The organism is Mycetohabitans sp. B8 (assembly GCF_021991875.1).
Taxonomy (GTDB): Bacteria; Pseudomonadota; Gammaproteobacteria; order Burkholderiales; family Burkholderiaceae; genus Mycetohabitans.
In genome coordinates, this window is the sequence record NZ_JAHLKR010000018.1 from 1 (window position 1) to 115,343 (window position 115,343).

General features: G+C 58.9%; 93 protein-coding genes, 24 pseudogenes and 1 other annotated feature (1 of these 118 running past the window's edge). Of the genes and pseudogenes, 48 read left to right on the forward strand and 69 right to left on the reverse strand.

Features of this window, described 5'->3' with window-relative positions; translation table 11 throughout:
* From KQH60_RS09365 to KQH60_RS09380, 5 genes and pseudogenes are all read right to left on the reverse strand, one after another.
* A partial coding sequence (locus KQH60_RS09365; RefSeq protein ID WP_368669340.1) for an amino acid adenylation domain-containing protein occupies positions 1-6,337 on the reverse strand: 6,337 nt, incomplete at its 3' end.
* 636 nt (positions 6,338-6,973) lie between these two features.
* Positions 6,974-7,561: pseudogene (locus tag KQH60_RS15055) on the reverse strand (formyltransferase family protein); the annotation flags it as partial.
* A gap of 372 nt (positions 7,562-7,933) precedes the next feature.
* Positions 7,934-8,248 carry a transposase gene (locus tag KQH60_RS09370; protein ID WP_237576212.1) on the reverse strand — a complete coding sequence of 105 codons (315 nt, stop codon included), beginning with the start codon at positions 8,246-8,248 and terminating at the stop codon, positions 7,934-7,936.
* A gap of 28 nt (positions 8,249-8,276) precedes the next feature.
* On the reverse strand, positions 8,277-8,636 hold the full coding sequence (locus KQH60_RS09375; protein WP_237576213.1) for a hypothetical protein: 360 nt from the start codon (positions 8,634-8,636) through the stop codon (positions 8,277-8,279).
* Between the two features lie 568 nt (positions 8,637-9,204).
* Positions 9,205-9,483: pseudogene (locus tag KQH60_RS09380) on the reverse strand (IS5/IS1182 family transposase); the annotation flags it as partial.
* A 256-nt stretch (positions 9,484-9,739) separates the two neighbouring features.
* Here KQH60_RS09380 and KQH60_RS09385 point away from each other — a divergent pair.
* Positions 9,740-10,903, forward strand: coding sequence for a glycosyl hydrolase (locus KQH60_RS09385; RefSeq protein WP_237576214.1), 1,164 nt, complete (start codon positions 9,740-9,742; stop codon positions 10,901-10,903).
* A 399-nt stretch (positions 10,904-11,302) separates the two neighbouring features.
* Here KQH60_RS09385 and KQH60_RS09390 read toward each other — a convergent pair whose 3' ends face one another.
* From KQH60_RS09390 to KQH60_RS09420, 7 genes and pseudogenes are all read right to left on the reverse strand, one after another.
* Positions 11,303-12,127: an arylamine N-acetyltransferase gene (locus KQH60_RS09390; protein WP_237576215.1), complete on the reverse strand. Its 825-nt coding sequence runs from the start codon at positions 12,125-12,127 to the stop codon at positions 11,303-11,305.
* A gap of 84 nt (positions 12,128-12,211) precedes the next feature.
* Complete coding sequence (locus tag KQH60_RS09395) at positions 12,212-12,553, reverse strand: hypothetical protein (protein ID WP_237576216.1); 342 nt, start codon at positions 12,551-12,553, stop codon at positions 12,212-12,214.
* A gap of 137 nt (positions 12,554-12,690) precedes the next feature.
* Positions 12,691-12,921, reverse strand: a complete 231-nt coding sequence (locus tag KQH60_RS09400) for a hypothetical protein (RefSeq protein ID WP_237576217.1) — start codon at positions 12,919-12,921, stop codon at positions 12,691-12,693.
* 104 nt (positions 12,922-13,025) lie between these two features.
* Positions 13,026-13,391 (reverse strand): annotated as a pseudogene (locus tag KQH60_RS09405) (aldolase/citrate lyase family protein); the annotation flags it as partial.
* A 38-nt stretch (positions 13,392-13,429) separates the two neighbouring features.
* Positions 13,430-14,311 carry an alpha/beta fold hydrolase gene (locus tag KQH60_RS09410; RefSeq protein WP_237576218.1) on the reverse strand — a complete coding sequence of 294 codons (882 nt, stop codon included), beginning with the start codon at positions 14,309-14,311 and terminating at the stop codon, positions 13,430-13,432.
* Positions 14,308-14,550 carry an H-NS family nucleoid-associated regulatory protein gene (locus KQH60_RS09415; protein WP_237576219.1) on the reverse strand — a complete coding sequence of 81 codons (243 nt, stop codon included), beginning with the start codon at positions 14,548-14,550 and terminating at the stop codon, positions 14,308-14,310. The genes KQH60_RS09410 and KQH60_RS09415 overlap by 4 nt, the downstream gene beginning before the upstream one ends.
* Before the next feature lie 141 nt (positions 14,551-14,691).
* Positions 14,692-15,648, reverse strand: a complete 957-nt coding sequence (locus tag KQH60_RS09420; RefSeq protein ID WP_237576220.1) for a polysaccharide deacetylase family protein — start codon at positions 15,646-15,648, stop codon at positions 14,692-14,694.
* A 194-nt stretch (positions 15,649-15,842) separates the two neighbouring features.
* Here KQH60_RS09420 and KQH60_RS09425 point away from each other — a divergent pair, with 194 nt between their 5' ends.
* Both KQH60_RS09425 and KQH60_RS09430 read left to right on the forward strand, forming a co-directional pair.
* Positions 15,843-17,093 (forward strand): glycosyltransferase family 4 protein, encoded by a 1,251-nt coding sequence (locus KQH60_RS09425; protein WP_237576221.1) that lies wholly within the window; start codon positions 15,843-15,845, stop codon positions 17,091-17,093.
* 315 nt (positions 17,094-17,408) lie between these two features.
* Complete coding sequence (locus KQH60_RS09430; protein WP_237576222.1) at positions 17,409-17,771, forward strand: hypothetical protein; 363 nt, start codon at positions 17,409-17,411, stop codon at positions 17,769-17,771.
* 254 nt (positions 17,772-18,025) lie between these two features.
* On the opposite strand, the pseudogene KQH60_RS09435 reads toward KQH60_RS09430, so the two are convergent.
* Positions 18,026-18,710 (reverse strand): annotated as a pseudogene (locus tag KQH60_RS09435) (transposase).
* Positions 18,313-18,429: a sequence feature (AL1L pseudoknot), on the reverse strand. It overlaps the preceding pseudogene by 117 nt.
* Positions 18,711-18,823: 113 nt before the next feature.
* Between KQH60_RS09435 and KQH60_RS09440 the strand changes: the two are divergent.
* From KQH60_RS09440 to KQH60_RS09455, 4 genes and pseudogenes are all read left to right on the forward strand, one after another.
* Positions 18,824-19,076: pseudogene (locus KQH60_RS09440) on the forward strand (IS5/IS1182 family transposase); the annotation flags it as partial.
* Positions 19,077-19,349: 273 nt separating this feature from the next.
* Positions 19,350-19,604: a type II toxin-antitoxin system Phd/YefM family antitoxin gene (locus tag KQH60_RS09445; RefSeq protein ID WP_237576223.1), complete on the forward strand. Its 255-nt coding sequence runs from the start codon at positions 19,350-19,352 to the stop codon at positions 19,602-19,604.
* On the forward strand, positions 19,595-20,002 hold the full coding sequence (locus KQH60_RS09450; protein ID WP_237576224.1) for a PIN domain-containing protein: 408 nt from the start codon (positions 19,595-19,597) through the stop codon (positions 20,000-20,002). The genes KQH60_RS09445 and KQH60_RS09450 overlap by 10 nt, the downstream gene beginning before the upstream one ends.
* Positions 20,003-20,378: 376 nt before the next feature.
* A complete protein-coding gene (locus KQH60_RS09455; RefSeq protein WP_237576225.1) occupies positions 20,379-21,065 on the forward strand; it encodes a transposase in 687 nt (228 codons plus the stop codon).
* A gap of 272 nt (positions 21,066-21,337) precedes the next feature.
* Here the strand turns inward: KQH60_RS09455 and KQH60_RS09460 are convergent.
* Positions 21,338-21,600, reverse strand: a pseudogene (locus tag KQH60_RS09460) (transposase); the annotation flags it as partial.
* Between the two features lie 803 nt (positions 21,601-22,403).
* Here KQH60_RS09460 and KQH60_RS09465 point away from each other — a divergent pair.
* The 4 genes and pseudogenes from KQH60_RS09465 (at position 22,404) to KQH60_RS09480 (ending at position 28,034) form a co-directional block, all read left to right on the forward strand.
* Positions 22,404-22,697, forward strand: coding sequence for an H-NS family nucleoid-associated regulatory protein (locus KQH60_RS09465; protein ID WP_237576226.1), 294 nt, complete (start codon positions 22,404-22,406; stop codon positions 22,695-22,697).
* A gap of 1,233 nt (positions 22,698-23,930) precedes the next feature.
* Complete coding sequence (locus tag KQH60_RS09470; RefSeq protein WP_237576227.1) at positions 23,931-24,422, forward strand: AfsA-related hotdog domain-containing protein; 492 nt, start codon at positions 23,931-23,933, stop codon at positions 24,420-24,422.
* Between the two features lie 165 nt (positions 24,423-24,587).
* Positions 24,588-24,942, forward strand: a pseudogene (locus tag KQH60_RS09475) (epoxyqueuosine reductase QueH); the annotation flags it as partial.
* A gap of 1,415 nt (positions 24,943-26,357) precedes the next feature.
* Positions 26,358-28,034, forward strand: coding sequence for an OFA family MFS transporter (locus KQH60_RS09480; protein WP_237576228.1), 1,677 nt, complete (start codon positions 26,358-26,360; stop codon positions 28,032-28,034).
* A gap of 650 nt (positions 28,035-28,684) precedes the next feature.
* Here KQH60_RS09480 and KQH60_RS09485 read toward each other — a convergent pair.
* The 4 genes and pseudogenes from KQH60_RS09485 to KQH60_RS09500 form a co-directional block, all read right to left on the reverse strand.
* A pseudogene (locus tag KQH60_RS09485) lies at positions 28,685-28,896 on the reverse strand (group II intron reverse transcriptase/maturase); the annotation flags it as partial.
* A gap of 715 nt (positions 28,897-29,611) precedes the next feature.
* The gene (locus tag KQH60_RS09490) at positions 29,612-29,899 is read right to left on the reverse strand and encodes an N-succinylarginine dihydrolase (RefSeq protein WP_237576229.1); all 288 of its coding nucleotides are present in this window, start codon (positions 29,897-29,899) and stop codon (positions 29,612-29,614) included.
* Between the two features lie 620 nt (positions 29,900-30,519).
* Positions 30,520-30,727, reverse strand: a pseudogene (locus KQH60_RS09495) (helix-turn-helix domain-containing protein); the annotation flags it as partial.
* Positions 30,666-31,054, reverse strand: a pseudogene (locus tag KQH60_RS09500) (ATP-binding cassette domain-containing protein); the annotation flags it as partial. The pseudogenes KQH60_RS09495 and KQH60_RS09500, both read right to left, overlap by 62 nt.
* Before the next feature lie 193 nt (positions 31,055-31,247).
* On the opposite strand from KQH60_RS09500, the gene KQH60_RS09505 reads away from it, so the two are divergent.
* A complete protein-coding gene (locus KQH60_RS09505) occupies positions 31,248-33,548 on the forward strand; it encodes a patatin-like phospholipase family protein (RefSeq protein WP_237576230.1) in 2,301 nt (766 codons plus the stop codon).
* Between the two features lie 213 nt (positions 33,549-33,761).
* Here the strand turns inward: KQH60_RS09505 and KQH60_RS09510 are convergent, their stop codons facing one another.
* From KQH60_RS09510 to KQH60_RS09525, 5 genes and pseudogenes are all read right to left on the reverse strand, one after another.
* The gene (locus tag KQH60_RS09510) at positions 33,762-34,469 is read right to left on the reverse strand and encodes a response regulator (RefSeq protein WP_237576231.1); all 708 of its coding nucleotides are present in this window, start codon (positions 34,467-34,469) and stop codon (positions 33,762-33,764) included.
* A 130-nt stretch (positions 34,470-34,599) separates the two neighbouring features.
* Complete coding sequence (locus KQH60_RS14845; RefSeq protein ID WP_255779110.1) at positions 34,600-34,731, reverse strand: hypothetical protein; 132 nt, start codon at positions 34,729-34,731, stop codon at positions 34,600-34,602.
* Entirely contained in the window at positions 34,728-34,934 is a 207-nt protein-coding gene (locus tag KQH60_RS09515) for a hypothetical protein (RefSeq protein ID WP_237576232.1), read from the reverse strand. Before KQH60_RS09515 ends, KQH60_RS14845 begins: the two co-directional genes overlap by 4 nt.
* A gap of 143 nt (positions 34,935-35,077) precedes the next feature.
* Positions 35,078-35,920 carry a hypothetical protein gene (locus KQH60_RS09520; RefSeq protein WP_237576233.1) on the reverse strand — a complete coding sequence of 281 codons (843 nt, stop codon included), beginning with the start codon at positions 35,918-35,920 and terminating at the stop codon, positions 35,078-35,080.
* A 1,014-nt stretch (positions 35,921-36,934) separates the two neighbouring features.
* Positions 36,935-37,287 (reverse strand): annotated as a pseudogene (locus KQH60_RS09525) (2-aminoethylphosphonate ABC transport system ATP-binding subunit PhnT); the annotation flags it as partial.
* A gap of 233 nt (positions 37,288-37,520) precedes the next feature.
* On the opposite strand from KQH60_RS09525, the gene KQH60_RS09530 reads away from it, so the two are divergent.
* Positions 37,521-38,459: an NAD-dependent protein deacetylase gene (locus KQH60_RS09530; protein ID WP_237576234.1), complete on the forward strand. Its 939-nt coding sequence runs from the start codon at positions 37,521-37,523 to the stop codon at positions 38,457-38,459.
* A gap of 610 nt (positions 38,460-39,069) precedes the next feature.
* The gene (locus KQH60_RS09535; protein WP_368669332.1) at positions 39,070-40,470 is read left to right on the forward strand and encodes an NTP/NDP exchange transporter; all 1,401 of its coding nucleotides are present in this window, start codon (positions 39,070-39,072) and stop codon (positions 40,468-40,470) included.
* Positions 40,471-40,836: 366 nt separating this feature from the next.
* Here KQH60_RS09535 and KQH60_RS09540 read toward each other — a convergent pair whose 3' ends face one another.
* A complete protein-coding gene (locus KQH60_RS09540; protein WP_237576236.1) occupies positions 40,837-41,346 on the reverse strand; it encodes a GNAT family N-acetyltransferase in 510 nt (169 codons plus the stop codon).
* A 131-nt stretch (positions 41,347-41,477) separates the two neighbouring features.
* Between KQH60_RS09540 and KQH60_RS09545 the strand changes: the two genes are divergently transcribed.
* On the forward strand, positions 41,478-41,651 hold the full coding sequence (locus KQH60_RS09545) for a hypothetical protein (protein WP_237576237.1): 174 nt from the start codon (positions 41,478-41,480) through the stop codon (positions 41,649-41,651).
* A 25-nt stretch (positions 41,652-41,676) separates the two neighbouring features.
* Here the strand turns inward: KQH60_RS09545 and prpR are convergent, their stop codons facing one another.
* Positions 41,677-43,617 carry a propionate catabolism operon regulatory protein PrpR gene (prpR, locus tag KQH60_RS09550; protein ID WP_237576238.1) on the reverse strand — a complete coding sequence of 647 codons (1,941 nt, stop codon included), beginning with the start codon at positions 43,615-43,617 and terminating at the stop codon, positions 41,677-41,679.
* A 246-nt stretch (positions 43,618-43,863) separates the two neighbouring features.
* On the opposite strand from prpR, the gene prpB reads away from it, so the two are divergent.
* Genes prpB through prpF form a run of 4 tightly spaced genes read left to right on the forward strand, consistent with a single transcriptional unit; the run spans position 43,864 to position 49,763 of the window.
* Complete coding sequence (gene prpB, locus KQH60_RS09555; protein WP_237576239.1) at positions 43,864-44,760, forward strand: methylisocitrate lyase; 897 nt, start codon at positions 43,864-43,866, stop codon at positions 44,758-44,760.
* Positions 44,761-44,783: 23 nt separating this feature from the next.
* Positions 44,784-45,953 (forward strand): 2-methylcitrate synthase, encoded by a 1,170-nt coding sequence (gene prpC, locus KQH60_RS09560; RefSeq protein WP_237576240.1) that lies wholly within the window; start codon positions 44,784-44,786, stop codon positions 45,951-45,953.
* 5 nt (positions 45,954-45,958) lie between these two features.
* Entirely contained in the window at positions 45,959-48,556 is a 2,598-nt protein-coding gene (gene acnD / locus KQH60_RS09565) for a Fe/S-dependent 2-methylisocitrate dehydratase AcnD (RefSeq protein ID WP_237576241.1), read from the forward strand.
* A gap of 10 nt (positions 48,557-48,566) precedes the next feature.
* Positions 48,567-49,763, forward strand: coding sequence for a 2-methylaconitate cis-trans isomerase PrpF (gene prpF / locus KQH60_RS09570; RefSeq protein ID WP_237576242.1), 1,197 nt, complete (start codon positions 48,567-48,569; stop codon positions 49,761-49,763).
* Between the two features lie 84 nt (positions 49,764-49,847).
* Here the strand turns inward: prpF and KQH60_RS09575 are convergent, their stop codons facing one another.
* Complete coding sequence (locus KQH60_RS09575) at positions 49,848-50,345, reverse strand: hypothetical protein (RefSeq protein WP_237576243.1); 498 nt, start codon at positions 50,343-50,345, stop codon at positions 49,848-49,850.
* Positions 50,346-50,437: 92 nt separating this feature from the next.
* Entirely contained in the window at positions 50,438-50,608 is a 171-nt protein-coding gene (locus KQH60_RS09580) for a hypothetical protein (RefSeq protein ID WP_237576244.1), read from the reverse strand.
* 240 nt (positions 50,609-50,848) lie between these two features.
* Here KQH60_RS09580 and KQH60_RS09585 point away from each other — a divergent pair, with 240 nt between their 5' ends.
* The 4 genes from KQH60_RS09585 to KQH60_RS09600 all read left to right on the forward strand — a co-directional run bounded on the left by KQH60_RS09585 (position 50,849) and on the right by KQH60_RS09600 (position 53,962).
* The gene (locus KQH60_RS09585; RefSeq protein WP_237576245.1) at positions 50,849-51,289 is read left to right on the forward strand and encodes a CBS domain-containing protein; all 441 of its coding nucleotides are present in this window, start codon (positions 50,849-50,851) and stop codon (positions 51,287-51,289) included.
* A gap of 147 nt (positions 51,290-51,436) precedes the next feature.
* Positions 51,437-52,678, forward strand: coding sequence for a hypothetical protein (locus tag KQH60_RS09590; RefSeq protein ID WP_237576246.1), 1,242 nt, complete (start codon positions 51,437-51,439; stop codon positions 52,676-52,678).
* Positions 52,679-53,334: 656 nt separating this feature from the next.
* On the forward strand, positions 53,335-53,568 hold the full coding sequence (locus tag KQH60_RS09595) for an AbrB/MazE/SpoVT family DNA-binding domain-containing protein (protein WP_237576247.1): 234 nt from the start codon (positions 53,335-53,337) through the stop codon (positions 53,566-53,568).
* Positions 53,555-53,962: a PIN domain-containing protein gene (locus tag KQH60_RS09600; protein ID WP_237576248.1), complete on the forward strand. Its 408-nt coding sequence runs from the start codon at positions 53,555-53,557 to the stop codon at positions 53,960-53,962. The genes KQH60_RS09595 and KQH60_RS09600 overlap by 14 nt, the downstream gene beginning before the upstream one ends.
* A 3-nt stretch (positions 53,963-53,965) precedes the next feature.
* On the opposite strand, the pseudogene KQH60_RS09605 reads toward KQH60_RS09600, so the two are convergent.
* From KQH60_RS09605 to KQH60_RS09625, 5 genes and pseudogenes are all read right to left on the reverse strand, one after another.
* A pseudogene (locus tag KQH60_RS09605) lies at positions 53,966-54,163 on the reverse strand (tyrosine-type recombinase/integrase); the annotation flags it as partial.
* Between the two features lie 51 nt (positions 54,164-54,214).
* On the reverse strand, positions 54,215-54,517 hold the full coding sequence (locus KQH60_RS09610; RefSeq protein WP_237576249.1) for a Txe/YoeB family addiction module toxin: 303 nt from the start codon (positions 54,515-54,517) through the stop codon (positions 54,215-54,217).
* On the reverse strand, positions 54,471-54,767 hold the full coding sequence (locus KQH60_RS09615) for a type II toxin-antitoxin system Phd/YefM family antitoxin (RefSeq protein ID WP_237576250.1): 297 nt from the start codon (positions 54,765-54,767) through the stop codon (positions 54,471-54,473). Before KQH60_RS09615 ends, KQH60_RS09610 begins: the two co-directional genes overlap by 47 nt.
* Positions 54,768-54,958: 191 nt before the next feature.
* Positions 54,959-55,289: pseudogene (locus KQH60_RS09620) on the reverse strand (Tn3 family transposase); the annotation flags it as partial.
* Between the two features lie 79 nt (positions 55,290-55,368).
* Positions 55,369-56,407 (reverse strand): annotated as a pseudogene (locus KQH60_RS09625) (IS481 family transposase).
* Between the two features lie 357 nt (positions 56,408-56,764).
* Between KQH60_RS09625 and KQH60_RS09630 the strand changes: the two are divergent.
* On the forward strand, positions 56,765-58,138 hold the full coding sequence (locus tag KQH60_RS09630) for a hypothetical protein (protein WP_237576251.1): 1,374 nt from the start codon (positions 56,765-56,767) through the stop codon (positions 58,136-58,138).
* 1,315 nt (positions 58,139-59,453) lie between these two features.
* Positions 59,454-60,785: a hypothetical protein gene (locus KQH60_RS09635; RefSeq protein ID WP_368669333.1), complete on the forward strand. Its 1,332-nt coding sequence runs from the start codon at positions 59,454-59,456 to the stop codon at positions 60,783-60,785.
* Positions 60,786-61,154: 369 nt separating this feature from the next.
* On the opposite strand, the gene KQH60_RS09640 is transcribed toward KQH60_RS09635, so the two are convergent.
* On the reverse strand, positions 61,155-61,334 hold the full coding sequence (locus tag KQH60_RS09640; protein ID WP_237576253.1) for a hypothetical protein: 180 nt from the start codon (positions 61,332-61,334) through the stop codon (positions 61,155-61,157).
* Between the two features lie 135 nt (positions 61,335-61,469).
* Here KQH60_RS09640 and KQH60_RS09645 point away from each other — a divergent pair.
* Positions 61,470-61,652: pseudogene (locus tag KQH60_RS09645) on the forward strand (IS110 family transposase); the annotation flags it as partial.
* 103 nt (positions 61,653-61,755) lie between these two features.
* On the opposite strand, the gene bktB reads toward KQH60_RS09645, so the two are convergent.
* The gene (gene bktB, locus KQH60_RS09650) at positions 61,756-62,943 is read right to left on the reverse strand and encodes a beta-ketothiolase BktB (protein ID WP_237576254.1); all 1,188 of its coding nucleotides are present in this window, start codon (positions 62,941-62,943) and stop codon (positions 61,756-61,758) included.
* Positions 62,944-63,110: 167 nt separating this feature from the next.
* Positions 63,111-64,901 carry an acyl-CoA dehydrogenase gene (locus KQH60_RS09655; protein WP_237576255.1) on the reverse strand — a complete coding sequence of 597 codons (1,791 nt, stop codon included), beginning with the start codon at positions 64,899-64,901 and terminating at the stop codon, positions 63,111-63,113.
* A 273-nt stretch (positions 64,902-65,174) separates the two neighbouring features.
* Here KQH60_RS09655 and KQH60_RS09660 point away from each other — a divergent pair, with 273 nt between their 5' ends.
* Positions 65,175-65,315 (forward strand): hypothetical protein, encoded by a 141-nt coding sequence (locus KQH60_RS09660; protein ID WP_237576256.1) that lies wholly within the window; start codon positions 65,175-65,177, stop codon positions 65,313-65,315.
* A 113-nt stretch (positions 65,316-65,428) separates the two neighbouring features.
* Here the strand turns inward: KQH60_RS09660 and KQH60_RS09665 are convergent, their stop codons facing one another.
* Positions 65,429-66,403, reverse strand: coding sequence for an AraC family transcriptional regulator (locus KQH60_RS09665; protein WP_368669341.1), 975 nt, complete (start codon positions 66,401-66,403; stop codon positions 65,429-65,431).
* Between the two features lie 176 nt (positions 66,404-66,579).
* Between KQH60_RS09665 and KQH60_RS09670 the strand changes: the two genes are divergently transcribed.
* Positions 66,580-67,491 carry an NAD(P)-dependent oxidoreductase gene (locus KQH60_RS09670; RefSeq protein ID WP_237576257.1) on the forward strand — a complete coding sequence of 304 codons (912 nt, stop codon included), beginning with the start codon at positions 66,580-66,582 and terminating at the stop codon, positions 67,489-67,491.
* Here KQH60_RS09670 and KQH60_RS09675 read toward each other — a convergent pair.
* From KQH60_RS09675 to KQH60_RS09690, 4 genes and pseudogenes are all read right to left on the reverse strand, one after another.
* Positions 67,481-67,630, reverse strand: a pseudogene (locus KQH60_RS09675) (alanine transaminase); the annotation flags it as partial. The gene KQH60_RS09670 and the pseudogene KQH60_RS09675 overlap by 11 nt on opposite strands.
* Before the next feature lie 77 nt (positions 67,631-67,707).
* Entirely contained in the window at positions 67,708-68,670 is a 963-nt protein-coding gene (locus KQH60_RS09680) for a hypothetical protein (RefSeq protein WP_237576258.1), read from the reverse strand.
* 86 nt (positions 68,671-68,756) lie between these two features.
* Positions 68,757-69,140, reverse strand: a pseudogene (locus KQH60_RS09685) (aldo/keto reductase); the annotation flags it as partial.
* Between the two features lie 160 nt (positions 69,141-69,300).
* Positions 69,301-69,618 carry a thioredoxin family protein gene (locus tag KQH60_RS09690; RefSeq protein WP_237576259.1) on the reverse strand — a complete coding sequence of 106 codons (318 nt, stop codon included), beginning with the start codon at positions 69,616-69,618 and terminating at the stop codon, positions 69,301-69,303.
* Between the two features lie 350 nt (positions 69,619-69,968).
* On the opposite strand from KQH60_RS09690, the gene KQH60_RS09695 reads away from it, so the two are divergent.
* Complete coding sequence (locus KQH60_RS09695; protein WP_237576260.1) at positions 69,969-70,265, forward strand: acylphosphatase; 297 nt, start codon at positions 69,969-69,971, stop codon at positions 70,263-70,265.
* 43 nt (positions 70,266-70,308) lie between these two features.
* Here KQH60_RS09695 and KQH60_RS09700 read toward each other — a convergent pair whose 3' ends face one another.
* Complete coding sequence (locus KQH60_RS09700) at positions 70,309-70,485, reverse strand: GGDEF domain-containing protein (protein ID WP_237576261.1); 177 nt, start codon at positions 70,483-70,485, stop codon at positions 70,309-70,311.
* 469 nt (positions 70,486-70,954) lie between these two features.
* Between KQH60_RS09700 and KQH60_RS09705 the strand changes: the two genes are divergently transcribed.
* A complete protein-coding gene (locus KQH60_RS09705) occupies positions 70,955-71,881 on the forward strand; it encodes an EamA family transporter (protein WP_237576262.1) in 927 nt (308 codons plus the stop codon).
* 209 nt (positions 71,882-72,090) lie between these two features.
* Here KQH60_RS09705 and KQH60_RS09710 read toward each other — a convergent pair whose 3' ends face one another.
* The 6 genes from KQH60_RS09710 to KQH60_RS09735 all read right to left on the reverse strand — a co-directional run bounded on the left by KQH60_RS09710 (position 72,091) and on the right by KQH60_RS09735 (position 77,145).
* Positions 72,091-72,273, reverse strand: coding sequence for a hypothetical protein (locus KQH60_RS09710; RefSeq protein WP_237576263.1), 183 nt, complete (start codon positions 72,271-72,273; stop codon positions 72,091-72,093).
* A gap of 128 nt (positions 72,274-72,401) precedes the next feature.
* Positions 72,402-72,650, reverse strand: coding sequence for a hypothetical protein (locus KQH60_RS09715; protein ID WP_237576264.1), 249 nt, complete (start codon positions 72,648-72,650; stop codon positions 72,402-72,404).
* Between the two features lie 48 nt (positions 72,651-72,698).
* Positions 72,699-73,139 (reverse strand): hypothetical protein, encoded by a 441-nt coding sequence (locus KQH60_RS09720; RefSeq protein ID WP_237576265.1) that lies wholly within the window; start codon positions 73,137-73,139, stop codon positions 72,699-72,701.
* 231 nt (positions 73,140-73,370) lie between these two features.
* On the reverse strand, positions 73,371-74,867 hold the full coding sequence (locus KQH60_RS09725; protein WP_237576266.1) for an acetyl-CoA hydrolase/transferase family protein: 1,497 nt from the start codon (positions 74,865-74,867) through the stop codon (positions 73,371-73,373).
* A 453-nt stretch (positions 74,868-75,320) separates the two neighbouring features.
* Positions 75,321-76,451, reverse strand: coding sequence for a 3-deoxy-7-phosphoheptulonate synthase (locus KQH60_RS09730; RefSeq protein ID WP_255779095.1), 1,131 nt, complete (start codon positions 76,449-76,451; stop codon positions 75,321-75,323).
* A gap of 67 nt (positions 76,452-76,518) precedes the next feature.
* Positions 76,519-77,145, reverse strand: a complete 627-nt coding sequence (locus tag KQH60_RS09735) for a LysE family translocator (RefSeq protein ID WP_237576267.1) — start codon at positions 77,143-77,145, stop codon at positions 76,519-76,521.
* A 150-nt stretch (positions 77,146-77,295) separates the two neighbouring features.
* On the opposite strand from KQH60_RS09735, the gene KQH60_RS09740 reads away from it, so the two are divergent.
* Positions 77,296-77,433 (forward strand): hypothetical protein, encoded by a 138-nt coding sequence (locus KQH60_RS09740; RefSeq protein ID WP_237576268.1) that lies wholly within the window; start codon positions 77,296-77,298, stop codon positions 77,431-77,433.
* A gap of 9 nt (positions 77,434-77,442) precedes the next feature.
* On the opposite strand, the pseudogene KQH60_RS09745 reads toward KQH60_RS09740, so the two are convergent.
* Together KQH60_RS09745 and KQH60_RS09750 are read right to left on the reverse strand one after the other, a co-directional pair.
* A pseudogene (locus KQH60_RS09745) lies at positions 77,443-77,660 on the reverse strand (ammonium transporter); the annotation flags it as partial.
* A 49-nt stretch (positions 77,661-77,709) separates the two neighbouring features.
* Complete coding sequence (locus KQH60_RS09750; protein ID WP_237576269.1) at positions 77,710-78,204, reverse strand: Lrp/AsnC family transcriptional regulator; 495 nt, start codon at positions 78,202-78,204, stop codon at positions 77,710-77,712.
* 166 nt (positions 78,205-78,370) lie between these two features.
* Between KQH60_RS09750 and KQH60_RS09755 the strand changes: the two genes are divergently transcribed.
* Complete coding sequence (locus KQH60_RS09755) at positions 78,371-78,631, forward strand: DUF6356 family protein (protein WP_237576270.1); 261 nt, start codon at positions 78,371-78,373, stop codon at positions 78,629-78,631.
* A gap of 930 nt (positions 78,632-79,561) precedes the next feature.
* Here the strand turns inward: KQH60_RS09755 and KQH60_RS09760 are convergent.
* On the reverse strand, positions 79,562-81,514 hold the full coding sequence (locus KQH60_RS09760; RefSeq protein WP_237576271.1) for an autotransporter outer membrane beta-barrel domain-containing protein: 1,953 nt from the start codon (positions 81,512-81,514) through the stop codon (positions 79,562-79,564).
* A gap of 897 nt (positions 81,515-82,411) precedes the next feature.
* Between KQH60_RS09760 and KQH60_RS15060 the strand changes: the two genes are divergently transcribed.
* The gene (locus tag KQH60_RS15060; RefSeq protein WP_368669335.1) at positions 82,412-82,576 is read left to right on the forward strand and encodes a hypothetical protein; all 165 of its coding nucleotides are present in this window, start codon (positions 82,412-82,414) and stop codon (positions 82,574-82,576) included.
* Positions 82,577-82,804: 228 nt separating this feature from the next.
* Here KQH60_RS15060 and KQH60_RS09770 read toward each other — a convergent pair whose 3' ends face one another.
* Both KQH60_RS09770 and KQH60_RS09775 read right to left on the reverse strand, forming a co-directional pair.
* Positions 82,805-83,092 (reverse strand): copper resistance protein CopC, encoded by a 288-nt coding sequence (locus tag KQH60_RS09770; RefSeq protein WP_237576272.1) that lies wholly within the window; start codon positions 83,090-83,092, stop codon positions 82,805-82,807.
* 153 nt (positions 83,093-83,245) lie between these two features.
* Positions 83,246-83,521: a hypothetical protein gene (locus KQH60_RS09775; RefSeq protein WP_237576273.1), complete on the reverse strand. Its 276-nt coding sequence runs from the start codon at positions 83,519-83,521 to the stop codon at positions 83,246-83,248.
* A gap of 70 nt (positions 83,522-83,591) precedes the next feature.
* Here KQH60_RS09775 and KQH60_RS09780 point away from each other — a divergent pair, with 70 nt between their 5' ends.
* Positions 83,592-83,963 (forward strand): DUF2471 family protein, encoded by a 372-nt coding sequence (locus KQH60_RS09780; RefSeq protein ID WP_237576274.1) that lies wholly within the window; start codon positions 83,592-83,594, stop codon positions 83,961-83,963.
* Here the strand turns inward: KQH60_RS09780 and KQH60_RS09785 are convergent.
* The 7 genes and pseudogenes from KQH60_RS09785 to KQH60_RS09820 form a co-directional block, all read right to left on the reverse strand.
* The gene (locus tag KQH60_RS09785; protein WP_237576275.1) at positions 83,894-84,208 is read right to left on the reverse strand and encodes a hypothetical protein; all 315 of its coding nucleotides are present in this window, start codon (positions 84,206-84,208) and stop codon (positions 83,894-83,896) included. The two genes, KQH60_RS09780 and KQH60_RS09785, sit on opposite strands and share 70 nt — an antisense overlap.
* A gap of 625 nt (positions 84,209-84,833) precedes the next feature.
* Positions 84,834-85,430 carry an AAA family ATPase gene (locus tag KQH60_RS09795; protein ID WP_237576276.1) on the reverse strand — a complete coding sequence of 199 codons (597 nt, stop codon included), beginning with the start codon at positions 85,428-85,430 and terminating at the stop codon, positions 84,834-84,836.
* Positions 85,431-85,945: 515 nt separating this feature from the next.
* Positions 85,946-86,095 (reverse strand): hypothetical protein, encoded by a 150-nt coding sequence (locus KQH60_RS09800; RefSeq protein ID WP_237576277.1) that lies wholly within the window; start codon positions 86,093-86,095, stop codon positions 85,946-85,948.
* A gap of 10 nt (positions 86,096-86,105) precedes the next feature.
* Positions 86,106-86,375 carry a hypothetical protein gene (locus KQH60_RS09805; RefSeq protein ID WP_237576278.1) on the reverse strand — a complete coding sequence of 90 codons (270 nt, stop codon included), beginning with the start codon at positions 86,373-86,375 and terminating at the stop codon, positions 86,106-86,108.
* Between the two features lie 175 nt (positions 86,376-86,550).
* On the reverse strand, positions 86,551-86,946 hold the full coding sequence (locus tag KQH60_RS09810; RefSeq protein ID WP_368669336.1) for a response regulator: 396 nt from the start codon (positions 86,944-86,946) through the stop codon (positions 86,551-86,553).
* A 99-nt stretch (positions 86,947-87,045) separates the two neighbouring features.
* A pseudogene (locus KQH60_RS09815) lies at positions 87,046-87,948 on the reverse strand (DMT family transporter).
* A gap of 190 nt (positions 87,949-88,138) precedes the next feature.
* Entirely contained in the window at positions 88,139-89,677 is a 1,539-nt protein-coding gene (locus KQH60_RS09820; protein ID WP_237576279.1) for a sodium:alanine symporter family protein, read from the reverse strand.
* 650 nt (positions 89,678-90,327) lie between these two features.
* Here KQH60_RS09820 and KQH60_RS09825 point away from each other — a divergent pair.
* The 6 genes and pseudogenes from KQH60_RS09825 to KQH60_RS09850 all read left to right on the forward strand — a co-directional run.
* Positions 90,328-91,305 carry a hypothetical protein gene (locus tag KQH60_RS09825; RefSeq protein WP_237576280.1) on the forward strand — a complete coding sequence of 326 codons (978 nt, stop codon included), beginning with the start codon at positions 90,328-90,330 and terminating at the stop codon, positions 91,303-91,305.
* Between the two features lie 397 nt (positions 91,306-91,702).
* Positions 91,703-92,575 (forward strand): hypothetical protein, encoded by an 873-nt coding sequence (locus tag KQH60_RS09830; RefSeq protein WP_237576281.1) that lies wholly within the window; start codon positions 91,703-91,705, stop codon positions 92,573-92,575.
* 267 nt (positions 92,576-92,842) lie between these two features.
* Positions 92,843-93,190: a hypothetical protein gene (locus KQH60_RS09835; protein WP_237576282.1), complete on the forward strand. Its 348-nt coding sequence runs from the start codon at positions 92,843-92,845 to the stop codon at positions 93,188-93,190.
* Between the two features lie 404 nt (positions 93,191-93,594).
* The gene (gene mprF / locus KQH60_RS09840) at positions 93,595-96,144 is read left to right on the forward strand and encodes a bifunctional lysylphosphatidylglycerol flippase/synthetase MprF (protein WP_237576432.1); all 2,550 of its coding nucleotides are present in this window, start codon (positions 93,595-93,597) and stop codon (positions 96,142-96,144) included.
* Complete coding sequence (locus tag KQH60_RS09845) at positions 96,141-97,421, forward strand: AcvB/VirJ family lysyl-phosphatidylglycerol hydrolase (RefSeq protein ID WP_237576283.1); 1,281 nt, start codon at positions 96,141-96,143, stop codon at positions 97,419-97,421. Before mprF ends, KQH60_RS09845 begins: the two co-directional genes overlap by 4 nt.
* A gap of 136 nt (positions 97,422-97,557) precedes the next feature.
* Positions 97,558-98,175, forward strand: a pseudogene (locus KQH60_RS09850) (MFS transporter); the annotation flags it as partial.
* A gap of 90 nt (positions 98,176-98,265) precedes the next feature.
* Here the strand turns inward: KQH60_RS09850 and KQH60_RS09855 are convergent.
* Entirely contained in the window at positions 98,266-99,399 is a 1,134-nt protein-coding gene (locus KQH60_RS09855; protein ID WP_237576284.1) for a porin, read from the reverse strand.
* A 178-nt stretch (positions 99,400-99,577) separates the two neighbouring features.
* Here KQH60_RS09855 and KQH60_RS09860 point away from each other — a divergent pair.
* Positions 99,578-99,841 (forward strand): annotated as a pseudogene (locus tag KQH60_RS09860) (cytochrome); the annotation flags it as partial.
* Between the two features lie 54 nt (positions 99,842-99,895).
* On the opposite strand, the gene ahpF reads toward KQH60_RS09860, so the two are convergent.
* Together ahpF and ahpC are read right to left on the reverse strand one after the other, a co-directional pair.
* Positions 99,896-101,494 carry an alkyl hydroperoxide reductase subunit F gene (gene ahpF, locus KQH60_RS09865; RefSeq protein ID WP_237576285.1) on the reverse strand — a complete coding sequence of 533 codons (1,599 nt, stop codon included), beginning with the start codon at positions 101,492-101,494 and terminating at the stop codon, positions 99,896-99,898.
* A gap of 115 nt (positions 101,495-101,609) precedes the next feature.
* On the reverse strand, positions 101,610-102,173 hold the full coding sequence (ahpC, locus tag KQH60_RS09870) for an alkyl hydroperoxide reductase subunit C (protein ID WP_104077427.1): 564 nt from the start codon (positions 102,171-102,173) through the stop codon (positions 101,610-101,612).
* An 854-nt stretch (positions 102,174-103,027) separates the two neighbouring features.
* Here ahpC and KQH60_RS09875 point away from each other — a divergent pair.
* Genes KQH60_RS09875 through KQH60_RS09895 form a run of 5 tightly spaced genes read left to right on the forward strand, consistent with a single transcriptional unit; the run spans position 103,028 to position 107,283 of the window.
* Complete coding sequence (locus KQH60_RS09875) at positions 103,028-103,792, forward strand: ABC transporter permease subunit (protein ID WP_237576286.1); 765 nt, start codon at positions 103,028-103,030, stop codon at positions 103,790-103,792.
* Positions 103,789-104,838 carry an ABC transporter ATP-binding protein gene (locus tag KQH60_RS09880; RefSeq protein WP_237576287.1) on the forward strand — a complete coding sequence of 350 codons (1,050 nt, stop codon included), beginning with the start codon at positions 103,789-103,791 and terminating at the stop codon, positions 104,836-104,838. Before KQH60_RS09875 ends, KQH60_RS09880 begins: the two co-directional genes overlap by 4 nt.
* Positions 104,835-105,938, forward strand: coding sequence for an ABC transporter substrate-binding protein (locus tag KQH60_RS09885; RefSeq protein WP_237576288.1), 1,104 nt, complete (start codon positions 104,835-104,837; stop codon positions 105,936-105,938). Before KQH60_RS09880 ends, KQH60_RS09885 begins: the two co-directional genes overlap by 4 nt.
* Positions 105,939-105,941: 3 nt before the next feature.
* Positions 105,942-106,760: an ABC transporter permease gene (locus KQH60_RS09890; RefSeq protein WP_237576289.1), complete on the forward strand. Its 819-nt coding sequence runs from the start codon at positions 105,942-105,944 to the stop codon at positions 106,758-106,760.
* The gene (locus KQH60_RS09895) at positions 106,714-107,283 is read left to right on the forward strand and encodes a TIGR00725 family protein (protein ID WP_237576290.1); all 570 of its coding nucleotides are present in this window, start codon (positions 106,714-106,716) and stop codon (positions 107,281-107,283) included. The genes KQH60_RS09890 and KQH60_RS09895 overlap by 47 nt, the downstream gene beginning before the upstream one ends.
* A 54-nt stretch (positions 107,284-107,337) precedes the next feature.
* On the opposite strand, the gene KQH60_RS09900 is transcribed toward KQH60_RS09895, so the two are convergent.
* Together KQH60_RS09900 and KQH60_RS09905 are read right to left on the reverse strand one after the other, a co-directional pair.
* A complete protein-coding gene (locus KQH60_RS09900) occupies positions 107,338-108,255 on the reverse strand; it encodes a LysR substrate-binding domain-containing protein (RefSeq protein WP_237576291.1) in 918 nt (305 codons plus the stop codon).
* 125 nt (positions 108,256-108,380) lie between these two features.
* A pseudogene (locus KQH60_RS09905) lies at positions 108,381-108,577 on the reverse strand (integrase core domain-containing protein); the annotation flags it as partial.
* 385 nt (positions 108,578-108,962) lie between these two features.
* Here KQH60_RS09905 and KQH60_RS09910 point away from each other — a divergent pair.
* The gene (locus KQH60_RS09910; RefSeq protein WP_237576292.1) at positions 108,963-109,634 is read left to right on the forward strand and encodes a hypothetical protein; all 672 of its coding nucleotides are present in this window, start codon (positions 108,963-108,965) and stop codon (positions 109,632-109,634) included.
* A 281-nt stretch (positions 109,635-109,915) separates the two neighbouring features.
* Here the strand turns inward: KQH60_RS09910 and KQH60_RS09915 are convergent, their stop codons facing one another.
* Complete coding sequence (locus KQH60_RS09915; RefSeq protein WP_237576293.1) at positions 109,916-110,110, reverse strand: YbdD/YjiX family protein; 195 nt, start codon at positions 110,108-110,110, stop codon at positions 109,916-109,918.
* 175 nt (positions 110,111-110,285) lie between these two features.
* Between KQH60_RS09915 and KQH60_RS15065 the strand changes: the two are divergent.
* Positions 110,286-110,493 (forward strand): annotated as a pseudogene (locus KQH60_RS15065) (response regulator transcription factor); the annotation flags it as partial.
* Between the two features lie 152 nt (positions 110,494-110,645).
* Here KQH60_RS15065 and KQH60_RS09925 read toward each other — a convergent pair.
* The 4 genes and pseudogenes from KQH60_RS09925 to lipA form a co-directional block, all read right to left on the reverse strand.
* Positions 110,646-110,822 (reverse strand): hypothetical protein, encoded by a 177-nt coding sequence (locus KQH60_RS09925; RefSeq protein WP_237576295.1) that lies wholly within the window; start codon positions 110,820-110,822, stop codon positions 110,646-110,648.
* Positions 110,823-110,836: 14 nt separating this feature from the next.
* Positions 110,837-112,003 carry an SDR family oxidoreductase gene (locus tag KQH60_RS09930; protein ID WP_237576296.1) on the reverse strand — a complete coding sequence of 389 codons (1,167 nt, stop codon included), beginning with the start codon at positions 112,001-112,003 and terminating at the stop codon, positions 110,837-110,839.
* Positions 112,004-113,171: 1,168 nt separating this feature from the next.
* A pseudogene (locus KQH60_RS09935) lies at positions 113,172-113,837 on the reverse strand (lytic polysaccharide monooxygenase); the annotation flags it as partial.
* 921 nt (positions 113,838-114,758) lie between these two features.
* On the reverse strand, positions 114,759-115,343 hold the 3' portion of the coding sequence (gene lipA / locus KQH60_RS09940) for a lipoyl synthase (protein WP_237576297.1). It continues 399 nt past the right edge of the window; 585 of the gene's 984 nt are visible here — the last part of the coding sequence; its start codon lies off the right edge, out of view; it ends in the stop codon at positions 114,759-114,761.

The window sequence follows — 115,343 nt, forward strand, 5'->3', positions numbered from 1 at the left end:
TCGGCTCCGACACGTCCGCGAGCATGTCAGTAAAGAAACGTTCGTGGGATGCTTGATTGGCGCTCAATCTTACGTGCGCAACGAAGTTGCGGAACGGTTGCGCAGCAGGCAGCATCTTGCCCTGGCCCATGAGAAATGTCTGCACCTCGGTATGCATCATCTCGTCAGTGGAGTGATCGCCAATCAGATGATGCAGTAGCTCGACGAGCAGCCAACGGCCGTCGGTGTCCTGCGCAATGGCAAAGTGCAAGAGTGGTGCCTGAGTTAAATCCAATCGGTAGTGGCGGGGATCAAAGCGCTGCGCCAACTGCTCGGCGATCGGACCGTCGGCAGCATCCAGCATAAGCTCAGTGACCGATAGGGGTGCATGTCGCCAAACCACCTGCGCAGGCGTGGACAAGCCCTCCCAAACAACCGCAGTGCGCAAAATATCGTGACGATTGACGACCTGCTGAACTGCATCCAAATACTGATCGAGCCGTTCGCGCGTGTCAAAAGCCCATTGTGCGACTAGCAGATACGGATCTCCGTCCGTGACTAGCAGATGATGGAACAAGATGCCGTCCTGCGACGGTGATAGCGCATAGATGTCCTGGATATTGGCGACCCCACCCGGCACCTGCTCGACAATGCGATCAATCTCAGCTTGGGTCAGCTCGATCAACGGCAACAGGTCCGGGGTCAACTGACTCGTCTCAAGCGTGATGCGATTCGCTGGCACCACCACTTCCTGATGCTGACCCAGCGACTGAGCCAGCGTGCTGAGCACCGGCATATCGAACAGCGATCGCACAGAGATCCCTAAGCCGCGTCGGCGTAGCCGCTCGATCAATTGCACGGCCAGTAGCGAATGCCCGCCCAAAGCAAAGAAGCTGTCGTGACGGCTGATCTTCTCCACACCCAGCAGCTCCGACCAGATCGCGGCCAGTGTGGTCTCAAGTTCGCCTTGCGGCGCTTCATACGCTTGATGCGCAAACGCCTCGGCGCTAGGCGCCGGCAACGCACGCCGATCCAGCTTGCCGTTCGGTGTGAGCGGAAACGCATCGAGCCGCACGAACGCACTGGGCACCATATACTCGGGCAACGCTGACGCCACATGTGTGCGCAACGTATTGACCAACTGCTCATCGGCCTGCGCCACCACGTACGCCACCAGACGTTTATTCTGGCCTTCGCCGGTGGCTAGCACCACCGCCTCGTGCACCTGCGCGTGCTGGGCCAAGCACGCTTCAATCTCGCCCAACTCAATGCGAAAGCCCCGGATTTTGACTTGATGGTCATTGCGGCCCAGGAACTCCAGTTTGCCATCAGACAAGTAGCGCACCAGGTCCCCTGTCCTGTACATCCGAGCATCGGCTTCGCTCGAGAACGGGTCACGCACGAAGCGCTCGGCCGTGAGCTCCGGGCGGTTCAGGTAGCCACGTGCGACACCCGCTCCGCCGATATACAACTCGCCCACCGCACCCAGCGGCACCGGCTGGCTGTGCGTATCCAGGATATAGAGCCGGGTATTGTCAATGGGCCGACCGATCGTGCGCCAGCTCCTTTCGTGATCCGTCACCTCATGCACGGTCGCCGTCACCGTCGTCTCGGTCGGGCCATAAACGTTCAACAAACGCGGTCGATGACCGTCTCTGGCAAACCAGGCATCACGCGCTGTCGCGCTCAACGCATCGCCCCCAATGAGAATCGCGCGTACACTGTTTGCCACGGGCGCCGCTTCTTGCGCCAACTGTGTCCAGAACTGCACCGGCAAGTCCACCACGCTGACATGATGAGCGTCACAAAGCGACCAAAATTGTTCGGCTCCAGCCAACCAGGTATCCGTGCGCAACACCACTGCCGCTCCGCGTGTCAGAGGCGTCAAGATTTCCTCGACCGACGTATCAAAAGACAGCGACGCAAATTGCAACATCCGATCTTGCGCAGTCATGTCAAGCTCGCGCGCGATCGCTGTCACCAGGTTCACCACTGCCTGGTGTTGAACCATCACCCCTTTGGGACGGCCAGTGGAACCTGACGTGTAGATCACATACGCCAAATTTTGCGCATCCAGCGACAATTCGTCCGCGTTCGGATTGCCCGCGCTTTGATGCGCCCATTGCGCTATGTCAGTCTGCAAATCCAGTACCGGTACCCCCGCTTTCAAGCTTTGCATCACTGCCGCATGCGGTGTACCAATGCTGAGCAATACGGTGGGCATGCTATCCGTCACCATATACGCCAAGCGCTCTGGCGGATAAGTGGGATCCAGTGGCACATACGCGCCGCCAGCCTTAAGCGTGGCGAGGATGCCAACCAACATTTGCGGATCGCGCTGCGCATACAATGCCACTCGTGTATCGGGCTTGACGCCCAATTCGATGAGCTGGTGTGCCAGACGGTTGGCCCGGGCATTCAGTTCCGCGTAGCTCAGTGTTTGGCCCTCATACACCAAGGCCGTCGCATCCGGCGTACGCTCCACCTGCGCTTCGAACAATTGGTGAATGCACTGGTGTGACGGATAGACTTGTTCTGTCGCGTTCCACGTCTGAAGCAGCAACTCGTACTCTTCGCGTGGCAACACTTCCAATTGCTGCACCGGTCGATCAGGCCTCTCTTCGAGCGCGTCAGCCAGACTGTGCAACGCCTGCTGCATATAGCCACATACGCGGTCAGAATTCAGTGGCTCAACGATCTTCGCAGTCAGCCCCAGTGCTTGTCCATCATCTTCGATCGACAACCCGATCGGATAGTTGTCACGTTCCTCCACACTCAGCAACTTGACACCTGGCAAAATGCCGTGCTCGTCCGAGTCCATTGCATTGTGCCGGTAATTGAGCAGCGCACTAAACAGCGGCGTGCCCGCCGGCACCCCACTGCAGCGCTGCGCCAGCGCCAATGACGCATGCTCGTGTTCCAGCAGCGCCGCGAGCCGCGCGTGCGTGTCCCGCACACACGCCTGAACACTGCCGTTTAAATCCACGCGCAGTGGCAGCGTATTGATAAACAGCCCCATCGCACTATCAGCGCCCTCCCCCGCTTGCATCCGGCCGAACAGCACTGTGCCAAATACCACGCGTGGTTGGCCGCTCGCGCGCGCAAGCACCTGCGCCCACGCCAAGTGGCACAGGCTCGCCAGGCTCACACCCAGCCGCTTGGCTTGATCCCGAAGCCGATCATTCAGCGCTTGCGGTAACATCCGGTGCGCTTCGCTCGCCTGCGCGCCGTCACGATGCACCTCCGTGAGCGCAAACGGCAGCGTCGGCTCATCAACCTCGGCAAGCATGTCAGTAAAAAAGCGTTCGTGTAATGCTTGGCTCACACCCAGACGTGCCTGTGCCACCAGTTGACGAAACGGCTGCGCCGCCGGCAACGTGTCGCCTCGCCCTTCGATAAACGCCCGCACCTCGGTATGCATCACCTCCAGCGCCGAGTGATCGCCGATCAGATGGTGCAGCAGCTGGACAAGCAGCCAACGGCCATCGGTGTCCTGCGCAATGGCAAAGTGCAAGAGTGGCGCCTGAGTTAAATCCAATCGGTAGTGGCAGGAATCAAAGCGCTGCGCCAACTGCTCGGCGATCGGACCGTCAGCCGGATCGAACGTCAATTCGGTCACCGGCAGCCGCGCGTGGCGCCAGACCACCTGCGCAGGTTTGGACAAGCCTTCCCAAACAAACGCAGTGCGCAGAATATCGTGACGATTGACGACCTGCTGAACTGCATCCAAATACTGATCGAGCCGTTCGCGCGTGTCAAAAGCCAACTGCATGTTCAGCAAATACGGATCGCCCTCGCTGGCCAGCAGATGATGGAACAGGATGCCATCCTGCAACGGTGAGAGCGCATAGATGTCCTGGATATTGGCGACCCCACCCGGCACCTGCTCGACAATGCGATCGATCTCAGCTTGGGTCAGCTCGATCAACGGCAACAGGTCCGGGGTCAGCTGACTCGTCTCAAGCGTGATGCGATTCGCTGGCACCACCACTTCCTGATGCTGACCCAGCGACTGAGCCAGCGTGCTGAGCACCGGCATATCGAACAGCGATCGCACAGAGATCCCTAAGCCGCGTCGGCGTAGCCGCTCGATCAATTGCACGGCCAGTAGCGAATGCCCGCCCAAAGCAAAGAAGCTGTCGTGACGGCTGATCTTCTCCACACCCAGCAGCTCCGACCAGATCGCAGCCAGTGTGGTTTCAAGTTCGCCTTGCGGTGCCTCATACGCTTGATGCGCAAACGCCTCGGCGCTGGGCGCCGGCAACGCACGCCGATCCAGCTTGCCGTTCGGTGTGAGCGGAAACGCATCGAGTCGCACAAACGCGCTGGGCACCATGTACTCGGGCAACCCCGCCGCCATATGCATGCGCAGCGTATTGGCTAACTGATCATCGGCCTGCGCCACCACGTACGCCACCAGGCGTTTATTCTGGCCTTCGCCGGTGGCCAGCACCACCGCCTCGTGCACCTGCGCATGCTGGGCCAAATACGCTTCAATCTCGCCCAACTCAATGCGAAAGCCCCGGATCTTGACTTGATGGTCGTTGCGGCCCAGGAACTCCAGTTTGCCATCAGGCAAGTAGCGCACCAGGTCCCCTGTCTTGTACATCCGCGCATTAGGCTCGTTTGCGAACGGATCGCGCACGAAGCGCTCGGCCGTGAGCTCCGGGCGGTTCAGGTAGCCACGCGCGACACCCGCTCCGCCGATATACAACTCGCCCACCGCACCCAGCGGCACCGGCTGGCTGTGCGTATCCAGGATATACAGCCGGGTATTGTCAATGGGCCGACCGATCGTGCGCCAGCTACTTTCGTGATCCGTCACCTCATGCACGGTCGCCGTCACCGTCGTCTCGGTCGGACCATAAACGTTCAACAAACGCGGTCGATGACCGTCTCTGGCAAACCAAGCATCACGCGCTGTTGCGCTCAACGCATCTCCCCCAATGAGAATCGCGCGTACACTGTTTGCCACGGGCGCCGCTTCTTGCGCCAACTGTGTCCAGAACTGCACCGGCAAGTCCACCACGCTGACATGATGAGCGTCACAAAGCGACCAGAATTGTTCGGCTCCAGCCAACCAGGCATCCGTGCGCAACACCACTGCCGCCCCGCGTGTCAAAGGCGTCAAGATTTCTTCGACCGACGTATCAAAAGACAGCGGCGCAAATTGCAACATCCGGTCTTGCGCTGTCATACCCAGCTCGCGCGCGATCGCTGTCACCAGGTTCACCACTGCCTGGTGTTGAACCATCACGCCTTTGGGACGGCCAGTGGAACCTGACGTATAGATCACATACGCCAAATTTTGCGCATCCAGCGACAATTCGTCCGCGTTCGGATTGTCCGCGCTTTGATGCGCCCATTGCGCTACGTCAGCCTGCAAATCCAGTACCGGTACCCCCGCTTTCAAGCTTTGCATCACTGCCGCATGCGGTGTACCAATGCTGAGCAATACGGTGGGCATGCTATCCGTCACCATATACGCTAAGCGCTCTGGCGGATAAGTGGGATCCAGTGGCACATACGCGCCGCCAGCCTTAAGCGTGGCAAGGATGCCAACTAGCATTTGCGGATCGCGCCGCGCATACAATGCCACTCGTGTATCGGGCTTGACGCCCAATTCGATGAGCTGATGTGCCAGACGGTTGGCCCGGGCATTCAGTTCCGCGTAGCTCAGTGTTTGGCCCTCATACACCAAGGCCGTCGCATCCGGCGTACGCTCCACCTGCGCTTCGAACAATTGGTGAATGCACAGGTGTGACGGATAGACTTGTTCTGTCGCGTTCCACGTCTGAAGTAGCACCGTGCGCTCGATAGCCGGCAATAAATTTAATCTTTTAGACGGCATCTCGGCGCCATCTAAACTGAATGAGGCAAGGCTTAACTCACGTAAATGTTCGCTCATGCGCTGGACTTGGTCTGCATCCAAGCGCGTGGCATCGTAGAGCCAGCGAAATGCCCCATGGGTATCCGTCTGAAGTGTCAATAATGACCCAACAGCCTCAGTACAGGAGAAGCCATCCGCATGCGTTTTATCGGATAAAACCGACACGGCTACTTGCCAAGGATGCGTTGTCCGTAGCGCTGGCACACTACGCAGCGCAGGATAGCGTGCAATCAAATCACGTACGAATGTGTGATGCTGTTTGAGACGTTCGTATTCTGTCTCAACATTTGCAAGTATTTTTGCAAAAGGCTGCTCCAAATCCACCGTGATGTCCATCGGTACAACGGGCGCCAAGCAAGCCAAGGTTTGCAATGCGTCCTCGTCTTCACTGATACCCCAGCCAATTTTGAATTGGTTTTGCTCCGTCAGGCGAGCCAGATAGATCGCGAATACAGTGAGTAACGCCATCACTGGCTGATCCAACTCGCATCTTTCTCGCAATGGCGGACACCATGCACTTGCGGCCCATTGAGGCTCAGTATCGTGCTTGCATTGCTCAAAAGGCAGTTGCAGAGTCTGTAGGCGCGTTAAGCGCTCTTGCCAAAAATATTCACTGGAAGCCAGCTTCTCATGAATCGCTGTAATAGCAGCAGCTTGCTCTTGATTGAGTTCAGGCAGTCTCGCTCCTGGATAAAGCTTTGACTGTGCTGCTAATATTTGCGCAGATAACGGCTCACCCTCAAGGGTGGCAAATCCACTAATTAATACATCTTCACTGCTCGTCGCGACTCGCCACGCGTTGGGCTCGATACTCATCACCGTACCAGCAGCAACGCCTGAGCATTGATCCAGACGCTTGACCTGGGTCACCTGCACCGTACCTTGCTGAAGCAAAAGTTTGGGACAAGCTAATGGATTAGGATAAAGTTCGCCAAATTCCAGTGCGCGGGCCAGTGCAGATAAATCCTGAGCTGAATTAGACCAGCATAAATAAGCGCCAGCACGAGGACGACGGTATTTAGCATAAAAGCTACGCTCAGTCAGATCCTGGGGGTAAGTTATCAATGAACCTTGTCCAAGCCCCGACAAAAGCTCAAGGAAACCTTCCCGCGCCGCTTGATAACATTTCAAATTCAACGTTAGCGCGGTCTCACCTGCCTCAATTGCAACAGGACGTTGTACTGCGATATGCCCAGCGTCCACTGTAGTGGCAAGGCGGTGCCAAGTAATCGCATAATTCGATTCATGGGCTAGCAATGCCCATGAGGTGGCAAAGTTACCAGCATAACGGGGCAACGGCGCATCGTGATAATTAAATGCGTCTTCACGGATTTTTTCAATCAGCGATGCTGGCAGTATGAATGGATTGTCAACGGAAAATAGCCAATCCACAGCACACTGTCCAATATAAGTATTCAATGCATCAACCGTGTCGACACAATGAATACCTTCATGGATAGCCCATGTTTTCAGCACAGTATCGGTGGCCAGCACCACACGGATAACATGTCCTTCAGCAACGAGTTGTTGGGAACAGTAGACTGCTAATGTGCTACCGCCTACGATTGCGCATGAACGGGATCGCGCTGGTCTACGTTGAGACGATTGCGAATCGGCCGTAGAGTTGGGTGTAGAATGACAAACTGCGTTATTTTTAATAGGAATTCCGAGTTTAACCATTTTATCTTTCATACCAACTCCACATTTAATAAAATATATTGATACGCTTTATATCCAGGTTCACTTATATTGTTTCTGCGGACTCAACTATCACCGTCCGCATAGATACATTGGTTCAGTATTTACTGACCATAAACAAGTGAACTTGAGTCAGTCTGCGTAGCATATTGTTTTATGCATGAAATAGCGAGCGACTCGTTGTGGCGATGCCTTAAGACGGCGTACATGACTGATCGCAGCTTTCTTAAGATGTCCGTTGGTTCGCACCGGAGCCTGCCGGGTGATACGAGCCTTCAGGTTGGCGTTGAGCATTTCATCACGATTCAGCTCGGGGCTGTACGAGGGCTGATAGAACACCACGCTTTCATCGACGTACTCGGCCAGCTAAGTTTTGATCAGCTTAGCGTGGTGAACTTTCAGGTTGTCCAGGCTCATCAATACCTCCTTGCTGCGCATGTCTTTAATCAACCGTTTCAGAAAGTCGATCAGAATCTTGGCGTTCATCGCACCCTCGAGCACATCGGGCCTTGGTTCGTCACGCTCGAGATCCCCGACAAACCTTCGCGCAGGCGTCTTACCGATAGACACATAGGAGCGAGCGCGTACATCGTCAGGACGCAAACCCGTCTCCTCACCCCACTGGATTTGCGCGCGTTCGGCTTTTGACCGGCGCGCCATTTCAACGTAGGTCTCGTTCAACCATGTATGTACTGCTTGCGGCCGCTGCTCATAGAGACCCGCTTGATCGACTTTGCGACGTGAAGCCCCAGCGTTTCAGATACAGGCCAACGCCCTGCAATGTCAGCATCAAACCGGACCACTGCCGGATCAGGCCCCACATAGCGGGCTGGTTCCACAGCGTGAACAATATCTTCGTCTGGTCCGACATCTGCTCGTCTAACAGTACGGGAATTTCCACTTCCTGCTGCTCATTCAAGGCACGAACTCGATTTACCGAACATCCACTTGGTTTATCACACAGCGCCACCATGCCTTCTCGCGCATAGCGTTTGCAAATGTCAAACCCGCCCGTGCGGGATAAGTCCAGTATGAACGGCGATTTCCTCATGAGTTCAACCACGCTCACCGAGCCCGATCATCTACCGGCGCCGTTTTTCACGTACCTCACGAGGCAGCGATCTCATGTCTCGTTTTTCCATCTACTTCACACAGGAGTAGACTTCCCAATTTCGAAATCAATCATTGCGGATCAATAATCGGGCTACCTGGATGAAACTGCTGTGTAAGCCAGATTTCCGTTTGTGCCGAAAGAGCGGATGAAAGGTAAGAAAAGCAGCACCAGCCAATATGCGTTGCTCTCCAAAAATTGAGCTTAAGAAATGATTTGACTTCGGATATGCGAATCCATCCAGCACCGCTTACATATCAAGCTGAATCGCCTCGCCTTAGGCGATCGCTTTGACTGGCTGCCAACAGCGTGTCTCGCCAAGCCAATGCAAATTCAGGCCCTACCCCCTTTCATGATTTGCGTCCTATTACATTCGACAAAAACTGAAAATTATTTGATGGACGAAAACATGTCAAGGAGAATGAAAGCTATTCGGTAATAATTGTTGTCACCTTCGTATGGCTACGTAAATTTCAGTAAATTCTACAGAGTCGACTCTTAAAAAATTCGCTTTTCTGCGAGGGTGTTATACCGCCGACACCATGTGAGCATCGCGATTGAGCAGAGCAGGAAGGATCAGCGTGTAAAAAAGCTGCAGTTTCCTGGAAATCATATGCAGGTTGTGGCCGGCACAGCACCGCATGAATGGGATCGCCCAGTATCCCGTTGAGATGGCATCGCCCAATGCCCCATTAAGCCCGTTCCGATCGAGCTTGCCGTCTGCTTTCATATGGCCGATGATCGGCTCGATTACGCTGTACCGCCGGATCATTGCCCGCAGGCCTCGCGTGATGCCACGTCACAAAGGTTGTGTCGCGATAAGTCACCACTGCCCGCTTCAGCCTTGCTATAGGGCGTCGGCCGAAGCTCAGGCCGTGGGCGCTTATGCCCATTGTGCGGTGGGTTTGACCGTAGTCGTGCCGGTGGTAACCGCTTTACACGCGTTTGCTAGCAGCTGAGCTGCGCGATACGTCTCATGCGATGCATTTTGTGGTTTCGCGCACATCGGTCCGAAGTCCGCGCACAGTAGCATGTCCGATGCACGTACCGAAGGGCATCGAATGCGACGTTATTCATACTCGTTTGCGGGGATCGCGATTGTGACGCTGGCCGGCGCGGCACTACAAACGGCCTTCAGCGATCAGACCGACGGGGACGTCGCATCTCACCTGCCTGTTTCGAAGGCGGGCGACATGGCAGTAGCAGCCATCCCGTCGGCCGTGGCCGGACCCACCGGGAAATCGAGTGGATCAACGGACACGCCGATCCCCACTGCGCTACCAACGATCCCATGCGGCCAGGGCACCAAGGGGATCTTCTACGGCATTGGCGGTCACGTCGGGCAAGGGGGCGTGTACGACAAAATGAGTGACGAACAGCAACTCGGTCATATCAAAGAACTGGGTATGACGATGTACGGACACGATGTTTTCGATTACGCCAGCACGCAAAAGGTCTTTCGAATCGCTAAACTGGCAAAGAAACAATGCATCGGTGTCTTCGCGGCGCTAACGGCCGACCTGAATTCCTACGCCAACGAGGACGCAGCCTACCGCGACGGGTTAAAACTGGGGGCGATGGTCGCTACGACGCTTAAGGGCGTCGTCCAGTATTACCAGGTGGGTAACGAGTATGAGAATGTCAGCATTCGCCGCGGACATGGCAACAATCCGGACGACTATGACAATGCCTCTTTTCAGAAGGCGCGTGGCTCGATTCTCGGAATGATTGACGGGATAAAGAGCGCAAACCCATCCGCCACGATCATGATGTGCCCGCTAGGGTGGCTACACTTCGGTTTCCTGGACATGCTGTACACCGGCACACAACCCGACGGCTCCCGAGGGCACCGAATCCCGAAGTGGGACATCACCGCATGGCATTGGTATTCGGACATGGGAGACATCACCGCCGCGCGGGGCGTCAACGTGCTCAGGCACTTGCACGACACGTACCGCAAGCCAATCTGGATCACCGAACTGGGTGTCCGACCGGGCGCGAGCGAACAAGCATCGGCAGCCTACCTGGTTGGGCCCAACGCGCTCGGCGGTTTAGTCCAGTATGCCAAGAAGTACAATATTCAGAACGTTACGTTGTATGAATTGCTTGACGACGAGGCGTACGGTGGCGATGGAAACTACGGTTTGCTGGCCGACGACGGTGTCGTCCGCAAGCATCGCTATGATGTAATTAAGCGGTTCATTGCGACGCACGCGATGCCGTAGAGCGCGCTTACGCACTAGGACGTGCTCACACTACGGAGGCCTTCGACGATCAGGGCAAAATGGATTAAGGTAGTGGACACCGCATGACCATGTCGGCTTTGCCCAGTTGACAAAGGCCGGTTAATGTATCGTGATTCTGCTGGATAAACGCCAGTGTGAGTCTTCCGCGAGCAGTTCGCACGGTCTTGCCATGTGCAGCCAGCATAAAGCTCAACGGGTTACCGGGCTCCTTACATCTTGATGGTCGAACGCCATGGGCATCAATTCAACCCATGACGGGGCAACGCCATTCTCACGGTAGCCCTGAACTTGGACAGGTTGTTGCAAAGGCTTGTCGCTCCATCAAGGTGACGGCGAGCGCGTAACCAGCGCCGTGCCCGAGCACCGTGCCCGCGCCGATCACGGCTCACGTATTTTCTCGAACAACGCATCGATATCCATGCCGCCAATATTGATGCCGAACGTGCCAGTCAAGCAATCTGCCAATTCGGCGGCACTGGCCAGTCGCCGCCGTTGATCGCTGCCGTCACGCCGGCGCAACGTGAACCGATCGTTACGCAGCGCGGCACGCGCGTCGCCAACGATGCGGCACACGCTCAGTTCGTGAATAAAATGGGAATCGGGATGAGCACAGGTGTACCAATTGGCCATCTCATGGTCGATCCGATACGTGGTCCGCGACTCAAACCGATAGACCTTCTGCCAACGCGAACCCAGCGCGACTTCGAGATCGTAGCCCTGTTGCAATTCAGGCTGCCCGATGAGTCGAGCCGGCTCAAATGGCGTCGGCTGAACAACGCCCGCATCCAGCCGCAATGGCGCCGTCAGCGTGATCGCACCAAAGCCGACATCGGCGATGAACGGCCCTTCGGGTAGCGCGATATGCAACAACATATGGGACTTGGCCGTTACATCGACACCGTCACGCATCCATAAGACGCGCGCGAGCATCGGCGTCACCTCAAAGCCTAGTTCGGTGAGCACCGCGGCAAATAGCGTGTTGTGCTCGAAGCAGTAGCCGCCTCGGCCGCCGGTCACGAGTTTTTGCTGAATCTGGTCCAAGTCCAGCCGTACATGCTCGCCGCGCAACGGATCGAGATTCTCGAACGGAATCGCGCACGGATGGAGCGCGTGCAGCCCATTCAGCACCTGCAGCGTCGGCTGGGCCGCCCCGGCATAGCCAATACGCTCGAAATAGGCGGCAAGATCGACACGTTCAGCCATCGCCGTGCGCCCTCTTGCGACGCGCACACGAGCCTGCGCTCGCGCGGCAATGCCAACAGGTCCCCGCCACGTTGCAACGGATCGTCATGGCGTATCCGCGCACTGCCACGCTGCGCCCTCGATCCACAGGTTGCCCGGATGACGCTTGCCTGGGTAGAACCGGAAGCTCGTGCTGCCATCGTCGTCGGTACGGATCTTCACGATGTTAGAGTCGCCGAAATCCAACATTTGGCCTTGGGGAATCGGCGATGCGCGAAATGACACATCATGCCGGTTCGCTGCATCGGTCATGCACGCGATCACGTCCTGCGTGCTGCGCCCGGTGGAGGCAACCTTCTCGGGTTCGCCGGCGTCAGGGTTATGCTGCAACAGCATGCAGCCGCTCAAAGCGACCGCAAAAAACATCGAAACAAAAGGCTTGGTCATCCACTCTCCCAGTTAAGCCCGTTCCGCCCAACAGTAGCACGACCGGTGCCCACAGCCCATTACACAGCGGACTGTTGCGTCGGCGCGAACGAATCGCTGCGCGCAGCCGGCCACCCGTTTTCGCACAGCAGATATCGTTAACAGCCGGCCAGCCAATCGCACGGCTGCAAGCACTGGAGAAACTCGACCTTCAGTTGCACTTCGTACGACGACACACGGCACAGGATGGGGTGCGCGCGCTGACGCACCGGGCCCGGCTTGGTGACCCCGACGACAATGATCGCCTGGTGCTCGGCACGCGCGTAACGGGCAAGAGCAGCTACAAGCTCACTGTCGCAGACGAAACGCAGGCTCGCGGCTTCGTGCAAAAATCAACATTGACGCACTCGACATCGCGAGACACGTCGGCAAGCACGCGCTCGCGCTGTCGATGACCAGGACACCCGGCGTGTTCAACCGCGTCGGCAATTCACTGGCCGCCGCGCACACCGCGCGGCGGATAGCGGATTGCCGCCACGGCACGGCGCGCCGCCTGCGCATCCTGCACCCTCGGTAACAGCACGGTCTGTGCACCAATATCTAGGATCTGCTTGATCAACACCGTATCGTTCCACGCCACCCTGACGATCGAATGCGACGCGTACGGCGCCACGGCTTGACGTTGCCCCAGTATCGGCGGATACCGTGTTCGGCGCGTGTTCGCCGTCGAGCAGCAGCCAGTCGAAGCCAGCGCCGGCCACAACCTCGGCCGCATAAGCATGCGCCATCCGACCCCCAGGTTGATCTGCACATGGCCCTCGGCCAACGCACGTTTGAATGGATTGACAGGGAGTTCCATCGGAGCGACCGGTCAAGGCAATAAACTTACCATATTAATTATATGCCTTTTCCGGACGACCGTGTCCGGCCATGCGCATCGACAAAGTCCAGTACCGCGCGATTGAATGCGCGGGGGTGCGCCAGGTTCATTCCGTGCGAGGCGCCGGTAATCGTCATTTGACAGGCGCCATCGATGTGCTGGTGCAGCCATTCGATGTTTCGGTGAAAGATCGAAGGGCTTTTCTCCCCGCCGACGAGTAGGACCGGCACCATGATTGCGCCAGCCTCGTGCGCGGCAAAGGCCGGCATCCGCTCCGCGATTTGCGGCTGCAGCGTATGTGCGTTGTCGCGCGCCATTGCCTTGAACCCGTACGGGCTGTGCGCCCAGGACCCTGGACGGCTGACCGAGTCGACAAACAACGCCAAGCCAGCGTCCACCTCGCCCTGCTCGATCAGCGCCACGGCGCGGGCACGCAGCGTGTTGACCTTACCCGCCGCCTGCGCGCCTGGCGCATCGCTGCCTTGAACGGCACCGCCCGGGTCGGCCAACGTCACGCTGAGCAACCGGTCGGGAAAGCAGCGGGCAAGATGAAACGCAAGGTAGGCGCCACGGGAATGCGCGACCACATGCGCCGGCTCGCACACGACCTCGTCGATGAACGCGGCGATCTGCTGCACATGCGCGTTCCAACTAAACGGCAGCGCGCGATTCAACTCGCGCGTCGGAAAATAGTGTCCGAGGCTGAGTGATAGCACGCGATGCGTCGAGGCCAGCGGCGCGAGCTGCGGCTCCCAATACCGGTAGTCGCACAGCGAACCGTGCACCAGCAAGATCGGCTCGCCACTGCCCGCCTGCGCGAAAGCAACGCTTGCTCCGTTAGCCAGCGTGATAGTCTGCGCATACGGCATCGCGCGCGGCACCGGGGACATGCCGGTCATTGCTCCGGCTTGACCATGAAGTGCTCAGTCGACTGTCCGGCATGCACCGCGCGCTTGAGCCAATCGGGCATGTCTCCTTCACCATCCCATGCGTTGCCATACGCATCACGAAACAATATCGGCTTTATTTTCTTTTCCTCTTCAGCAAGTACTTTGGCCAGATGCTCAATGGAAATGCCGTATTCGTCCATCCGGTGGTGAATATACGCAATAATTCGCTGTCTCTTCTGTTCGTCCATAGGGGGAAGTCATTATGTCGCGCAAACTGCACGGCGAGCCGGCGAGAACACGCCGGCGGCACAGAGGAGGTCCTTCCACCACTATTTTAACGCTCTTTGCGAAATCCTGATCAGATCGCTGGCTGACGCCGGCCGCACGGGTCAAAATTGGGGCTTACGGCCGCGCCAGCCGCCGCCGTGCCGCGCATAGCGCAGGAACAATGGAATCCCCGTCAGTTGCGCGATGAACCATGCCAACGACGAATCGTCATGGATATCGATGGCACGCAACCTGAACGGATCAGTCGCGTCATCGTTCCAACCGACGTCGCACGTTCTAGCGGTGCGGTAGCCGGCCGCGCGCAATAGCCGGATCTCCCTTTCCCCATAGTTGCCGTTCGGGTATGCAAAATGCACGCAAGGCCGCCCGGTCAACCGTTCGATGTCCCGCCGGGAGCCGGTGATCTCCTGCTCGCATTCAGCGTCTTCGCAGCGGGTCAGGATCGGATGAAAACGCGTATGGGACTGAAAGTCGACTCGCGCGCGCATCTGCTTAACCTGCCGCACGCTGAGGCCGGTTGGTGCTGTGCCATTGCGGCCCTCGTCCGCGATCGTCGGCTCCCGCAGCTGCCCGCCGCCCAGCAGCATTGGCAAGACTTGCCGCAACTCCGCGCCTTGATAGCCGCGCTCGTGCAATTGCGCGAGGCGCTCGCGGTTTGGCAGCCGCTTTAATCTTTCGATATCTGTACCAGCGGCGGCCGGATGCATCCACCAATGTGCGGCGCGATGCTCGATGACGCCGCTGCACAGAAAAATGGTCGGACGCACCCGATGCTTGTCGAACACGGGCAACAGCGCGGCATTGCCAGCATGCCCGTCATCCAACGTAATGACCGCGCGCGGTCGGCCGCGGCCCGGCTGGCTTAACGCGTCCAACGGCACGATGTCGCAGATGCGCGTCAGATAGGATAAGTGAGCATCCAACGTCGACGGCGACGGATTGTGATACAGCAGGATAGCAACCCGGTCACGCCACAAGAACTTGCGCACCGCCGCAACGACGCCGGTCCATAGGACAAGTCGTGCGAAGCTTTCCCTCAATAGCGTGCGAGCGTTCATCCGCGTAGTCTCTTGCTATTCGATGCGCCGCTGAACGGCCTGCCTACAAAATTTCGACCACTTAATTAAGCCAGGATGCCGCCCGACATACCGTGCGTTGCCAAACAGAGCCCGTGCGTGGACGTCGCTATCGTGACGTTTAAGAGGCAACGCACGTGTTAGATCGCAAGTCGCGGGGTTTGGAGGAGAGTGTTATGGACAAACGCTGCAATGTGCTGATCATCAATGATTTCGCCTCGAAAGGTGGTGCCGAAGAAGTGTACCGAACGTCTGCACGGCTGTTGCGCGCCATGCCGGGTGTGGAAGTTGAATGTTTTGACAGGAGTTGCTTAAGCGCTGCCGCGCGGCACAAGCCGCGCGCATGGAATAGCGAGGCAGCCCGTCTGCTCGCGCAAACGATTGTTCGCTTCCGGCCCGCTCGTATACTCGTACACAACTATCACAATGTGCTATCTCCGTCGATCCTGCATGCGATCGATCGATACCATTCGAGCCTGGGCTATACGACCTATCTGACCTGCCATGACTATCACCTGGTCCACTATAATCCCACGCTGCTGCGGTACAAAAACGGCATCGCCGACGCGTTTCCCATCGAATCACTTGGTATGTTGCGGGCGCTGATCACTCGCGCGAGTCCGAAAGGCGCGGTGCATGATGCATTGAAAAAGCTTTACTGGCATTCGACCAGGCTGCTGTGCCATCCCATCCGAGTGTTTGATTTGCTATTGTGCCCGAGCCGGTACATGGAGCAAGCACTGCACCGCGCCGGCATCACGAACACGTCGCTGCTACCCAACCCAATTGACGCGGACATGCCCGTATACGCGCCCAAGCCGATCCAAGCGAGTCGCATCAACCTCGCATTCGCCGGCCGCATCGCGGCGGAAAAAGGGCTGGGCGAGTTCATCGCGCTGGCACGCGCCACACAATTCGCCTACCTTAATAAGCTGACGATTTTCGGTGACGGGCCGGAGCGTGCCGCGCTCGAGCACTGCAATGCCGATTTGATTTGTGCCGGGCGGCTCGAATTCCGCGGCAGGCGTCCCCATCGCGCGCTCCTGACCGAGTTGCGCGAGACCGCGCATGCGGTGGTATTGCCGTCGATCTGCGCGGAAAATGCGCCGCTGTTGATCGTCGAGGCGGCCATGCTCGGATTGCCGGCGCTCGTGCACGACATCGGCAGCCTATCGACGTTCGGCGACGAAATCGGCAATAAGTTCAAGTATCGCTGCGATACGGCGAGCTACCGCGCGGCGCTCGACGCACTGATACAGCATCTTGGCCAGCCGAATCGCCGCTATGACGTCGCTGAATACCACCCGCAGCGGTACGCGCAGCGACTCGCCACCGTACTGCGCCTGGAGCGGAGCAACGAACAACCGGGAGCCACGTACGCGGGCAGCCTGATCGACGCGGACGGCAGCGTACTCCCCATCGTGTAGGACGTCCCGTTTCACAGCCTGTCCAACGGCTGCACATACTGGCCACCGCTTGCGTTTTGCGGTCGCTGCTTGCATGGCAAATGTTGCAGCGCAACATCAATCCCGAGTCCTGGCGCCTCTTGGCGCAAGGCGCGCCCCTGCGTCCCTCCATCGTCTTTCTCAACACCACATGGGTACGTCCGCTGCAGCGCCACGCAGCATGGCGCTGCATTGCAGCATTGAAACCTTCCCACAAGCCGCCTAAAGTCAATTTAAGCGCACACATGGTGTGTGTCGCCCATAATGTGACAAGTTGGATAGTTAGAGGAGCAGATCATGCGGCTCACGACCCATCTCCTGCGGCACGAGAAACACTTCGAGTTGCGACATGCAACGATGCCGACCTATATCGCAAGCTACCTATTCCCCGCGGTGCTGTTGCTCTATGAAATATGGCGAGTAGGCTCATGGATATCTGGGCACGGCATGAACTTTGCTGACTTCAATTCGATGGGGTACGAGTACACAGTGATGCTCGCCTGGTTCGGACTGCAGGTGATAACCGAGATCGTGTTTCTGATCGGCGCAGCGCTCAGCCGCCATCGCGACTTTGGGCATCGCATCGCCAATGTGCTGTGCGGCGTGTTTTGCTCTGCCGTCATTCTGTTGTTCGATTTCGGCCTGCAGCACTGGATGTGACCGAAGCAGCCGCCCGTCGTCGCGGCTGCGTTAAAAATGCCCGTGTCTTGCGCGCGAGGCATTTAAGCGCTTGAGTAGTGGGAGAACGGTGCTAGAACTTGAGACCTATAGGCCGAACCTTGCAGGTCAGCAACAAAAATAATTTGTCGATTCGAGCACCGTTTGCCAATTTATTCTTATAGGCTCGCATATTCAGTACTTGTTCAGAGTTCTACTATCTCAAACCGCACCGGGAATTGTGGAGGCTGGTTGGTTTAAGTTAATGCGGACACGTTAGCGGCATTTCTGAGTTGCTTGTAGTAGTTTGCCTCAGCTTCAGCAGGCGGGATATAGCCGAGCGGTTCCATTAGCCGATGATGGTTGTACCAGGCAACCCATTCCAGCGTTGCCAGTTCGACGGATTCCCTCGTTTTCCAAGGGGCGCGCCGATGAATCAGTTCCGTCTTGGCTTGATCTCCGGTTGCAAAAGCTCATCGCGTTTCGTGCGGGCGCAGCGTTTGGACGGATCGCGAAGTTGTGCTGCATGGCGTCGGTAGCCCGACGGGGCGATGCGCAAGACCTTGCAGATCGGCTCAACCCCGAAGGTGTCGCGATGCTGATCAATGAAGGCCTTCAGGACTTGAAACGGCGCTCGAGCTGCGCCTGGGCGAAAAATGCGCTCGCCAGTTGGAGAATCTCGTTGGTCCGGCGCAGTTCCTTGACCTCGCGCTCCAAGGCCTTGATGCGTTCACGCTCGGCCGTACTCACGCCATCGCGCTCGCCACAATCGAGCTCCTCGCGCTTAACCCAATCCAACAGCGTCTGCGGCGTGCAGCCGATCATCGGCGCAATCGATTCGACTGCCGCCCACATCGACGAGTGCTCGCTACGCTACTCGCGTACTAGGCGCACTGCCCGCTCTCGCACTTCCGGGGAAAACTTGCTTGGCTTCTTGTTCATCGCTCCATTCTCTCAAGAGTTGGAGCCTCCACAAAACTCGGTGCGGTTCAGGGAAACTCGCATGCACGGTTCTTAGGGGAGCGCGCGCCGGCAACGGCGCGTGCTTACCCGACGGTAAAGTGCGCAAGCCGTACGAATTCGGCGTGAAGGTGTCGATTACGACCACGCACAAGGAAGGTCTGGTAGTCGGCGCTCGTTCGGTGCCGGGCAATCCGTACGCCGGGTACACGTTGGTTGAAGCGTTGGAACAAGCGGCGATCCTGAGCGGCGTGCAACCGCAGATCGCTGTTGTCAATCGCGGCTACAAGGGCGTAGCGATCGAGAGCGTGAAGGTCTCACTTGGGCTTGCGACGCAGTATCACGAAGGCTGCGCACACCCCCTAAGTGCGCATCGGGTCGCACCACCGGTCCGATTGGGCGGCCACGCCCGCCCACGCGTGCGCTGGGCAAAATCCGTACGCGTAAGCAACCCGAGTGACGCGATCACCGGCTCACGGCCAAGCCGTGTACTGCATCAGATATGACGACTTGCGCCTATAACAGGCTGGCATATTGGACAAAGTACAAAGCTGAAATAGGTAAACGACATAAGGCGACTAAATATGTAAAATACGTATTAATACTTATTTGGGAGCCAACATGCAGGCGATCACTGCCACCGAACTTGCTCGACAAACCCGTCAGATCTTGGATACCGTCGCGCGTCAAGGTCAAACCATCATCATCGAGCGCAACCATGTGCCGGTGGCTCGGATCGTGCCTCCTGAACCGACCATGAACGCCGCCCAAGCGCTCGCAGGACTGCCTGTAGCGCTCACGCCGCTGCAGGCCGATGCTTGGCTGGCTGACAGTCGTATTAGCTTTGATGACAATGTGCGGGATCCATGGGCGTAATCCTTGACAGCTGCATTTGGGTTGCATTGGCTGCAAAAACGCTTGATTCGCAAACCGTGATCGAGCTTGCTGGCGACGCATCCGTGTTCATCTCGGTCATTTCATTGGGTGAACTTGGATTGGGTGCGCAGGCCTGCACGGATCCTGTCGAGCGGGCCGTGCGCGCAGCCTATCTACAACAGCTTGAGCGGCGCCCGATTCGTGAAGTGTCGCGACAGACTGCCGCTGCGTTCGGCGTGCTTGCGGCCGCTGTCAAACAGTCTGGCCGATCACCGCGGCCTCGCTACAATGATTTGTGGATCGCAGCGCAGGCGATCGAGCACGGGGACGCGCTAATGACACTTAACCGTGCCGACTTTGCCGACCTGCCGGGTTTGCGACTCGTGACGCCTAAATAGGCGTTGCGCGCTTAGCCACTTAGCAATGGAAACCACACTCTGTGGTTGAACGAGGAAGCGTTGCCACTGTGCTTGCTAGCGCAACGCGAAACCCGGGCATCGGTGCGCCTGCCGGTGTTAAGATGCCGTCAGAAGTCGAAGGCCTGCGGGGCCGGCAACGAACCACTGGTTTGGAAACCGCAAGCTGCCAGGCGAAGAATAGACCGCTGGCAGGTCACGGAAAAGCTGATGAGCGGCCAAACGTGTGCCGTTGTTCGCACCAGCATCAAGCAGAACGGCCGCTACACCGGCGCATTGACTCAAGATTTTTGTTACCGAGCGGAGCCTGTTATCTCATGTCATTTGTTACCCGTCAGAATGCTGGCGGGGACGACTTATGACGCAGCGGCTCGGCATTTTGATCAGCGGCGAAACGATGCTTCGTTTGCCCAAACGCAACGGCCAAAAGCACGTCACGACGACATCCAACCCTACCATAGTGGGCGTCCATGACTGGGCATTCAAACGCGCTCATCGCTATGACACCCTACTGGTCGATCTCGAGCAACAGCGCCCATTGGATCGGTTGCCCGATCGTGATGCGACATCGGTGGCGAACTGGCTAACAGGAAACCGCGCAATCCGAATCGTGTCACGCGATCGCGCTGGTATTGACACCGAAGGCATCACACGTGGTGCGCCGCAAACAATACAAGTGGCCGACCGATGGTATCTATTGAAGCATCTTGGCGATGCTATTGAGCGCGCGCTGAGCCGCTGCCAGCGGCCTATCCGCGAAGTTGCACGCTCGCTCAATCACGAGCACGCTTGTGCTGCATTGCCAGCGATCGAATCGAATGCGTCCGGCGTGGCAACCACATCGCGCGCAAAGGAGCAACAAGCGCGGCTCGCACGCTATAGGACGGTCATGCGCCACCATCAAAGTGCGATGGCAATACGCGCGATTGCGCGCCTTACAGCATTGGACCGGCGTACGGTGCGGCATTGGATCAACGCCGGTGGGTTCCCTGAGCGGGCGCAGCGGCCACCCGCAGCCAGCAAGTTGGATCCCTATCGAGCATAGCTTGCCCAGCGCTGGTGTGAAGGCTGCCAAAACGCGGCGAAGTTGTATTGGGAAATCGTGGGCCAAGGGTTCAACGGCGGTTGCGGCATCGTACGCCAAGCCCTTCAGCCTTGGCGAAAAGCCTGTGCAATCACGCAGCAGCAGCTGCGTACTGCTGTGTTGCGAGCGGCGCCTTGCACTCGCCGCGTAGCCTGCTGGTTAATGTGTCGGGGCACGGCCGCGTTCACCGACGACGATAAGCGGCACGTCCAGCGCTTTGTTCAACGACTCGGCAAGCGCTTTTTCGATAATCCGTCCTGTAACATGGCTTTGTCCAGCGACAAGTCCACTACGAGCCGCTTAAGCCTCGTGTCCTCCTCGAGTTACTTTAACCGGCGTAGCGCCGACGAGCCCAGCCCCCATACTTGTGCCGCCAGTTGTAACACGTCGTATCGCTGATGCCCATCTTGCGGCATACCTTAGCCACCGGCGTGCCCAGCCCTGCTTGCTTCAACGCGAACGCAATCTGCTCTTCAATGTACTGACTCTTCTTCACGACATGACCTTCTGCTTGCCAAGTTTGCATCATCCTGCCGAATTTTTATATTTCTGCATGGTCCAGTTTGTGGCCAGCCCCACAGGTGTTCTACGGTAAAGCGACCGGCAGCCGGAGCGCTGGAATGGATACCCGTGGCGCGCTCGACAAGTTGCTTCAGAGGTGCCCAGTGCCGAATAACAGGTTAGCCCTGCGCCAACGAGCAATACCAGGATTTGTATAAGGGTTTGTAAACGGTTGAAGCGAGCAGCGGCAACCCAAGCTTAGACAGCTTCTTAAAAGTGATTACGGCACTCGCCTTCAATCGCGCAATTTGTCAACACGCACAGGTAATTTTTTCATTTTTGCGCTGCTCCACCGGTGAAAAACGCTAACCACTTACTTGTAATCCAGTGATTGGCTCGGCTGTAGGCACGTTAAGGTATAATAGATGTCTTTGTAGGACCGCCAGTCTTCGTAAAGAGCTAGCTGGCATTGTTTATGCACACCCGTGGGTACGAAGGCAAAAAGCTAAGCGATGTTTGGTCATCGAAAATGACGACTATCACGACTCCAAGTAGTTAGTCTGCAATCAAGCTTACGCGGTGGAGCTATGTGCAGGGTGTGCAACGAGTGAAAAAATATTTGCGGCAAGCGCATGAACGCGGTCAAACATGGCAGCCTCAAGATACAGGTTAATAGGAGATTTTTTAAATAGAGGCCATGCTGCCAAGCGCTTCCTCAATCCGAGGCATAGGCATGCAAGCGAGTTGACCCAACCCGCATCCGTCCGGGGTATCTTTAACTTAACATAGGAAGTAAACATGGCGACATACCAAGAGTTGCGCGCTCAAATTGAACAGCTTGAAGCAGAGGCAGAAGCCTTACGGGCGCAGGAATTGGAAACGGTGATCGCACAAATGCGCGAGAAGATCACCGAATTGGGGATCACGGCCGAAGATTTATTTGGACGTAGGCGTCAAGCTCGCGGCGCTGCACGTGCGAAGCAGCCGGAGCCGAAATACCAAAATCCCAAAACGGGTGAGACCTGGAGCGGTAGAGGTCGGGCGCCGTCATGGATTGGAAAGAATCGCGAGCGCTTTTTAATCCCCAAATAAGGTGGAGCGGCATGTTGGTCAAGGAGGCGAATGTGCCGCTGGGATCCGCGTTCATTTTTGCCGCACCCGCAAGGCTAGTGGCAAAAAAGCTCGTTGTAGCACCAGCTTAACCCGGTGCACCGCTGTTCACGATGACGGCAACGAGCACAAGACTCGGCTGATGCTGTGATAACAAACAGCTTACGGGTTTGACCTGCTAGCGAACGCGGGCAATCATTGACGACCTCGCTGAATGTGCGTGAAATCCGCCTGCATTGGCTGTCCAGGCGCCGTTTCGAGTCGCAACACTGGCTCGGGCTCTTTTGCGCGATACACATCGCGGCGAGTGCAAGGCACCACTCGTGGCACATAGTAGGGTGCCGTCGCGATGACTGCGTTTGAATGACCGGTCACCAATGCCCACGATGCACGGCTGCGGTGTCGCTGCGGGTGGCTCGTCATTGCGGCCCTTGAGCAAACGAAGTATCGTTTCGCCGCTCATGCAGATGCCAAGGCGCTGCGCCAATCCAGCGCCTGCGGCGCCGCAGAGCGCCAAGCCCCAATGCCACAGCACTGTCTGTGCTCGGGCTGTGCGGCGTTGATGGCGTGCGACACAAGACGGAAGGCTTTGGGCAAGTGTTTGTCGAATTGACGGTTCGCGCAAACAGCGCGGGCAGGGGCACAAATTCTTCATGCCGGCGATCCTGACACCGCGCGTGATTCGCATGGGGACGCTCATTGCTTGCGTCGCGAAAGTTGACGCTGCTTAAGGGATCGCCAGATGGCCACGAGGCTACGAACCATTTTCGAGCTGCGTCTTTACCGCTTTGTAGTCAGGCTCGTGCGAGCAACGGCCAAGTGTGTAAAAATATTAAATCAGTATATCGATGCCCGGTATGCCAGTCCCAAGCCTCACAATTTTCAGAGCCGCCTTAAGAATCTGTCACCCCAGCTGCCGACAGACGGCTCAATGTCCGCTTCAGCCAGTCGCTCACTGTAGCAAATCCCGACGCACTGGGCGAATTCCGCCAGCCATGGCAATCTCCCCCAATTGAGGTGTTACAGAGAACGATCACAAGGTTGGACCTCGGAACAAACGAGGCTGCCAATAATGGCATCGCAGGCGCAGCTGTATCCACAGCCTCACAGACACTGATTCCATTCATGTAGTAAAAAACCCATAAATGAATAACAGCGTCCCATGCTCCCCCCCTGGGTGAGGGTTACGAAATCGATAGTGCTGGCCGTCGCCGGTTGCAGCGTCGTCTGGTCCATAAGTCGGAACTCCAACATGTTTTCGTGGAACGGATAGATCCGGCTCCCTCCACCGGAGAGGGGCAGGATCGGTTCGTTGCGCCATTGATCATCGAACCAGACCACCCGTTTTTCTTCGAGCATGAAATCGACCATGTGCCAGGCCTGATGCTTGTCGAAGCAACACGGCAAGTTGGCACTGCAATATCTCACCTGTTCTACGGGGTTCCTTTTGGTGTGGCCTTCGTGCTCGACGGATTTAACGTGAGCTATGCGCGTTTTGCCGAACTGTCCGCACCGCTTGCCGTGCATTTCACGGTGGTTGAGAAATACTATCGCAAGCGGTCACTGTCGAGCTTACAGGCACACACCGAATGGCACCAGGCCGGGCTACGCGTGGGCACGATGGATGTGCGCTGGCGATTCATGCCACCTGCCATATTGGCACGCCTGCGGCGCACCGGCACAACGAGCATCAGCATCACTGTGTAATGGCGGCGACTACCGAACGAATTGTCGTGCAGGTAACGACCGCCCAAAAGCGCGCGATTGTGCAGACCGCCAAGCGGATCGAATTGAATGCGAGTAAAACTTATGCGGCAAGCTGCACGGGGCTTTACGCCGTCTGAGAACAAAGAGGAAATTATCGCGTTACGCGAGCGCGGCATTCGTTGCACGATGTGTTTCGATATGCGTTTTGAACGTACCACACTCCATGCCCATCAGCATGGTTTTCGTGTAATCACCAGTTCCCCGGGGTATTTCGCGCTAGAAAAATATGGAGCAGATTCACGACTTCGGACGCCGTGCTGCATCACATTACCCAGATTTGATGTACCGCCATCGGATAGCGACCAACCGCAAGCCCATACAGATTGGCATCATGCGCTACGGCACGAGCGATCCCGACCAAAACGGTAATGTAATTCGCCGGCCACAACCTCAGCCGCGAGCCAATGCCGAGCGCGCCAAGGCGCGGCCGCAGGCTGCCGAAAAGCGCTATGTCCAATGAATTTCAGCAATTATCTTAATGACAGAACAACGCTCAGAAGCGTCGTGCCTAAAGGTCGTCATCGTAGGCATAGACAGCAACCGCCGTTTGATCGGCGAACCAAACAGCGGGCAATCGAGATTTGCCTTGAGCCGCGCATTGGTAGCGGGGCTCACACCCAGACACGGCATCAATGCGAACCTTCTACGCAAATGGATAAAGTTGCACTAGCAACGGATAGCTGATGCTTCAATATAGTCGCCGACGGCAGAGTCGGCATTCGTGCCAGTCGCTATGGTTAACGGCGAACAGGCGCTCGTCGAGCACAAATCCGTCATGTCGTCTTTGATGGCGGCGACGGGAAAATTCGCCCCCTGGGGGCCGCATAAATGGCTTGAATAACGGGAACCGTATAACGCGAGGGCGCCACGTACGGTTCTGCGAGAGCCTCGGGGTAAGATTTCCCGGGGCTAGTCGCCCGCGGATGAGCGGCACTGGTTTTGCCGTTCGGTTGTTCAGTTACAGACCGACGCGCAGCGCGGCACACGCCGCGGCGCTCTAGCCTAGCATCAAGCCCGGCGCGGCATTGAAGACTGACAGCAATAAGCTGTACAACGATATCGCCGACACCAATCAACTGGTGCAGTTGGGCTGCTAAGCGCACACGCGTCGCGACAGAATCGCGGCAAAAGAAAGCCTGCCGAAAACGCAACGTGGTCGCGATCATCTTGTCAGCGGATCCATTCGACTGATCGAGCAGCTGTTTGGGATCGAATCGCGCTGCGAAGACATGTCGTCGGAGAATCGTTTGCTCGCGAGGCAACGCCAGAGTCGGGCAGAACGAAGCACTGTTACATAGCATAGTGACGACATAGCTTCCAAAAGCGCCATTTATGCGTGCGGTCGCTGTCCGGTTAGCTTGAGTCTGTTACCCTCGCGAAAGTAGACGATTGCTTCGCCCAGCCCACGCTGACGAGCAATGCTGTTCGCAACCCGACGTCAGGAATTTCCGAAATGCAGCGGCACGCCTCGTCGTCGTGCCGCCATGACTCTTGGCAAGCGTGGCAACGGCAATTGCCAAGCTTTAAGATGATTAAAGTGAACTCATCCTGCCATATGACGTTATTGACCGGACTCGAGATATTTGACATGATCGCAGAATTCTGCGTGTCGCTGTATGAACAAAAGTGGATCGAGGCTAAGCGCAGTGTCAGAACTGTCTTGACGTAGGAGGTTGCTTTTTAATGGGAACCGATACCGCCGGTAATATCGTGTATAACTCGGTCGTCGGCAGTATCGTGACAGGGTTGCGAAAAAATAGAGCAGCCTGGTTTTGTAGTCGATAAATTGTCCGCTTGTTAGCATAACCGACCGGCTTTTTTCATGTTCTAAGACATACGGTGCGTCCCTAGCCGGTCATGTTCGACGGAGACAACATGACATCCAGTCTAAGTGCAGGCACCGCCGAGCAAGTCGCGGCTGTGCCCTTCCTCTCTAAGGAGCGCATTGTAGCGAGGCCAGGCTTCAACCGCTGGCTGGTCCCCCCGGCCGCCTTGGCAATTCACTTGTGCATAGGCATGGCTTATGGCTTTTCGGTCTTTTGGCTACCCTTGTCGCAGGCCATCGGCATGACCCATCCTATGGCTTGCGGTCCCGAGATCGGCTTCTTGCAAGAGTTGTTCGTAACTCATTGCGACTGGAAGATTTCCACGCTGGGATGGATGTATACATTGTTTTTTGTGCTGCTTGGCAGCTCTGCCGCTATTTGGGGAGGCTGGCTGGAACGAGCCGGCCCGCGCAAAGCTGGCGTGGTCAGTGCACTATGCTGGTGCGGCGGTATGCTACTTTCCGCACTCGGCATCCACCTCCATCAGTTCTGGCTGATGCTGCTGGGCTCTGGCGTGATTGGCGGTATTGGTCTGGGGCTCGGGTATATCTCGCCAGTCAGTACACTGATCAAATGGTTTCCAGATCGGCGGGGCATGGCTACCGGCATGGCCATCATGGGATTTGGCGGCGGCGCGATGATTGGCTCGCCGCTAGCCACGGAGTTCATGGCGGCCTTTGCTGCGTACGAAGGAGGGGGCGTGACACAGACTTTTGTCGCTATGGCCGCAATGTACTTTGTGTTTATGATGAGTGGCGCACTGGCCTATCGCATACCGCCGCCCGGGTGGACGCCTGCTGGCTGGCAGTCCCCTAAGGAGCGGGCAGACGGCGCCATGGTGACTCAGCACCATGTCCATGTGAAGAAAGTGTGGGGTATCCCGCAGTTCTGGCTCGTTTGGATGATGCTCTGCATGAATGTCTCGGCTGGAATCGGCGTTATCGGCATGGCCAGTCCGATGCTGCAAGAAGTATTCGGTGGCCACCTGATTGGCCAAGCCGTGCCATTCTCTAAGCTCGACAAAGCACAATTGACGTCAATAGCCTCTGTGGCGGCTGGTTTTACCGCGCTGCTGAGTTTATTCAACATCGGTGGCCGGTTTGTCTGGGCCAGCCTTTCCGATAAATTCGGACGCAAGCAGACTTACACCATTTTCTTCGTGCTAGGCATGCTTCTATACGCCAGCATTCCGTCGAGCATCACCGCCGGGTACTTGATACTCTTTGTTGCCGCTGTCTGCATCATCGTCAGTCTATATGGTGGAGGGTTTTCCACGGCGCCTGCTTACTTGGCCGATCTATTCGGCACTCAATTTGTCGGTGCCATCCATGGCCGGCTGCTCACCGCCTGGGCAACCGCCGGCGTTCTTGGGCCAGTTGTCGTGAACTACATGCGTGACTACCAGCTTGGCCTGGGCCTGCCGCGTGAGCAAGTTTACAACCAATCGATGTATATCTTAGTCGGCATGCTGTTAGTGGGCCTAGTTTGCAACCTTCTGATACGGCCAGTGGACCCGAAATACTTCATGAGCGAGCAGGAGCTTGCAGAGGAAAGACGTGTTGCGCACCCTGCGTCGCCCGTGTGCGATTTATCTGCTGGAGCCCCCGCTATGCAAGCGTCCGGCAGTCGTGCACTGGTCGTGCTCGCTTGGGTCACGGTTGGGTTGCCACTCGGATGGGGCATCTATCGCACAATGCTCAGTGTTGTGGCGCTCTTCCACGGCTAGTGCCCGTCAAGTTCAACCCGTCATGAAGCGCCACCGCTGCAATCGATATATGTGATGGCATAAGTTGAACAGGCTGCACGCTGAGCATGCGGCAAAAGACACAAAGCTTTGCATATTAGACATTGTTCTATATCAAACTAGTATGCATCGGGTAGGGGACACAGTTACCCTGTCGTCCTCTCACACCACTGTACGTGCGGTTCCCCGCATACGGCGGTTCATGAACAACGCTGGTGTCGTTGCGGACCGAGTGCCAACACCAGCTTCACCGTGTGCGCGATACCAGCGATCCATTGGCGCAGCAAGGATACGTCGACGTTATGCCGCTGAGCGATAGTCTTTAGGCCGGCCTCGCCAGCCCTCTGACGGATAGAAAAAGACTTGAGGCAACGAGCCTAGCTCATTAACAAAAAACTGGGTCAATGCGCGCGCAAAAGTAACGATTACCAGACAGCCGCCGGTGATCGAATCGAACACGCCGCGCGTGGCAACACCGTCACGAGCAAAACAATAGCAGGGGCGTCGTTCAGCGAGACTCGCGCGATGAATCGGTCCTACGCCCTCATCGATGCAGCATGGCAATCCGCGCGCTTGCACGCGTCACGGCATTGGACCGCCGGGCGGTGTGGCACTGGATTTATGCTGGTGGAATCCAGAATCGGTTGCAGCACTTGCAGCAACGCCTGTTGGATCAACCGATCCGTCACTGTCGGGATGCCTAGCTCGCGCTTACCTCCGTCCGGCTTAGGAGAGCGTCATCCGTCGCGCCGGCCCCGGCCGATACGTCCGTCGCAAAAGTTGCTCCCGTATCACCGCGCTCACCAGATGATACAACCTGGCCCATGTCCAGCCTGTCCACACCTAGCCCGCGATTCACGCTCCACGCTGCCTTCCACACTCGGTCGCCCTCATGCGGTTGCACTTCACCTCATTTGTGATGACCAGCTGAGAGCGGGACTGACGCCCATAGGATTGTGTTCATGCTGGGCGCGCCTAAAAAAACGCACGGCTCGCAGCCGTGCGTCCATTCGCGACCCGGAATCGTCTGGCGCGCTCCGTAGCCCGCGTCTCTCAGGTTCCAACTTTACCCTCTCTATCGAGAGAGTTATCTGCCGCTAACAATTTAATGTATCAGTGGCTTGACGCACTGTAAAGAACTAATTTCGGGGTCCCGAACTCACGGCCATCTTGCGAAAAGCGATAGTCAACGCCTCTGGCGTTCAACCTAAAAGCGATACGTCAGCGACCCGTTGCTACACCAGCCCGATCGGTGCGGTCTCATCGCCATGGATACCCCACGACATCAATACGGCGGGAACCAATCCGTCGTCGAGGGAGCCGCCCACAGCGGGCGCCAGCGTCAGCCCACCCTGATCGATCCAGTGTCAGCGAATATACATGGCCAGCCTTCCTTCGCGCTCGACAGGCACTTCGCCCTGCAGCGTCAGCGGATCGGACAGCCACACCGGCTCAGCGCTGGAAGTCATGGACAGACCCGGGATTGAGTCACTGCGTACGTTCATTGAGCGCGGTGCAGGATTGCACCAGCAGTTGCAAATCGCCGAGATCGTCGGCGTTCAGACGGTCGCAATAGTGCATCTCGACTCCGCGTTCAGTTGCGCATACAACTTGTCGTCTATCCACAGCGATGGCTTCACTTCATCGATTTCCCGTTCGTTCAACGCCACACGCAGCCGTGGGCATGCCGGTTTCCCGCCATTTTTCATGCTGTCGCGCAGATCGAAGACGAGCGTATCGACGATCAGGCCGTCACGCGCAGTCAACACGAGCAGGTAAGGCGCTAGCGCGAAAACGAGGGCGCTCACTTGATCGAAGGTATCGCGGGTCACTTGGATGCTGATCATGGCAACGCTTCGATTGCAGTTGAATAAAAATATCTTAGATGGTGGCTAATAAAACACCTTTCGCCTACACGAGCCGTTTTATCGGTTTGCGTGGACGATCCGGCGCGCCACTTCGTCGGCAGCCCGCCGGATTCGTGGTTAGCGCGTCACGCCCGTGGCGTCGGCGTCAGAATCACGGGTATTGACATTGCACACCAACGAGGATCCGGAATGTCTGACAGATTTTCAGTCCGCCATTGCGGAGCAGAGCCGCCAATCGTGGCCGACTCCGCCGACGCGAAACCGCGAACGGATCAACGCAAGGCGACTGACATTGCTAAGCGTGCGCTCAGCAATGGCCGATTGTCCGGGCTCGGCGCGAAGCCTGCCTACCGATCCGATGCAGCCCGCCGCCCCGAGGCAACTAGCCGCGCCCACGCCGCGCCCCGGGCGACGGCGCCGCGCGTGCCTGTCAACGGTACGCGAACGCCAGGCGAGCCAAGCTTCAGTTTCGACATCCAAGACAATCTTTTCTGGCAGGCCAGCGAGAAGGACTCGAAGTGACGGCATAGGGTCCGCCCACTATGTCACGCCGTTTTCAGTCGATACCCGGGCCGTTACATTGACGAATGCAACCGCTCCTCACGCAGCGTCACGCCAAACTTCTCGCGATACGCGTTGGCAAAATGAGCGGCCGAAGAGAATCCGCACGCCAGTGTTGATCTGCCGGACTGATTTGCTGGTGCGCTGCAACGGAAGCTTTGCCTTTGCCAGCCGCTGCTCAAGGTCATACTTCGACGGCATCGCTGCTAGCGCTTTGCGGTCTAACCAGCACGTCCTGCGGCGCGCGCGGCTGTTCGGTGCGGCCGTGGTCAAAAACATAACGTGGCTCGATACATTGCGCACAAAGCCCATCTCGTGTGTCAAGATGATCATCGTACGCCCCTTCTTGGCCCACTTCTGCATGGCCTTCAGCACCTCGCCGACCCGTTCAGGATCGAGCGCCGACGTGGGCTCGTCGAACAGCATCACGTCTGGATGCATGGCCAGTGCGCCCGCGGTCGCCACGCGTTGCTGCTGACCGCCTGACAGATGCACCGGATACTGTCCCTGCACGCGCGGCGGCAGGCCAACTTTGTCCAGGTGCGCCTGGGCGCGCTCCTGCGCTTGCTTGCGCGCCATGAGTTTCGTCTCGTTACTGTACGCAGGCAACGCTCGACGCAGCGCCGAGGACAGCATGTCTGCGCGGGCGGGCGAAATCGCGCATTGTCCTGCACGCGCGACCCCCATGCAGCGATAATAGCTAGTTTTTAAGAACGCCAGTAACAAGATGACCCCACCACTGCGGACCCGCCTCCGCGCATTGGTCATGCGCGTCATGCTCGGGCAGAAGGACGTGTCACGGCGTGGCCGCACTGACCGCCAAGCACTCGCCGTGGCGCTCGCGGCAACGCTGGCGTTGCACGCGTCGGCATCGTACGCCGGAGCACCCGCGTGCGCGACGCCCGACCGTGCGCACGGCCGCGCGGCGATCGGCCTGGTGCTCTCTGGCGGTGGCGCGCGTGGCTATGCGCATCTGGGCGTGCTCAAAGTGCTGGAAGAAAACCGCATCCCCGTGGATTGCATCGCCGGCACCAGCATGGGCGCCGTGGTAGGCGGCTTGTACGCGAGCGGCATGAGTGCGACAGACATGCAGGGCCGGCTGGCAGGCGTGAACCTGACAGACATCGCATTCGACGTGCACCAACGCGCCGAACTGCCGCAGTCGCAACGTGAAGACGAGCAATCGTATGCCAGCAGCCTGACGCTGGGCGTCAGCAGCGACGGGCTGAAGTTACCACGCGGCCTGGTGCAGGGCAACCGGCTACAAGCGCTGTTGTCGGATTGGACCTCGACGTTGCCCGGTAACCTGTCGTTCGATAAGCTGCCGATCCCGTATCGGGCGATCGCGACCGAGTTGCGCAGTGGTCAGATGGTTGTGCTGGATCATGGCTCGCTGCCGCAGGCGATCCGCGCCAGCATGGCGATGCCTGGGCTGTTCGCGCCGACCGACGTCGACGGACGCACGCTGGTCGATGGGGGCTTGGTCAGCAACCTGCCGGTGGACACGGTACGGGCGATGGGCGCAGACGTCGTGATCGCCGTGGACATCGGCTCGCCGCTGCGCCCGCTCGACGCACTGGCAACGCCCGCGGACGTGATGCAACAGATGATCGGCATCCTAATCCGGCAAAACGTCGCGCAACAACGGTCACAACTGGCCGCCGGCGACGTGCTGATCCAACCCGATCTCGGTTCCCTGACCTTCACCGATTTCGCGAACGCGACCCAGGCGATCGAGGCCGGCGAGGCGGCGGCCCGCGCGGCCCTACCACAACTGCGGCATCTGGCGCTGGCGCCCGCTGACTACGCCGCTTACCGCCGCGCACACGCCGCCCCGCCACCACGCCCGATACGCCTGACGCAGATTGACATCGAGTCGGTCGGCGCAGTGCCGGCCGCACGGATCCGCAACTATCTGCATGTGCGCCCGGGCGACCTTTACGATCCACATCAGCTAAACAAGGACCTGTTGACCTTGTCCAATTCCGGTGACTTCGAGGACGTCACGCAGCAGCTAGTTGAACACGGCGACGAACACCGGCTCGTGATCACGGCGCGGCAGAAGTCATGGGGGCCAAACTTCCTGCTGTTTGGCCTGGGCTTGTCGAGCAGTTCGACCGATGAAGGCGGATTTCGGCTGCATCTGGGCTATCGCCGACCGTGGCTGAGCCCGGCGGGACTCGAAGGACGCGTGGACACCACGCTCGGCAGCGACCTGATCAGCGTGCATGGCGAACTGCGCCAGCCGCTGTCCAGTGCATTCGGCTACTACGTGGCGCCCTATGTCGAGTACGTGAGCCGCTACGCGAACCTCTATAGTGACAACGTCCGCATTACCCGCTTTCATTTGCAAACCAAACGCGCCGGCATTGATTTCGGGCTTCCGCTCGCGCGGCTCGGCGACTTGCGCATCGGGCTCGCGTATGCGCACGGCTTCGCATCGCCGCTGTACAACCTGCCGCTGGACGAAAGTGGCACACAGTTGGCGTTCCCGGACGCCTATGGTCGGCAGTTGAGCATGCGCGCACGGTTGGTCATCGACCAACTCGACGACTCGCAGTTTCCCCGCAGCGGCTACTATACAGAGATCAGGGCTGAGCGTTCGCTCGCCAGCAGCAAGGACCACATCACCGAACTGTACGGCAAAGCAATGGCCGCGGTCTCGTTTGGACGACACAGCATCAACGTCGGCATCGAGGGCGGCAAGGACATCGGCGGTACCAACGCGATCAATCCGCTCGGGTTCACGCTGGGCGGCTTCCGACACTTGTCCGCGTATGCAGCCGATCAATTGTCCGGCACATCGATGGCCTATACCCAACTCACGTACATGAACCAGTTGGCTTTGTTCAACGCCGGTCCGTTCCGCGGTTTGTTCGCAGGCGTCACGGCGGAAATGGGTAATGTCTGGAACGGCTTCAACGACGCGCTGGACAGCGGGCCGATGAAGCGCAGCGTATCGCTGTTCACCGGGCTGACCAGCTCATTCGGGCCGATCTATTTCGGTGTCGCGCTTGCGCCGGGAGGACGCCGCAATGTGTATTTCCAGTTCGGGCACGTCTATTGACCCGCAGGCGGTGGCAGTTAGCTATTAGCTAATAGCTGTTGGCGCTTGGCACCGACGGTCCGACCCTGTAGGCGCTCATGTCACCGGCCAGCCCAGTTCAAAGCGCGCGCCATCGAGCGACTGCGGGTCGCCACAACAATACGGCCACGTTATGTTGTGTGCATTACGTGCATTGTGTGTGTGTTGCATGCGCAATCATCGAATGTTGACGACTTACTCCCACGCCACCTTGCTGAATTGATATCCCCTGCCACGCACGGTCTTGATCCGCTGCGGGTTGGCCGCGTCGTCATGCAGCTTGCGCCGCAGCTTGGAAATACAGCCGTCGACCGTGCGATCCACGCCGTCAAAGCCGATGCCGCGCAGCTGACGCATCAAGTCGTCGCGGCTCACGACCTCGCCGGCACAGCGCACCAGCGCCCATAGCAAGTCGAACTCGGCTGAGGTGAGATCGGGCACACTGCCATCAGGCAGGCGAATGCTGCGCGTAGCGCGGCTGATCTCGAATTTGCCTAAGATGAGGCGCTCGGGCTCAACACTCGTCTCGCCGCCGCGCTGCAGCCCGCGGCGCAACAACGCCTTGATCCGCGCAAGCAGCACGCGTGGCTCCACCGGCTTGTGCACATAGTCATCGGCACCGAGCTCCAGTCCCAGTACCTCGTCAAGGTCCTCATCCCGGGCCGTCACCATGATGATTAGTCCATCGAACTGCTTGCGCGCCTCGCGGCATATCTGGAAGCCGTCCTTGCCGGGCAAGTTCACATCGAGGATGACCAAGTCGGGCCGACGCGCGAGAATCGCGTCCAATGCGTCGTTGCCGTGCAGCACAATATGCACGTCATACTCGTGTTTGCGCAGGTAGCTGGCCACCAGCGCAGCCAGGCGACTGTCGTCTTCGATCAGCAGAATGCGTGAAACCATGATGGAGCCGCTCAATGGCATAGATATTTCGCGCGCATTCTACGATACAACTCGACATTTCTCTGCGCATTTCGAAAGGAATGCCGCTCGTCTAGCCACCGACGATGCGTCGCTCGCACGCTCAGTGGTCTTATGCGAGCGCCTCCAACCTGGCCTCGCCAGCATCCTTAGCGGCGCTTTGCGTGGCAAACGTCTCGTCTGACACGAGCGAGCGCCGCACTTCGCGCGCTATGAAGTCCACCAACGCGGACCGCATGCTCAATGGCGCGTCGAATTCAGCGCACGCTGCGCCTGCAACGCCCGCAAGCGTGTCAGCGCAAGCACGGCCCGCGACCGTGCTATCGTACAACTCACGAGATCGGCCTTGAACACCGTCAGTGGCCGCCCATTGCTGCGCGCATCGCTTGAACCGATCCAGTTGGGCCAGCCCGATGCGCCGCGCAAGACGCCATCGTCGCCCAGCATGCTAGCTGTCCATCGATCCGCCCGTCGTTTTTGTGTCCGCTACGGCCGCCGCCAACGAGCCAAGGAAGCGGCACACACGGAACAACGGTGCCCCCATTATAGGTGCCGAACGCTCTGCTCTTAAGCCGCGGCGCAGTGAATGTCTATATCGCTCCGGACAATAATTGATTGAAACGATCCGCGTAATCCGTGTCGTCCGAACCTTGCTGTACCGCCGTAGGCACCACTTCGGCAGCCAGTCGCTCGAGTGCTTCGACCACGCGAAAGGTGGTCTGCGCCACCTCATACAAGTGTGCGCTCGTGGGCTCCAGAATGCTGCGCATTCTCGGGACGATCTCGTAGACGGCCAGTGCGTGCAACGCCCGCTCCAGCTGCTCGAGGCGGTCTTGCCGATCGCCGTCACGGGCCGCCGCCCGGACAAATGCATCGAGCTCGCCCGGCTGGGCGCCGCGCTCGCCCAAAGCGGCCAGATCCAGGCGCAAGTCGAACATCCGGAGCATCCATTGCACAAACATGCGATGCTGGCGCTCGCGAAGCGCTTCGCACGGAAACAGGACGGACGCCACTGACCAAGCGAACAGATCGTCGTCGTTCGCACCCTCGGCATCGGCGATACGCAGCGCGACCCACAGTTTATCGCGATGAGCAAGCTGATCGAACGCATCGGGCGTTACAGGCACCGCCCGCTGAGCTTGCACCCGGCGTTCAAGCTCCGCACGCACGGATGCTTGCTTCTTGTCCTGTTTCATTCGTGCGTCGACATTGAACAGCGTCGTCCACGGCTGCGGCGATCCTCGATGAGGGCAAGGCATGGTATGACAGTCGGCAAAATCGGCATGGATCTCCCGCATCCACGTCCTGAGCCGGGCACTCAACGGCGCCGCCGGCCGTTCCTCCAAAATGGCCACTGCGTCGCCGTGCGTGGAGCCGAAAGCATCAAGCGGATTGAAATTCGTATCGTTAAAGAAATGGGGCAATACATTCAATATGTCGGCACTTTGCTCGCTAGCCGATCGCGTGGTCGGGCTAATAGTCAAACTGGTCCGGGAGCGGCGGGGCGTGTGTCCCAGAAAGCCTATTGACGGCATGCCGCGGCTGACGGTACTTGCGTCGGGGTGGGAATGCTCACTCGTGGTGTCGGAGTGGAGCCCATGGAAAGCAGACAGCGACGGCGCCCTGCTCCGCAGCAACCTACGTTTGTATTCGTCGGATGGACGCTTTACTGGCATCGGAGGACTTGTTCTCGAATGAACAGCGTCTGTCCAGCCATGCAACGTCTCGGTGTCCTCCCCCCCCTGCAAGTGTGTGGTGTCCGTGTGCGACAGCTTGTGCGGATTGCCGTCGCCAGGCGCAGCCGGCATAGCGCGCGCAGGCGTGGCACCCTCATCTAGCTCCGTTTCATCTGGTCTGTCACGCTCGTCAATCCCGCCGTGTTCTGCGCGTTCATACCGCAGGGAAGCGGCGACGCGCGGTGCGGTAAATGGCGCCTCGCCTGTACGATGCTCGGCCGACGCGCCCACGTCGCTGCCTGTCGTGTCGCCGCACCCCGCGGTTACGGCCAAAATCATGCCGGCGCCCAGCTTCGAAAGCAATCGACTTGTCTGTCGTGTCATTGTGTCCTCGCCATAAAAATGCAGCTCTGCATCGGGCTGCGAGCCTGGCACAATCGGAGGAGCGCAGACCGTATAGCGTCGGATAAGCGATCTAAAAAGACCGATGCTCCAGTGCGACGAGTGCGCGCGGTAGCACTATAGCGCATAAGCGCGCTATGATCGCCAGGTAGTGTTCCAGACCAGGTATAGGCAGGCAGGCTAGCTTGGCCCGGTCTTCCCAGCGCCGCAATTGCAGTGCATCGGCGGCGAACGGGTTCAGTTGTGCAAGGCACTACGGCTGGACCAGGGCAACATCGGCAGCCCCGTAACAAACAGGGACACACGCGCCGATGCATCGTTGCTCGGGCTATAGGCACGCGACACGCTCGCGCATCGGGTGCCCAGTTACGCAATGCGTCCGTCGCGCATTAGCAGCGTGCGGTCGGACAGCACCAACGCGTCATCGTGACAGGCGTCACGCACAGGATGGCCAGGTTTGGCAATCGCTCATGCAGCGCCTTGAGTGCTGAGCGCACTGACGCGCGCAGATCAGCATCAAGCGCGGACAGCGGTTCGTCCAGCAGCATCACATGGCCTGGGCCTGCGTCGAGCAACTGGACGAGCTTGAGCGCATCGGCCACGCGCCGCGCGATCTTCACGTTCAACACGCCACGCCCGCAGCCGAACGTGACATTTTCAAACGCTGTTAAGTATGCAAGAAGTGGGTAGCTCTGGAGCAACATTTCCATGCTACGCTGGTGTTGCGCAACCGACAGTGCGCCGCGCTACGAAAGCGCGTCGAGGCTATGCTGGTGCCGCTGCGTCGCTAGCATGAGATCAGTCCTGCGTAATGGTCGAGGGTTTATGGGCGGTTGCGTCGTCGCACGCGACGCCGCAACCGTGCGCAAACCCCGTAGGATGGGTCAGAGGGCCTATCGGGCCGCCGCCGATGCCGCGCACGGTTGCCGTCATACTCCACTGCTTTGTTAGCAAGATGAAAACGTTCACATCCGAAGGTCCGGCCGAATGCCGCAACGGTGTCGATCCGGTTCGGCCGGAGCACACGCCGGCCGAGTTGGGCGATGCGCAAACGGGCCTGTGCGCGCTGGCCGACTTCGTGCTGGCGCATCCTCGCCTATTCGTGCTGACGGGTGCCGGCATCAGCACTGCCTCGGGCATCCCCGACTATCGCGATGCGAACGGCGAGCGCAAGGGCCGTGCGCCCATTCTGCTGCAAGAGTTCCTTCGCTCCCCGACGGCACGTCGCCGCTACTGGGCTCGCAGCGCACTCGGCTGGAAAGTGCTGGCCCAGGCCGAGCCAAGCGCCGCGCACCATGCGCTGGCGCGACTCGAGGCGCTGGGTCGCGTCGAGCGGCTGGTCACGCAGAACGTTGACGGCCTACATCATCGCGCCGGGCAAACCGACACAATCGAGCTTCACGGCAACATTAGCCGCGCCGTCTGCGTGAGTTGCGGCCGCGTGCATGCGCGTGCGGCCATCCAGCAGCGACTCGAAGCGGACAATCCAGTGCTGCAAACGCTAACGGCCAACGCGGCGCCCGATGGCGATGCCCATCTCGAGTCGATCGACTTCGATACGATCCGGGTGCCGGTGTGTGACCATTGCCAGGGCATGCTGAAGCCGGACGTGGTGTTCTTCGGCGAGGGCGTGCCAAGCGAGCGTGTCGCCGCGGCGCAGGCTGCGCTCGCGCACGCCGATGCAATGCTTGTCGCCGGCTCGTCACTAATGGTCTACTCAGGCTATCGCTTCTGCGTGCAAGCGGCGCGGGCCGGCAAGCCGATTGCCGCGATCAACCTCGGGCACACGCGCGCCGATCCGCTGCTCGCGCTGAAGGTCACAATGCCATGCGACCAGGCGCTGCCATCAGTGCTAGCCGCCCTGCGGCTCGCCAACCCGCGCAAGCCGTCGTAATCTGCCGGCTCTTTCACCCATTCGCGACATCTTGCACATTTGATGACCCTATATGCGAGCGCCAGATTCACGGTACCGCTCGCCGCTGGCGTTGATCGCGCGCGACATACCGCGCCGTTGATTCCCCTGTCGCCGCGTCTCCGACCCACGGCTCGGCTGCGCCGCCCCCGTTCGCTGCCATCGGGCCACACTGGTGACGGGGCGCGACGTGTGTACAAACTGGCGATGTGATCGTATTGCACCGTCGAAGATGCCGTACGAACTTCAGTAAAGCAGGAACTCGCGTTCCCGTTATCCGATAGGAGAATGACGTCGCTGATCGGCTAGTACACCACTGACAGCGCTCGCTGCATAGAGATAGCGCGCACTTGCGCAGCATCTAGGCAAACATTGTGTAATGCATGGCTGCTGTAGCGCTCACGCTCTTTTACCAACGTAGAAAAGGCTGTTTGAACCGTTCCATTCCATAATACGCCAAATCGTTTACCAGAACGGCCGCCACATAATTCTTATAACGTACGGAACCCATAATTAAAAATAGTGCGCTGCTGTTAGAAGAAAATCGACATTGTCGCAGTGTAATATTTGCATAAAGAGGATAAGGACAGCGGTGCGACACGATTACTTCAAATTGCTGCATAGGATAAGCACCGGTCGTGAGCAGTTGCGCACGCGACTTAAAGTACGTCCCGAAGAGGCCCGACCGTTACTTTGGAGCGCGTTAGGTCTCTTCTTTCTATCGTTTTCTTATTACCTAATCCGGCCTATCCGTGACACGATGGCTGCCATGAACGGCGTGCAAAATTTGACTTGGCTATTCAGCGCCACATTGTTGTGCATGCTGCTCATTTCATATTTATTTTCCATTTTATTAAGTCGATTTTCATTGCAACGCGCAGTCTCGATTAGCTATCGGATATGCATTGCAGTTCTTTTTATCTTTGCAAACTGGATACAATTCAACCTACAAGACTTTTGGATAGGAAAGTTGTTTTTTGTCTGGGTTTCTGCCTATAGTGTATTTGCGATGACCATGTATTGGATGGTCATTATCGACAAATTCAGTGAAGAGCAAGGCGCGCGTCTTTTTGGTATGGTGTCGGCCGGCGCGAATTTGGGCGCGCTAGCGGGATCCGGTTTGAGTACTGCACTGTCAGGTCTGCTTAGTCCAGGCTGGACATTGTTAATTGCAGCATTTTTGCTCGAATTAGTGGTTCGCAGTACGCCACGCCTTATATCAACGCCGACGGAATCGCATCAGCAGTGCAGCAAGATAGCCTGTCATATCAAGGAGAAGCGTGTTGACAATATCGCGAGTGGGAACCAACGTGGCGGCAATCCTATTCTGAACAGCGTGGCAACCCTGCTTCATGCCGCTCCGGCCCTACGATCTCCCTACGTGGCGGGCCTATGTATCTATGTCGTCCTCTCGTCGGTAACATCAACAGCGTTGTATTTTCATCAAACTCAATTAGTACACGACCTAGATTTTAGCCCTGAAGCCCGTATTAAACTTTTTGCATCGATCGACCTTGCTTCCAACGCTTTGACACTCATCATACAATTATTTTTTGCTGGTCGCATCATTCGTTATCTTGGGAGTCCCATAATTCTCGCGATCATCCCAGCAACAAGTGTCATAGGTTTCGGCGTTCTTGCATGGAAACCGACAATCACCATACTAATGGTCTTTAGAGTGATTTTTCGCGTTATTAATTTCTCGCTTACCCAACCCGTTCAGGAAACCCTTTTTATGGTTATGGATAAAAAAACGAGATATAAAAATAAGGGTTTTATTGATACGGTAGCTCATCGCTTAGGCGACCAATTGGGCGCTTGGGCCTATGCCGGCATGGGAGGGCTAGGTCTATCCATAAGCGTGATTTCTTTTGCGATGGTGCCATTGTCGGTGTTCTGGCTGTTCAATGGAATGCGGTTAGGACGCCAACATAGGAGACTGGCAGCGGCACAGTCCAATCCCGATTCTTCATCGTGGCGCACCCGAGACTGAAGTGAGTTTGGCTCACGCAGACTCTGTATGGCGTCGGGCCAGGCGACATCGGTAAGTCGCCGCATTGTCAGGCAAAATGCTTGGCGCGGGACAATACAGGGCAACCGTTTAGCGTGCTGGCCGCTGTCCGCCACCGCACGCGCTTGTGTCACCCGGCGATGATCTGGCAGAACCCCCGTCCAAAGCTCACGATCATATTGTCTTTGCTGAAAATGCAACTGCGGTTATTTTATTGTGGCTTCGTGCGCCGCGTCCGCTAACGCTGCAGCATGAGCTGTCCCGGTTTCCATCGCCATGACACGTGCACGCGTCGTGCGGCACCGCCGTAGAATGAACAAATCACAGGTGCATCGATCCGCGCAACGGTCAGTCGCCCAGCGGCTTGACCATCGCGACGCGCAGAGCCATCGGGAATCCCAGCGCCTGTTCATGCGCGAGCACCGCACGCATCTGCTTGCCTTGCAGTGCGGCCGGCAACTCGGCGAAACCCTCGCTGCGGTAGAACGGTGCATTCCAGCGCACGTCTCGCAATGTCGTCAGCAGCGCTTGCCGGTAGCCCCCGATGCGCCCGGCCGTGCACGCATGCCGCAGCAATGCGCGGCCATGGCCCCGACGGCCGTAGGCAGGGTCGACGTCCATCTGCCGGATATGAAACCCATCATCGAGCTCACCGCCAAGTAAGTATCCGATCACAGTCCGGTCGTTGTGCTCCACCACCCATAGCCTCCGTTGCCGCACCCCGTCGGCAAGCTCATCTTGCGTCAATCCATGCGCGGCAAACACCGAGTACGCGACATGTCCGTGCAGACGCTCGCCGGCGCGGCACTCGATTGATAACAGCACGGGAAAATCCGCTGGGACAGCAAGACGAATCATCGGCAAGCGCCTACATAAACCATCACAGCAGCATCCTATACCGCCCGTCGGTCTGCGCCAAATCCCGCGAGCCGCAGCCGGCGACGGACCGCCACGCGTGTTCAGGCGCGCAAACAGCGCCGCAATGCTCGATGGCTGACACCGCGTCGCCTCTAATGCCTGCGCTCGGAAAGGACAAGGACGGGATCGGCCTGCCGCGCGAGCATATTGCGGCCGAACACGTCAGTGCCCGCAGGGAACACGGCATGTACAGATGGAACTCGCCGCGGCGCACGCATGTCAAGCCCGACACCGGCACCTGCTGAGCCCGCGTGCCGCGCAGACGGCACATTATCGCGCGGCATGGAGCTTACGCCACAGTGTCGTCTTGCTGATGCCCAAAGCGTTGCATGCTGCATCGCGATCGCCGTTATGGGCCACCAATGCGGCACGGATCGCGTCCGCCTCGACGTGGCGGCTCCGTTCGCGCAGCGTCGAGGTCGGCACGACCGTACCAGCTAGCGTGTCAAACAACTCGGGCGCAATCGTGCGCAGCACGGTCACGGTCAGTGCGACATCGTCGCCGGCTTCGGCTTCGGCTTCGGCTTCGGCTTCGGCTTCGGTATCGGCCAACTCGACCGCGATCCGCTCGATGACGTTCTGCAACTCGCGCACGTTGCCGGGCCACCGGTACGCGCACAGCGGCGCGTCCACCGGCGCCAGCATCCGGGCCGCCACGCCAGCATCCGGCACGCGCGAAGCCAGGCGCGGCTCACGCCGCGCCGCCTGCAGCAGCAGTTCAGCGGCGAGCGGCATGATGTCGCCGGCACGCTCACGTAACGACGGCAGCGCGATGCTCAGGATATTGAGCCGGTAATACAGATCGGCGCGGAAGGTGCCCGCCTCGATGCCGTCGGTCAACGCACGGTGCGTGGCGGCGATCACGCGAATATCAACGCGCACCGGCTCAGTCGAGCCGAGCCGCACCACTTCACGCTCCTGGAGCACCCGCAGCAAACGGCTTTGCAGCGGCAGCGGCATCTCGCCGATCTCGTCCAGGAACAAGGTGCCACGATGCGCGGCTTCAATCAGGCCCACCTTGCCCCCCTTGCGCGCGCCGGTGAAGGCGCCTTCCTCGTAGCCGAACAGTTCGCTTTCGAGCAGCGCTTCCGGGAAGGCACCGCAATTGATAGCCACGAACGCAAAATCGCGCCGCGTGCTCAAGCGATGGATGCTCTGTGCGACCATCTCCTTGCCGGTGCCACTTTCGCCGAGCACGAGCACGGTCGCGTCCGATCGCGCATAGCGACGCACCAGCGCGCGCACGCGCTCGATCGGCGCGCATTCGCCGATCAGGTCATCCAGATGATAGCGGGCGGTAAATTGCTGCGCACGCGGCCGTGACCGCAACGTGCGATCCAGCCGCTCGACCGCGCGCGACTCCTGAAACGTCAGCACGGTGCCGCCCTGCTCGCCCCCGGAGCCGGCAAGCGGGCCGCGATGCACGACATAGCTCACGCCGCGGATCACGCTGAGCGTATCGCCGTTGGCGTCGGTGTCGGGCAGTGAGTCGGCCAGGTACGGCGCCAGATCCAGCAGCGGGCGTCCCGCCGCCTGCGTGGCGCCGATACCGAGCGCGTCGGACAACCGTTGGTTCATCGCCTCGACGCGTCCTTCGGCGTCGAGCGCCACCACCCCGTCGCGCAGGTGTTGCAGCAGATTGTCCAGTCGGGCGCGGCGCAGCGCTTCGGCCCGCGTGGCCTGTGCGACTTCTAGCGCGGTATCGAACGCGGCGCGCACGCAGGCGCGGGAGTATAAAAATACCGCGTGCATGCCGGCACGGGTGGCAAGATCCGCGACCAGGCCGGGTCCGACCACCGCGCCAACGCCACGCTCACGCAAGTCCTGCACGCAGGCCTGCGCATCCTGCACCGATCGATACGAGCCGAGGACCACATCGACGCCGTAGGCGTGCGTGAACTGCCGGAGCTCGTCAGGAATATCGCCGTGCGTGACCAGCGCAACCAATGCCGCGTCGCGCCGTGCCTGCGCGAGCGCCTGCATCACGTCGAAACCGGTGGGATTGATCAGCACGACCGGCACGTTCACGCGCCCTTTCAGATACGCGCCGTTCGATCCGCCAGCCACCACCACGTCCGGACGCATCGCGCCGGCCACATTGATCTCATGCACCGCGTCTTCGAAACCACGCGAGACTACACGCAGTTGTGCACGCCCGTCATACTCGCGGGCAATGTCCAGGAACAAGCCTCGCAATCGACTCATTCCCATGGCCCACATCCGCGGGCGGGCAGCTGCGTCCGGTTGTACGACGGTCAAAACTGAATACCTCGATTGACAATAGCCGCATTATGCGCGCCGCATTTCAAAAACGAAATATTAGTTTTCGAAATTGAAATGCGCGCACCGATGCCCGAGTCACTGAGGCCCGGAAAATCAAGGCTTTGACGCTTCCATTATTTATTGGCCTGGAGCTTGCTTAAACGCCGCTGTTTTATTGGATTATTGGAGCGACAAATGAACACACCTCAATCCCAACCCGCCAGCGCGGGTGCCCAGTTCCGCGCCGCCGTTGCCCAAGCCCAACCGCTACAAGTGGTCGGCGCGATCACGGCCTATGCAGCGAAGATGGCCGAGGCCGTCGGCTTCAAGGCCGTCTACCTGTCCGGCGGCGGCGTCGCGGCGAATTCACTCGGCTTGCCAGACCTGGGTATCAGCACGATGGAAGACGTGCTGATCGATGCACGCCGCATCACCGATGCCACCTCGCTGCCGCTGCTGGTTGACATCGATACCGGCTGGGGCGGCGCGTTTAACATTGCGCGCACCATCCGCTCGTTCATCAAGGCGGGGGTGGCGGCCGTGCACATCGAGGACCAGGTCGGCCAGAAACGCTGCGGTCACCGGCCAGGCAAGGAATGTGTGCCGATCAACGAAATGGTCGACCGCGTGAAGGCGGCAGTTGACGCGCGTACCGACGAGCAGTTCGTGATCATGGCGCGCACCGATGCCGCCGCTGCCCAGGGCCTGGACGCCGCGATCGAGCGAGCGCTCGCCTATGTCGAAGCCGGGGCCGACATGATCTTTCCCGAGGCAATGCGCACGCTGGATGACTACCGTCGCTTCAAGGCCGCGGTCAAGGTACCGATCCTGGCCAACCTGACCGAGTTCGGCTCGACCCCGCTGTTCACCATTGACGAACTGCGCGAAGCCAACGTGGATATCGCGCTGTACTGCTGCGGCGCCTATCGAGCGATGAATGCAGCGGCGTTGAACTTCTATCAAACCGTGCTGCGCGACGGCACGCAGAAGGCCGCTGTCCCAACCATGCAGACGCGCGCCGATCTGTATCACTACCTGGGCTATCATGCATACGAGCAGAAGCTCGATGCGCTGTTCGCCGCCAGCAGGTAACGCTTACGTCCGGAGACGAAACCATGAGCGAAGCAGACAACAACGCGCCGGCAACGGGTGCCTTCAAGCCCAAGAAATCGGTCGCGCTGTCCGGCGTGACCGCCGGCAATACCGCACTGTGCACGGTCGGGCGCACCGGCAATGACTTGCATTATCGGGGCTACGATATCCTGGAGTTGGCCGGCGCATGCGAGTTCGAGGAAGTCGCCTACCTACTGGTGCACGGCAAACTGCCGACCGTGTCCGAGCTGGCCGCCTACAAGGTCAAGCTCAACGCACTGCGCGGGCTGCCAGTCACCGTCAAGGCAGTGCTCGAATCCATCCCGGCGTCGGCTCATCCGATGGACGTCATGCGCTCGGGTGTATCCGTGCTCGGTACCGTGCTGCCCGAAAAGGACGATCACGCTCTGCCCGGCGCGCGAGACATCGCGGACCGGCTGATGGCCTCGCTTGGCTCGATCCTGCTGTACTGGTACCACTATTCGCACAACGGCAAGCGCATCGACGTCGAAACGGATGACGACTCGATCGGCGGTCATTTCCTGCACCTGTTGCACGGCAAGGCGCCGACGCGCTCATGGGTCAACGCGATGCACGTGTCGCTGAACCTATACGCCGAGCATGAGTTCAACGCATCGACATTTACCAGCCGCGTGATCGCCGGCACGGGCTCAGACATTTACTCGGCGATCACCGGGGCGATCGGCGCGCTGCGTGGCCCGAAACACGGCGGCGCAAACGAAGTCGCATTCGAGATCCAAGCGCGCTATTCCACCCCCGACGAAGCCGAAGCGGACATCCGCCGCCGCGTCGAGAACAAGGAAGTGGTGATCGGCTTCGGCCACCCCGTCTACACGATCTCCGATCCGCGCAACAAGGTGATCAAGGAAGTCGCCAGGAAACTATCGAAGGACGCGTCCAACACCAAGCTGTTCGACATTGCCGAGCGCCTGGAGACCGTGATGTGGGACATCAAGAAAATGTTTCCGAACCTGGATTGGTTTAGCGCGGTGTCGTATCACATGATGGGCGTACCCACTGCAATGTTCACGCCGCTGTTCGTGATCGCGCGCACGTCCGGCTGGGCCGCGCACATCATCGAGCAGCGCGTGGACAATAAGATCATCCGTCCGAGCGCCAACTATACCGGCCCGGAAAACCTGCCGTTCGTGCCGCTCGAGAAACGGACCTGATGTCGATGAATACCGCTTACAGAAAACCACTGCCCGGCACCGACCTGGACTTTTTCGACGCGCGCGCCGCCGTCAACGCGCTAGCGCCGGGCGCCTACGACGGCCTGCCGTATACGTCGCGGGTATTGGCCGAAAACCTGGTGCGCCGGTGCGATCCGGCCATGCTTGACGCGTCTCTATCGCAGCTTATCGAGCGCAAGCGCGAAGTGGATTTTCCCTGGTACCCGGCGCGTGTCGTCTGCCATGACATCCTGGGCCAGACCGCGTTCGTCGATCTCGCTGGGCTGCGCGACGCAATCGCTGCGCGTGGTGGCGATCCGTCACGGGTCAATCCGGCCGTGCCGACCCAGTTGGTGGTCGACCATTCACTGGCGGTCGAATGCGGTGGCAATGACAAGGACGCGTTCGAGAAAAACCGTGCGATCGAAGATCGTCGCAACGAAGACCGCTTCGACTTCATCAACTGGATTAAGAAGGCGTTTCGCAACGTCGACGTCATCCCGCCCGGCAACGGAATCCTGCACCAGATCAACCTGGAGCGCATGAGTCCGGTCGTGCAGGTCAACGATGGCGTCGCCTTCCCCGACACGCTCGTTGGCACCGATTCGCACACGCCGATGGTCGATGCGTTGGGCGTGATCGCCGTTGGGGTAGGCGGGCTGGAGGCGGAAAGCGTGATGCTGGGACGCGCATCGTGGATGCGTTTGCCGGATATCGTCGGCGTGAAGCTGAGCGGCAAGCCCCGAGCCGGCATCACCGCTACCGATATTGTGTTAGCTCTCACCGAGTTCCTGCGTCAGGAAAAGGTCGTGTCGGCCTACCTCGAGTTCTATGGCGAGGGCGCGGCCAGCCTGACACTCGGTGACCGTGCAACGATCTCGAACATGGCGCCCGAGTTCGGCGCTACCGCGGCCATGTTCTACATCGACGAGCAAACGATCAAGTATCTGCGGCTGACCGGTCGCAGCGACGAACTGATCGCGCTGGTCGAGCAATATGCGAAGCGCGCCGGCCTCTGGGCCGACACGCTGGCACACGTGCACTACGAACGTGTGCTCGAGTTCGACCTATCAACCGTGGTACGCAACATCGCTGGTCCGTCCAATCCGCACAAGCGCGTGCCCACGTCGGAGTTAGCCGCACGCGGCATCAGCGGCAAGGTCGAGCACCCGCGCGGCCGCATGCCTGACGGCGCGGTGATCATCGCGGCCATCACCAGTTGCACCAACACCAACAACCCGCGCAACATGATTGCCGCGGGTCTGCTGGCACGCAACGCGAACCGGCGAGGGCTAACCCGCAAGCCGTGGGTAAAGAGCTCACTGGCTCCCGGCTCGAAGGCTGTCACGCTGTACCTGCAGGACGCACAACTGCTGCCGGAACTGGAGCAATTGGGCTTTGGTGTCGTCGCGTACGCCTGCACATCGTGCAATGGCATGTCTGGCGCACTGGACCCGGCCATTCAAAACGAGATTGTCGAGCGCAACTTGTATGCGACCGCAGTATTGTCCGGCAACCGGAACTTCGACGGACGGATCCACCCGTATGCGAAGCAGGCGTTTCTCGCCTCGCCGCCACTGGTGGTGGCGTACGCGATCGCTGGTACGATCCGTTTTGATATCGAGCGCGACGTACTCGGCCTCGACCGCAATGGTCAACCAGTCATGCTGCACGACATCTGGCCCGACGACGACGAGATTGACGCGCTAGTTGCGGCCAGCGTCAAGCCGGCACACTTTCGCCAGGTGTACGAACCGATGTTCGCACTCAGCGTTGACGCTGGCCAGCAGGCCAGCCCGCTGTACGACTGGCGCGAGCGCAGCACCTACATTCGCCGTCCGCCATACTGGGAAGGTGCACTCGCCGGGGAGCGCACGTTGCGCGGCATGCGCCCGCTCGCAGTGCTCGGCGACAATATCACCACCGATCACCTGTCGCCCTCCAACGCGATCCTGGCTGATAGCGCTGCCGGCGAGTATCTCGCTAGGATGGGCCTACCAGAAGAAGACTTCAACTCGTACGCAACCCATCGCGGTGACCACTTGACCGCCCAGCGCGCGACATTCGCAAACCCGACGCTGAAAAACGAGATGGTCTTGGAAAACGGCGCGGTTAAGACGGGTTCGCTCGCCCGCGTCGAGCCGGAGGGCAAGGTCATGCGCATGTGGGAGGCCATCGAAACTTACATGGCGCGTAAGCAACCGCTGATCGTCATTGCCGGCGCGGACTACGGGCAAGGCTCGTCGCGCGATTGGGCCGCCAAAGGCGTGCGGCTGGCCGGCGTCGAGGCCATCGTCGCACAAGGCTTCGAGCGTATCCACCGCACCAATCTGGTCGGTATGGGCGTGCTGCCGCTGGAGTTCAAGTCCGGCGTCAACCGCATCACGCTAGGCATCGACGGCACCGAAACCTTCGACGTAATCGGCGAGCGTAAGCCGGGCGCCGAGCTCACGCTGATAATCCATCGCCGTGACGGCGAACGCATCGACGTCCCGGTCACCTGCCGGCTCGACACGGCCGAGGAGGTCTCGATCTACGAAGCAGGTGGCGTGCTGCAGCGTTTTGCGCAGGACTTTCTCGAATCAGCGAAAGCGGCCGCGTGACGGAACTCTGATGGTTCACTCATCCCAAATCAAGATCCCTGCCACCTACATGCGCGGCGGGACCAGCAAGGGCGTGTTCTTCCGGCTGCAGGACCTACCCGATGCCGCGCAACAGCCCGGTGCGGTGCGTGACGCGCTGCTGCTGCGCGTGATCGGCAGTCCTGACCCGTACGGCAAACAGATCGACGGCATGGGCGGGTCCACGTCGAGCACCAGCAAGACCGTGATTCTGTCCCGCAGTGAGCGCCCCGACCATGATGTGGACTATTTGTTCGGGCAGGTAGCGATCGACCGCCCGTTCGTTGACTGGAGCGGCAACTGCGGCAACCTGTCGGCAGCCGTCGGACCGTTTGCGATCAGCAACGGCCTGGTCGATGCGTCGCACATCCCGCGCGACGGTATCGCCACTGTACGGATCTGGCAGGCGAATATTGGCAAGACCATCATCGCGCATGTGCCGATCGTAGACGGCGCGGTGCAGGAGACCGGTGACTTTGAACTGGATGGCGTAACCTTCCCGGCCGCGGAAGTGCCGCTCGAGTTCATCGACCCCTCTTCCGACGACGAAGGCGGCGGCTCGATGTTTCCGACCGGCAACCTCGTGGACGAACTGGACGTTCCGGGTATCGGCATGTTGCAAGCAACGATGATCCATGCCGGCATCCCGACGATCTTTGTCGAGGCCGAGGCGCTCGGCTACAACGGCACGGAGTTACAGGACGCGATCAACGGTGACGCCGGCGCGTTGGCCAGGCTCGAAACCGTCCGTGCCCATGGCGCATTGCGCATGGGGCTTATCTCGTCCATTGACGAGATCGCGACGCGGCAGCACACACCAAAGCTGGCGTTCGTGGCCCGGCCGGCCGACTACGTCGCGTCCAATGGCAAGCCGATCGCGGCGTCCGACATCGATCTGCTGGTGCGCGCGATGTCGATGGGCAAGCTGCATCACGCGATGATGGGCACGGCTGCCGTCGCGATCGGCGCGGCGGCAGCCGTGCCCGGCACGCTGGTCCACCGCGCGGCAGGCGGTGGCGAGCGCCACGTGGTGCGCTTCGGGCACCCGTCCGGCACGCTGCGCGTCGGCGCCGAGGCGCGCCGCGTCAACGGCGAATGGATTGTGACTAAGGCGTTGATGAGCCGCAGCGCACGCGTGCTCATGCAAGGCTCAGTACGCGTGCCGGCCGATACGCTACTGCTGCGCTAATGCGGCGTGGGCCTATCCGGCTCGTGCGCCGGCGCCGCGCTGAATGCTAGCCCGGACGTCAGCCTGCCAGCGGCTCGCGATGCGTCAACGTTGCGCGTCGCAGAAAATCGCCGTCACGAGTGGGCCGACATGATGGACGATCGCCGGACTGCTAGCGTGTTCGGCGCGGGCCTTGACCCGCTGAGTGGTTCCCATTACCACGACGCCATAGGCTGAATCGCCGATGGGTTTGCCCTGACCTTGTCGGAACAAGGGATCGTCCTTCTGGTAGCCGACGACCGCAATCACCGAAAATCCGAAGGCGCGCAAGTCCGCGCCGCGTACCGGGAAAAACGCATTGACCGAGTTGTCTTCGACGCGTGATGCCTTCGGGCCGATCAAGCCCTCGTCCACCAGCGGCGCAATGAAATCATGGGCACGCAAGTGGCAAGCCAGCGCCTCATCGAGCGAGCGGCTGACCATGCGCGTGCCGTCGGCCACGTCCGCGCAAGCCTGTCCGCAGAGCGTGGCGAGCGCCACGCCGGCGAATAGAGTGCGGTAGCCGAGTAAGCGCATGATTCCGATCAGTAAAGTAGTGCGCATGCCGCGCGTCCGTCAAGGGGTACAGTTTACTCGAACCGGTACCTTACCGCATCACGCCCGCCAGTGTCGCGACATAACGCATCGAAGCAGGTTCACAGCGGCGCGTCGTAGACGTACGTGGTCGTGTCCGGCACCCATGCACCGGCACGAGCCACTACGCGCTGCTGCACGCGTTCACCGACTGCCACACCTTGCAGCGGGCCACCCTCGAGCCGGACGCGCGAGGCTATTCTCGCCACACGATCCAGCAAGCGAAGAACCATACAATTGATCCCGCTGCGCCCAACGCTGGCCTCACCGCTGATCCGGCCGGCCGTTCCGCATGGCGTGCGCCCTATCATCGAGGCCCGTGCACGAGCCGCCGGCCTGCCCTTCCCCAACGTGGCCGCCAATACCGTGTCCTATACTTGTAGGTAATATATAGTTTGTTGTCGCTCCACGGTCCACGCGAACGGCGCATTCGATCCCGCCGCGTGCCCGCGCCGGCGCAAGGAGAGCATCCGATGACTACCGTTGCACAGATCTTGAAGAGCAAGCCGGACACTACCGTGCATACGATCGACGCGTCCGCACTGGTCTACGATGCAATGAAGCGTATGGCTGAGAAGCAAATCGGCGCGCTGGTCGTGACCGAGAACGGCAAGATTGTCGGCATCGTCACCGAGCGCGACTACGCACGCAAGATCGTGTTGATGGACCGCTCGTCAAAAGCCACGCCAGTGCGTGACATCATGACACGCGACGTCCGTTACGTGCGGCTGGAGGACAATGCGCAAAGTTGCATGGCGCTGGTTACCGAGCGACGTCTGCGGCATTTGCCTGTCATCGACGAAGGACGGCTCGTCGGCATGATCTCGATCGGAGACTTGGTTAAGAGCATCATCTCCGACCAGGCGTTCACGATCCAACAATTAGAGTTCTACATCCGCGGCGAGCACGCGTAGAAGCGTGCGTGGACCAGCGTGCGAAATAGTCCATCGCGCGAGCGCGCATCGATGCGCCGGCGCGTTCAGCAATGTGCGTACCCGCACATAAAACACTGAGTCGCCCCTCTAAGATCGGCTAATTCACGGACTGTCACCACCAGGACCATGAGCGCCAGATTAAAATCGCCCCATGGCGTGGCGCCGGGCTTCATCAGACGGGGATCGGCGCGCAACAGCAAACAAGTGTGCATCACGCGCAAGATCGAGCCCCGGCTGGGGCCGGCGGGGAGCCGCGCCGCCGTTACCCGCTCGCGCGCCGACTCAACGGCAAACGACGAGGGTTCCTACCACGCGCGACAACAGAGAACCGAACCGGCGTACGCCACGGCACGCTCGTTCGACGCCACGCCACCATCGTTCGTTACGCCACCGTGGACCGGCTTGCAACGTGCTCCGCTCGCGCGACGCCACACAGTCGCACTCGCCGCCTTGCTGGCGCTGGGCGCCGGCGCTTTGGGAGTAACACTTAGCCAGCTCTACCAGAACAGGACGCCGTCGGAGCCGCAGCGGTATGCCGATATCGTGAGCCGTAAGGCGCTGACGCAATCCAACGTGAGCGCCAGCACCGTCCCATTGTTCGATGCTGCCACGCTTGCAAGCAATACCGCTCGCTTAAGCGCACAAGCACCGCAGCAAGCCGTCACGCCAGCGTCGAGCATCCCGCCGTCGGCGCAAGCACGCGTGCAAACATCCGATACTGCGACATTCGCGAGCATACCGCCAGCACGCAGCGCGAGCCCCGCGAGCATGGACTCGGGCGCCGTGCAGCGCAGCCTGCCGCGGGCATTTCATGCGAGGGTGCGCAGCGCTACCGCCTCAAAGACGCAAGACACCGACGCGCACACCGTACCGGTCGGGACACATCCCGCCCAGCATGCGATGGCCGCCGCTGTGCCGGCCGAGCCAATGCAGCCAGTTGCCGACACGCCAAGTGTGTCCCGCGCCGAGGCACGCGCGGCAACCGACGCTTTAACACAGGACGCGATCACGCCACTGCCGCCGCAAGCGGCTCGCGTCGACCCGACCCAGCCACCGGTTGTCTATGGTGTACAGACGGTCCCCTCGACCGCCGCGGCCGTGCCCCGCCCGCCGACCGCCGCCGTGCCGCATGCTGCCGAGGCAACCGGTCCGCATGCCCCGCCATCCGCCGCCGAAGCAACCGCGGCATTGACGGCCCAGGCCGTCGCGCTACCGTCCCCGCAATCGATCCGGCCGGCCACCGCGGCTACGCGCCCGGCGCCCGTGCGGCCACCTGCCGATACCAACGCTGCGGCTTCAATCGACGACGAACCGGCGGCGCCGATCGACGATCAATACGAGCACTTAGATTTGGAGCCCCAGCGTTAAGTGTTCTACCCAGTTGGCGGACTGCGCTTCGTGGCCGCCGCCGCTCCCCTGAGTTCGTCATCCCGCGACTGTAGCTCGGGCCAGCGCCCTGCCAAGGAATCAAGCGTGGGATGGGTCGGGATGGAGCGCAGCGACTGACACGGTCCCACGCGACTTGACGCGGCACCGACTGAGCTACAGTTGTGGGACATGGACGGCGAACCAGGGGGACGGTAGTTGTCGGCGGCAGACAGCTCACGCGCGAAGCAGAACGCCGCGCGGCGAGCGCCTTTTCGCCCAGCAAGCGGCAGCGCCACGGAGCGACATTCTTCGATGTTGAAACACAGCGTGGCAGCAAAGGACGCGTCAACTCCAAGGGCTAAGGTCGTGGGGGAGCAGTGGATGGCCGCAGCAAGAAAAAGAGCACTACGTTGCGCGGCCAAATGCAGCCGGCACAGCACGCACCCGTAAACGCTGTCCAAGTCCAATAGCGCCGCGCTAACGATTACCCGGTGTGCGGCGGATTAATTAACAAGATGGCACGCGAGTGCAGCTCGCGCAGCGCCAGCCAACGCTTGTACATCACTCGCATTGCTTTGTAATGCGCTTTTTTCTTACGCAGGTTGCATCGCGTCATGATTGATATACAATAAATTTGTATATCATAGAGGTGCGTCATGCAAGTTGCTAAATGGGGAAACAGTCTCGCCGTCCGGTTACCCGCTTCCGTTGTAGAAGCGTTGAAAATACAGGAAGGTGATGACATTGAGATTGTTGTGGATGATCCAAGCACCTTTGCGGTCCGCAAGAAACCGGGCACGGATGCGCTGCTGGAAAGGCTACGAGCTTTCCGGGGTAAGTTGCCAGCCGATTTCAAGTTCCGTCGAGACGACGCCAATGAGCGCAGCTAAGTCTTCTGTGTTTTTGGACAGTAACGTGGTGCTTTATTTGCTTGCAGCCGATGTGAAAGCTGACCATGCCGAAGCACTGCTCAAGCGTCAAGCTGTTATCAGTGTGCAGGTACTCAATGAAGTGACAAACGTATGTCGTCGCAAGCTGCAGATGAGTTGGGACGACATCGGGCAGTTCTTGGCATTAGTTCGTCGTTTTTGCAAAGTTATGCCGCTGACGATTGAGATGCATGATGGTGCACGGCAGATTGCACAACGACATCAATTTTCTTTCTACGATGCGTGTATCATTGCGGCGGCCACCGCAGCCGGGTGCAAGACATTGTACAGTGAAGATATGAACCACGGCCAAATTTTGGAAAATGGTCTAACGATCGCTAATCCTTTTATATAAGGGTTAGGGCTTAACGGCACCCCAGTTTGTTTTTAGCAAGAACGCACGAGCGAACACTTCAATGACTTTGCCTTGCCGCGCCAAATAAAGGCTCGTGGTAATCAACGACACGTGGCCTAAATTGTCACGCACCAGGCGCAAATCGAGATGTCTGTCGGCCATATGCGAGCCCGCGCTGTGGCGTAGCCAAATTCGGGCCGCAGCACCGGCAGTGTCGTATCTATCCGACGCTGACACGGTGCCGCAATCAAATCAGTAATGAAACCGGCACTGCATTACATAAATGATGCCGTCTTGAACAATATAGACAAGACGGTCGGCCTTAGTGATACGACGCGACCAAAAGCCAGTTAAGTCGCCCTTCAAAGGCTCAGGCTTGCCTGTACCCTTGAAGGGATGGCGAGAAATTTCCTCGATGAGACCATTAATCTCTTCCACGATGGCTCGGTCGTGCTCTTGCCAGTACAGGTAATCCTCCCACCCGTTCGAACTCCACGCAACTTTGCAGTTATTGACTGCTGCGGCTTTGTTTTTCGTCTTTTTCTGCTGTGTCATTTTTTAGCAAGCCCTTTACAAAGGTCTTGCTGGCCCTAAATTCAGCAATAGATTGGCGCAGGCGATCAGCATTCGTCGGATTCCCCAAAAGATGCAGAGTTTCCTGCATACTATTGTAATCATCTAGCGAAATCATAACCACATGCTCACCGCGCTGTCGCGTGATGACAGTCGGCTCATGGTCCCTACATACTGTATCCAGCGCCTGTTTAAAGCCGGCTCTAGCCTCGCTAAAAGTCAGGATATTCATATCTATCTTCTCACTTGCCTAGTGCTGGGCTGCCAGATGCAGGCGATATGCTTTTACACTTGTTGATCGCCGCACATCAAACAGAGCGTGGCACCATCATCGCCATGCACAGAAATAACTGATGCTAAAAAGAATGATATTATTGTACGTAATATTGTACAATGTTGCAACAGTTTTGTTGGATGTTTCAGCAGATCGCGAATGCGCGGTGCGAACCGGAAGCCGAGCGCGTGACATAGCGCGAAGATGTGATCGGTGAAAGCGTGGGTGTCGGTGTAGTATTCGTCGATACGTCGCTCAGATCCGCGATAAAGCAGCACGTACATCACGTCGCGCATGGTGAGGACGATCGACTTCACATGGTACGGCGCGTAGCGACCGGACATGTGCGTATAGAGCGTGATGCCAGAGTGCATACCGTAGAGCAGGTTGATCTGTTCCACGTGTTCGGCGATACCTCCCGGCCGGATAGAACTGACCATCTGACGACGAGGTGTTGCCGGCACCCCAGTGGGCAGCAAAGGAGAGAACGTGCTGATGGTTCATCTGTATTAGCTGGAACTTGAACTGACAGGTAGCCGGGCCGATAGAGAAGAAGGGGTCAATGTGGAATGAGTTTCTCCTTGGCAAGTTCCAGTGAATCGAGGAAGGTGCGCATCGGCGCTTTACCATAACACCAACGCCCCTGATGTTCACGTTCATTGTTGTACTGGTCGAGCCATGCATCGAGGTCGGTCTGTAAGGCGTCAATCGATTCGTAGATTTTCTTGCGGAATACGACGCGATAGAACTCGTTGAGCATAGTCTTGTGCAACCGTTCGACAATGCCGTTGGTCTGCGGCGACTTGGCCTTGGTACGGGTATGGTCGATGTCTTCTACGGCCAAATATAGCTCATATTCGTGATGCTCGGGGTTGCCACAGTATTCGGTGCCGCGATCCGTGAGCACGCGCAGCAGCGGGATGCCGAAACTGTCGAAGAATGGGACAACGCGATCATTGAGCAAGTCAGCCGCCGGCAGCGGTGTCTTGCGATCGTAGAGCTTGGCCAATGCCACCTTCGAGTAGGTGTCGACAAAGGTCTGTTGATAAACACGACCTACGCCTTTGAGGCTACCGACATAGAACGTATCCTGTGCGCCGCAGTAGCCCGGACATTCAGACTCGAACTCGCCGTGGGCCTCTTTTTCCCGTTTGGCTCGCTCCAGCGCGACCAGCTGAGCTTCGGTCAACACCAGTCCTTCCTGAGCAGATTTGGCTTCCAGCGCCTTTAGACGCTTCGTTCATAGTCTGCAGATCATGACGCAGCCAGATGCTGCGAACGCCCTGAGGCGAGACTTTTAGTGCATGGCGCTTGAGCATTTCATTGGCGATCCGAATCTGACCATAAGCGGGCAGTTCCAGGGCCAGTTCAACCACGGCCGTCTCGATCTGCGGATCCACGCGGTTTTTGAGCAGCGGGCGGCGGTGGGAGATTTCCTGCAGCGCCGCTTCGCCGCCTTTATCGTACAGTTCCTTGAATCGGTAGAAGCTCTCGCGTGAGTAACCCATCACGCGACAAGCTTGGCTGACGTTGCCCAGTTGCCGGGCCAATTCGAGCATGCCGACTTTGGCACGGATGACTTTCTGTTCCTGAGTCATGGCGGACTCCTTGCTGTTCGTGGTGCGCGTTACCGCTCCGGGCTACGCCCTGCGCGGTAACGCGCACCAGCATGAAAAACCAACCACTGTCAGATTTAGTCTAGTTCACTGCAATGGAGCGCAGCAACTGATCCGCTTGGCTAAAACGACCTGACATGCTACGCACATTTAGTTATTGCTAGGCCGATGTCTCCTGTCGTTACCCGCTTGCATCACTCACCTGTTATACCGCAGCTTATCCGCCGGCTTATGTCATCCGCCCAAAACCTCGCGCTTGTGACGTATCGCTGCGCGCCTGTGCCCACTTTTCGCTAGCCTGCTGCGCAACCTCGCTACGCGTGGCGTCTTCTTTACTTCTTGCTAAGCTTGCCGATGGACTTCGATCTGAATGCCGCTTTAAACGACTATCAGGCCTATATCTGCGCATTAGAGGCTCGCCCGGCACCCACCACGTCGGCACCACCACCGCAGCCACCCAGCGCCGCGCTGACACCCCCATCGGCCAAGCGGCCCACCACCTATCAGGACCTGCCGACCGAAGTCATTGCGCGCATTGGTGACTACGTGCCCGTCCAAGACGTGATGCCATTTGCCACCGTTGACCGGCGCACCTATTATGCAATGCAGACCCGGCGCCTCGTTCATAACTATTGGCAACGAGCAAAGCAAGCGGTGACCTTTGAGTCGATCAACCGCCTGCTCGATGAGATGGACGGCACGCTCGCCGATCCAGCGCAGCACGTTGAACCCATGGACGCGCTATGCCAGCGGCTGCGAGCATTACACAGCGCAGATCGCGGCGATGTGTTTCAGCGTTTATTCGCAGCTGCGCAGCGTATCCCGCAAGACGGCGTGCAGATACAAAAAGCACTGTTGCTCATGCACCGGGATTTCACCTACGAGCTCGAATGGATGGAGCTGTTTGACTTTGCTTACGCGCTGGCCGAACAGCGCGAGCCCGGGCAGGACAATGTGTGGCCGGAACTGGCGCTTGGACTGTCGAATTTTTCCCTCGACACACCTGAGACCCCTGAGTTTGCTCAGTGGTATTACAAGATTCTGGCACGGCTGCCGTCGTTGAGCGTAGCCGAGCAAGCGCAGATCATTCCCACATTGACCCGTTTACTAAGTAAATTTAATCAAGCAGACCCGCGCATCCCTGAGCTTTATACCCTCTTACACGACTACGCGTTACGCCTGCCCCCCTCTCATCAAGGCGCATCGGTCGGCGCGTTGGCAAGTTACGTGCGGCGCTTTCCAGAAGCGGAGCAACCCACGCGGTATGCGCAAATGCGCGATTGGGCGCTGTCGCTGCCCGATGACCAGTGGGGGGTCGCGCTGCAGCGTTTGCCTGAAGGACTGGGTTGGTTCTCACCTAAGCAACAAGCGCAGGAGCTGGCGTTGCTGGAACGCTATTTGGGGCGCGTGCCCGCGGCGCAGCGCACGCAAGCAGCAGCCGGGTTAATTAGAAGTATCTATTTCATCAATGACACGCTAGCCAAGCGGGGATGGCAGCAGGGATTGAGTTTACTGAACGGGGCAGGTGAAGCCGCTTTATGGGAGGTACTGAGCGAGCTTCGGGCCAATGGGGTGCTGTGGCACCTAAACAATCGCAAATGGAAAGTGGCGATGGGCGAGATCACGCGTTTTATGAAAGCCAACCATTTTTCCAAACCCGCCCAGGCGCGAATCCACGACAGTGAATCCTGGCTCAGGAGTCCGCCGGATTAACCGCCACAGTAGCTCAAGTACATCAATCGTTGGACAATTCCAGTGTATCGAGGCGTCGGATATCGACATCCCGGAGGACGGAAATTCACTAAAGTCGTCGGTAAAGGCACCGAAACGCCCAATCTTGAGCCAGTTTGCCTCATCGGCAGGCTATCACAGCACGCCCATCATTTGCATGCTGTGCATCGCAATCGTGATGATCAGCGCCGACGGTTTGCGCAAGGCCAGCCACGTGGCTGCTCTACGCGCGACGCATCGGACAACGGCCCGCGCCAGTGGCCAAAACATTCGCGCATTAGGATGATTTTTTCGCAGCGCCAAACTAGCCCAGCGTTGGGCAAAGTTGGATCAGCCCCGCCAAATCATAACTTCCAGCGCGTTTCGCTAACCCGTCGAAGTACTGATTTCTTTTGGATGGATTCTTTTAGGCCGTTGATCACCATCACCCGCTCGCCAATCAGGCGCTCGATCCACTCGTTCTACGATTCCAGCTAATTGAGCCGACGCGCGTCCGGTGAATAAAAATGGCATTTCCAGTGTCGCGTACATTTAGCACTCGACGGCATCGTGACGGCTCTCGGCAGCTTCACGTCACGCGCTGCCTTCCCCCAGTTGTGCAGGGTCTGTTTCGGTACTCTCAGCGTTGTTGCCACTGTTGCCATGCTTTTTTGACCGGCTTTTACCAGTCAAACTGCTTCCAGCTTGAATTCGAGCGTGACTCGACATCTAGACCCTTCTTGCTTGATTTTTATTCTAGGCAAGGGATTCGTTTCTCACAGGCAAATTCAGAGATCGATATTAAACCGACTTTTTATTATTGTGTTTCACATTCCTAATGATATCGTGACGCGATCTATTGTGAAGGGCCTACTACGTTCACCTGTGTGCCCGCGTGTATCCACTCCCATGCGGCCTCTACGCAAAGATTGTGTAATAAATTCTCTATCTTTACCGACGCTCCGTGCGAAATGGGCCAGCTTCATGCGCTCCAAGCTACGTGTGTACGGTGCGGCCGGGAATGGTGGAATGTAACTGAACCCGCACCATCACTTATTCGATCCGCACGTTATTTCGGCTGCTTGCTGCTTACTATTGCCAGCTTCGCACAAGCTTCTTCAAAATGTGAGTTGCCAACAGACGATGTAACAACTTCCGCATATTGGCATTACACTATCCGCCAAGAACATGACGGTCAAAGTCCACCGCTGTGCTCAGCTTCCCACTTTTAGCTAATCTGGTGTGTGGCCTCACTTCGTATTGCGCCGTTTTTTATCGACTGCCGAGCTTACAGATGGACTTTGACCTGAATGTCGCTTTGAACGACTCCCGAGCCTACATGTGTGCATTGGAGTCGTGCCCGCAGCCTGCTGCGTCGGCACTCCCGTCGATACTGAAACCAGCAAGCGGTAGGCTGGCGAGCCCGTTGGCCAGCTGGCCCGCGACGTATCATGACCTGCCGCGCGAACTCATTGAACGGATCGGTGACTACGTGCCCGTTCAAGACGTGAGAAATTTTTCAGCAGTCGATCGTCGTACGTATCATGCGATGCAAAGTCGGCGGTTAGTCTACCGCTACTGGCAACGAGCCAACCAAGCCGTCAGTCTCGCGTCAGTCAACCAGCTGCTCAATGAGATGGATGGCACGCTCGCCGATCCGGCGCAGCACGTCGAGCCGCTTGACGCGCTGCGCCAGCGCCTGCAAGCATTGCCGGAGGCCGAGCAAGGCGAGGCGTTCAAGCGATTGTTCGCAGCCGCGCAGCGCATTCCGAAGGATGGCGTGCAGATACAAAAAGCGCTGTTGCTGCATACATTGCGCGATTTCCATTGGAGCCAGCGGGATGAATTATTCGACTTCGCTTACGCGATGGCGCAGCGGCGTGCGCCCGAGCAAGACAATATCTGGACGGAACTCGCTGACAGTTTGGAATTCTTGTTGTTTGGCTCTGCTGAGTTTGCCAAGCGTTATCAGGCGCTCGTGGCTCGGCTTGCGTCCTTGAGAATGTCCGAGCAAGCGGAGCTGATCCCGGTATTGTGTAGGCGAATGATTCACTTTGGTGGAAGCGACGACCGTCTCCCTGGGCTGTATGCGGTATTACGCGAACAAGCGTTGCAACTGCCCCCCTCTCATCAAGGCGAATCGGTTGGCATGTTAGCCAGTGCCATATGGGCTTTGCCGCACGCGGAGCGGCTCGCACAGTACACGCAGCTGCGTGATGTGGCGCTGTCGCTGCCTGACGAACAGTTGAGCATTGCGCTACGCGATCTTCTGGAGGGGTTGACGGATTTACCTCGTGAGCACCACGCATACGAACTTCAGTTACTGGAGCCGGCATTGCTGCGCATACTGCCAGCGCAGCGCGCGCAGGCCGCACTCGGCCTACTAACGTATACCTACAAACTAGACGATGCACTGGTAAAGTGGGTTTGGCAGCAGGGGTTGAGCCTACTGAATGGCGCGGGCGAAGCTGCCTTATGGGACGTGCTCAGCAAACTTCGGGCTAAGTGGTTGCTATCTAATTTAAACGATCGTCAATGGAATATGGTGACGGGTGAAATCACCCGATTTATGGAAACCAACCAGTTCTCCGAGTCGGCTCGAGCGCGGATCCAGGACAGCGCGCTTTGGCTTAGAAGTCTGCCACATTAACCCGTGGCTGAACACGCGATAGTGTCGTCCGCGTTCGACTCGGCCCCCAACCGTGTCCTTGTCCTCGAGCCTAACCTCGATGGCGACGACGAATTGATCTTTTGAGGCGTAGTCAAGATAATTCTTGCATGCCGGTTGCCGATGACCAGGACACGCCCCCGGCTTAAGTGAAGAGCGTTGCCGGTGGCACCACTTGCTTATCGGTGTGTAGTGCACGACGTTCAAAGAAACGCTCAACCGCATATTCGATTGCTAGCGCATCGCGCTGAATCTCGACAATTTGGCGGCCTCGGCGACCGCGTAGCGTGCCACGGCCATTCTCCCACTGCGTCACAACGCAACTCGTAGTCTGCTTGCGGTTGTGGAAGATCAATGTGCCAAGCGCCTCCCCGGCGCGAGCGCCAGTCTTGCCTTAGCCGCGTGCTGGCGCTCGCACAGCTCACGCGCCGCGAAATACTGGCGCGCGTAGTACACTTCCATGCTGGAGTCGCCGCACTCGACGCAGTCGCACCCGCGCTCAAGCAACGCTGGCGTCAAGCGATGGCGCATAGTATCCGCTACCACTTGGTAGACGTCGCAATTGTAGGAGAGACCCGATTTGAGCGCTACGTGCGTCGCATCAATTAGCTCCTACATTGGAGCGCTAGGCGGCACCTGCAACGCAATCGATATTCCAGCCTCATGCGTAGCCAACGCACGATCTTCGGCAGGCGCGGCGTGGTACGCCGCGCTCTGTACATGGCAGCGCTTGTCACCGTTCAATTCAATCCAGTCATCAAGACGTCTTACGACCGCCTCGTGAGCGCAGGAAAACCGAAGAAGGCCGCGTTGGTCGCCTGCAAACGGCTGACCGTCCTCAATGCAATAGTCGAGGCAGACAAGCCGTGGAATGCGTCACTTCTGCATCGGGCTAAAAATACTTGGCCATCAAGACAGTTGCTTATCGTGTCATGCAAATGCCAAGACGCGCTCACTGCAAGTTTTCAAAGACGGCTGCGATACCCTGGCCACCGCCGATGCACATCGTCACCAGCGCATAACGGCCGCCGATGCGCTGCAACTCGTGGATCGCCTTGACGGCAATCAGCGCGCCGGTCGCGCCGATCGGATGGCCGAGCGAGATACCTGAGCCGTTCGGATTGACCTTTGCGGGATCCAGTTCAAGCTCGCGGGTGACCGCGCACGCCTGGGCGGCAAACGCCTCGTTCACCTCGATCACGTCGAGCGCACCGACCGCAATACCGGCCTTTTGCAACGCGAGCCGCGATGCGGGCACCGGGCCGATTCCCATGTAGCGCGGATCGACACCGGCATACGCATAGGTCACCAGCCGCGCGAGCGGCTTCAAACCGCGGCGCTGCGCATGCGCACGCTCGGTGAGCACCAGCGCGGCGGCGGCATCGTTGATGCCCGACGCATTGCCCGCGGTCACTGTGCCGTTCTCCTTTAAGAATACCGGGCGTAGCTTGGCCAGTTGCTCCAACGTCACGTCGTGGCGCACGTGCTGGTCGGTATTGAACACAACTTCGCCTTTGCCGGCCTTGCGCATAACCGGCACGATCTGGCCGGCAAAGTAGCCGTTCTTAATCGCGTGTGCGGCGCGCCGGTGGCTTTCGACCGCGAGCTGGTCCTGATCAGCGCGGCTAACGCCGTGCTCGGCGGCGACATGCTCGGCCGTCACCCCCATATGATACGAATGGAAAGGATCGGTCAGCGCACCGGTCATCATGTCAACCAGCTTGAAATCGCCCATGCGCTGGCCCCAGCGCGAAACCTGCGTCGAATGCGGCGCCCGGCTCATGTTTTCCGCGCCGCCGGCTACCGCGACGTCCGTCTCACCGAGCAGGATCGACTGAGCAGCCGACACTACGGCTTGCAGCCCGGAGCCGCACAACCGGTTGACGGTCAACGCGGGGGCATGCTGCGACACGCCGCCATCCAACGCCGCCACGCGCGCCATATACATATCCTTGGGCTCGGTGTTGACCACATGGCCGAACACCACATGCCCGACCTCGTCGCCCGCGACGCCGGCGCGGGCCAGCGATTCGCGCACGACCGTCGCGCCAAGCACGGTCGGCGGCACGTCCTTCAACGCGCCGCCGAATGTGCCGATCGCCGTGCGTACGCCCGAAACGATCACGACTTCTCTTTGCATGACAGCCTCCTGTCAGAGGGTCCAATATACACCGCGCCGCTGTGCGGCGTCACATGCTCGGGTAGCGGGGGCCGCGCGATCCGTATTGCTCGATCAGTTGCGCGCTGCGCGACGACGCGTAGGGCACATACCGTTCATGTCATCCATGACACCTATTATCGTACCGCTCATGCCGCGTGCCGTACTGGCGCCAATGCGCCTTCGCCATTCGCGGCGCTGACGATTGCCACACGCAGCGCGTCCGCCTGCGGCAGCACGTGATGGGCAAAGCAATGCGCGGTCGCGATTTTTGCGTCACAGAACACCGGATCCTGTGCCCGTGTGGCATGCGCCGCAAGCATCGCGCGCGCGAGCTGCCATCCACACAGCACGATGCCGAATAGTTTCAGGTACGGCACACTGCCAGCATAGACTGCATTCGGATCCGTCTTCGCGTGACCGATCACGAACTCGATCGATTCGGCCAGCGCAGCGCGCGCCGCCGCCAGGCGCTCGCGCATCGCCGCGAATACTGGCTCCTCGTGATGGGCTAGCTCGCACTCAGTGAGCGCAATCTGCTCGCACAGCCCGCGAGCGACCGCGCCGCCGTCGTGCACGGTCTTGCGACCCACCAGATCGTTTGCTTGGATGGCGGTCGTGCCTTCGTAAATCGGCAGAATGCGTGCGTCACGGTAATGCTGTGCGGCGCCGGTTTCCTCGATGAAACCCATGCCACCGTGGACCTGCACGCCCATGCTGGCAACCTCGACCGACAACTCGGTGCTCCAGCCTTTGACAATCGGCACCAGGAACTCATAGCGCCGCGCATATTGCTCCCGCACCGAAGCGTCCGGATGCCGATGCGCGATATCGCAGGCGGACGCAGCAAAGTAGTTCAGCGAGCGTGCGCCCTCGATCAATGCGCGCATCGTCATCAGCATCCGCTTGACATCCGGATGCTGGTCAATCGTTACTGCCTGCTTGGCCGAGCCATCGACCGGTCGGCTCTGCACGCGCTCGGCCGCATACGCAGCGGCCTGTTGGTAGGCGCGCTCAGCAATCGCCACGCCCTGCATGCCGACCGAGAACCGTGCCGAGTTCATCATGATAAACATGTACTCCAAACCGCGGTTTTCCTCACCGATCAGCTCGCCAATCGCCCCCCCGTGGTCACCAAACTGCAGCACCGCGGTCGGACTCGCGTTAATACCGAGCTTGTGTTCGATCGACACGCAATCCACGTCGTTGCGCACGCCCGGCACACCATCACCGCCGAACAGGAACTTCGGCACGATGAACAGCGAAATGCCCTTGATGCCCGGCGGCGCGTCGGGTGTGCGGGCCAACACGAGATGGACGATGTTGTCCGCCATGTCATGCTCGCCGTAGGTGATGAAGATCTTCGTGCCAAACAGCTTGTAGGTGCCGTCTGCCTGGCGTTGCGCGCGCGTGCGCACCAGCGACAGGTCCGAGCCGGCCTGCGGCTCGGTTAAGTTCATCGTGCCGGTCCATTCGCCGGCGACCAGCTTGGGCAGGTAGCGCGCCTTCTGCACGTCGCTGCCGGCAGTCAGCAACGCCTCAATCGCGCCATCGGTCAACAACGGGCAGAGCGCCCATGCCAGGTTCGCCGCATTGATCATCTCATTGCATGCAGTCGCAATGAGCTTGGGCAAGCCCTGTCCGCCAAATTCACGCGGATGCACGATGGCCTGCCAGCCGCCTTGCGCGTATTGGCTATAGGCCTGCTTGAATCCTGGAGTCGTGGTGACCGCCCCGTCGGCCCATGTGGACGGCTGCCTATCCCCGGTACGGTTCAGCGGCGCGAGTACCTGCTCGGCGAATTTTGCGGCTTCCTCAAGCACGGCTTGCGCGGTTTCGAGCGTCGCATCCTCATAGCCGGGCAGGCGGCTAACCGCATCGATGTCCGCCAACGCGGTCATCGTAAACAACATATCCTTGACTGGTGCACGATAGCTCATCGCTTGGCTCCTCTTCAAACATCGCAGCGTCGTCCACCCAAAGCGCACGGCCTGCCGCTGCTTTGCCACCGTACGCGCCGAACGCACACGGCGTTCGATCACACAACATCGTAACGACGAATGGCTACGGAGCCATTATCCAAAGCTGCCTTTTCATTGACAAAACGTGCCGCGCGCCGGTGATGTACCGCCTGCGACGAGCGGCCGAAGGCGCTAGCCTGCGTCGCCGCAGAAGTACGCCAACTGGCATGGGGCTGGCCGCGGCGAGTGCCAATGCTAGGCTCGGCACTCGCCGTGCTCGGTGGCAACACCGGCCACAGCGGCGTGCTGCTACGGCCGGCGATCCGTCAGCATTGGCAATGCCTGGCTGCCTATCGCGATTCCCGAGTTTGCAATCTCGGCTATCGGCACTGACGCGGTATGGCTCGGCGCGATCGAGTGACGGAGCACGCAGGTCCATGCGCCGGCATTCGAGCGGCTCGGCGACGATACGTGGACGAGGCAGATACGCGACGGGGAGTCCAGCCCTATCCCATCTGCCGGTACATAGTGGGCGTGCCGCCGGTCCAGTGACGAAACGCGCGGTGGAAAGCGCTCGGATTGTCAAACCCGACGTCGTAGGCAATTGCCGCGATCGCATCGTGCGAGCGAGTCAGCCGCTGAATCGAGATGTCGCGCCGTACCTCGTCTTTGATGCCCTGGAATGTCGTGCCTTCCGCCGCCAACCTGCGACATAGTGTGCGCACCGACCAATGCATCACGTCGGCAACCGCATCGACCGTCGGCACCGTCGGCAGGCTCTGCGCGATAAATTGGCGCACCCGGTGGCGCACCCAATCCTGGCTAAACGACACGAAAATCCAATCCTCTGGTGCCCGCGCGAGAAACCGCTGCAAATCGGCCTTACGACGCCGTATCGGCATGTCCAGATAGGTCGCCTCGAAACGCATTTCGGTACACCGAGCGGCAAAGCGCACTGGACCAGGAAACAGATACAAGTAGTCACGCGCGCGCGGTGGGCGTGGGCAGTCAAACTCCACGTCGATTAACGGAATGCGCATTGCCACCAGCCACGACGCGACACCATGGACCAATTTAAGCATCAACTCGCGGCCGAGTGGGCGAATAGTGCCGGAGTTCGGATTGTCCACCACGAGCGTCACGCGTCCAATACCGTCCTCGCGATGGGACTGTAGGCGGAAGTCGTCCAGGATCAAGTGAAAGAACTGACCGAAGCGATGCAGCGCGACTTCCAGGCGCGGCGCATCTAGCAAACTCAGGCACAGGTACTTGAGCGTGCCATTGCGCAGCGGTCGGCTGAAGATGCCGGGCATCTCGTCATCCAACTCAGTAGCAAGCAACCGGTATAGCGTGGAGAATTGCTCTTCGGTAACCCGCGCGTGCGGCTTTGCGAGCAGCGCACGCGGAATTCCCGAGCGTTCGGCAAGCCGAGCGACGGCGTGCGGATCCGCGCCGGCAAGAAAGCCATTCACCAAAGAGATCGGCACGGTGGCAACGAGCGGATTCGCGGCATCAGACATGTGACGAACAGGCATAAGCACGGCGGCAACGGCACGCTGAACCGGTATTGTGTCACAAGCATCATGGCGGCCCGCCGCCTCACCTGGCACCTGCGATAATACCGTTTTCCCCCGATATTGTTTCCAGGAGAAACGAAGTGACCGATCAGTCATCTCCTTCGTCGAGCGGGACGCCACAGCGCGTCGCGTTTCTCGGGCTCGGCGTGATGGGCTACCCAATGGCCGGCCATCTCGCCAAGGCCGGGCTGGATGTGACGGTGTACAACCGCACAGCGTCCAAGGCGCAGCAGTGGATTGCCGAATACGGCGGCCGGTCAGCGACCACGCCCTGCGAAGCCGCGCAGAGCGCTGACATTGTGCTCGCGTGCGTGGGCAACGATGATGACTTACGCAGCGTGACGCTAGGCGAGCAAGGCGCGTTCGCTGGCATGTCGCGTGACGCGGTGTTCGTCGACCATACAACTGCCTCGGCCAATGTCGCCAGGGAGCTATTCTCGATCGCCCGCGAACAAGGCCTGCATTTCCTCGACGCGCCGGTATCGGGCGGGCAAGCCGGCGCTCAGAACGGCAGGCTGACAATCATGTGCGGCGGCGACGCCGCAGTGTTCGAGCACGTCGCACCCACGCTACGGCACTATGGCGTCGCAGTCACACTGCTCGGCGAATCCGGCGCAGGCCAGTTGACCAAGATGGTCAACCAAATCGCGATTGCCGGCGTCGTACAGGGGCTGTCAGAGGCCATTCATTTCGGGCAACGCGCCGGGCTGGACATGCCGCGCGTACTCGAGGTCATCGGCAAAGGCGCGGCCGCGAGTTGGCAAATGGACAACCGCGGCAACACGATGATCGAAGGCCGCTTCGATTTCGGCTTTGCGGTCGACTGGATGCGCAAGGACCTAGCGATCTGCCTGGATGAAGCCAAGCGCAATGGTGCATCGCTGCCCGTTACCGCATTGGTCGACCAGTTCTACGGCGACGTTCAGGCGCTCGGCGGTCGACGCTACGATACGTCGAGCCTGATCGTGCGGCTGCGCAAGCTCAGCGCGTAACGGCGTCAGCCTTGAACATCGCCTTGATCCCGCGCACCGCCTGCCGTATCCGCGATTTGTTCTCGAACAAGGCAAAACGCATAGGGTCGTCGCCGTGGTCGCCGAAGCCGATCCACGGCGACACCGATACCTTGGTTCTGCAGCATCTGCTTGGCAACCTTGGAATGCCTTTCGATAACGAATACCCATGTGTATTGGGCCGCAACGCTACCTCGTTCAGCTTCGCGACGATGTGCGCGGGCGTTGCGCCATTCGAAACGCGTCAACGGCCGCACCCTCCCGCGCCCGTTTGAATACTGCATCGACGTCGAGCAAGAATCCTGGCGTTGCAATCGGCGGCAACTGAAGCGTCACCGGGCCGAGCACCTGCTGCAGTATCGTGCCCCATGCGCCGAGTTTTCCTTGTCGCTTCCGGGCCTCAATCATTTGATTGACCTGCCACTTTTCACTCATACTGAGCCGCCCGCAAGCCGACTTCAGTCTAGCTTGTCCTTCCTTCTGCGCATCTGCGTCTGAAATTTTGAGTTTGGACAGCGACGGAATACATCTGTTATCGAACACATCGAGAAACGACTCGAACACGGTGCAAGCATCGTGACGAACATGACCATCCTGGTTGCCGAACGCATGCGCTGGGCCTGCGTTGGAATCCGGCAGGTCTATCCTGTGTTGCAGCCGGTCGAGCATTTGCTGCAGCCGCCCCCAAGCAGGCTCTCCACGCTGGGCCAGGACATGCTGCATTGCCGCCGTCCGGGTCATGAACTGCCGCAGTTCAGGCGTCACAGCGCGATTGATATCCTGTCGCCTCACATAACGCTCAATGTCATCGCATAAATCGTCCAGTGTAATCAGCCCTTTGGGAGGCGACGATGCGGAATCGGCACGACCCCCATTGGCCGGGGCAACGGACTGCTGCACGGGACACATAAACATCAACGTAAGCAATAGGGCATCCTGGTTTCCTCTCATCTCCTTCGCATACGCCGACGGGCTGCCGCGGCGGCGTCCCGGTGTGATCCGAGATATGTTGGATAACGTATCGAGTGCTAGGTGTGCGCTGCGCGCACGCGGTGCGGCTTGGTCAACAGCCTGCGGCTCTTTGCGCCCTGCCGACGCACCCGATGACTTTTTCCCGGTGCGCAATGGCCAGCAACAGATAGACGAAAACACGTTCAGCATCAGGCGCTCCCTCACAGCAATTCTTTAGTACACAGCGTACCGCACCTTCATGTCAGGGGAGCTGACAATCACGAGCGCCCGGCTTGCAGAAGCGAAGCATAGTCCTCGGCGGCAAGCGGCAGCAGTTCGCGCTTGATTCCGCGGAACAGCGGACTGCCGCGCGGCTGTACCGACACAAAACGCCTCGGGTTGGGCAACTGGGCACGCCCCCGCGCTTTTGCGACGCGATACGCGAGGCAGTTCGACACGCCGATGTAACGCACACGACCGGATCGGACAATGACGTCCAGTGCCTCCAGCGTCTCGTCCAGCGGCGTATTCTTGTCGTCTCAATGCAGTTGATACAGATCGACATAATCGGTACCGAGGCGGCGCAGCAATGCATCGATGGCGTCGAGCAAATGTTTGCGCGACGCCCCTTGATCCCATAGCGCCGGTCCTACCTTGCCCACGGTCTTGGTCGCGACGATGCATGGATGGCGACGCCCCGCGAGCGTGGCGCACAATGGCACGGCGCGCGGCGGTCCCCCAGTAGCCAACACGCAGCCATCCAGTACACCGTGATTCAATAGGTGTGGCCAGCAACAACAAGCCGACGTGCAAAGAACCAGCGCGTCATAAACCGCGCTATCAAAGCGTGGCCAATGCGTCGTCCAGTTCTTCAGCGCGGGTCAGGCGCACGACACGCGCCCGCTCCTGCCCATCGCGCAAAAAAATCAACGTCGGCCACAGTTTCACACGAAACGAGCGTCCCAGCGGCCGCCCCGGCCCATCCTCGACTTTCAGGTGACGCATCGCCGGATGGCGTCCAAGCGCCTCGGCGATCATCGGCTGCGCGCGTTGGCAGTAGCCGCACCAATTCGTGCCAAATTCGATAACCGTCACGCCGGCGAGCGAGTCCAACTGCCCTCGGTCCGGCGCATCGGGTGTGTAGGGAAATGGCTCCACCAGTCATCACTCCCGCCATACGTTGCATTCGTCACAGCATAGCCGCATGCGGCAAAACCTGCAGCAGGAGAGCAGCAGACTGAGGGAGTAAGCCGGCACGCGGGCAGCGACTGGGCAGCAAGCCGGCACGAGGACAACCGGCTGCGCAACGAGTCAGCACGAAGGCAACCGGCCAGGCGGCGGGCCGGCAGAAGGTCAACCACCTGTGCAGCAAGCCACACGCGCCGGCAAGGGCACAGTGCTTGCTTGGCCGCATTCAGGTTGCGGAGCCCGTGCGCAATGCGCGTAGCGCGATTACAATCCGCGGCTTGAACGGTTCAGTGACGTCTGCGCCACAGGAGGAATGCTCGATGAGTGGAGTCGATCTCGATACCAGGGTTGAAACATACACTGTCAAGATTCGCGGGGCAGTGCAAGGAGTCGGGTTCCGGCATGCCGCGGTGCGCCGCGCGCATGCGCTGCAGGTACGGGGCTGGATCGCCAATCACGACGACGGATCGGTCGAGGCGGTCGTGCAAGGACCGGCCAATCAGGTGGACCTAATGCTGGAATTCCTGCGGCGCGGGCCGCCACGGGCCAAGGTGTCCGAGTTCATCGCGAACGAGGGCTACTCGGAGCGCCGGTACGATCGCTTCGAGCAGCATTGAGCGCGGTGCCAGATTAAGCGCTTGCGCAGTGGCCGAACACCCCCTAGCGGTCCCGGCCCTGCCGCTTCACGGGGTACAACGCGACATCGGCCTCATTGAGCAACACTTCGTAGCCGTGCAAGTCGGGACGGGCTACGGCAATCGTTACGCCTAAGATCCCGTCGCTCGTTGCCCCGGCGTGCGCGTACTGGGCGACGCTAGTGCCAGCCCGCCGCGCCATGGGAGTACGCCGAGTTGCAGCCTGTGCGGCCCGACATGACGCCAGCCGCCGACGGCCACGCAGGTCAACACACACCGGCACTCGGCGTTGCTGGCCGCCTAAGCGGCATCATGCGGCGTTGACAACAACAAGCACCCCAACGCACTAGCGCAAGAACGCCCAGGAGACGGACGCGCAGCAACCGTGCGGGACAACCGGGAGGCTTTGCTGTCTTCCGGCACAGTGGCCATCCGACCTTGCCCTGCTGCCGGGCATCGATGCCACCGACCGCTCCATCAGGCGGACGGTGGCCTGCACATCACCACGCACGTCTTCGCGCGGTTGTGCGCGGCTAACGATGGGCCGATCCGGCGCTTTACGGGCCCAGCTGTACGGCCAAGCTTTACGGGCCAACTTCCTATCGATTATCGCCACATCCGTTCAAAGACGATTGAAACACTATGGATGCGCAGCGCGATCGGACGGACAATTGAATGTTTCCGACACGTTGCCGATCATGAGCCGGACCGCCCGTCTGACGCCTTTGCTGTTGCTGTGCCTGCTGATCACCTATGTCGTCTGGGGCACCACATACTTCGCGATCTCAGTCGCGTTGCGGGCGATGCCGCCATTCATGCTGATGGCGTCGCGCTTCGCCGTTGCGGGCCTGTGCCTCGGCCTATTCGTGCTCGTGCGGGGCCGCACGCGGGCGAGCTGGCGGCAGGTGCGCAACGGCTCAATGCTCGGCGCGCTGATGTTGCTAGGTGGCATGGGCGGCATTGCGGTGGCCGAGCAGACCATTTCATCGGGCGCGACCACCGTAATGATCGCCGCCATGCCGATCGTCGCGATCGCGTGGCAACGACTGTTCGGCATTCGCCCGCGCGGCCACGAATTGGCTGCGATCGCTCTCGGCGCGGTGGGCGTGCTGGTGCTGACGTCGGGCGTCGAGTTCCGCGCCAGCGGCATGGGTGCAGGCGCACTGCTGTTGGCGATCAGTTGCTGGTCGCTGGGCACTCAGTTGTCGCGCTCGTTAGACTTGCCGCCGCCGGCGCTGGCCGTGACGATCGAAATGCTCGCCGGCAGTGTCATGCTGGCGCTGGCGTCGGCGCTCAGTGGCGAGTCGCTTGCGGCCGTGCCGGACGGCGCGCCGCTCGCGGCATGGCTATACCTGGTAACGATGGGCTCGCTGCTGGCGTTCTCCGCTTATATGTACTTGGCCAGTCGCGCTGCGCCGGTGCTGGCGACAAGCTACGTCTACGTCAATCCGCCGATTGCGTTGCTGGTCGGCGCGGCGGTGGGCGGCGAGCAGATTGTCCCGCAGACGCTGGGGGCCATCGCGCTGATTCTATGCGCGCTGGCCGTGCTCGGCTGGGGAACGTGGCGCCAACCGGTCGGCACTGCAAAAGACACGTGAGTTTTGGCGTGAGACTGTGCCATTTTTTCAAATTGAAAGGTAAAACGAAATAGAACAACGGGTGAAATCCGTCTTCGTCGCCGTGCCGGCCATGCTCGCATTTGATCGGCGCGTTCGATGAAATGGGTCGAGCCGTCGGACGAGGCCCGTTGAGGATGCGACAAGGCCCAACTCGATTTTCGAGCAGATCGGCTCAGTCGCTACCCGGCTCAGTCGAAGTTCAACGCCAGCGCGCGCGAGGCCATCGCCATGTGGGCGACTTCGATGATCGCGCGGACACGTTCGACATTGTCACGAATGATCTCGACAAGCCGCGCACCGATCGGGGCAAGCCGGTCACGCAGCGCTTCCTCGCTCAAGTCGGCCGGCAAGTTGAAAATAATGAATTGCATCTTGGTCTCCGTTGAAATGCGACGTGAAAGCCATGATGCAGCGCAATGCGCGTGCCAGGGGTAGCGACTCTGTGCGGTTTCGTAAGCGGATGTGACGGGCGGAACGCAGCGGCGCGTCGCTCCGATCGTCAATAGGCCACCGCCGGGCGCTTGCACGCGATTAGCATCGACAGCGTGCCGTCCGAGCGATTGCGCCGCAGCGTGTCGTAGCCGGCGTCGCCGCATTGGGCCTGCGCAAGGGCATCGCAGGACGCTCCCCCGTCGGCAAACGCGCATTGGATCAATTGAGTCGGCCGGCCATCGCCGGTGAACAGTGGCTGCGTCGATCCACAGCCGGACAACAGCAGTAACACCCCGATCCATCGTGCTGCCTTCATCTCACCTCGCTCAGTGTCGTGCGTCTTATCCCGGCCACCCGCGTCGGTTCAGTGAAGGCTGAAATCGACACGGGTCGTGGCCCCCTTATCGCTGATCCCATCGGCGTCCAGCTTCGGCGCGACAGTATAAATCCGCGCGGCGTCTACCTTGCCCTCGAACCATTGCCGCACCGCCGTCGCCCGATCCTGCGCCAACGCGCGCAACATCTGCTCGTCGACCGGCACATGCTCGGCCAGTAACTCGCGCATCTGCTCGGCAGGCAACGATTTGGCTAAACCGATGAAGTTGCGCTCCTTTTTGAAGTCCGCTGCCTTGTAGACCTGCGCGAGGTACTTTTCGTACTCGTCGCGGCTCACTTCGATGCGGGACGGAACGACGCTCTGTCCGTTGCCGGCAACGTCACGCATCTTGGCGCGGCGCACCTGTTGATCGACATAGGCCAGCCGCACCGCCAGCTCGTCGGCGGTAGGATCAACCCGTCCGATCATGTCCAGTTTTACTTCCGGCTTGTCGTTGAGCGCGTTGGCGATCGCCTCGAGCTTCTTTTCCTGATCCAGCGTGGCTTGGCCGATCCGGCCGCAAACTCGACATAGCCTAACTCCTGCGCGTGCGGCAGCGCCCTGTTAGATGCAGTACGTTAGCACAACGCTAGGCGAGGCTGGGGCAACGGGGTGCTGCAACGATGCGGCGGCACCCGGAACAGGGGTTGCGACAGCGGCTTATGGCAGCATGGTACCGGTTTGCGCCAGCCGCAGGTGGAACGAGAACGCCTGCGCCAAGTCGTGCGGCGTGTGCCCCTGGCCCTTGAGCGCATCGCGATAGTAGTCGCGCAGCAGATCACGGTACTGCGGATGCGCACACCGCTCGATGATCAACCCGGCCCGCTCGCGCGGCGCCAGGCCACGCAGGTCAGCCAAGCCCTGCTCGGTGACCACGATGTCCACGTCATGCTCGTTGTGATCGCAATGCGACACCATCGGCACGATGCTCGAAATCCGGCCGTCCTTGGCCACCGACTTGGTCGCGAATATCGCGCAGCATGCATTACGCGCGAAATCGCCCGAGCCGCCAATACCGTTCATCATGTGGGTACCGCCAATATGCGTGGAGTTCACGTTACCGTACAAGTCCACTTCAAGCGCGGTATTGACCGCAATCACGCCAAGCCGGCGCACAATCTCCGGATGATTGCTGATTTCTTGCGGACGCAACACCAGGCGATCGCGATAACGCGCGAGTTCACGCAACACCTGGCGCTGCCGTGCCGCCGACAGCGTGATCGAGGAGCCGGACGCGAACACCAGCTTGCCGGCATCCATCAAATCGAACGTGGAGTCCTGCAACACTTCCGAGTACATTGTCATCGCCTCGAATGGCGAAGCACACAATCCGCCCAGCACTGCGTTGGCGATCGTGCCGATACCCGCCTGAAGCGGCGGCAGTCGCGCCGGCAGGCGTGCGCGAGAGACTTCATGCTGCAGGAACTCGATCAGGTGTTGCGCGATGCGCGTGGTGTCGCTGTCCGCCGGCAACACGGCCGAGGAACTGTCCTCGTCGTTCGTGATGACAATGCCCGCGATCTTGTCCAAGGGGAGGTCGATCGTGGTCGTGCCGATCCGGTCACGCGGGTCGGTGATCGGCATCGGGGCGCGATCGGGCCGGCGAGCCGGAATACAGATGTCGTGCAAGCCTTCCAGCTCCAACGGCTGGGCCAGGTTCAACTCAATAATCACCCGCTTGGCCAGGATGGCAAAGCTAGCGGAATTGCCCACGGACGTGCTGGGTACAATGCCCCCGGACTCGGTAATGCCAGCGGCCTCGATGATGGCCACGTCCAACTGGCCGAGCAGATTGGCCCGCAGCATCTCGACCGTCTCGGACAGATGCTGGTCAACAAACAATGTGCGTCCTGAATTGATCTCGCGCCGCAACGTCGGGTCGGCCTGGAACGGCAGGCGGCGCGCCAGCATGCCGGCCTCGCTCAGCGCCTTGTCGTTGTCGTGACCGAGCGAGGCGCCCGTCATCAACGTAATGCGAGGCAGCGTCGGCTCAGTGCGAGCGCGCTCGGCCAGCGCAAGCAACACCGCCTTTGGATCACCGGCTCGCGTGAAGCCGCTGGTGCCCACGCGCATTCCATCGTGAACCAGGGCCGCCGCGTCGCGTGCGGACACGATGCGGTTGCGCAGGCTCGCGCATCGAATGCGTTCTTCATACATAGCGTTTCTGCTCCAACAATCTGACGAGGCCCTGGTTGACGGGGACCTGCTGCGGCCACGCTCGATCTATGTGGCGATTGGTCTGTGCGACCGCCCGCGGCAACATGCGACATGCGATAGGACCGACGCATTCCTTCGTCGCATTACGTGCCGCGGTCTGCGCAACGGCACGCTGACGCGCGTTCTACCCGCGTATACGCGGCTGCATACGAACATCTATGTTTGTATCCGTCACGCTATTTCTTCGATGCACGCACACCGACCTGGCTGCAACGGCTGCGCGCATGGATACCAGAACGGGCCACGCCCGACACAAGCTTGCTTGACGCGTACGGCGCCGAGCAGTGAGATCCGCCGGCGAATCGGCCCACGGACTTCATCCTGGCCCGCTCCGCCATCACGGCTTAGCTGTCCAGCCGTCACCGGCAACGAATGCATCGACGACTTCGGTACTTATCGCCCCGTCGCGGCGGCGCGGCGGGCCCGCACCGCGCCGGCCAGCATTTCCAGCACCGGCTCGGTCTGCGCCCAGCCCAGGCACGCGTCGGTGATCGACACGCCCCAGCGCAGCGGCGCGCCGGGCTTCAAGTCCTGGCGCCCTTGCTCGAGGTGGCTCTCGATCATCACACCTCTGAGGCGACGCTCGCCGTGCGATAGCTGCGCAGCCAAATCCCGCGCGACATCGGCCTGGCGCAGATGTGACTTGCCGGAATTCGCATGTGAGCAATCGACCATCACATGCTCACGCAGCCCCGCCGCCCTGAGCACCGCGCAGCTTTTCTCGATGGCAGCGGCATCGTAGTTCGGTCCGTTCTTGCCACCGCGCAGAATCACATGCGCGTCACGGTTGCCGCGTGTCTCGAAGATAGCCGCCATGCCCATCTTCGTCATGCCCATGAACGCGTGGCTGGCGCGGGCGGCCACGATCGCGTCCGCGGCGACCTGCACGCCGCCGTCGGTACCGTTCTTAAATCCGATCGGGCAGCTTAAGCCTGACGCCAGTTGACGGTGACTCTGGCTCTCGGTAGTGCGCGCCCCGATTGCGCCCCACGCCACCAGGTCTGCGATGTACTGCGGGCTGAGCAGATCCAAGAATTCAGTGGCGGTCGGAAGCCCAAGGTTGTTGATTTGCAGCAATAATTCGCGCGCGCGGCGCAGCCCCTCATTGATCCGAAAGCTGCCGTCCAGGCGCGGATCGTTGATATAGCCCTTCCAACCAACCGTGGTACGCGGCTTTTCGAAGTACACCCGCATCACGATCAACAAATCCTCGTGCAGCCGGTCAGCGGCGCCTTTGAGCCGGCGCGCATAGTCGAGCGCTTGGTCGTGGTCGTGGATCGAGCAGGGGCCGACCACCGCAACCAACCGGTCGTCTCGGCCATTGAGCACATCGGCAATGCGCGCGCGGCTGTGCTCGACCAGTTGCTGCACCGACGTCGGCGCCGGTAGCTCGTCCAGCAATAACGCCGGCGAGATCAACGGCCGCACGGCGCCGATGCGCACGTCGTCGATGCGGGTCGTGTCCTGCGTGGCATCGGCCACGTCCACCTCCTGATCGTGCGACGGATTGTCGATGCGAGTCAAAATCGTCTCCAGGGAACTAGCGGCAAGACGACATTATCGCATTGGTGCGCGGCCTGATGCCCTATCGTTACTGCATCGCGACCTTCAGCCCCAGCGCGATGAAGATCACGCCGATGATCTTCTGTTGCCAGCGACGCAGCCAATGCAGCTTCGCGACAAGGCGCGCCAATGGCCGCATCGCGACGACGAGCAACGTCGTATACACCACGCTCATCGCGACAAAAATCAGTCCCAGCACGATAAACTGGACAAACGTCGCGCCGCGCGCTGGCTGCACGAACTGCGGCAGGAAGGCAAGAAAGAACAGCGCAGTCTTCGGATTCAGCACTTCGGCCGGCACGGCCTGAAGAAACGCCTTCAACGGCGAGATCTCGACCGCCGCAGTTGCCGGCGCGTGGCCGTCGGCGTTTTTTTTGCACAGCGCGCGTGCGCCCAGGTACAGCAGATAGGCGGCGCCGACCAGCTTGACGATGTTGAACGCCAGCGCCGACGTCATCAGCAATGCCGACAGACCCACGGCGGCAAATACCGTGTGAATGAAATCGCCGGCCGCCAAGCCCAGACCGGTCAGCACGCCGGTCTTGCGCCCGCCTTGAACCGTGCGCGTGAGCACCAACAGCACGGCCGGCCCCGGTATCAGGAATAGGCCGAGCACGACCACGACGAACGTGCCTAATGTCGAAAGTTCAAACATCGCACTCTCCCTGGATCAGTCGATTGACTCGAGTTGAGCACGGATCTGCTGGGCGATCGCCTCGAGCTTGCCCGGCTCGGCCGCCACATGCGCATGAGAATGGGTTATTTGGGTCATATGACATTGCGGCTTTCCCTCCTGGTCGTAGGCATGCAGAACGCAAGCGTAGCCGAGTTCCACCTGTTCCGTCATCTGAGCCGCCGCGTGGCGCGCCCGTTTGGCACCCATGTGACGTCCAGCGCCTACGTAACGCCCGCGTTGGGCACCGAGCAACAGTACGACCACTAGCGCGATCTAGCTGCCAAATGCACGCATCACCACGGAGCCGGTGAAGTCGTGAAACGGCACGCTGGTGACGTGCTGCAACCACCACTGGACCTCGAAGCGACCGTTCCACGCAATGCCTTTGAACAAGGGGTACACGAAACGAAACCGAGGAGCGAGAACGTCGCGGCAAACCACGGGTTGAACTTGGACCGTTCGGCGCTACCGCCCGAGATGATTGCCGGATGGGCACCGCAAACGCCAGCTAGCACCATGACAGTGCACGCCCAGCACGGCTGCTCACAATCGCCGAGACGTGGCGCGTGTGCCGCGGTCAGTGACATGGTCAAGCGGGAAAGCGGTCGTATGCTTGACCACCTCCATCGCGAAGCTCGCACTCACATCAAGCAACTCGGCGACCTTGATTAGCCGCTTATACACGTTGTCATAGCCGGCGATATCGGGCACCATCACTTTCAGCAAGTAATCGACATCGCCGGTCATCCGGTAGATTTCCACGACTTCCGGAATCGCCGTCACTCCCTTCAGGAAACGGCTCGTCCATCCGTCGTTATGCTGGCTCGCACGGATTGTCACGAATGCGGTCAATCCGAGATTGAGTTTAATCGGATCACACAACACGACTTGTCGCTGGATCACGCCGTCTTCCCGCAATTTCTGTATCCGCCGCCAGCACGGCGTCGGCGATAGATTCACCACGTTGGCAATGTCATTTAATCCGAGCGATGCGTCGTGCTGCAGCAACGACAGTATCTTAGCGTCTATCTTGTCCATGAATACGTTAATATTAGAAAATTTTTCTAGTCTCGCCGACCACCGTGCACAAAATTGCAATCCTTTTTCACACTCCCGATTATAGGATTGCCCTTGTTACGCCCACGGCCGCCGGCTTGACGCGCGTCGGCCCGTTGAATCCAACCCATCGACTCGAGCGCTGCCCATGAAAATCCTGTTCGGCGCGTTTACGCGGCATCCGGCCTCTGTCGGCGAAAGCTATCTGCAACACATGAGAGCGTCGTTCTCGTTTGGCGGCCCGATGCTGCTGGCCGCGTTCGCTGCACTCGTACATGGATTGTTTCCGTTCCTATTCGTCAAGACGGGCAGCACAACCGTGTCCCGACTCTACGAGCGCATGGTGCTCCACCGGTCGGGCAGTGCCCTCCGGCACCAGCCGACATCCAGCCAGCCACCGCGCGCCTGAACCACGCCTGAGCCGCACCCGCGCCGCCACACGGCACGGCCGGACAGGCCGCGACGTTGAACCGGTGCGGCCAACTGGCACGTCGGATTCGCGCGACCATGACAACCTCGCAGTGCTTAATCAAGCGCCTATGGGCAAGTCACCGTCATCGCGCGTCTCGCATCGGATCGCGCGGTCGTGTCGAACCGCAAGTAAGCATCCGCCTGGAATGGCTCATCGCCGGATGGATGGCGCAGCCACGCCCGTTGCGCATTGCGTCCATGTGGCAAGTTCAAGTGTCCAGCCGGTCACGAACGCCCACGCACGGGTCAGTGACTACAACGGGGACGAACTGGCGTCGGGCCGCACCGATCGTCAAGGACTGCTTAATATTGATCAACCTATGAAGCCGCGCAGGCACTGTAGCGACGACAGCTTTTCCTCACTGTTCGTCTCGACGTGCATCGACGACCCGAAAACCGACTCGGAAATGACCCTCGTGCCATCGAACTGCAAGCGCGGGCATCATTCTAACGATGATGCTGTCCAACAACCATGCCCGCGCGGATTCGAAAACGCAATCCAGCTCGCGCGCGACAAGTGGCTCGTGCGCGAGACGCAGACGTCAACAGTCTTGCTTGTCGCCGCGGCACGGAGGAGCGTGCATATCGGCGCACCTACCGACGGTACGATCTTTGCATTGGACCCAATATCCCGGCAGCGCACCGCGTCGAGCGCGCGCGCGACGCGTCGGAGGCGGTGTTCTAACGGCTGAACAGCAAGCCACGCTGTTCCGTAACACGCATCGACTGGCCGCCGCGGCCGGGCCGTCATCTACTGGAGCGGGTGGAAACGCACGACAACGGAGTCGATGCCGTGTGCGTCAACGTGCGTGGCGCATTCTTGCGCGCCAACGCCACGCGCCGTCTACAGCAGCCCGCCCAGTAAAGATCAGAAGCCCATCGTGAAGAACACCGACCCCATGTCCTGCGCGATCGCCGCACCACTTGCGAAGCGACGGCGGTATCCGATATCCAAGCTTGACGCTTTCACTGGCGTCGCAAACCGGCCACCGATACTAAACTCGCTCCATTGGCGTGTTGACTGCGCGCCGACCACGAACGGATCGAACGCTGGCACGCTGGCCGACACCGGATCGTTGCTCCTACTCAATCGTTGGACATGCTTGACACCCGCCGAAATGACCGTTTGATCTGTGAAGCGCAAGTGGCCACTCAGTCCCACTGTGCCATATACGTTCTCGTCGGTACGGGCATTGAAACGAACCGGGAACTGGCCAGACGTCTCAGTATAGTCACCGAGCCTTGTGCGCAAGTAGTCAATGCCCAGGTAAGGCATGATGCTGGCGTTCCGTACGGCGAACACGTAGCCACCCTGCGTCGACACGGCGCGCTGTGCAACCGTCGTGTCGCCGTTGGACCGGTCCACGCCGGAGGCAGTCAGGTAAGACCGGTTTATGGACAAATCGCCTTGCTGGTAACCCAACGCCACACGGGCAAACACACCCGGACGAGTACGGGTTCCGTACTCGGCGAATAACCCGAACAAGCCAGCCCGGTTACGCATTGTGTCGTTGCCTACGTCAAAGCGATAGCTCGGCGCCTGGTAGCCCAGGCCGGCAGCCCAGTCGTCATTGATTCGGTATGCCGCAGTGACTTCGCCCTGCCAGTTCGCACCGTTCACTTTGCCCGCATTGTGGCTGTAGAGCGCGCCAGCCGAGATGCACACGCCGTATTGGTCGAAGCTGCTGCAACGCATGCCATCCTGGACGAACGTTTGCACCGCGGATTGCAACACGGAACTGTACAAGGTTGCGTTGTTCAGCGAGTCGTTCAAGTCGAACAGGCCCACGATCCCGATCTTGCCTCCATCGTCACGCGCAATGAATGGCTGTGCGCGTCCGTTGATGAAGCCTTCACCCACTACAACGGTACCATCTTCCGACTTGCGCTCGGCGCTATAAAGCGCGTTGCCCTCCAGCAGAGGGTAAGAGGAGATCATTTCGCGCAGACGATCGTCGGGCGAAGGCTTGTCGTTGATCAATGCTGCGGCCTCGCGTGACTCCGGCTCGATGGCCGTTGCCTCTTGCTGCACCAGTTCCTCTTCTACTCGATTCGACGCCTCCTCTTGCTGGCGCGCCTCTTCCTTATGGACCTGCGACGACGTTTCCTCCTGATCGCTCACTTCCTGCTCTTGGGCTACCGGCTGCGCTTCCTTCTCTTGGGCTAACCGCTGCGCTTCTTTCTCTTGAGCTATCCGCTGCGCTTCCTGCTCTTGGGCTATCCGCTGCGCTTCCTGCTCTTGGGCTATCCGCTGTGCTTCCTGCTCTTGGGCTATCCGCTGTGCTTCCTTCTCTTGAGCTATCCGCTGTGCTTCCTGCTCTTGGGCTATCCGCTGCGCTTCCTGCTCTTGGGCTATCCGCTGTGCTTCCTTCTCTTGAGCTATCCGCTGTGCTTCCTTCTCTTGGGCTATCCGCTGTGCTTCCTGCTCTTGAGCTATCCGCTGCGCTTCCTGCTCTTGGGCTATCCGCTGTGCTTCCTGCTCTTGGGCTATCCGCTGTGCTTCCTGCTCTTGGGCTATCCGCTGTGCTTCCTGCTCTTGGGCTATCCGCTGTGCTTCCTGCTCTTGGGCTATCCGCTGTGCTTCCTGCTCTTGGGCTATCCGCTGTGCTTCCTGCTCTTGGGCTATCCGCTGTGCTTCCTGCTCTTGGGCTATCCGCTGTGCTTCCTGCTCTTGGGCAAACTGCTTCAGCTCTTCAGCTATCCGCTGTGCTTCCTGCTCTTGGGCTATCCGCTGCGCTTCCTGCTCTCTTGCCCACTTCCTCTGCGCCCTTTTACTTGGCTTTGCCGGCGGCTCAGATTTGGAAGAACCCGATACGTGCAAATCGTTTTTCCTTTCTTCTGTAGCATTTACGTCCGCGCTATCTACTGCAAAACAGACGATCGCGCACGACATAATTGCACGCAGCACACGGCTAGATGAAAATAAACGGGTACGTTCTGCGCATTGACCACGAGTGATTCTTAAATTCATATCTTCAAAACAACGCCAATTATTATTAAAATAACCGTTAACAGTTCTAAAACCACATAACACGACTTCTCTTTTTAAGCTGGCACAAAGCAGCAAGCTGATTCTTTCACGATGCCGACCTATAAGCAGTCGAGGATGACCCACTGCACTCTAACGACCTACTGACGATTTGCTTACAGCGACTGCGTCATAAGATAAGGAAATGGCGGATAAGGACCTGAAATGACCTTCTCAGTATCCAAAACGTTGAGCACTATCTGGTTGATGCCGCCTACAAACCAAATAATAGATTCGGCTTTGATATTAATTACGAATTCCGAAAATTAAACACCAAAAGACACGACGGCGATTGTGCTTATCGACGCTTCGACCTGGTCTTCGCCGCTATACTCGGATGTACGCTACTGATCAGCGGCTGCGACAATCATGCCAACGACCAAGCCATGCGCACATTGAAAGCAATCTTCAATTCGATCAAACTGAACTCGCTACTGCCCAAGAACCTCATGCCCGGGATCATGACCGAGCAACAGATATCCGTGATCAGATGGGGGAGCCGGAAACCGAACGAGCCTTCGTGAGGGGACCGGAGCGCCTCGAATACCCGCGCAGTCTACGAGGCCTGAACACATGCATGATCGATATCGGCCCGGACGACAAGTTGGTTGCGGTCACAGAAGTACTGACGCCGACAATTTCGTACGTCTCCATGTCGGCACGACACAGGATAAAGCGCGTCATATTTGCTTGAAGCTCGGTGGCGCCGCCTTCTATCCACTGAAGCAGGAAATGGTCTGGAGCTGGACATGGCACGAGGGTAGCGTGACGCAGGAAGGCTATTTCAACGTGCACTTCGGCACTGACCACACGGTGACGACGACATCACGCTCGGACGTGATGCGCGGACACTAGTGGGCGTAGTTCTCCACAGATTTTGTGAACGTCCCTGTGAATATCCTCGGGACAAGCGGCGCAAGTGCTTGAGCCCGCGGTACTTATTCCCCACCACACAATAGCGTGCAACGAGCAGCCGACCTTGAACAGCTAGCTGCGAGCCGGCACCGCTGTCGCGCCACGTCGGTCGGCTCGACGATCACCAACCCAAGTGGCGCATGCGACTTCGCGATGAATGGATACGTGCTACCTGACAGCGAATGAATAGTGGCCAAGCGTGCGGTACCTGGCCAAAGTGACAGCCATCCAGTCCACGGTATAAACACCAGGCGCCATTGCATCGAGCGCGATCAAGATGCGCTTGTAAGCCGCCGGGTCGACGACCGACTGCGCGGCCGACGCCGATTTTCCGTGCGCATCACTGAACGTGATTGAACTGAACGCAAGTTGTGCAGCGGCAAAAAACAACACGACGAGCCACAGGCACGCGAGCCAAGGCCGGCAAGCGAAGATCGTTTCACGACGCACTCTCATTGGATTGAACGACACCGCTCGGCACCCAACGGATGTCGCAGACACCGACGCTCAAACCTACACCGGCTTATTCACAGATTTTGTTTGCAACGATGTGGACAACCATTGGATACGCATGCTAAGTGCTTGTCGCGCCAACAGGAAGCGGGGCTGCTATGGCTTGACGCAGCGGCGTGCGGTACCGACGCAATCACCGCTGCAACCGGGACAATAGTGGCGTGCGGCCAGGCCGGCGCCACGCCACCCTTCACTGCTGCATGGCACAGACGTGCTGATCGACTTGCTCCCTTCCCGAGCATAGAACACCGGCTCGCCGCCCAGGCCGCGCGCGATCATCGAATCGATTTCCTCATCGCCGAACGCCGCCTTTAGCGCATCCACAAATGCCGCCACCTGCGGCATCGAGCGGCGCATGGGTTTGTCGGGCATTGTGGTATCTCTGGGAAAACGTGACTTGCGCCAATACCTGTATAAACATACAGTATACAGACGCAAGGAGATGAAGATGGACGATGCATTTTTCTTGGAACGGGCGTTCGATCGGGCCGCCACCGATCTGCGGCGAATCGTGCATGCGATCGCCGGCCGATATCGGGTACGCGGCGAGCCGCTGACATGGCGGCGCCTTCACGACATCGAGGCAGAGGCGCTGTCCGACCTCGGGCTGCGCTGCCGCCACGATGCCCCGCTGCTTGACCTGTTCTCACCATCGCCGGAGCACAACCTCCCGCACTCGGACGAGGCGGTGTGCGTGTCAGGCGTGCAACGCGTGCCGCTGATCACGTGGTTCGTGTTTGACGTTTATGGTCTGGCCGCGACGCCGGCGCTCCGGCCACCGCAAGTCCAATACGAAACGGCCGCGACGCCGTAACGCATGCAGGCGCGTCGGCAGTCGATGTCGAAGCCGAAGCCGAAGCCGAAGCCGAAGCCGAAGCCGAAGCCGAAGCCGAAGCCGAAGCCGAAGCCGAAGCCGATGCCGATGCCGAAGCCGAAGCCGAAGCCGAAGCCGATGCCGATGCCGATGCCGATGCCGATGCCGATGCAGGTGCCGATGCAGGTGCAGGAGCCCTCGGACAGCACGCCGGTGTTCCAGTGCCGATGCAGCGAGCCGATCAAAGGGACACCACTCAACAACACACCTACACCCGCAGCCAGAACACGCTTGCCTGACATTGCCCTATGAAAGTGCGCGCGACGCTCATGCCATTGCTCTACCTACGTGTATCGCGATAGCCGCGCCGGCTTGCGCGGAGGCGATCAGACCACGGTCCGGCCCATGGCGCCGAGCTCGAAAGCCTCGATTATCCGGAGGCGCGGCTTAAACGTTATTCCGGGCTGGCGCGTGCCAACCGCGACGCGATGCCGCGCTCGACGCTGATCGAATTTGAGCATCTCGGCCACGCGCCACATAGGCAGGATTCACCGGCCTTCCATCAGGCATTGCTCGATTGGCTAGGCCGTGCGAACCGGTAGCTTGCCGCGGTGTCGGGTTATCCCCAGAATATGTTGGGAAGGCTGTGGATAAGCTGGGCATACGCAGCGCAAGCCGTTGACAGAACGGCAATTGCCGCCGACGATCGCACCACGTGCAAACGCTAACGGTCGCGCCAACGCGACGTACCGGTTTGCGCCCAGGGCTGTATGCATGATTTATGCGGCGCCTTCGCATAAGTATCCGCTCGGCGCGGCGTTGAGCCCGGAGCGCCGCTTCCCTCTTGATCGAGTCGGCCGCCGCGATCCACTACGACCGACAGCCCTCGTGATTGCCGCGATCGTCGCCACACGCGATCCGCTCGATGACAAACCGGGCCCGCTCGCTTACCGGCCCGCAAGGCAGTTCGATCAACCGGTAGCCCAGCGCGTCGTATGTCGACGCCATCACGTCGTACGTACGCCGCGCTTCGTCGAAATTCTGCCTTCTTTCGGCATCCTGCACAAATATCTCGCGCCAAGGAGGCGCAATGAATACTTGGCGGTTGTAGTGAAACGATTGTGCAGCGCGTAACACGTGTGGCGGCACCGACAAGCCGCACAGACGAAGGTAACCGACAACGTCGGGCACGCCTCGATCGAACAGTACCGGCCCGCCGCGCTCACGGGCTAAATGATACGAGCGCATCTCCCAGCACAGCATCAACTGCGCAAACAGCGCGGGATCATGCCACGGCAGCGCTGGGCCGCCGATCCGTACCTGGTCCTGAATCACCCCCCTGCCTGCTTCGACCGAACGCGCATAGCCAGCCGCCTGTAATGCGTCGAGCAGCGTGCTCTTGCCCGACCCCGGTCCTCCGGTGATCACATGGAAGCGGTCGACACAGATAAACGCATTATCTGCCATTGGCGTTGCCCCTATTCAATCCTTCACAGATTTAAATATCTACATAACCAGGTATTCACAAATCCACTCTTTTTAAATCCAGCTATTCTCAAATTCAACTATTTGCAAATTCAACTATTTGTAAATTTGATTATTTACAGGCTCCACTGGCCCAGCCATGTGTAGAATCCTTCGTCCACAAACTCATCTGCCTGCGGATTAAGTCGCTTTCAGCCACCCGCAGATCGGATCGCTCGCAAACCCAGCTGGCCGAGGATTCCGCTACCGCAGACTCGGCTCTTTGCAGATCAGCCATTGACAAACCCGTTCAGACGCGGCATCCGGCTATGGCTCGCAGCACGCCGTCTTGCGCGAACAGTGCCCGCTTGATGCGCTGCGATTCCAGCGCAAAGTTTTGTGCTGCTGCCGTCGCGCTCCCATCGTTTAAGTCGATCATCCGCTACCAGTGCGCGCGCCTGCATACATAGCCGGTGCAGTTGCAGATCGCCGTCATACCACTGAGTGACACGGAGCAGTCAGTCATCCGGGACCTGCGGCAACGACGATGGCGCATATAAGGTCATGTCAGCGGCACCGCGCAACGCCAGCTGAATAGTCCGAGCGAGCGTAATCGCCTCGTCATGCGCGGCACCCGAACCGGGCAGAGCGGCGACCAGCGGCTTCAATCAGCCGTCCCTACGTCCCGCCGGCCTGGAGCAGGTTGTGGCCGTCCAAGTGTGATTTGTCGCGATACAGCGACGCGGCCACGTGCAAGAACAATACAGTGCGCGCCGTAGACATCCAGTCAATCTCGACCAGCGACGGGCCAAGGATCGATGTGCCGTGGAGCCTCGTTGCCAAGAATGGATCGATGGCCAGCGCACCGCGCAGCCGGCTGTACCCAAGGCCCGCGTACTGCACAACGATATTGAGCCAATCGGCTGCACCACCCTGAATGACGAACATGAAACAGCGTTCGGGTCCAGCATCCGCGAACGCCCTGCAATCCACACCGAACCACAGCCGTGTAGCGCTCAATGGCCGAGAATTTAATGACCACTTGCACGCATCGGCTACTAATGGCCAGACACACGTAGCGGCCGGTGGCCATCGCCAACGCCGCGCCCCGCCGCGGAAGACATCAGATGCTCGGCAGCCTGCGCGTCGCGGCGCGCTCCTCGGCGCGCACGTCAAGCAACCGGCGCATCGTCGAAAATAATTCAGAATAATCCAACGGCTTGCGCAGAAACGCGTCGTAGCGGACGAACGCAGGCGGACTGGATTCGCCCGACACAAGAATGAATAGCGTGTCGGTAAGCGCGGGATTATTACGTATCGCCTGACACAATGCGCTGCCCGACATTCTGGGCATGCGCCAGTCGGCCACGACAATATCGATTTGTGTCGCATCGAGCAGTGCCAGCGCATGACCGCCGTCGGTGGCGCTCTGCACCCCGTAGCCCTGCTGCGCGCAGCAAATGGTCCAAGCAGCGAGAGTTTCCGGGTCGTCGTCGACAAGGAGTACAGTCGTCGTCACGTTTAGCTCCAACCATCCGAGTGCCGCCGCTCCCGGATGCGGCAACTCGCATGCAACCAAGCAATAAGAAAACATCCGCGTGCACGATCGGCAGCCGGTTCAGCGGGCGGACACTCGGGTACAAGCAAGCAGCACGCCCGCCAACGCGATGGCGAATCCGATCCATTGCACCGGCAGCAACATTTCACCAAATGCCAGCTAACTTTCAAACACGGCCAACGGTGGCACCAGGAACAGCAGCGCTGTCGCCCGTGATGCATTATCGCGTCGCACCATTCAGACCCGCAGGGTCGTCGCGAGACCCGACAGCATCACGATACCCCACATGCCAGCGACGCCCATAGTTGCGGCGCGGCGACAAAGCGGTGCTCGTCAAGCACCAGCGCGAAACCGGCGGCGACTAGCGCGGCGCCGGCGTTCTGTAATGCGGCGGCGCTGGTCAAATGCGCGTTCGACAACGAAGTTTTCTGATACAGCGTCCCCGCCGTGATCGACAATACCGCGCAAATCGCCGCGGTCACCACGATCCACTGCGCCGTGCCGGTCGCGCCAGCGACCGCATGAGGCAACACAGCGGCGTCGTGTACAGCGAGTTGAGGCAACAAGACGAGCGTCACTCCCGCCAAGCCCAACCCCAGGCCCGCCCATCTCGCGACGCGAGTCGCTCTCCAAACAACCGCGATGCCGCGCCTGCCGTCAATAGCGGCTGCAGCGTCCCCAACAGGGCCATCACCGCGACGTCAAGTCCCTTCGCCACCGCCCCATAGCCCACGCCGAGATAGAAGCCTGCAGCAGCGCGCCGGCCAACAAATGTTGGCCCGACTCACAGCGATCGGGCCAGCCCACCCGCGCCACCCAAGCCGCCACGGTAAACAGCAGTGCAGTGCCGGCAAAACGCCCCGGTCAATACAGATTCGGGTCAGCGTACGGGGTGATCGCGCGCGCGATGATAAAACCCGTCGACCACCATGCGAAAAACGCGGCAGCAATGACGAAAGCCATGGAAGACGTACTGTTTGTTCGCCCAAACCGGCAGTATTGCGCTGCGTGAAGCTCAGGTCTTGCCAAATCTGCATGCGCAACACCTGTGGCTGCCATGCCGTCAATCATGCGTGTCGCACAGCCGCCGCGAGCGCCACGGCTGCGGCTTCCCAGCCATGCGATGCCACAGCGCCGATAACATTATCGCCCGTTACTTGGTGTCGGTTGCCCAAGCCGGCACTGAGCGCGAGCGCACGCCTTTCGCCGAAACCGATTGCGCGCCAACGCTCTGTCGGGCGGTGGAAGGGCGATATGCATCGCCACTCCATGCGCCCTCCGGCAATATCGCATCCAAGCCCGTGATCGTATGCCGGTTGAACACGGGTTGCGCGATGCCAGCGTTACGCTGAGCACAATAATCGAGCCATGCGGCGCGTGCATACTTGCCGAGCGCCAAAACCGCCAACAAGTTGATCGTGGCCATCAGCCCCATGCTCAAGTCGGCCATCGACCAGATCAGCGGCAACTTCGCAACGCTGCCAAACATCACCATGCTGAGCACCGCGCATCGGAACCCGATCAGCACATCCTTGCGCCGTGTGATGAACATGACGTTGCCCTCGGCACACGCGTAGTTGCCCATGATTGACGAGAACGCGAGCATGAAGATCGCACACGTCAGGAACGTCGCGCCCCAATCGCCGACATGGCTGGACATCGCGCGCTGCGTGAGCACTGCGCCCTCGACCGGCGCGCCAGGCTGGTACTCGCCAGACAACAAGATGATCAACGCCGTCGCGCTACAGATCAGGATCGTGTCGACAAACACGCCGAGCATCTGGATCAAGCCCTGCGTGACAGGATGGCGCGTGGTCGCGGTCGCTGCCGCGTTCGGCGCGCTACCCATGCCCGCCTCGTTCGAGAACAGTCCGCGTTTGATGCCGACCGCGACGATCTGGCTGATGGCGTAACCCGCGACGCCGCCGGCCGCCTGCTCGAGGCCGAACGCACTGCGCACGATCAACGCGATTACCGCCGGGAACGAACTCAAGTGGGCCAACAGTACGTAGCCGGCCAGTGCAAGGTAGCCAAAGGCCATCACCGGCACGAGGAACTGCGCGATGCGTGCAATGCGGCGAATCCCGCCAAAGATCACCGGCGCAATCAACACGATCAGCATGGCTCCCGTGACCACCCGGTCCGTGCCGAACGACGCATGCAGCGCGTCCGCGACTGAATTGGCCTGCACCGCATTGAACACGAGGCCAAACGCAAGAATCAACGATGCGGCAAACACCATCCCGAGCCGCCTGGAACGCAATCCAACCCAGATATAGTAGGCCGGGCCGCCACGAAAGGTGTTGTCGTGATGGGATACCTTGAATATCTGAGCGAGCGTGGCCTCAACGAATGCGAGCGCCATGCCGAGCAGCGCGGTCAGCCACATCCAGAAGATCGCACCGGGACCGCCCGCGCTCAACGCAACGGCGACACCCACGATGTTGCCAGTGCCGACCCGGCTTGCAAGCCCCGTGGCGAAGGCTTGGAACGAGGAAATGCCATCGCCCTTGCGCTTGCCTTTGCCATCGTCGCGAAACAGCGTCTGCACGCTCAGCGGCAGCGCGCGAAGCTGGATGCCGGCAAAGCGCCATGTGAACCATGCTCCCGCACCTAGCAACAGTGCGATCAGCATGTAGTTCCACAACACTCCGTTCAGGTGGCCAATGGCCGATGCCAGAAAAACTTCCACGCTCATTCCTGTTACAACCCTTACGAATTGATTTCAGCGTCCGAATTTTACACATAACGAGCCGCCGTAGGGGTGGTTCCAGAAGAATTAATTACGGGTATTTGCTGTACCGCTGCACGGATCGGTATTAATTACCTGTATCCATAACCATGAAAGGTTTGTTCGAGGGAAGCCGGCGGCTAACGCGCACATCGCAGCCATGGCGGCTCCTCGACGTTCCCGGCTTGTGCCAGCCAGGGCTACAAACAGCGCGAGCGGGTACGTTAAGAACGCCGGAATGGGTTCATCGATGGTCGCGGATATCCTCGTTATCAACGTCGCTTGTCGCGTCGCCCCAAACCGTTGGCTGCCATCATGTGTCCCGCGTGAAGAAAAAACACCTCCTATTTTGCGTCTGGGTAAACCGCAACGGATGGAGATTGAATGCATTGCTGATCAGCGGAACACATTGAACAGTCAACAAATTCTCCGTCGGATGCCCATTCGATTTGCCGGCCACATCTAGAAAACGCTGACACGCAAAGTGTACATCCCGGCCATCCAACAGCACGTGGCCATTCGTTTCTCGAAACGTTTATTCGGATCTGACATTCAAACAGATACTGATGGCGGCGTAATGTGGGCCCCCACCTCTTATCCTCTCCACCGTCATGAGCATAACGATCAACCCATTCCGCCAAGCACGGCAATCCGATCCGACGCATCAGGGCAATGTGATGACGTCCGGCCACAGCGTCGCGGGACGCGAGCGGTCTTGGCACAGCCAATTCGACGGATTGTTTTTGCGCAAGAAAAAGACGATATCGACGCAACCGCCGACGGAAAAGCCAGCCTCCACCGACTCAAAAACGTCACAGACAGTCCGGAATGTGGCCAAGCAGCTGAAAAAGGCCTTCCGTCCATCCGGCTCGTCGCAAAGCAAGCTTATTAAGAAGTTTCCTCAAGTTCCGTCACGCCCTGCCCCCGCTGACAATCGCACCGGCGTTGGAACAAAAGCTTCTGCACAAACCAACACGACAAAGGGTGTTCCTCCAGACATCAAGCCGCCCGAACGGAAAAGCTCGCGCGCGCATCTGGACGCCCATGGGGCTGACCTGGCCGCCCGAAGCAATAGCACTTCGTCAAACGAGGCGTTCGCGAGGGTAAAAATAGGCCAAGTCAACGTCAAAAAAGTCGAAGTCAACACAATGAAGGCAGAGTTGTTAGGCACGAAGACTTTGATCTCCGAAGGGGAGAAAACGACGAAGGAAGCTACGCGGAAAAATCGGGTAAGCAAAAATAACGTTGCTCCAAACGTTAAAGATATAACAGAAACGGAGGCCGAGTTCTTTAAGGAATGCCCTGCAACTCCTGCCGTCTCAGCTTTCCGTCCTACCGAAGGCAATATTTCGTCAAAGCAAACCACTCCGGCAGCGCCGCCCCGTCCACCGAAATCAAGCAAAAGGCCCTCGGTGATAGTCCAACTCGCCGCCCAAAAAATGAAGACTGCGTCTTTACGCGAACAGGCCCTGATCTTCGAAGGGTTGAAAACAGCGAACAAGTCGGGGCGCTGGCTACCTGTCGAGCCAGAAAATCACGTTCCACCAACAGGTCTGAACAAATCGGATAAAGGTTTCATAGCGGAGTGACCCAGGGGAAACCTGCCGCATATGAGTCCTCCCCGAAGCGGCAGAAATCGGAGTTCTGCGCACAGCGGCAAGCACCAGGCGGGTGCGGGCCCGCACGGATCCACAGTGACGTGTTGATGATATCGCCTCTCGACACGCCGCGCTTCGCCTCGCCCGCCAATACCTCGGATATGACCGAAACGGGCAGTCTAGCGGCCGTTACGCTACTCCTACTTTCTCTTGCATCGACGACCATCAGTGCGGAACGAATACGTTATTCGTTCCGTCCCATTTTCCGCACAATCGGTAATCCGGCTTTCACTGCATCACAAAGTCCCGAACCGTTTGTTCGGACCCGACAGTCAAACAGAAACTGATGGCGGCGTATGTGGGCCGCCCCCTATCCTTATCCACCATCATGAGCATAAAGATCAACCTATTTCGCCAAGCATGCCAACCCGATCCGACGCCCCGAGACAATGTGACGACACCCGGCAACCCCGCCGTGGGACACGAACGGTTTTGTCAAGGCAAATTCGACATATTGCCTTCCCGCAAGAAAAAAACGATATCGACACAACCACCAACGGAAAAGCGGGCCCACACCGACTGGAAAACGTCGCGGACATTCCGGAATGCGGCCAAACTACTGAAAAAGGTCTTCCGCCCATGCGGCTCGGCGGAGAGCGAGCTTAGTCAGTCTGAAAACAAACTGACTATACCGGCGAACGAACCTACTGCACCGAGAAGCGAACCTTTTAAACCGTTTACTCAAGTTCCGCCACGCCCTGTCCACGCTGACAATCGGGGCGAAGCTGGAACAAAAAACTCGGCTCAAACTGGCACGGTCGCGGTAAATGGCAAAACCATCACCCCGCCCAAACGAAAGGAATCACTTGTTCATTGGCAAGCCCACTCGTCGCGCGATGCGGCGCAACTTCGTGACTCCAGTCCGTCTAATACGGAACTACAGCAAGCCAACACGGTCATACCGCCCCATCCACCGAAGTCAATAAAAAGACCGTCCATCCCGGTTTTCCGCCCTACCGAAAGCAGCATTTCATCGAAGCGAACCACTCCGGCGGCACCGCCCCGTCCGCCGAAATCGGATAAAAGACCCTCGCAAAGGGTCCTACTCGCCACCGAAAAAATGAAGACAGTGTCTTTACGCGAAGAGTCCCTGATCATCGAAGGGCTGAAAGCGGCGAAAGAGACGGGGCATTGGTTACCTGTCGAGCCTGAAAATTATGCTCCACCAACAGGCCTAAGTAAATCGGAGTTCTGCGCATAACGGCAAACAACGGGCGGCATGCCGACCCGCATGGCTCCACAGCGACGTGTTGATGACCGCCTCTCGACATGCCGCGCTTCGCTTCACTCGCCAATACATCGGATATGGCCGAAACGGGCAGTCTAGCGGCCGTTACGCTACGCCTACTTTCTCTAGCATCGACGGTGATTAGGATGGAACGAATATGTAATTCTTTTCTTCCCATGTTATCGGCACAATTATTAATTCAGCTTTCATTGCAACACAAGAACCGGTAAGGAAACAGATATGAAACCTCAAATCTTGCAAAACTTCTCTAATACTATCCATAAACTGCCATCACCAGCCAACACGTCGACACAACCAAATGAAAATACAGGCCGGCATGCAGCCGAGCCCAGTGCAATAAATACTGGTTTATTTTGCGGACTTTTCTCACGCAAGCATCTCTCCAAGGAAGAACGTGATAATATCCAATGGGAAAAAACGAAAAAAAACTTTCTCAAACAGAACATAAAACAACATCACGCCACGATGAAGCGGAAAGAAGAAATAGAAAAAAAATTAAACGCCCATTATGACAAAGAGTATAAAAAGTGGCTGAGAAATCAACCAAAAAAATACAACTTTAAATAACTAGGCAGTGCAGGGCTATAACGGACCAACAGCACTCACGTGCTCAAAAGAAAATACGTGCTTTTCCAGCAACCGGAGGCCCGCCTTTCATAGCCACTGCACCCGCCCATTTTTTAGACAACCGACAACCTTCACACCGTTGCCCCACTCGGTCGATAGTCGGCTCTGGCACCCGGCAATCCCTTCATGAGGTACCCGCCGGTCAAAAGGCGTCGTGAGGTGGAAGCCGGGCACACCAAGTAAGTTAGCATTGTCAACGCAAGTGCCGATATAGACGTTTTGTTGACGTCTTTCCGCAGTTTAGCCGTCGTGTTCGCACGGCTAAACTGTGGATTCCTTGAAGTCGCGCACCACTCATGCGTCCCCAAATAAAACTGACTCTCTTCACTGCACGCGTCGGGGCCATGCTGCGACACGCGCAATGCCTGATCACCCCAGCGCTTGCATTGGGCGGCTGCGCGCTGCTGCTCATATTGTTTCAACATTTGTCTCACGCGGTCCATTACCGCTCGGTGATCCATCAACTGCGCCAGCTGAGCACAGCGCAATGGACCGACGCGCTCGCCGCCACGATCATGAGCTACATCGGACTCGTCGGGCGGGACAGGGCCGGACTGCACCACATCGGCGCACGGGTGCCACGCGCATTGTTACTGCTCGGTGCGACGATCGGCTCAGCCATCGGCAATGCAACCGGCTTCGGCGCGTTGACCGGCGGCGCTGTACGTTGCCGGATCTACGGCGCAGCGGGCGTAACGCCGGCACAGGTCGGGCGCCTGACCGTCTTCACCAGCATCGGCCTGGCCGCGACGCTGGTGCTAATGAGCGCCGCCGGCATGCTAATCGCAGCCAGCCAACTCGAATTGGTGCTACACCTGCCGACATCGACGCTACGCTGCGCGGGTGTGCTCGCGATCGTGGCGATCGCGGCACTAGTGGTGGCATGCCGCCGCCAACCACGCACGTTTGGCGGCGGCACGCGGCGCTGGCTCGCGCTGACGATTCCATCGCGGCGCAATCTGATCGCCCAACTAGGCTGGGCGATCGTTGACGTTGCCGGCGCCGCGCTGGCGCTGTGGGTCCTGTTGCCGGATGCGTCGATTGGCTTTGCCACGTTCATGACGGTCTATGCGGCGGCGTTGCTGCTCGGGATGGTCGGCCACACCCCTGGTGGCGTCGGCGTATTCGAAGGCGTGGTGCTGATCGCCTTCGGTCGAGACCTGCCAATGCCGCAACTGGTGGCCGCATTGCTCGCCTACCGGGCCATCTACTTCGGGCTGCCGCTGCTCGTTTGCGGTGGCGCGCTGGTCATGTTCGAGGGACGCGCGCTCAAGCGCATGATGATGACGCCTTCCGCGCTGCACGCGGCACGCAGCCTCGCGCAACTCGCGCCGCTATTGCTGAGCACCATCACGTTTGCAGTCGGCTGCATGCTGATCGTCTCCGGTGCAACACCGGCGTTCATGCACCGGATTGCGGTGCTAAGCACGCTCGTGCCACTGTGGGTCCTTGAAAGCTCACAGTTGCTCGCCAGCGTACTCGGCGTGCTGCTGTTGTTCGTCGCTCGCGGACTGCTGCGCCGGCTCGATGCCGCATGGTGGCTAGCCTTGCTGCTGGCCAGCATCAACCTCGGGCTGTCGCTAGCCAAGGGGCTGGCGTTCATCGAAGCCGGCGTGCTCGGGATCCTGGTGCTGCTGTTAATCGCGACGCGACACCACTTCAACCGCCGCTCGTCACTATTCGCGGAGCGCTTCACGCCCAGTTGGCTAGTGTCAGTCGGCATCGTAATCGTGATTGCGACATGGATCATGCTGTACGCGTTCCGCGACGTGCCGTACACACGCGAGCTATGGTGGCAATTCGCGTTCGACGGCCGGGCCCCGCGCGCGTTGCGCGCTACGCTGGCGGCCGCGCTGTGCGCGGCGGCGCTGGCCTTCTGGCAGTTGCTGCGGCCAGCGGCCGGCCGCTTCGTGAAGCCGGCCGAACAGGACCTTGCCGACGCGGCGCGCATCGTGCGCGCGCAGGAACGCAGCGACGCGGGGCTCGCCATGATGGGCGACAAGAGCTTCTTGTTCTCCGCATCGCGCCACGCCTTTCTGATGTATGCCAAGCGTGGGCGCACGTGGGTGGCGCTGCATGACCCAGTCGGCCCGCGCGACGAATGGCCTGAGCTGATCCGCCGTTTCGTCGCACTAGCGCACACGCACGGCGGCCGCGCCGCGTTTTACCAGGTGCGCGCCGACGCACTGCCGTTCTACCTCGATACCGGCTTGCACCTGCTGAAGCTGGGCGAGGAGGCCAACATCGCGCTGGCCGACTTCGATCTGAAGGGATCGCACCGTGCCCATCTTCGCTACGCGTTCAAGCGCGGCGAACGCGACGGGCTGGCCGTCGAAGTGGTTGAACCGGCGCGCCTGCCGGAATGCCTGCCGACGCTCAAGTCAATCTCCGATGCATGGCTGCAAAGCCGCGTGGCGCGAGAAAAGAGCTTTTCGGTGGCAGCATTCAACCCGTCGTATCTGGCCGCGCAATCGGTCATGTTGCTGCGTCAACATGGCCGTGCGGTCGCGTTCGTCACGTTCATGACGACGGACGTGCACACCGAGGCGACCGTTGGTGTGATGCGCCACCTGCCGGATGCGTCCGGGTACGCGATGGACTATCTGTTCACGAAACTGGCGCTGCATTTGAAGGATGCCGGGCTGCGCACGTTGAGCCTGGGCATCGCACCGCTGTCTGGCGTGCAGCCGACGCCATTTCCGTCGCGCTGGCAGCGTGTCGCACGACTCGCATGGCACCTTGGCGGACGCTTGTACAATTTCCGCGGCCTGCGTGGGTTCAAGAGCAAGTTTCAGCCGCGCTGGGAGCCACGTTACCTGGCAGTGTCCGGCTCACTCGGCCTATTCGTGACACTGGCCGACATCTCGCTGCTGGCAGGAGGCTGGCGCTCGTGAAAATCCATTTTTTGATCACCGTCGCGACTCGCGCGATCGCCGCGTGCGCGCTCGCGCTGCCCGGCGCCCATGCCGCCACCACCAGCACACTGCCCGGCGGCCGCTATGGCGAGGTCACGCTGACCCGTCCCGACGGTCCCTTGCGCGACTTCGTCGTGCCGTTCTCCGACGCAAACGGCTGGAATGCATCGGATCATGACGCGGCACAGGCGTTGGCGCGCGATGGCGCGCTGGTCGTCGGCGTCGATACCCGTCGCTATGCGGCGAATCTGGCTGCCAAGCCGCCAAGCTGCCAGCATCTGGTGGGCGACGCCGAAGCCTTGAGCCACCAGTTGGAACGGCAGTTGGATTCGCCCCGCTATTTCGCGCCAATCGTCGCGGGAACCGGACAAGGCGCGACGCTAGCCACGCAGATCCTGGCCCAGGCGCCGGCGAACACGGTGGCTGGCGCACTGTCACTGGATCCGGCGCCCACGCTGGACGCGCGGTTCCAGCCGTGCCCGCCTGACCCGACGGTAAGCCGCGGCACTGGGCTGCCAGGCTTTTTTGTCACTGGCACAGCCGCGGGTAAGCGCCGGGCGGAAAAGCTGCGCGCATGGGCGGCGCCGTACCTGCATGCGCCATCCACCAGCGACGAAGACGTTTCCGATCTGCCACTGGCTGAATTGCGGGCGCCTAAGCCTTCCGGCATGCTGGCGATCGTGATGTCCGGCGACGGCGGATGGCGCGACCTGGACAAGACTATCGCGGAAAATCTGCAAAAAGACGGCGTATCGATGATCGGCTGGGACAGTCTTCGCTATTTTTGGAGCCGCAAGACACCGGAGCAGGCCGCGCGCGATCTCGCACGCGTGCTGCGCGTCTACGGCGCCCATTGGCAAGCGCGGGACATCGCGTTGATCGGCTATTCGTTTGGCGCCGACGTCATGCCGTTCCTGTATAACCGCTTGCCGGAGCCGTTGCGCGAGCGCGTGTCGTACGTGTCGTTGCTCGGCTTCGCGCCGGCCGCCGACTTCCAGATCCGCGTAACGGGCTGGCTCGGGATGCCGGCTAGCGCAGACGCACTGCCCGCCAAGCCCGAGGTCGTGAAGCTGCCCGCATCGATCGTTCAATGCGTGTACGGTGAGCACGAAACCGACACGCTGTGCCCGGCGCTGGCTGGCACCGGCGTCGACGTGGTGCAAATGCCCGGCGATCACCATTTTGGACGCGACTACCGTACATTGACGCAACGGATTCTGGCCGGCTGGAAAAAGCAAATCGCGCTTCGCCACTAGTTTGTCGGTTGCATCGTCCGCGGCGCTCAGTGACGCCTTCGGTGGCGCTCGGTGACGCTGTCGGCGGCACTCGGTTGTGCCGCCCGCGGCGGCCGTTTGCGCCGTCGGCGGCACCCGGCGCGCCACGCCGGTTGCAATGTGCGCAATCGGCGCCGCGCTGTTGTTGGCGTATGTGGCCTATGCGCAGCGCATCGAGCGACCGTTGCTCGATCTGCGGTTTTTCCGCGTGCCCGCCTATCGTGCCAGCGCGCTTGGCGGCTCACTGTTTCGCATCGGCCTCGGTGCCATGCCCTTCCTGCCGCCGCTGATGCTACAGGCGGGTCTCGCGATGAGCGCATTCCAGTCCGGCTCGATCACCTGCGCATCGGCAGTCGGCGGTATGTTCATGCGCTCGCTCGCCACCACGGCGCTGCGTCGCGTCGGCTTCCGGCGCGTGCTGCTCTACAACGCCGCGCTGTCCGGCATCGCGATCGCGGCATGCGGGACGTTCTTTCCCGGCATGCCCACGTGGCTGCTCTGGGCGATCGTGCTACTCGGCGGCTTTTTCCCCGCGCTGCAGTTCACCAGTTTGAACTCGCTCCTGTACGCTGATATCCCCAATCGCGACATCGGCCGCGCAACGAGCCTTGATAGCGTCGTGCAACAGATGTCGCTGGGCCTTGGCGTGACGATCGGTGCAATCGTGTTGCAGTTCTCCCACGTGCTGCAAGACCATCCGACGATCGTATGGTCAGATTTCTGGCTCGAATACTTGCACGTCGAACCCCGCGTCATCGGCGCCAAGGTCGGATTCATCGCGACATGGTAGGACGCCAATGCCCGGCGGCGACGCACGCCTGGTCGATCAAAACCGGTGACGAACCCCCACGATGGCGAGCAGTTGCGAGTTGGCTCCGGCCTCCACGTTGTACGAGCCGATCACGGCTTGTGCGGGCCCTAGGCCGTTTTGACCGCAGGCATGTTGATAGCCGAGCATCGCATACCCATCCGTACGCTTGCTCAGCAGATAATCGACGCCAACGTTGATCTGCTGGTACGCGGCCGACGAGGCGCCGCTGGACTGGGTGTAGTTGTATCCCACCAATGCCTGCAGCGATGTCAATCCCTGCCAAAGTGCAAATACCGAGCCGTTACCATACTTCTGCGCGTTAGAGAACCCAGACGAGGCGTGCGGATTGTATTGTGAAAAACTGAAAGCGGCACCCACTGTGACAAAGCCGAACACGTATTGCCCGCCTGCCCTGAAGATGTCGATCGAACGCGCGCGCACGTATGCCGAGTTGACCGACGTGTTGAACAGCGAATCGGGCGACGACACGCCCCGCGCCGAGCGCGCCGCATTGCCATGATCGATATGCAGGAACCCCGTACCCAAGCTCAGCGGCCCGCCCGCATACACCAGCGCACCGGAGTACGCCTGACCAGACCCGGGTGTCCCGGCGATTGCGCCAAACGCATACATCGCCTCAACGGTCACCCCGCGCCCATTCGGACTCGCCCACTTCACCGAGTGGTTAAACGTGGCACTGCCTCCACAGCTGTCGACATCACCTGGCGTCACGAATACCCCACTGTACGAGCCAGCAGTCAGCGGTTGCAGCAGATCCGACACCGGATCATTTTGCCGGCCGAACGTCAATGTGCCCCAACGCTCGTGCGACAGACCCACAAACGCGTTGGCCCCAAATAGCTGACCACTATTGATCAACTGTCCGTGGCTGACGTCGAAGTTGCTCTGGACTGCGAAGTGAGCCGTGAGGCCGCCACTGAGCGCTTCGGTACCCTGCAATCCCCATTCGTTCGATGACAGCGTTCCCGGTGACATCTTCCATTGCGAGTGCTGCCCCGCGCTGTGACGAATGTACGCGAGCCCCGTGTCCACGGTGCCATGCAGCGTCATGGAACGCTGCGCGTGGGCCGTCGTGGCTAATACCGTACAGATAGTGGTACTCGTGGTCAATATCGCTTTACTCAGCATCTAGTCAATTAGCCTTACCGAATTTACTCTCCATGCACCAGTAGACGGGCGCTCCGACCCGGCCGACGGCGCGCGGCGCAGCGCCAAATTTGATCAGCCCAAGTTCCTCGGTTACTAACCGAGCAGCGCTCACATGCCGATCTTTTTCATCGAGGGCAGGCCCGAGCGTTTTGCGCCGACGGTCAGCAAGCTCGATCCCTCGCGCAAACATTCGTTCGAGGTTGAACTGAAGGACTCTGGACTGGTGATACCGGTACGCGCCGCCAATATCGACGTGCAAAGCGATTGTGAGGAGGGCCTGTACGGCTCCTACGAGGTGCGCGTGCTCGCCGGCGAACACGGCCATCGCGATGTCATGCTCACGCGCGCCGAACGCGATACCCATACCAAGATGATGACCTGCTGCTCGCGCGCCACCAGCCAACGTCTCGTACTGGAGCTATGCACTCAAGCAGGCCGCCCGGCCACCGTGAATCGGCCGGGCCGCGAGGACAGATTACGCGCTCGCCTCGATCGGCTGCTGCAGTGCCGCATCGGTCGGCGCAGAAGTGCGAATCAGATGCTCGAACGCACCTAGCGCCGCCTTCGCGCCTTCGCCCGCGGCGATCACGATTTGCTTGTACGGAACCGTCGTTACATCGCCCGCCGCGAATACGCCCGGCACCGACGTCTGCCCCTTAGCATCGATTTCAATCTCACCGCGCGGCGACAATGCGACGTCGCTGCCCTTGAGCCATTCGGTGTTCGGCACCAGGCCGATCTGCACAAACACGCCCTCGAGCGCCAGATGGTGATGCTCGCCCGACGAACGGTCCACGTAAGTCAGGCCATCAACCTTACTGCCATCGCCGGTGACCTCGGTCGTCTGCGCGTGCGTGTGCACCGCCACATTGTCCAGACTGCGCAGCTTGCGCTGCAGCACCTCATCGGCACGCAGCTGGCCATCGAACTCCAGCAACGTCACATGCTGGACAATGCCCGCCAGATCGATCGCAGCCTCGACACCGGAATTGCCGCCGCCGATCACCGCCACGCGCTTGCCCTTGAACAGCGGACCATCGCAATGCGGACAGTACGCGACACCGCGGTTGCGATATTCGCGCTCGCCAGGCACGTCGATCTCGCGCCAGCGCGCACCTGTGGCAAGCACCACGCTACGCGCACGCAGCCGTGCGCCACTGGCCAACTGCACCGCGATCACGTCGCCGGGCTGCAACGCTTCGGCGCATTGCAAATTGATCACGTCAACGTCGTAGCACTTCACGTGCTGCTCGAGCGCCACCGCAAATTTCGGTCCATCCGTTTCCTGAACCGAAACGAAATTCTCGATTGCCAGTGTGTCTAATACTTGTCCACCAAAACGCTCGGCCACCACACCGGTGCGGATGCCCTTGCGCGCAGCATAGATCGCCGCGGCGGCGCCGGCCGGCCCGCCACCGACAATCAGCATGTCGAACACTTCCTTCGCGTTGAGCTTGTCGGCCACGTGCGCGGCGCCGCTGCTGTCCAGCTTTGCCAACAATGCCTCGACACTCATGCGGCCCTGGCCGAACACTTCGCCGTTCAAATACAGGGTCGGCACCGCCATGACCTGCCGCGACTGCACTTCGTCCTGAAACAGCGCGCCATCGATCGCCACATGACGAATCCGGGGATTGATCACCGACATCGCGTTCAATGCCTGGACGACCTCAGGGCAGTTCTGGCAAGACAGCGAGACATAAGTCTCGAACGTGTAGTCGCCGTCCAGGCTCCGGATTCGCTCGATCACATCCGGCTCGAGCTTGACCGGGTGGCCACCGACTTGCAGCAACGCCAACACTAGCGACGTGAATTCGTGACCCATCGGAATGCCGGCGAAGCGCACCGCGATATCCGTGCCAGCGCGTCGAATCGCGAATGACGGCACGCGCTCCACGTCATTACCCGTGTGCTCGGTCACCACGATGCGCGTGGATAGCGATACGATGTCCTGCAGCAGTGTGCGCAGTTCACCCGATTTGTCGCTGTCATCCACGAACGCGTCGATCTCGATCGCTTCGGTAACGTTGTCCAGGTAGCTTTTTAATTGGGTCTTGAGATTGGCGTCGAGCATCGCGAGGATTCCAACGGAGGGAGCAAAGAAGGTGCGCGCCGGGCAGGCGGCACGTCACGGCGCAATGCCGCGACGCCGCGTCATGTGCCGTCCGGTGCAAGACGGCACATAAACGTCAGATCTTGCCGACCAGGTCCAACGACGGCTTCAGCGTCTCGGCGCCCGGGGTCCACTTGGCCGGGCACACTTCGCCGGGGTGCGACGCGACATACTGCGCAGCCTGCACCTTACGCAGCAGCTCCTTCGCGTCACGGCCGATGCCGTTGTCATGAATCTCATACAGCTTAATCTGGCCTTCCGGGTCGATCACGAACGTGCCGCGCAGCGCCAGGCCTTCTTCCTCGATCAGCACCTCGAAGTTGCGGGCCAACGTGGCCGTCGGATCGCCCACCAACGGATACTTGATCTTGGCGATCGTTTCCGACGTGTCGTGCCAGGCCTTGTGCGTGAAATGCGTATCCGTCGACACGCCATAGATCTCGGCACCGAGCTTTTGGAATTCAGCGTAGTGGTCTGCCAAATCACCCAACTCGGTCGGGCATACGAACGTAAAGTCAGCCGGATAGAACACGACGACCGACCACTTGCCCTTCAGGTTCTCTTCCGTGATTGTCACGAAATTGCCATTGTGGTAGGCGGTTGCCTTGAACGGTTTGACTTGCGTGTTGATAAGAGACATTGCGCTTTTCCTTCTTGGGTTAAAAGACGACTACCCCGAAGCTTACGACAAATGGTGCGCCGCGGTGAAGTTGTTTAGTTATATCGGACCGATTGGCCACCTCTATCGCCAAGGCTGTTTCGCATTATAAAACGGCCGTGCGGGGCACTTTCGCGGCGTGAACGATAGCGACTCGCTCTACCTGCGTTCAACCACCTTGATAGGCAACCCGCCCTCGATGGTCGCACGCCAGTGCCCCACGTGTCACCGTCGAACACGAACCGTCCGCACTCCGGCGCCAAGTCATTCAGTCCGTACAATGGAAAACGGTCCCGTTTTAATCTGGCCGAGCCACCACCGGACAAGTCATAAGTCATACTTCGCGACGCTGCCTACCATTAAATCGGCGACGTGACTAAACGGATGTTCCACTTAAAATTTCATAACATTATCCAAACAATCTGGGCCACTTACCCGCATCACACGACTCACGCAGCAACTAACAAGAATGAGCCGGTCAACGACCTCGCACAAGGCTTGATGTTCGACGGCAAGGTGATTACATGATGAGTCTTTGGCACCATTTCGCTGTTCAGCTCAACAATATTTTTTACATTAAAATCAAAAACTTAGTTTTGCATATGGCGGATTTCACCCTAATTGAGTCCAATTGACACAGCCTATCGCTCCGCCAAAGTCTGAGGCAAACTGTCGGTCGCAAATGGCTAACGAGGTCGCTGTGACGCCTCAATTTAAACCAATGCGGAATATGCTGTTCCCTATATGGAACGGAAGCAGCGGCTCGCCTTTATCAGCATTATCAGGATTGCATAGTAGAAAAGCGTATTGGGTGACTGCTTGAAGTGGAGAGAATAGTGGTTCGAGGCATTGCTGCTGTCTACACAATTTATCTATTACTGCCCATCCTGTTGTTGAGCATTGGTAGTGTGGGTGAGCTATGGATGAACTCGCTGCTTCCTAGCGGGATAACGGCTCAATGGTACATTGATATTTGGTTGGATTCGTCTTTTCGAAATGCATTTACGACCAGCCTCGTGGTGGCACTGAGCGCGTGCGCAATCAATACGATTTTAGCGCTGCCGCTTGCTTACTCCTTATACCATAAAGCTGGACAGAGTGGGAGCGCCGCAGCTAAAATGGTGAGTATGATGCCTATAGTCGTACCGACCATCACATTGGGCTTTGGCTATATTATTGTATTTAATACAGATTTTTTTCCTTGGCTTGGAACCTTGCCATTGCTGATCGTAGTACACGCTGTCCATACGTTGCCTTATCTTACTCATACTTTGTTATCCGATCTTCGGCATTCCGATTTAGCGACGCTAGAACGCGCAGCCGCGACGTTGGGAGCTACGGAACTACAGCAGTTTTTTGGGATTGCCATACCTAATTTAAGAAAAAGCCTGTTAAGCGGGCTTGTGATGGTTGCTGCCATTTCGGTAGGTGAATTCGGTTTATCCAATTTACTTGCCAGCTTCCAGAATCGCACTTATCCGGTTGTCTTGTGGCAAGCTTTTTATGGTGCAACCGGGTTTGCTTGTGCGGCCACCGTTATTCTTCTTGTGTTAGCCAGTACAGCGGCATTTGTTTCCTCTACCGCTATCAAAAAATCATGAGCTTGGTTCTGGATCGAGTGAGTTACCAATACCCGGGAACCGGACATGGCTTAACTGATATTTCGTTTGAGGTCAAGACCGGTGAAATGGTGGCCGTGATTGGGGCAAGCGGTTCTGGTAAGTCAACGCTTTTGAAGCTAGTTTCGGGTCTAATTAGCGGAGCATCAGGGTCGATCATCCTGGACGGTGAAAATTTAGCAAAAAAACCTGTGCATAAGCGCAATATTGGAATGGTATTCCAAAGTTATGCGCTCTTCCCCCATCTTAATGTGATCGAGAATGTAGCATACGGACTCGCTTTAAAAAAGATCCCGCTAAAAAAACGACTAGCTAAGGCAGCCGAATTATTAGAAACAGTGGGTTTAGGAAACTTTGCCACCCGGTCAGTTCTCAATCTATCGGGCGGGCAACAGCAGCGAGTTGCGCTGGCTCGAGCTTTGGCAATCGATCCCAAAGCATTATTGCTTGATGAGCCATTGGCTGCACTCGATGCAGGTATTCGAGGATATTTGCGCGATCAGATCCGGTCAATTCAAAAGAAGTTTAACGCAACAACTCTATTGGTCACACATGATCAAGAAGAGGCATTGACGCTATCCGATTATGTCGCCGTGCTCAAAGACGGTAAGCTTCTACAATTTGGATCGCCCAAAAATATTTACTGTTATCCAAATAGTCGAGCGGTAGCCGAGTTTGTGGGATTATCGACGTTACTCCCCGCAAAAATTTCAGCACATAATCAGGTAGATTTAGGATTTGCTCAAATCGCTGCCAATACTAATGGGCGACGTTTGGGAGAGAAGGTACTTGTTCTGATCCGTCCCGAGCAAGTGGTCAAGGATCCTCCAGAAGGAACACTAAACTATTTGGCAGGTTGTGCAGTTAATCAGCGCTACTTGGGCTCAGTGGTTCGGTACGACTTTCAAGTAAACGGCGCTCCCAAATCGATCCTAGGCGAAGCAACCGAGGTGCCGGTAAGCGGCATTTCCATTCCACCGCAGTGTATTCAACTGCTTGACGACGGCCCTTCACAGGAGGTCTTATGAAACGCAGACGCTTTGTTCAATCGGCAGCACTAGTGCCATTTGCAGGGTTTGGGACGACTGTTTCCACTGCAGCTTCTACTTCTGATACCGCTTGGGGAAAAGTGCAGCTTTATCCTGGTGAACTTGCGCTTTACGAGGCTGCCAGAAAAGAAGGCGAGGTTGTTTCGTGGGATACGGGGCCAACATGGGCCAATTGGAAGGCGCTATTCGATGCGTTCAACGAGCGCTATCCAGGAATCAAGCTGCACTATAATGATTTGGGTTCTGCTGCGACTGTGACTGCACTGAATAAGAGCCGGCGCCGGCCTCAAGCAGACACAGCTTATTATTTTGCAGCATCCGCGGTGGACGCTGTGAACCAGGGCGTGGTGGCGCCTTTTAAGCCGATCCACTTCGATACGCTGCCCGAGGTGTTTCGAGATCCAGAGGGCAAGTGGTTCACTATCCATACGCTGAACGTGGCATTCATTGTGAACAAAAAACTGGTGCGTAACACGCCCACTTCCTGGGCTGATTTGCTCAAGCCAGAATACAAAAATAGCATCGTCTACCTCGATCCGCGCTCCGCGGGTGTGGGGCAGGTTGTCGCCTTTGCTACCGCCTACGCCAATGGAGGTTCCGTAGACGACGTTAAGCCCGGCATCGATTATTTGGGAAAACTGCATGCCGCGGGCAATGTCCTTCGAACTGAAGGAACAACGCCTTATTCGAAGTTCATGAAGGGCGAGATACCAATCTGGATTAGTTACGAGAACGATGGGCTTAAGGCTAAATACACAGAAAAAGGCATGATCGATGTTGTTGATGTCGTGATTCCTAAAGAAGCTAGTGTTGCGGCACCTTATGGCATTAGCCTCGTGAAGAATGGGCCGCACCCGAATGCGGGAAAATTGTGGCTTAACTTTATCATGAGCGAAATCGGACAGCGACTGTTTGCCAAGGGTTTTGTCCGGCCCTCGGTAAAGAGTATTTCACTGCCTCCCGATATTCAGCAAAAGATGCCAGACGCGCCACAAATACGGCCTCTTGATGTGATCAAGGCATCTGCTCGCAAGAGCGAAGTCGATCGTTTATGGGCAAAGGCCGTTTTGAAAATTTAATTCATGAAGCGATTTGGCCTACTGCCAGCCTGGGCGTTTCTCGCCTTGTTTTTTGTTCTGCCGCTCCTTGCTCTAGTCCCCGAGACCGTTAGGAGCGGTGGCAACGTATTCGGTCAAGTGATTGCCGATCATTTATTCCTAAGCGCATTGAGGAATACGGTGATGCTCGGCCTGTTCTCTGGCGGCATCTCGGCTATCGTAGGTACTGCAATTGCCATCGAACTGACAAGGCAGCCGGAATCCCGCCGCCAGTGGCTAATGATGTTGCTAGGGATTCCACTTGCTTTTTCGGGTCTGGTGATTGCCTATGGTTTTATTTTAGCTTACGGTAGGGCAGGCTTCGTGACGCAGCTTATAGCCATGTTGGGTGTCGACGCTGCTCAGTTCGGAGGATGGCTGTACTCAGTTGGCGGGCTTGCTTTAGCTTACGCGTATTATTTGATTCCGCGAGTGGCATTATCACTGTATCCGGTTTTCGCCAACTTGGATGAACGACCGTGGCTCGCAGCGCGTACACTGGGCGCCTCGCGTACACGCGCGTTTTTCGATACGATCCTACCTGAGGTTGCGCCATCAATCATTGCGAACGCTTGCCTCGTTGCGGCTTTGGCCATGGGTACTTACGGTACGGCGCTTGCTCTGGTGGGAACACAAATAAATATTCTTCCATTGCTGTTGTTTGCCAAAATCAGCGATAATTGCGCTGACTTGGCTGAAGCAACAGCCATTTCGCTAATATTGTTGGGCCTTTGCGTTTTTGTCTTGGGAATGGGTGATGTTTTTACAAACCGGCGCGGATATGCCACTGCCCCCAAAAATTAACAAGCAGCTTCGCCAGTTGATTGAAATACAAGCGGGGCCACATCGTAACCCTCAGCCTGTGGGAATCATTGGGCCAAGCACTTGTAACGAGGCATGCCGCTCGGCAGCGTACAAAGTGGCAAGTGTTTTGGCGAGCGCTGGCGTGCCTATTATTTGTGGAGGACGGGGCGGTGTAATGGAAGCTGCATGCCATGGCGCGTATGACATGGGAGGAGTGACCATCGGTATTCTGCCAGAAGAAGACCGTCGTAGCGCTAACAAATATGTGACATTGACGCTTCCTACAGGAATCGGTGAAATACGCAATGCGCTGATCGTGCGCGGTAGCGAGTGCGTGGTTGCCATTGGAGGCGGAATGGGAACGCTTTCTGAAATGGCATTGGGCGTGAAGTGGAATAAAGCCGTTTTTACATTATACGAAGAGTTTAGACTACCCGGCGCCCAGGCAGCTGAGAATACCGATCAGCTTATCGAATGGGTGATCGAATATCTAGTCCGTAAGTCTGACGCTAGCCTTGAATAATAGTACCTATTTTTGCGCTTTTCGTTGTCCGGGGGTGACGCCGCCGCCATTGGCTTATGCCACGGGAACGTTGTAACATGGCTGTTCTGCTTTGCCGAGCGTAAGCATCCAAGAGTGAAACGCTGCAAATATTGGTCGGTTTATCCGGTTTGGATTGAAGCACAGGTAATGTCCTAGGTTAAATTCCAGCACGGGGCCCAATTGCAGCAAGATGCCTTGCGCCAGTTCTTCTTCTACAAGAATCCGCGGCACGAGGCCTACCCCTAGACCGTTCACGACTGCCTGGATTATGGCGGAATATTGCGTAAAGCGCGGACCTGAAAGCGTACTTGTTTCGTCTATGTTCCAATGCGTTGCCCACTGCCGCCAGGCAAAAGGCGCTTCTTCGTGGTGTAGTAGCGTCTGCTTTAATAAGTCGCTCTGTTTAAGGGAGTGGCCTAGTTGTTGCTCCAGCTTGGCAGCGTAGATACAGATGAACTCTTTGCCTGCAATGTAATTAGAGACGACGGATGGCCAATTACCTGCGCCAAAACGGATAGCCGCATCAATGTCAGCTGGCTGCGCGTCGTCCAGCCTGAGATGCTGGCTAAAACTGAAGGTGACGCCAGGATGAAGCTTGCTGAAGCTGGGTAACCGCGGGATAAGCCACTTTGTTAAAAAGGTGGGTACGCTAGCTAAGGTTATTACACCTGCGCTAGACTCGTCTAACCTGGCTTCAAAGGTTGCAGATTCAATAATACGCAGGCTTGGAGATATCTTTCCCCAATACTCCCGCCCTACATCGGTCAATGTGACTCCACGTCCCGCTTTTTGAAGCAAAGGGCGCCCCACGAAAGATTCTAAGCTGGCAATTTGCTTACTGACTCCACTGACCGTAACGCACAGTACGTTAGCTGCACGTGTAAAACTTTCATACTTGGCAACTGCATCGAATGCAAGCAACTCTTGGATGGTCGGGCATGCTCTCTTCATTGGCCTATTTATTTCCTGTCACTCAAACTTGAACGCTCAAATATTCACTGGTTGCGAGTGATTGAGTCAACTTTAACTAAAAGATCACTCAAAAAGAGCCACAAGGGGCCGCTCAATTTTCCAAGCGCGGGGTAGCTTAGTGCGCTGTGTGGCAACTCCCCATTATAGTGATGACGCCTGCCGCGGCGATTGCCCGGGCATGGGCCAGCGTCGTGGACCCGTGCTCGTTGAGACATTGCCACGGAACTTGTCGTTGAACGATCCGATGTACGATTCTGCGTCGGCTTGCCGGCTGGATCAACTTCAACGTCACGCCATTGGCGTCCGAAAGCCTTCAACGCGGAAACACTCTTACTTACGCCACTGGCGGTAATGGATAAGAAGCTTGCGGTTTGAGTAAGGCTTGTGTACCTACTAACAGCATCGAACGCTAATAGTTCCTGCATCATGGGACATGCTCTTTCATGGATTGGATAGTTTTCTGTTACTCAACAGTCGGCATCCAAATATTCAATGGTCGAAATGCTTTTTGTCAATTACATTTTCATCTCGATCGCAGCATTTTTTGCTTTAAAACAGACGGCGGCTCGTGCCGACAGACACCCTCTGCTGGCGTTGCGAGCGAACCACCGATCTCCTTGACGAGGTCCGGCAAGTACATCAAATTATTAATATATTTAATTTTTTAGCAATACTTAGGATTAAGCATGCTAAATAGTTTGAAAATGACAACCCGAGTATTTCTCGCCCATATTTTATACGGATTTAGCATCTCAGCATACGCCTACCAATATGATTCGCCGGAACACGTCGACCTTCGTAACGGCAGTATTCTCCGGTACATTGACAATGAGCTAACAATACTAAAGGATAACGGCAGTCAGCGAATGGTACTTCGGACACCAATATTTTTACGCAAAACATTGCTAACCGCATCGAGCTGCACGTTTCCCACAACGCATTCAAGGGTGATCGACGGAGAAGAATACGTCCTCACGGTGATCAACCACCGCTCCAACCGACGTCCGAACCAATATTGTTCTTCAGGAAATGAAGGCGTCCTTTATGTGTTGCGTATAAAAGATGACGCCGCAGAGCCCGTCTTTTCCTTGCTTGTAGAAAGCTGTATGAAAGGCATCCATCTGGAAAGAAGTGCAACATGGCCATCGCGCCATATCGGGATCGATTGGGGAATCAATCCGATTGGGATACAAATCGATTGGTCGCACCATGAAGATTGGGTACCTGTAACGGGGTATTTTTTCTATTGCAACGGAAAATTCGTTCAAAAGCCGTGTCAACATTATCAGCCCAATTACTTGGCCGAACGCGAAGCAGGACGCCGGCCTCGCACATTAGCATTGGCTGACACGGGTTGATATCATGTGCTGGACAAAGCGCGTATCACGCCTCCCGTCGAACATTGTCCGTAGCGCATTGCGCCGCTGCACGGATGCCAACCACGACTGGCCTCGGCCCTGGCGAGCGTGCTGCCAGTTCAACACGCTCCAGCGCGGCGATGCCGCGACCCGATGTCACCTGCCATGCCTTCATGTCTGCCCCCGATTGGATTGATAGGACGATAATGGCCGCCAACCACGACTGGCCGCGCCCGGACATGCAATGACATCGCGGGACAAGCGAAACCCGCGAGGGTCGATCAGCAGCACTTGCCAAGCTTGCCGCCGTAGCGCGTCTGCTGCCGTTCCCTGAAAAACGCTTCGTAGCCCATCAGCGTGCGCTCCGGGTGGGCTTTCGCCATGTGCTGCAAATAGGTCGGAGAGTCGGGCACGCCGACCATCAGCCGCATCGCCTGCCCAAGATAACGCCCCATCGTGCTAATCTGCTCGAGCATAGTGTCCTTCACTCAACGCGGTCCAGCACGACCCGCACCGCGGGGTCGGCCTGCGCAACATGGCCGAACGCATGGATGCAGTCGGTGGCGCATTTGACGTCAGCACCGGCGCACGGGGCACGCGTATCATTATCGCAGTGCCTTATGGCGCCGCGCGTGAAGGGCAGGCGACGGCATAAACCCAACATCGGCAACGGCGCGCATCCTGCTGGTCGATGACCATCCGCTCGTGCGCGACGGCATGCAGATGCGCCTAGCAATGCAACCTAATCTGATGGTCGTCGGCGAAGCCGGCAGCATAGAAGAGGCGCTCGACTGGCTCGCCGGATGTGATCCCACGAGCCGTGCCGGAGTTGGTGCTCACCGATGTCGCCATGCGCGGCTACCGCGCGAATCCACGCTTGGACGACGCGCTGACGTTTGGCCAAAACGCGATCATCATCGACGCTGGCGACACGCAACTCAAGGTCGGACAGGCCATCGACATCGCATTGGATTTTGGCGATTGATACCCGATGGCTGTCTGTGGGCACAATCAGCGCCGGTCGGATGTATCCGACGGCCAGTCCACATGATCCTGTAGCGCTGCCTGCGCGCCAGCAGATTGGCCAAACGGTGTCTGGCAAATCTGCTCTAGCAGCCAAGCCAGGTAGAACGCGCGCATGCTGACCCGGTTCGCTCGACTGAAACCGCGGCCGAACCGGCCGGTCAAGCACCTCGGTGCGGCTACAGCGCGCCAGCAGTGTCGGTACGATGGCCAGTTCGGGAACTGCTGTTGAGCGGCAGTTGCGCAAGCATTGCATCGATCAGCATTGGCCATTCGATGGTTTCCACGTCCATCGGAAACCGAGTTCGTATCTCATCGTCCATCCATGCGAGCGGGCGGCGGGCATGATGATCGAGGAATACCGTTGCGTCGTCGAATGCGAAGCGGTAGGCCTCGAGTAGTGTTCTATTGAGTGCCGCGAGCCGCTTGTCACCGAGCTTGGCCAATTCGGCATCGAGTTCGGCGCGATCACGCACATACGTTATCTCGCCTGCCCTTGAAATGACATCACCGAGCGGCGGCATGTTGCGCGCGGCGGACGCGCAGTGAATCACTGAAAAGCCATTGGGTGGATCCGCTGCCGCATTGGTGAGTAGCAGATTCGCGCACAGGTCGACCGGAATCGAATCGTTCACGGCCGTTCTTGCCGAGTCAGGAAAGACGCGTACACCTCGCGCGATCGCCTTCAACAGCGCGGGTAACGCGTTGTCAAAACGGCAAAAACCACGTGCCGGAAACGCCCATGCACCGCACGCTGACGTGACACGCGCCAGTAGGACTGGCAAGCCGGGATAGCGCTCGTGCAGCAGCCGCTCGGCGAGATTTTTCGCGTATGAATAGGCGTTCGGCCATTCGCGCACGCGTGCCTCGTCTCCGGCCAGCACGGCCCTCAGTTCCTGTTCGGCGGAATAGTCCTGAAACACCGTTTCCGCGATCCGCGGCGTGCGCAGATGCAGCGCCGCCCAGTAACTGGACGTGACGACGTAAGCATGCAGCTTGCTGAACTGCGACGCAAGGGCCGCGCCTTCCAGGACGGGCAGTGTATTGGCAGCGACTTGCGCGGATAAACCGACATCCCAACGGGTGTATGCCGCCAAATGGAAGATAACGTGCACGTCGCGGGCCAATGCCTGCACCGTATCGCAGTCTAAGCCCCATGCAGGTTGTGTCACGTCCCCGTTAATCCACACGACCTTCGGATGGCTGGCCCCTGGCTGCTTTCTATACAAGCAGTAGATGCGGCCGATGTCAGGTAGTTTTTCCAGTAGCGTGCGCAGCAGCACGGATCCGATGAATCCGGTGGCACCGGTAATTAACACCTGCTTTTTGCTATAAAACCGCTGCATGATGCATGTCCTATGTGGCTGGCATAAACCAAATTTCACCCAGCCACGACGTTCGGACGCAGCAAAGCGCGACGCTGCGCGCTGCAATGCGAAACTTTGTCCGCAGCATCCAATGGCCCGGCGGCTGACACATCCCTGTTTCAGCTGGCGGGTCGTCACCTTGGCCTCACGCTGTTGCAGGTCGAGCGCTGGCCATCACTATCGGCCATTAACGCGTGGACGACGAAATCACCGGACTGTAGGCGTCACGCTTGCGTCCGGACGAAGCGGGGGATGCGTAGGCGATCGCAATGACTGCAACAGCCAACATAAAGAGCGCAAACTGCCTTGTGAACACGAGCGTCGTCGCCAGGACCCCAATGCCCACACCGGGCCGCATTAGCACGTACACGAGCGTGCGCGGCTTTGACAGACCTAGCGCCGGCATCGCCGGCAGACTCGCTCATTGCCAGCCTAGCGCCAATGCACCCAGCGCCAGTGATCAGAAAGATATTGCGCTAGCCGATCAGACTGCTCAAATAACTGTTCAGCGGTGCGGCGGTCGTCGCGCCCGACACACCGCCCAAAATGAGCGATAACGTGCGTGGAACCCAGGTGGCTGACTCAGCTTCCGAGCCTTGCTGTATAAGCGTGGGCAAATTGCTTATTGATGACCCAATAAGTCCAAAGTCAGCGTCTGTCAGACGCCGTAGGAGAAACGCCGATCTTGCGCTTACGGTCACACGGTATCCATCCCCAAACCGGCTATGCCGATCGGCAAAAGCCCGCGTAGCATAGTTACACGAAAGGGGCCCATCCACTGCCGCTTTTCAATTCTGTGCAATCACCTGACGCCATCACTCAAGCATAGAGGGAACATAATCCGAGATTTGCATAGGCATTCGATACCCGTGCAGATTGATTACTAGACCGAACGGCAAATATCGGATCACGCCGCAAGACGTCATGACCTTCTTGAAAGGACTGAACTGAGCGCAGCAAGCGTGCCAAGCGAATATTGAGGACGCCGCTGTTCCTAACTGCGGCGGCGTTGCTTCATGCGTGCGTCCAACGCTAATCAACGTTGGGGGCGACCTGGACGAGTTAAAGCGCTTTTACCCATCATGCGAACGTGCGCCTGCTCGTCAGCCTTAAGCGCGGAGCTGGACGCTCAAAGAGCGCCAGCTCAACCCACTTCAACGCTGGCGTGCGTGCTTGCTCACTCACGCACGATCGTTACATCACTGCAATTGAAAAAACCCTCGTTGCCTGCATCTATACGTTGCCAGTAGCTATAAAGAATCGCATCGCCTATACGATTTCCCGGAATAGGAACGTTGAGTTTATAAAATGACTGTACATTCGGCAAGTGGCCTGTGCCATTAGCTGGCACCGGGACCGGAGCGGGCGCATCGTAAATCAGTTCAAGATCAGACCAGCTTAATGGCCGAGTCGGATCATATGAGGGCTTGGAGATAAATACACGCATGTGTGAAGGATTATGCGCTGTCGTATTTTCCCAGGTCAGCTCTATAGCACCATTTTTGGGGGTAATTTTGGTTTTACGCCAAAGGGTCGTTGGTGCACGGTCCAGTCCCTGCTTGCGCGGGTCGCCTCCCGCGCATAATAGCCCGTCGGGCACGGCCCGTTTAATCTCGTCAAAATCCTCGGGATTCCTTGGATTGGCGGAGAGTTCGTTCCACTGCACAAACGGGTAAGCACTGTTGTCACCTGCGCGATAGGCAGCCAGGCAATCAGCGTTCGGAATGCCGGAGCCGTCGGGTGACGACCAATAGCCTCCGTCCAAATGGCATTGATACTGTCGGGCGATTGGAAAGCCTACCGCGCCGTGCGCGCTCACTTCCTGTACCACGCCGCTTATGCCTGCGATCCCCGCTAACCATAGCCAAGTCGCACGCCAGCCCAGGTTAGAACGCCCCAAATTTCTTCTCATCTTTTTCATCGCTTTCTCCTTGAGATAAAAATTCAGCTTGTACCGCACCCGCTCCCAAATAGTTAGGCCGATCACTACAGCACCTAACACTATTGCAACAGCCAACCGACATACCTACCGGATACGCCGATTCGCTCCTTGCCCGTTTGCCGCTGGCTCCACGCAAGCTGACTTAAACACGCTGAGTGATGCCGGTCACTCGATACGTTGTTCCAGCCGCGTTTTCCGTGTCGCTCACTCTTTCGTGCTCGCTATCAGTCTCTTGGCGCTTTGCGATTTTTCAGCCAATAAACCGTTTTTCTTCTAGGCGGCTACGCATCGAAGCAACTCCATCGAATCACTTCACTAAATATAGTAAGTTTGCGACTTGCGTTGGAACTCACTGTAGACTAGGTATATTAATTTCGCAAGAAATTTTCATAAGTCGACAAGCATGCACGGGTCGCGCACGCACGCGTGCGGCCTTCTCGTGATGAATAGCACGCAAAACTCGTCAAACAGCTACGATTTACTCAAGACGAAACCCAAATGGGCCACGGATTCCAACCTCGCCAGCGCATTCGATGACGTTCATGCTGCGACTACCGCAATGGAAGCGCCCGTGGCTGGCCAGCCAACTCAATAGTCGGCGCTGAACAATTCGCTTTGCTCTGCGGCATCACCCCACGACGGCTTGCCGCCGTGACATGCACCGACAACGTCCCGCTAGTCATTGGCGGCAATACACCCGTTCGCGCCGCCAACCGGCGCGACGATACGGGTGCGATATTGAGAACCCGTCCACGCGCCGACGGCAGCCAACGCTGCGCTAGATAGACTCGACTAGCTAGACTCGACTAGCTCGACGCCCTGCACAGCTTGCGCCGCGTGATACGAGGAGCGCACCAACGGCCCGGCGATCACCTGCCGGAAACCGAGTTCCATTGCCGTCGTGCGCAACGCATCGAACGCTGCGGGACTCACGTAGCGCTTCACCGGCAAATGCCCCGGCGACGGTGCCAGATACTGCCCGATCGTCATGATGTCCACGCCGTGCCGGCGCAAGTCCCGCAGCGTCGCCATGACTTCGTCGTCACGCTCGCCGAGGCCGAGCATTAGGCCTGACTTGGTCAGCAACGCCGGGTGACGCATCTTAACCTGTGCAAGCAACGCCAGCGATCCGGCATAATCGGCGCCCGGTCGCGCGACACGATACAGCGAAGGAACCGTTTCGATGTTGTGGTTGAACACATCCGGCCACGACATCGACAGTGCGTCCAGTGCTCGAGGGGCCCTGCCACGGAAATCCGGCGTCAGGATTTCCACGCCCACGCCCGGCACGCGTGCGCGCAATGCCTGCACGCAGCGCGCGAAGTGTCCCGCACCGCCATCGCGCAAGTCGTCGCGATCCACAGAGGTCACGACGAC

Bases quoted from the DNA above. Each gene is read 5' to 3' on its own strand.
- KQH60_RS09385 (WP_237576214.1), top strand. From the start codon at position 9,740: ATGCGACGTTATTCATACTCGTTTGCGGGGATCGCGATTGTGACGCTG.
- KQH60_RS09390 (WP_237576215.1), bottom strand. From the start codon at position 12,127: ATGGCTGAACGTGTCGATCTTGCCGCCTATTTCGAGCGTATTGGCTAT.
- KQH60_RS09395 (WP_237576216.1), bottom strand. From the start codon at position 12,553: ATGACCAAGCCTTTTGTTTCGATGTTTTTTGCGGTCGCTTTGAGCGGC.
- KQH60_RS09410 (WP_237576218.1), bottom strand. From the start codon at position 14,311: ATGACCGGCATGTCCCCGGTGCCGCGCGCGATGCCGTATGCGCAGACT.
- KQH60_RS09415 (WP_237576219.1), bottom strand. From the start codon at position 14,550: ATGGACGAACAGAAGAGACAGCGAATTATTGCGTATATTCACCACCGG.
- KQH60_RS09420 (WP_237576220.1), bottom strand. From the start codon at position 15,648: ATGAACGCTCGCACGCTATTGAGGGAAAGCTTCGCACGACTTGTCCTA.
- KQH60_RS09425 (WP_237576221.1), top strand. From the start codon at position 15,843: ATGGACAAACGCTGCAATGTGCTGATCATCAATGATTTCGCCTCGAAA.
- KQH60_RS09430 (WP_237576222.1), top strand. From the start codon at position 17,409: ATGCGGCTCACGACCCATCTCCTGCGGCACGAGAAACACTTCGAGTTG.
- KQH60_RS09445 (WP_237576223.1), top strand. From the start codon at position 19,350: ATGCAGGCGATCACTGCCACCGAACTTGCTCGACAAACCCGTCAGATC.
- KQH60_RS09450 (WP_237576224.1), top strand. From the start codon at position 19,595: ATGGGCGTAATCCTTGACAGCTGCATTTGGGTTGCATTGGCTGCAAAA.
- KQH60_RS09455 (WP_237576225.1), top strand. From the start codon at position 20,379: ATGACGCAGCGGCTCGGCATTTTGATCAGCGGCGAAACGATGCTTCGT.
- KQH60_RS09465 (WP_237576226.1), top strand. From the start codon at position 22,404: ATGGCGACATACCAAGAGTTGCGCGCTCAAATTGAACAGCTTGAAGCA.
- KQH60_RS09480 (WP_237576228.1), top strand. From the start codon at position 26,358: ATGACATCCAGTCTAAGTGCAGGCACCGCCGAGCAAGTCGCGGCTGTG.
- KQH60_RS09490 (WP_237576229.1), bottom strand. From the start codon at position 29,899: ATGATCAGCATCCAAGTGACCCGCGATACCTTCGATCAAGTGAGCGCC.
- KQH60_RS09505 (WP_237576230.1), top strand. From the start codon at position 31,248: ATGCGCGTCATGCTCGGGCAGAAGGACGTGTCACGGCGTGGCCGCACT.
- KQH60_RS09510 (WP_237576231.1), bottom strand. From the start codon at position 34,469: ATGGTTTCACGCATTCTGCTGATCGAAGACGACAGTCGCCTGGCTGCG.
- KQH60_RS09515 (WP_237576232.1), bottom strand. From the start codon at position 34,934: ATGCTGGGCGACGATGGCGTCTTGCGCGGCGCATCGGGCTGGCCCAAC.
- KQH60_RS09530 (WP_237576234.1), top strand. From the start codon at position 37,521: ATGAAAACGTTCACATCCGAAGGTCCGGCCGAATGCCGCAACGGTGTC.
- KQH60_RS09540 (WP_237576236.1), bottom strand. From the start codon at position 41,346: ATGATTCGTCTTGCTGTCCCAGCGGATTTTCCCGTGCTGTTATCAATC.
- KQH60_RS09545 (WP_237576237.1), top strand. From the start codon at position 41,478: ATGGCTGACACCGCGTCGCCTCTAATGCCTGCGCTCGGAAAGGACAAG.
- prpR (WP_237576238.1), bottom strand. From the start codon at position 43,617: ATGGGAATGAGTCGATTGCGAGGCTTGTTCCTGGACATTGCCCGCGAG.
- prpB (WP_237576239.1), top strand. From the start codon at position 43,864: ATGAACACACCTCAATCCCAACCCGCCAGCGCGGGTGCCCAGTTCCGC.
- prpC (WP_237576240.1), top strand. From the start codon at position 44,784: ATGAGCGAAGCAGACAACAACGCGCCGGCAACGGGTGCCTTCAAGCCC.
- acnD (WP_237576241.1), top strand. From the start codon at position 45,959: ATGAATACCGCTTACAGAAAACCACTGCCCGGCACCGACCTGGACTTT.
- prpF (WP_237576242.1), top strand. From the start codon at position 48,567: ATGGTTCACTCATCCCAAATCAAGATCCCTGCCACCTACATGCGCGGC.
- KQH60_RS09575 (WP_237576243.1), bottom strand. From the start codon at position 50,345: ATGCGCACTACTTTACTGATCGGAATCATGCGCTTACTCGGCTACCGC.
- KQH60_RS09580 (WP_237576244.1), bottom strand. From the start codon at position 50,608: ATGGTTCTTCGCTTGCTGGATCGTGTGGCGAGAATAGCCTCGCGCGTC.
- KQH60_RS09585 (WP_237576245.1), top strand. From the start codon at position 50,849: ATGACTACCGTTGCACAGATCTTGAAGAGCAAGCCGGACACTACCGTG.
- KQH60_RS09590 (WP_237576246.1), top strand. From the start codon at position 51,437: ATGAGCGCCAGATTAAAATCGCCCCATGGCGTGGCGCCGGGCTTCATC.
- KQH60_RS09595 (WP_237576247.1), top strand. From the start codon at position 53,335: ATGCAAGTTGCTAAATGGGGAAACAGTCTCGCCGTCCGGTTACCCGCT.
- KQH60_RS09600 (WP_237576248.1), top strand. From the start codon at position 53,555: ATGAGCGCAGCTAAGTCTTCTGTGTTTTTGGACAGTAACGTGGTGCTT.
- KQH60_RS09610 (WP_237576249.1), bottom strand. From the start codon at position 54,517: ATGACACAGCAGAAAAAGACGAAAAACAAAGCCGCAGCAGTCAATAAC.
- KQH60_RS09615 (WP_237576250.1), bottom strand. From the start codon at position 54,767: ATGAATATCCTGACTTTTAGCGAGGCTAGAGCCGGCTTTAAACAGGCG.
- KQH60_RS09640 (WP_237576253.1), bottom strand. From the start codon at position 61,334: ATGCGCCATCGCTTGACGCCAGCGTTGCTTGAGCGCGGGTGCGACTGC.
- bktB (WP_237576254.1), bottom strand. From the start codon at position 62,943: ATGCAAAGAGAAGTCGTGATCGTTTCGGGCGTACGCACGGCGATCGGC.
- KQH60_RS09655 (WP_237576255.1), bottom strand. From the start codon at position 64,901: ATGAGCTATCGTGCACCAGTCAAGGATATGTTGTTTACGATGACCGCG.
- KQH60_RS09660 (WP_237576256.1), top strand. From the start codon at position 65,175: ATGCTAGGCTCGGCACTCGCCGTGCTCGGTGGCAACACCGGCCACAGC.
- KQH60_RS09680 (WP_237576258.1), bottom strand. From the start codon at position 68,670: ATGCTGAACGTGTTTTCGTCTATCTGTTGCTGGCCATTGCGCACCGGG.
- KQH60_RS09695 (WP_237576260.1), top strand. From the start codon at position 69,969: ATGAGTGGAGTCGATCTCGATACCAGGGTTGAAACATACACTGTCAAG.
- KQH60_RS09700 (WP_237576261.1), bottom strand. From the start codon at position 70,485: ATGGCGCGGCGGGCTGGCACTAGCGTCGCCCAGTACGCGCACGCCGGG.
- KQH60_RS09710 (WP_237576263.1), bottom strand. From the start codon at position 72,273: ATGCAATTCATTATTTTCAACTTGCCGGCCGACTTGAGCGAGGAAGCG.
- KQH60_RS09715 (WP_237576264.1), bottom strand. From the start codon at position 72,650: ATGAAGGCAGCACGATGGATCGGGGTGTTACTGCTGTTGTCCGGCTGT.
- KQH60_RS09720 (WP_237576265.1), bottom strand. From the start codon at position 73,139: ATGATCGGACGGGTTGATCCTACCGCCGACGAGCTGGCGGTGCGGCTG.
- KQH60_RS09725 (WP_237576266.1), bottom strand. From the start codon at position 74,867: ATGTATGAAGAACGCATTCGATGCGCGAGCCTGCGCAACCGCATCGTG.
- KQH60_RS09735 (WP_237576267.1), bottom strand. From the start codon at position 77,145: ATGTTTGAACTTTCGACATTAGGCACGTTCGTCGTGGTCGTGCTCGGC.
- KQH60_RS09740 (WP_237576268.1), top strand. From the start codon at position 77,296: ATGCAGAACGCAAGCGTAGCCGAGTTCCACCTGTTCCGTCATCTGAGC.
- KQH60_RS09750 (WP_237576269.1), bottom strand. From the start codon at position 78,204: ATGGACAAGATAGACGCTAAGATACTGTCGTTGCTGCAGCACGACGCA.
- KQH60_RS09755 (WP_237576270.1), top strand. From the start codon at position 78,371: ATGAAAATCCTGTTCGGCGCGTTTACGCGGCATCCGGCCTCTGTCGGC.
- KQH60_RS09770 (WP_237576272.1), bottom strand. From the start codon at position 83,092: ATGAGAGTGCGTCGTGAAACGATCTTCGCTTGCCGGCCTTGGCTCGCG.
- KQH60_RS09775 (WP_237576273.1), bottom strand. From the start codon at position 83,521: ATGCCCGACAAACCCATGCGCCGCTCGATGCCGCAGGTGGCGGCATTT.
- KQH60_RS09780 (WP_237576274.1), top strand. From the start codon at position 83,592: ATGAAGATGGACGATGCATTTTTCTTGGAACGGGCGTTCGATCGGGCC.
- KQH60_RS09795 (WP_237576276.1), bottom strand. From the start codon at position 85,430: ATGGCAGATAATGCGTTTATCTGTGTCGACCGCTTCCATGTGATCACC.
- KQH60_RS09805 (WP_237576278.1), bottom strand. From the start codon at position 86,375: ATGTTCGTCATTCAGGGTGGTGCAGCCGATTGGCTCAATATCGTTGTG.
- KQH60_RS09825 (WP_237576280.1), top strand. From the start codon at position 90,328: ATGAGCATAACGATCAACCCATTCCGCCAAGCACGGCAATCCGATCCG.
- KQH60_RS09830 (WP_237576281.1), top strand. From the start codon at position 91,703: ATGAGCATAAAGATCAACCTATTTCGCCAAGCATGCCAACCCGATCCG.
- KQH60_RS09835 (WP_237576282.1), top strand. From the start codon at position 92,843: ATGAAACCTCAAATCTTGCAAAACTTCTCTAATACTATCCATAAACTG.
- mprF (WP_237576432.1), top strand. From the start codon at position 93,595: ATGCTGCGACACGCGCAATGCCTGATCACCCCAGCGCTTGCATTGGGC.
- KQH60_RS09855 (WP_237576284.1), bottom strand. From the start codon at position 99,399: ATGCTGAGTAAAGCGATATTGACCACGAGTACCACTATCTGTACGGTA.
- ahpF (WP_237576285.1), bottom strand. From the start codon at position 101,494: ATGCTCGACGCCAATCTCAAGACCCAATTAAAAAGCTACCTGGACAAC.
- ahpC (WP_104077427.1), bottom strand. From the start codon at position 102,173: ATGTCTCTTATCAACACGCAAGTCAAACCGTTCAAGGCAACCGCCTAC.
- KQH60_RS09880 (WP_237576287.1), top strand. From the start codon at position 103,789: ATGAGCTTGGTTCTGGATCGAGTGAGTTACCAATACCCGGGAACCGGA.
- KQH60_RS09885 (WP_237576288.1), top strand. From the start codon at position 104,835: ATGAAACGCAGACGCTTTGTTCAATCGGCAGCACTAGTGCCATTTGCA.
- KQH60_RS09890 (WP_237576289.1), top strand. From the start codon at position 105,942: ATGAAGCGATTTGGCCTACTGCCAGCCTGGGCGTTTCTCGCCTTGTTT.
- KQH60_RS09895 (WP_237576290.1), top strand. From the start codon at position 106,714: ATGTTTTTACAAACCGGCGCGGATATGCCACTGCCCCCAAAAATTAAC.
- KQH60_RS09900 (WP_237576291.1), bottom strand. From the start codon at position 108,255: ATGAAGAGAGCATGCCCGACCATCCAAGAGTTGCTTGCATTCGATGCA.
- KQH60_RS09910 (WP_237576292.1), top strand. From the start codon at position 108,963: ATGCTAAATAGTTTGAAAATGACAACCCGAGTATTTCTCGCCCATATT.
- KQH60_RS09915 (WP_237576293.1), bottom strand. From the start codon at position 110,110: ATGCTCGAGCAGATTAGCACGATGGGGCGTTATCTTGGGCAGGCGATG.
- KQH60_RS09930 (WP_237576296.1), bottom strand. From the start codon at position 112,003: ATGCAGCGGTTTTATAGCAAAAAGCAGGTGTTAATTACCGGTGCCACC.